Below are 111,607 nucleotides of genomic sequence, written 5' to 3'. Positions count from 1 at the left end.
CACGCCAGCGACCGTCGAAGAAATCACTGTCATCGCCAATGACCGGGCCGGGCTGATCGAACGTCAGCCGACCAATACGGTTCTGGGGATCGACAAGCCTCTGATCGAGACCGCCCGCTCGGCGAGCTTCGCCAGCGACCTGACGCTGCAGCGCTACGGGATCGAGACGGTCGATGATCTGGTCGCCGTCTCTCCGGGCACATTCACCGCCAGCTTCTACAATGTTCCGGGGTCCGTGGCGGTGCGCGGCACCCTGGCCGAGGTCTATTTCCGGGGGTTCAAGCGCATCGAGAACCGCGGCACCTATCCGACCCTGCTCAGCGCGGTCCAGCAGGTGGAGATCGTTCGCGGTCCCCCGACGGCCTTCAACGGCCCCGGCAAGGTCGGCGGCTTCCTGAACTTCGTCCCCAAGACGGCCCAGGTGGAGGGCGCCTATCTGACCGCGCCCACGGGGCAGGTCGAGGTGACGGTCGGCAGCTATGACAAGAAGAACCTCAGCGCCCAGGTCGGCCTGCCGGCCAGCTTCGGCGCGGTGGAGGGCGGGGTCTACCTCTATGGTGAGGTCGAGGACTCCGGCAGCTTCTATCGGGGGATCACCCCCAAGCACCAGCTGCTGCAGCTCTCCTCCGACTTCTCGACCCCTGAGGGCTATTTCGTGTCTTTCGGCGGCATGTACTACAATTCCGAGGGCTATGTTCAGACCCCGGGCTGGAACCGCCTGACCCAGGACCTGGTGGACAACCAGAACTATATCCGCGGTCGCGACACGACGATCGTCGACCTCGATGGCAATGGCCGCCTGACCCCCAATGAGATCGGCGCCTCCCTGACACGGGGCTATTTCGGCGGCGCAGCGCCTTCGATCGACCCCCGGTTCACCCTCGACACCGGCCTTGGCGTCTCCAAGATCACCGCCCGGGACGTCTTCATCTCCGACCGCGACTTCTCCGACACCGAGACCCAGACCTACTATCTGGATGTCGGACGTCGGTTTGGGCCCGACCATGTGGTCAAGGGCCAGCTGTTCTATGACCAGCTGAAGAACCAGCGCTTCGTGTCCTACGGTTTTCCCGCCGACTACGACACCTGGGTCGCCGAGGCGCGCCTGACCTACAATGGCGAGTTCGCGAGCGCCGATCGCAATCTGGTGCTGAACACGGTGTCGGGGCTGTCCTGGAGGACCTTCGAGGGGGAGCGCAAGGAGAGCACCGCCTTCATCGCCCTGGACCGTCGCGACATCCTCACGGGCGCAACGCCCAACGACATTTTCGATGACCCCTTCTCGCAGGAGCCGGGCGGCATTGGCCTGCCGTGGAACCTGCACAACAAGTCCAAATGGCACGACCGGGGCGCCTTCGCCGTCGCCGACCTCACCATCTATGACCGCCTGAACCTGGTCCTCAGCGGCCGACTGGACGACTACAGCGTCAAGTCCCAGGACGTCGGCTCCCAGGCCTCGGTCGCCAACCGCCTCGGCCAGAAGGACGCCAGTGGCAAGGGGACCTACAGCCTCAGCGCAAGCTACAAGGCGCCCTTCGGCCTGATGCCCTATGTGACCTACGCCGAAACCGCCGCGCTGGAAGTCAGCCAAGCGGGCGATATCAACCCTGGCCAGGTGCCGAACGGCTCGTGGATTTCGGACTCCGACCTGCGCGAGCTTGGTCTGAAGGGCCAATGGCTGGACGGCGCGCTGGTGGCTTCCCTGTCGGCCTACCGCCAGACCCGCACCCGACTGAACTCGGTGAACAATACGGTGGTCGGCCACAGGTCCAAGGGGCTGGAGCTGGAAGCCCGCTGGGTGGTCAACCGCAATCTCAGCCTGAGTGTCAACGGCAACAACCAGCAGACCATCGTCAAGGGTCCCAACACCGGCTTCTATTATATCCCGGCCTTCGCCGCGAGGACGCCGGGAGAGCTGGGCTTTGGCGGCGGCTACGCCGTCTTCTCCTATGCGACCTTCCCCTCCCGGGCCGTGGATTATGAAGAGACGACGGTCCCTGACACCGTGGCCAGCATCTACGCCACCTACACCTCTGACGAAATGAGCTGGGGGCAGGCGGGCCTGACCGGCGGTGTGAAATATGTGGGCGAGACCTCCGGCACGGTCCCTGGCGCGGTGGTCTATCCGGAGCACACGACCATGACGGCCTCGGCCTACTATGCCCGGGGTCCCTGGATGGCGCGTCTGAACATAGATAACCTGTTCGACAAGCTCTACTTTACGCCGGTGGCCGACGTTTACGCCAATGTCGCAGTGCTGCCGAGCGTGGGCCGGCAGTGGCGGCTGACGGTTCAGCGCAGCTTCTAAGGCCCAGGGACACGAAAACGGCCGGCCCTGTGGGGGCCGGCCGTCGACGTCTCAGAGGCTTGGCTCCGTCAGGCGTTGACGAGGTTCCGGTCCTCGGCGGCGGCCTGCATGGTCTTCTGCAGCTTTTCGAAGGCGCGAACCTCGATCTGGCGGACCCGCTCGCGGCTGACGCCATACTGGCCGGCCAGTTCCTCCAGGGTCGTCGGGTCGTCCTTCAGCCGGCGCTCAGTCAGGATGTGACGCTCGCGATCGGTCAGCTCGGCCATGGCCTCCTGCAGGAGGCCCATGCGCAGGCCGCGCTCCTCATTGTCGGCGACCACCGTCTCCTGGCTGGGGGCGGCGTCATCGGCCAGCCAGTCCTGCCATTCGCTCTCGGAATCCGAGCGCAGGGGCGCGTTCAGGGAGGCGTCCGGCCCCGACAGGCGCCGGTTCATGGAGATGACCTCCTCGTCCAGCACGCCCAGCTTGGTGGCGATCAGGCGGACCTGGTCGGGATGCATGTCGCCTTCCTCGAAGGCGCTGATCTGGCTCTTGGCCTTGCGCAGGTTGAAGAACAGCTTCTTCTGCGCCGCCGTGGTCCCCATCTTCACCAGCGACCAGGAGCGCAGGATGTATTCCTGGATCGAGGCGCGGATCCACCACATGGCGTAGGTGGCCAGACGGAAGCCCCGGTCAGGATCGAACTTCTTGACCGCCTGCATCAGGCCGACATTGCCCTCGGAGATCACCTCGCCGATGGGCAGGCCATAGCCGCGATAGCCCATGGCGATCTTGGCCACCAGGCGCAGGTGGCTGGTCACCAGACGATGGGCGGCCTCGGGGTCCTCGTGCTCCTGCCAGCGCTTGGCGAGCATGAACTCCTCGTCCTTGGCCAGCATCGGAAATTTGCGAATGTCGCTGAGATACCGGCTCAGGCCGCCTTCCGGCGACATGACGGCAAGCGTTTGCACGGCCATGACTATCCCCTCTGATTGTGTGGACTCGCCGGGCCGCCGCGCGGGTGCGCGCAGGTCCCTCCACCCCTCAAATCCTCAGATAGGTACTGGGCTCTCGGAGCGGAAGGCCGCCGGGGAGGGCGGTTGGAAAGTCCCACTTGTGAACTCAGGTATTAGTACGCGCCGATCTTGGCGTGAGCAAGGCGCCGACGCCTGCCGAAAAACTCAGAGGGCGCCCAGGAGAACTTGAAGCCTGGCCATGTCGGCGGGCAGGGGACTCTCAAAGCGCAGGGGCTCGCCGGTGATGGGGTGAACAAAACCAAGCACCGCTGCGTGCAGGGCCTGCCGGGTCAGACCGGCTTCGGCCATGGCGGCGCGCACCCCTGGGGCGGGGCTGCCGGAGCCATAGATCGCATCTCCCAGGCAGGGGGCGCCCTTGGACGCCATGTGGACGCGGATCTGATGGGTGCGGCCGGTCTCCAATCGGCACCGGACCCGGGCCGCGGTGGGGCGATCGCTGGGGCCGAACAGCTCGGTGGTCTCATAGTGGGTGATGGCCTCGCGGCCGCCGGTGCGCAGCACCGCCATCTTCTTGCGGTCATGGGCCGAGCGGCCCAGGCGCGACTGTACGACGCCCTTGCGCGGCTTGGGCGCCCCTCGGGTCAGGGCCACATAGGCCCGGTCGATGTCATGGCGAAAGAACAGGGCCGACAAGCCCTGGTGCGCGGCGTCGGTCTTGGCGCAGACCAGGACGCCGGAGGTGTCCTTGTCCAGCCGGTGGACGATGCCGGGCCGCGCCACCCCACCAATGCCCGACAGGCTTTCGCCGCAATGGTGCAACAGCGCGTTGACCACCGTCCCGTCCGGGGTTCCCGGCGCCGGGTGGACCGCCATGCCGGCCGCCTTGTCGATGACGATCAGGTGGCTGTCTTCGAACAGCACGGTGAGCCGCAGGTCCTGCGCCGCCGGCTCAGCGGAGATCACCGCCGGAACCAGGATTTCATAGGCGCCCGCCAGGGCTTTGGCCGACCCGTCGCGGACCGGCGACCCGTCGCGGGTGACCGCGCCGTCCGCCAGCAGCGACTGGATACGGGCCCGCGACAGCGCCGAAACCAGGGCCGCCAAGGTCTTGTCCAGCCGTCCGCCGGCCGCCTCGGGGGCGACTTGGACGATCAGCAGATCGCCATCCTCGTCCTCATCGACGGCGGCCTGGGCGGCGGCGGGGGGGTCAGAGACCATGCTTGCCGGCCGCGTCCTCTTCCTGACCCGTAATGGAACCCTCCTTGAACAGGTATTCCCGCAGCTGGCCGTCGAACTGCTCATCATTGCGGCGGATCCATTCCAGGACCATGGCCGCATGCTCCATTTCCTCCTTGGCGTTGTGCAGGAGGATGGCTTTCAGTTCGGGATCGTCGCAATCGTCGGCCCGCTGGCGGTACCAGTCCACCGCTTCGAGCTCTTCCATCAGCGAGGAGATCGCATAGTGGAGCTGGAGGGTCCTGGGGCTAAGCTTCTCCCGGGGGACGTGAAGGGTCTCGCTGGCCATGATCATCATGCTCCTGTCGCAGAAACGCCTTCTATTGCACGCGCACGATCACCGCGCGAGTTGGGGACAGTTGGAATGAACATCGATCGACGCCGGGCGCTGGCCCTTCTTGGCATCGGCGCCGCAGCGCCGCTTACCGCCCACGCCCAGAGCGCCTATTCGGGGGCGGTGGCCTTCGAGCACGGCGTAGCTTCTGGCGATCCCCTGGCCGACGCCGTCGTGTTGTGGACGCGGATCACGCCGAAAACCGACGGCGCAGGGCTGATCGCCTATGCCTGGCGCTTGAACCCGGTGGATCGCCGCGCCGGCGGCGCCAAGTCAGGCGCGGGCCTGACCGGCCCCGACCGGGACTTCACCGTCAAGGTGGATGTCACAGGACTGGACCCGGCCCGGGCCTACACCTTTGAATTCGAAGCCAATGGGGTCACCTCGCCCATGGGGCGCACCCGCACCCTGCCCACGGGGGAGGTCCGCGAACTGGTCTTCGCCGTGGCCTCGTGCTCACTCTACCCCTACGGCTATTTCAACGCCTATCAGGCGATCGCCGACCTGCCCAAGCTGGACGCCGTGGTCCACCTGGGCGACTACATCTATGAGTATGGCGGCCCCGGCTCCTATGGGATGAACTCTGCGGTGGCGGCCGAGCGGCCCCATATTCCCGACCGCGAGATCGTCAGTCTGGAGGACTACCGCCAGCGTCACGCCCAGTACAAGACCGATCCCCAGCTGCAGGCGGCCCATGCCCGCGCCCCCTGGATCGTCTCCTGGGACGACCACGAGACCGCCAACAACAGCTGGATGGGCGGCGCCCAGAACCATACGCCAGAGACCGAAGGCGACTGGAATGTGCGCAAGGCCAATGCGCTGAAGGCCTATTTCGAGTGGATGCCGATCCGCGACCCGGCGCCGGGCGGCAGCTTCGAAGCCATGAACCGCAGCTTCCAGTTTGGCGACCTGGCCAGCCTGATGATGCTGGAGACCCGGCTGACCGCCCGGGACGACCAGCTGGACTATGGCCGTGACCTGCCCGTGGTGGATGGCCAGCCCGACCTTGCCGCCTTCCGCCAGAAGCTGGCGGATCCCGCCCGCCGGATGATGAGCCCCGCTCAGGAAGACTGGCTGGCCAAGGAACTGGCCCAGTCGGTCCAGTCAGGCCGGACCTGGCAGATCCTGGGCAACCAGGTGGTCATGGCCCGGATGGATGTCCCCAGCCCGAGCAAGGTCCTCGGCGAAGAGGCCGTGGCCGCGGCCATCGCCGCCCAGCCCGAGGACATCGCCCGGCGCATCGAGCAGATGGAGCGTCTGGCCGCCATGGGTCTGCCCTATGGCATGGACATGTGGGACGGCTATCCCGCCGCCCGCGAGCGCCTCTATGACGCCGTCGAGGCCGCCGGGGCCCGGGCCATCGTCGTCTCCGGCGACAGTCACGCCTTCTGGGTCAATGAACTGCACGACGACGACGGCGTGCTGCGCGCCGTGGAGTTCGGCACCACCGGAATCACCAGCCCGGGGGCCGGCGACACGGTGAAGGATCTGCCGGTGGGCGAGCTTTACATCAAGGGCGCCAAGGAGGTGGTCCATAGCGACCACGACGCCAAGGGCTTTGTCCTGCTGACCCTGACGCCGGACATGGCCCGTGGGGATCTGATGACCGTCTCGTCCATCACCTCCCGGGACTATGAGACGCGCGTGCGCAAGGCCTATGCCGTCTCGCCCCTGGAGGGCGGCGTCTCGCCGCTCAAGCCGGTCGAAATCTGAGGATCAGGGTCGAGCGGCCTGGCTCAGTCGGGCCGCTCGACCAGCCTTCCATTCTCGACCACCCGATAGAAGCATGACCGGAAGCCCACATGGCAGGCGCCGCCGTCGCCCTGGGGCAGCACCTTGATCCAGACACAGTCCTGGTCGCAGTCGATCCGGGTCTCGACCACCTGCTGCACCTGGCCGCTGGTCTCGCCCTTGAGCCAGAGGGCCTTGCGCGATCGGCTGTAATAGTGGGCCTGTCCGGTGGAGAGCGTCAGGGCCAGGGCCTCGGCGTTCATCCAGGCGAACATCAGCACCTCGCCGGTCTCGGCATGGGTGGCGACCGCCGCAATCAGGCCGTTGGTGTCGAAGCGCGGGGCGATGACCTCGCCGCGCTCCAGGGCGTGGGTGTCGGAAGCGGTGGGAAATTGCACGGACATGGGCAAACTATAGCCCTCCTTCTCAGGCAGGGGGAGGCGCCGCAGCGCAGCTTGCGCCTTTCCAAGGGAGACGATTCGACATGAGCCTCAGCCGCCGCGCCCTCCTGTCCGCCGCTGTCCTGGCCGCGCCCGCGCCGGCCTTCGCCCAGTGGCCCTTCGGTCTTGGCCGGCGAGGGGGCCGGGCGCCACGGGCTGGCCGGGCCGACTATGCCGGTCCGCCCCTGCGCCAGCAGCTGGGCGACTGGCAGTTCGACCAGATCCGCACGGCGGTTTCTGCGCGCCTGCAGCCGGTGATCCGCGACGCCATCGAGGACCGGTTCATCCAGGGCGTGACCGCGACGCCCGGGGTCGAGGCGGCGACGGCGGCCCTGGCCGAGCCGGGCGGCGCCGTCTGGACTCAGAGCTGGACCCGCGACGGGACGGCGCCCGCGGCGCAGTTCGCCTGGGACGGGCTCGATCGCGCCTATGTCGCCACTGCGGCGGCGCAGATGGTGGAAGGCGGCGCCCTGACCCTGGACGCCGAGATCGCCCGATGGGCGCCGGACTTGCCCAACGCCGCCTGGATCACCCTGGAGGACCTGCTGGCCCATACCAGCGGCCTCCCCGACCTGACGGCGCCTGAGCCCCAGGCCGCCCTGTTCCAGCCCGGCGCGGCGATGCGCCTGTCGCCGGCCAATGACGCCCTGCTGGCCCAGGTCCTCACCGCCGCCGCCGACGCCCCCATGTCCGACCTGCTGGCCCAGAGGATCGCGACGCGGCGGGATCTGGGGGAGACAATTTTCACCGCCGGCGAGCCGGTCGCGGTGAACGCCTCGGCCCTGGACGTGGTGCGATTCTGGCGTGACCTGCTGGGGGACCGGCTGCACGGGGGCGAGATGACCCGGCGGCGGTTCTACCGGCTCCATCCCGTGGGCGAAGAGCTGGCCGACTATGTGGGTCTCGGGGTCCGGGTGCGCGATCTCGCCGCCGAGGCGGGCGCCCCAGCCGACACCTGGCTCTATGCTGGAGAGCCGAATGCAGCTTCGATCGTCGCCTATTCGATGACCACCCGCGCCACGGTCGCCGTCACCCTGAAGGGAAGCGGCGCGGCTGACGCCCTGGCCCGAAGCCTGCTCGACGTGGTGGTCGCCTAGCTCGCCGCCCGGTGAACCTGAAGGACCAGATCAAGGCCAGGGTCGAGGCCTTCGACGCCTGGGCCAGGCCCTGGACGCTTGGCGCGCCGTGGCGGGCCGGCGCCTATGAATTCCTGCTGTTTGGACTGAAGCAGGCCTGGGCCTGCCTGTTCGCCGGGACCATGCTGGCCCTGCTGGTGGCCACCAGTTTCTGGTGGCCGGACGGCGCGCCCCTGGCCCGCTACGACTTCCTGGTCATCGCAGCGGTGCTCCTGCAGGTCTTCCTGCTTGTCACAGGGCTGGAGCGGCCGAGGGAGGCCTTGGTCATCGCCATCTTCCACGGCGTCGGGACCGCGATGGAGCTTTTCAAGACCGCCCACGGCTCCTGGACCTATCCGGAGGAAAGCCTGCTGCGCATTGGCGAGGTGCCGCTGTTCTCAGGCTTCATGTACGCCTGCGTCGGCTCGTTCATGGCCCGGATCATCCGGCTGATGGATATCCGCTTCGCCAGCTATCCCCCGGTCTGGGCGCCCTGGATCCTGGCGGTGCTGGCCTATGCCAACTTCTTCAGCCACCACTATCTGCCCGACATCCGCTGGGGGCTGTTCGCCTTTTCCGTGGTGATCTTCGCCCGCACCTCGGTGGTCTACCGCCCAGACCTGAGGGACCGGCGCATGCCCCTGCTGGCCGCGGCGATCCTGACGGCCTTCTTCATCTGGATCGCCGAGAACCTGGGGACCTACGCCTCGGCCTGGGTCTATCCCGACCAGGCTGACGGCTGGACGCCGGTCAGCCTGGCCAAGATGGGGTCCTGGTACCTGCTGATGATGCTCAGCTTCGTCCTGGTGACCCTGGTCCATCCGCCGCGCCGGGCGGAGCGGGCCACCTAGCGCTTGTTGACGAAGTCCAGGAACCGCTGGCGCAGGCTGTTGTCGGTCTTGAATACGCCGGTGAACTGGGTGGTGATGGTGCTGACGTGGCGGTGGTGGACCCCGCGGGTGGTCATGCACTGGTGCTGGGCGTCGATCAGCACGGCCACGCCGGCCGGGCGCAGGCTGTCGGTGATGGCGTCGGCGATCTGCTGGGTCATGGTCTCCTGGGTCTGGAGACGCTTGGCGTAGATCTCCACAACCCGGGCCAGTTTGGAGATGCCGACGACGCGGTTGGTCGGCATGTAGGCCACATAGGCCTTGCCCAGGAAGGGCGCCATGTGGTGCTCGCAGTGGCTCTCCACCTCGATCTCGCGGAGCATGACGATGTCGTCATAGCCCTGCACATCCTCAAAGGTCCGCGACAGCTCCTTGGCCGGATCGGCGCCATAGCCCTCGAACCAGTCAGCATAGGCGTCCACCACCCGTTTGGGCGTGTCGATCACGCCCTCGCGGCGGGGATCGTCCCCGGCCCAGGCGATCAGGGTGCGAACAGCGGCCATGGCCTCTTCGCGGGTCGGGCGGGCGACGGGTTCCAGGTCGGCGCCGACGATGGTCCGTTCAGGGGTGATGGCGTCCATGGGATTGATTCGGGTCTTTCTGGTGCTGAGTTGCGCCGGAGCGAGGGCTCCGGAAATGACGCGTGCCGCCGAGGTACGGTCGGGAAGCTTGAGCAGATGCGCCCCCTGTCTTCCCGCCCGGCTGATCTGTATATGGTTCCCTAAACCGAGCGGGCAACCGTTCCGCAGCGTCAGTATGGTCGATGTCCCTGAATCTCTATGACACCATGGCCCGTGAAAAGCGGCCCTTCGTCCCCGTCGATCCCCAGCGGGTGACGATGTATGTCTGCGGACCGACGGTCTATAACTACGCCCATATCGGCAACGCCCGGCCGGTGGTGGTGTTCGACGTGCTGTTCCGTCTGCTGCGTCACATCTATGGCCGGGACGCCGTGCTTTATGCGGCCAACGTCACCGACGTGGACGACAAGATCAACGCCAAGGCCCAGGCCGAAGGCGTCGAGATCGACGTCATCACCCAGCGCTATCTCGACATCTATAATCGCGACATGGCGACGCTGGGGGCGCTTGCGCCCACCTTCCAGCCCCGCGCCACCCAGACCATGGACGCGATCATCGAGATGATCGGCCGTCTGGTGGACAAGGGGGCGGCCTATGCCGCCGAGGGCCATGTGCTGTTCAGCACGGAGGCCTATCCCGACTATGGCCAGCTCTCAGGCCGCGGCCTGGAGGATATGATCGCCGGCGCCCGGGTCGATGTGGCGCCCTATAAGCGCAACCCTGCTGACTTCGTCCTGTGGAAGCCGTCCAAACCGGGCGAGCCGGTGTGGGACAGCCCCTGGGGGCCTGGGCGTCCCGGCTGGCACATCGAGTGCTCGGCCATGATCGAGCAGACGCTCGGCCTGCCCATCGACATCCACGGGGGCGGCAACGACCTGATCTTCCCCCACCATGAGAACGAACTGGCCCAAGGAATCTGCGCCGCCCACGGCTGCGAGGCCGGGCACGGGGGCGACTATGCCCGCTACTGGATGCACAATGGCTTCCTGAACTTCGGTTCGGAAAAGATGTCCAAGAGCCTGGGCAATGTGGTCCTGGTCCATGACCTGGTGAAGGAGACGCCGGGCGAGGCGGTCCGCTGGGCCCTCTTGGTCGGCCACTATCGCGCGCCCCAGGAATGGTCAGGCGAACTGCTGGAACAGGCGCGCAAGTCCCTGGACCGGCTCTATGGCGCCCTGCGCCGCTCCGCCGACATCACCGCCAGCACCGACGCCCCAGCCCCACGCTTCCTGGCGGCCCTGGAGGACGACCTCAACACCGCCCAGGCCATGGCCGAGCTGTTCGCGCTGGCCTCGATCATCGAGACCGGCGACGAGGCGGCCCGCGCCCAGGCCAAGGGCGAACTGCTGGCCTCCGGCGCCCTGTTGGGCTTCCTGCAGGCCGATCCGGAATCCTGGTTTCAGGGCGGGGCTGACCCTGAACTGAAGGCCAGGGTCGAGGGGCTGATCGCTGATCGCATCGCCGCGCGCACCGCCAAGGATTGGCCACGGGCCGATGCTATCCGGGACGAATTGAACGCCCTCAATGTGGTGGTCATGGATTCCGCAGATGGCGCCACCTGGCGGCTGAAGGAGCCAACCTGATGCGCCGACCCCCCGTCTCTCTGGAGGACTGAGTCATGATGGGCATGAACCGCAACACCAACGCCCTGGCGACCAGCCAGCTATCGCCGTCCTTCATGCCGGGGTTCGGCTTTGGCAAGCGCAAGGGCGGCTCGGGACCAAGCGGGCTCAAACTCGAGCACCGCATCGGCGTCCAGGCTCCGCCCGAGACGCTTTGGGCGCTGATCACCGATCTCAACGCCTGGCCGGAGTGGAATCCCCTTTACCCCCGGGCCTCAGGGGTCCTGTCGATTGGCGCGCCCCTTGAGCTGACCCTGGCCCTGCCCGACCAGCCCCAGCGGCACATCGAGCCTGTGGTTCTGGACTGGGTGCCCAATGAACAGCTGCACTGGCGCACCAGCGTGGCCAGCGGGCTGGGCGTGGCCATCCGCTATATCGAGATCGATCAGGTGGCCGACCATGCCTGCATCGTCTCCAATGGCGAGCTGTATCAGGGCCTGTTGGGTCCGGCTGCGGCCAAGCGGGTTCAGCGGCCGTTGAAGAAGGGCTTCGCCGCCATGGGCGAGGCGCTGAAGGCGAAGGCGGAGGCCGCGTGGCGCAGGTCCCGCTGAATGCCTAGATCAGTCCCATGATCGACGATCTCTATTCGAGCAGGCTTCTGAAACTCGCGGCCAACATGCCCCGGGCCGGGCGTCTGGCGCAGCCGCACGGCACCTCGGAGAAGGTGGCCAAGCTGTGCGGCAGCCGGGTGGTGGTCGATGTGCGCCTCGAGCGCGACCAGGTGGTCGACTTCGCCCAGGACGTGAAGGCCTGTGCGCTGGGCCAGGCCGCCGCCGCCGTGCTGGGGACCCACGTGGTCGGCGCCAGTCTGGCGGAGATCGAGATGGCCCGGGACGCCTTCCGTGCTATGTTGAAGGATGGCGCAGACGCGCCGCTTGGACGTTTTTCGGATCTCGCCATGCTTGCGCCGGTGAAGGACTATCCCGCCCGCCACGCCTCCACGCTTCTGGCGTTCGAGGCGACGGTCGATGCTGTCCGTCAGGCCATGACGCGAACTAGCCCCGCCGGCGCGGCTTGATTTGACCGCCCCCGCAACGTAATCGCTGCGAGTATTCGCAAGCCTGCGGCCGGCATGACCCCCTATGAATCCTGCGTCAGAGGCGCTCATCGCGCCTACAAGCTGACGCTTTCCCCCTTGATCGGACGCCATTGCCGCTTTCTGCCGACCTGTTCGGACTATGCGGCTCAGGCGCTGATCGATCACGGCCCCTGGCGCGGCTCCTGGCTTGCGGCGCGGCGGCTGTGCCGATGCAACCCCTGGGGCGGTTCGGGCTATGATCCGCCGCCTCCGCCGCCGGGCCGCTCCGACGAGTCGCCGGCGCGCAAATGGACGTGTGACACATGATCGAGCTCGTTTTTCCCGACGGTTCAAAACGGCCCTTTGAGGTCGGCGTGACCGGCCGCCAGATCGCCGCGGGCATCTCCAAGTCCCTGGAGAAGAAGGCCGTGCTGGTGAAGCTGGACGGCCAGCTGCTGGACCTGGAACGGCCCCTGAACCATGGCGGCGCCTTCCAGATCCTGACGCGGGAGGACCCCGAGGTCCTGGAGACCATCCGCCATGACGCCGCCCACGTGCTGGCCGAGGCGGTTCAGGAGCTGTTCCCCGGCACCCAGGTGACCATCGGCCCGTCCATCGAGGACGGCTTCTATTACGACTTCGCCCGCGACGAGCCCTTCAGTCTCGATGACTTCGAAAAGATCGAGGCCAAGATGCGCGAGATCGTCGAGCGCGACGAGCCGATCCGCCGGGAGGTCTGGGACCGCAACCACGCGATCGAGCACTTCCGTGGGATAGGCGAGGCCTACAAGGCCGAGATCATCGAGGACCTGCCGGAATCCGAGGAGATCAGCGTCTATTGGCAGGGGGCCTGGAAGGACCTGTGTCTCGGCCCGCACCTGCCCTCGACCAAACATGTGGGGAAGGCCTTCAAGCTGACCAAGCTGGCCGGCGCCTACTGGCGGGGCGACCACCGCAACGCCCAGCTACAGCGGATCTACGGCACGGCCTGGGCCACCGAGGCCGATCTGGAAGCCTATATCCAACGGGTGGAAGAGGCCGAACGCCGCGACCACCGCAGGATCGGCAAGGCCATGGACCTCTTCCACATCCAGGAAGAGGGCAAGGGGATGGTCTTCTGGCACGCCAAGGGCTGGACCCTCTACCGCGCCGTCGAGGAGTACATACGCCGACGCCTGACCAAGGACGGCTATGAGGAGGTCAAGACGCCTCAGATCCTGGACCGCACCCTGTGGGAGGCCTCGGGTCACTGGGAGAAGTTCGGCGCCAACATGTTCGTCTGCGAGACCGCCGAAGGCGAGAGCCTGGCCGTCAAGCCGATGAACTGCCCCGGCCACGTGCAGATCTTCAATGTCGGCCAGAAGTCCTATCGCGACCTGCCCCTGCGTATGGCCGAGTTCGGCGCCTGCCATCGCTATGAGCCCTCCGGCGCCCTGCACGGCATCATGCGGGTGCGCGGCTTCACCCAGGACGACGCCCACATCTTCTGCCGTGAGGATCAGGTGGAGGAGGAGACCAAGCGGTTCGTCCGCCTGCTCAACTCCGCCTATGCCGACTTTGGCCTCGAACTGCACTCGGTGAAGCTCGCCCTGCGGCCCGACCTCAGGGCCGGCACCGACGAAATCTGGGACATCGCCGAGGCCAAGCTTGAGCGCGCCGCCCGGCAGGCGGTGAACATGGGGGTCGAGCACCTGCCCGGGGAAGGCGCCTTCTATGGCCCGAAGCTCGAATTCCACCTGCGCGACGCCATCGGCCGGACGTGGCAATGCGGCACCCTGCAACTGGACTTCGTCCTGCCTGAGCGCCTGGACGCCGAATATGTGGCCGAGGATGGCTCAAAGCAGCGCCCGGTGATGCTGCACCGGGCGATCGCCGGCTCGATGGAACGTTTCATCGGCATGCTGATTGAGAACTATGCCGGCGCCTTCCCCCTGTGGCTCGCGCCTGTGCAGGTGGTGGTGGCGACGATCACCTCGGACGCCGACGACTTCGCCCGGGCCGCCGCGGCGAGGCTGAAGGCGGCGGGCCTGCGGGTGGAGACCGACCTGAGGAATGAGAAGATCAACTACAAGATCCGCGAGCACAGCCTGACCAAGACCCCCGTCATCGCCGTCGTCGGTCGCCGCGAGGCCGAGGAGGGCAAGGTGGCTCTGCGACGCCTCGGATCTCAGGGACAGGAGATCCTGACCCTGGAGGAAGCCGTCTCAGCGCTTGCCTCCGAGGCGCTTCCGCCCGATGTTGAGCGCGAGGCTCGGGGCGAGGTGGATTCCGGGGGGTCCGCCGAGGCCATGGAGGCTGGATGAACGATATCGGCGCATCGTTTGTGGCGGTCGAGACCGCCCCGACGCCGCATGGAATCGCCGAGGATGCTCGCATCTCGGTGATCATGGTCGTGTACATGACAGGCGAGGCTCTGGACCAGAGCCTCGCCTGTGTGCTCGACGATCCGCAGGTGGACGAATTCATCGTCGTCGACAACGGCTCTGATCCCAGCGAGTCGGCCGTTCTGGACGCCTTCGCTGAGCGCCACGCACAGATGCGGCTGGTGCGCGGGCAGGGCAATGTGGGCTTCGCCCGCGGGGCCAATCTGGGCGCCAGGGCCGCCACCGGCGAGGTGCTCATCTTCCTCAATCCCGACGCCTTCCTGCAGCCCGGCGGCGCCCATGGCCTGGCCAGGGCGGTGATGGGCGCCGAGACCATGCGTCTGGTGGGGGGCCGCGTGCTGAACGCCGATGGCAGCGAGCAGCGCGGCGCCCGGCGCGGCGAGATCACCCCGGTGGCCGCCCTTCTGTCCCTCAGCGGCCTGACCCGGCGGGCGCCCGCCCTGCGACGTTTCGAGGTGCATTGGGAGAATGAGACGGCGCCGGCCGCTCTGTGCCCGGTTCCGACCATTTCCGGCGCCTTCTTCGCCATGCGCAGGACCGACTACGCCCGTCTTGGCGGGTTCGACGAAGGCTACTTCCTGCATGTGGAGGACATCGATCTCTGCTGGCGAGTGCGCGAGGCCGGCGGCGAGGTGATGTTCCATCCCAAGGCCGAGGTGATCCATCTGGGCCACACCAGCCGCGCCAGTCCCCTGCAGGTGGAGCTCTATAAGGGCCTGGGTCTCGCCCGCTATTTTCGCAAACGCGCCCGCGGGGCTGGGGAGGCGGCTGCGGCCTGGCTCCTTTGGCCCCTGGTGGTCGGCGCGGCGGTCATCCGCCCCCTGCTCTGGCGGCTCACCGGCCGGGCCGTCTAGGCTCTGGAGTCAGATCTTTGGAAATCCGCCGGCCCGGCTGACCGAGGCCGCCGGCGGCTTGCCCAGCAGGCCCGACACCCAGCGGGCGGTCTCGATCAGGGCGTCGAGATCATAGCCCGTCTCGAACCCGGCCCGCTCCAGCATGTAGACCAGATCCTCGGTGCCGATATTGCCCGTGGCCTCCGGGGCGAAGGGACAGCCGCCCAGGCCGCCGCAACTGGCGTCCAGCACATCGACCCCGGCCTCCACGGCGGCGAAGGCGTTGGCCAGGCCTGTGTTGCGCGTATCGTGGAAGTGAACCCGCAAGGCGGCGTCAGGCGCGGCGGCGCGCACGGCGGTGATCCGCTCACGCACGGTCCAGGGATCGGCGACGCCGATGGTGTCGGCCAGGGCGATCTCTGGAACCCCCAGGCTCGCGGCGGCTGCGGCCAGGGCCACCACCTGGTCGGTGCTGACCTCCCCGTCGAAGGGGCAGCCGAAGGCCACCGACAGGGTCACCGACAGAACCGGCCCGCCTTCGATCTGGCGGCGCTCAACAATGGCGGCCAAGGTGTCCATCTGCTCTGCGGTGGTGGCGCCCTGGTTGCGGATTCCGAAGCCGTCGGTGGCGCAGACCACCACATTGGCCTCGGCGCAGCCCGCCGCCACCGCCCGCTCCCAGCCGCGGGCGTTCAGCACAAGGCCGATGGGCGAGAACCCGGCCTCGGCGGGCAGGGCGGCCATGATCTCCTCGGCGCCCGCCATCTGCGGCACGCGCTTGGGATTGACGAAGGAGACGGTCTCGATCCGCCGGGCGCCGGCGGCCCGCAGGCGGGTGATGAAGTCGAGCTTCTGGTCGATCTCCAGCAGGACCTTCTCATTCTGCAGGCCATCCCGGGGCCCGACCTCGACGATCTGGATGGTGCGGCTCATGGCGGGGCCTCCGGGGCGGCGGGGGCTTGGGGCCGGGGCGCGTCATTGACATAGATCCGCAGCACGACCGGCCGCCCGTTGGAATAGTTCAAGCCGGTCACCTGACGCACCATGCGCACCCGCAGGCCGCGGTCGTCGAGGGCCTGGCGGAAGTCGGCCTCACTGGCGGCCTCCACGACGGCGGGGCGGAAGGTGGCGATGGCCTGGGCCGCGTCGGCCGGCGCGCCAAGCTTGGTCGGCGTGCCCAGGGCGAAGACCAGGCTCGGCTCAGCATATCCGGCGACGGCGACCGGGGAGGGCGCCATGCCCTGCCGCGGCAACAGCCGCTCGGACTCCAGGATCCGCGCCACCCTGGCTGAGGACCAGAGAGGCGCCAGACCCGGGGCGAGCCCCGCCGACAGGGCCCCGTGCCCCAGCACGGTCAGGGCCATGGCGGTGACGATGGCCCCCCGAGGGGCGCGGTTGACGAGCATGAAGGCGCCCAGCAGGCCCGCCGCCGCCAGCAGGCCTCCGGCGGCGGCCGCAGCGGTGACATCGGCGGCGGCGCCGAAATTGGACAACAGGGCGAAGCACAGCCCGGCCAGGATCAGGCCCGCCAAGGCGCCCAGGCCCGCCCCCGTCCAGCGGGCGATGCGCCCCAGGGGCGCCTGCAGGGCGGCTGCGGCCAGCCAGGCCAGGGCGCCATAGACTGGCAGGGTGTAGTGGACCAGCTTGGTCGGGGCGAGTTCGAACACGATCCAGGTGGGGATCAGCCAGCAGAGGGCGAACCGCACCCCCGGTTCGTGGCGCCGGGTCCAGGCCGCGATCAGGCCGGCGGGGATCAGCAGGGTCATCGGAAAGGCCAGCAGGCTCAGGCCCAGCAGGTGGTAGCCCGGGGGCGCCCCATGGGTCTCATGACCGCCGGCCAGCTTCGGGGCGAGATCGCTCATCAGGGCGGTGCTCCAGAACGCCCCGTCGGTGGCCACGGTCACCGCCCAGGCCCAGGGCCCCACCAGTCCGACCAGCAGAATCGGCCCCCATGTGAGGCCCAATCCCCCCAGCCAGTCGGCCCTTCGCTCCCAGACCACAAGGGCGATGATGGTGAGCAGCGCCACCATCAGGCCGACCGGTCCCTTGACCAGCAGGGCCAGGGACAGCCCGAGCCAGAACAGCAGGCGAGTCCGCCATCCCGCGGGCGGCCCGCCCCGGGCCGCGCCATAGATCCGCCCCAGGGCGGCCAGGGCCAGAACCACCGATCCGCAGAGCACCGCGTCGGTCTTGGCGATGAAGGCCTCGGTGGAGAGCAGCAGGCTCGAGCCCAGGAGCGCCCCGGCGATCAGCCCGCCGGGCGCGCCGAAGAAGGCCGCGGCGCCCCAGGCGCAGGCCGCTGCGGCCAGCATGGCGCCCAGCAGGGACGGCAGGCGATAGGCCCAGATCTCCCGGTCCTCCACCGCCGAGACCGCCGAGACGCTGGCGGCCTGCAGCCAGTGGATGCCCACCGGCTTCTTGAACCGCGGCTCGTCCTGATAGCGGATGACCACGAAGTCGCCGGTCTCCAGCATCTGGGCGGTGGCCTGGGCGAATCGCGATTCGTCGCGATCCAGCGGCGGCATGGCGAACACGCCGGGCAGGCCGGCGACCATGGCCAGCAGGGCGGCGAACAGCGGGCCGCGCCAGCCCTGGCTCGCCCATTGAAGACTGGACTGAAACGTCATGATTGCGGTGATAGCACGATCTGGCTCCGGCCAAGTTTTCCGCTATTGAGGGGAATGCACCCGAGTCCTGACATTTCCGTGGTCGTTCCCGTCTTCGACGAAGAAGGCGCCGCGCCCGCCCTGGCCCGGGAGATCGCCACGGCGTTCTCCGACCGAAATATTGAAATCATCTTCGTGGATGACGCCAGCCGTGACGCCACGGTCGCCGTCCTCTCCGACCTGAAGCGAGAGCTGCCGCAGCTGCGTCTGTTGCGGCACCAGCGCAATTCCGGCCAGAGCCGGGCCATCCGCACCGGCGTCATGGCCGCCCGCGCGCCGATCATCGTCACCCTGGACGGCGACGGTCAGAACGACCCTGCCGATGGCCCGGCCCTGGTGGACGCCCTGGCCGCGGCCGGGCCGCAGGTGGCCCTGGTGGGGGGGGAGCGGGTCAAACGGCAGGACAGCCGCGCCAAGAAGATCGCCTCGCGGCTGGGCAATGGCGTCCGCAAGCGCCTGCTGGGCGACACCGCCAACGACACCGGCTGCGGCCTGAAGGCCTTCCGGCGCCAGGCCTTCCTGGAGCTTCCCTATTTTGATCACATCCATCGCTACCTGCCGGCCCTGATGCTGCGGGAAGGCTATCAGGTGGCCTTCCTGCCGGTGGGGCACCGTCATCGCCAGACCGGCGCCTCGAAGTACACCAACCTTGGGCGGCTCTGGGCCTCGGCCTCGGACCTCCTGGGGGTCATGTGGCTGCAGAGCCGGTCGCGGCGGCCGCAAGGGGTGGACGAGATCTGAGAGCAGAGGCGGCGGGGCGCCCGCAGGGCGTGCAGGCGCTTTCCGCAGCTCGGCCTTGGGGGTTAAGATCGGTCCGGGCCGCCCGGCCCCCTGGGGGAAGAACCGTTGCGCAACTTCGCCGCATTTCCACTGCTGGCCCTGCCGGTGCTGGTCTACAACCTCGTCGCCCTGACCCTGGTGGGCGGGTTCTCGGCGGTGGACGCCGACGCCCGGATGACCGAGGCGCTGTTCACCATCCGCATGGCCTCCAATGTGGACTGGCCGGTGGCCCTGGGGGACCTGTTCCTGGCCGCGGCCCTGGTGGTGCTGTTCATCGAGCTGCTGAAATCCACCACCAGTCGTGGGGTGGCCATCGTCAATCACGCCCTGTCGATGATCCTGTTCATCGTCTGCCTGATCCAGTTTCTGCTGGCGCCGGCCTTCGCCACCTCGACCTTTTTCCTGATCACCCTGATGGTGCTGTTGGACGTCCTGGCGGGCTTCATCGTCACCATTGTCGCGGCCCGTCGCGACATCGACTTCACCGGCGGCGCCTGAAACCGGGTCGGCCTCAGGTCAGGGCGGTGAAGATCAGGGCGACCAGGGTGATGTCGAAAACGCGGGTGGCCAGGGCCATCATGAGACGCAACCTTGGAAAACGCACAAAGGGTTATCCCCGGTTAAGCAAGACCGGCGCCAAGTTCGGAGGGTCTGGGACCTGTGGCTCTGTTTTTTGATGCGGCATGGTTCGACGCCCAGTTGGCGCAGCGGGGCCTGACCCGCCGGGTCCTGGCCGCCGCCGCCGGCATGAGCGAGGCCGACCTGGCGCTGGCCTACAAGGACCAGCGGGAGCTGTCGGCGGACGAGGTGGGGGTTTTCGCCGAGCTGCTCGGGGTCAGCCCGGCCGAAATCGCCCGGCAGGCCGGCATTTCAACGCCCATTCCCGGCGCGGGGCCAGAGGCCCGGATCGCAGCCCTGGAGCGTCGGGTGGCGGCCCTGGAGGCCGAGCTGGCGCGGTTGAAAAGCTAGAGCGCGCAGTCCGACAGGCCGCTCATCGGATCAGCCGCGGGAGACCTAGATATCGGTGCGGGTCAGGCCGCCCTTGCGCGCCCGGCGGTCGGCCCGGCCGGAATATTCGGTCTGGGTATAGGCGCTGCGGGCGGCGTTCAGGGTCGGCGGACCACCGCGCAGGCCCCGCTTCTGCCCGCCCTCGCCGATGACATGGGCGGTGAAGACCGCTGGGCCGCCGGCGGTGATGGTCGGCGCGGGCTGGTCGGGCAGGGTCTGGGACACCGGAACCGGCAGGTTCGGATGCTCGTCGTGCCCGCTGGCCTGGGCCTGATCGGTCCGACGACGCAGGCGGCTCAGGCGAGCGACCCGACGGATGGGATCGACAGACGAGGTCAAGGGCGCGCTCCTTCTGGGACCAGGGCGGACCACCCTGGCGCCGCCATCCTTAAGGAACGCCCAAGGGGACTGAACTTTCCGAACCGCGGCGTCCGGTCTTGGTCGATCGGGCCTCCCAGCCTACTCCTTCGAGGCCAGCTTGTTGATCTGGGCCTGCATGGCGGCCAGCTGGTCCTGCAGGGCCTTCAGCGTATCGTCGGGCGCGGCGGACGGTTCGGCGGCGCCTTCGGGGCGCGGGATGTCGGCTTCGCCCTTGCCGGGCGGATAGGCGAAGGGGGTGAACATCTTCATCGCCCGGTCGAACATGGCCAGGTTCTGGCGGATCTGGTCGTCATAGGCGCCCAGCGGCGTGGCCTGGCCGATCTGGGTGAACTGGGTGCGCATCCGCTCGTGCTGCTGGGCGAAGGTGGCCAGCGACAGCTCCAGATAGCTCGGCAGGAAGGCCTCCATGGAGTTGCCATAGAAGCCGATCAGCTGGCGCAGGAACTGGATGGGCAAAAGGCTCTGCCCCTGGCTCTCTTCCTCGAAGATGATCTGGGTCAGGACCGTGCGGGTGATGTCGTCATTGGTCTTGGCGTCATAGACCACGAAATCGACGCCCTGCTTCACCATGTCGGCCAGGTGCTCGAGGGTGACGTAGGAGCTTGAGGCCGTGTTGTAGAGCCTGCGGTTCGCATATTTCTTGATGACGACGCGCTCGCCGCTCGACTTCTTGGCGCTGTCCTGGGTGTCGGCCATGGCGATCCTCAAACCTTTTTTGCGCCTCAGGCGGTCCCGAAGGCGGCATTTGCAGCGCAGTATCGCGGATGCGAGGGAAATCGCAAATCCAGCCCGCCTGCGCGGCCGGCCTTGCCCAAGCCCCTATTCATCCTGATAGATAGCCGGGTAACGCCAGGGAGAAGCGTCATATGACCGAAGTGGTGATCGTCGCGGCCGCACGTACGCCGGTGGGTTCGTTCAATGGAGCCCTCGCCAGTCTCCCGGCCCATGAGCTGGGCCGCGTGGCCATCTCGGCGGCGATCGCCCAGGCGGGACTGAAGCCCTCCGATATTGATGAGGTGATCCTCGGCCAGGTGCTGCAGGCCGGCGCCGGCCAGGGCCCGGCCCGACAGGCCTCGATGGCGGCGGGCATTCCGGCTGAGGCCCCGGCCTGGAGCCTCAACCAGCTGTGCGGCTCGGGCCTGCGCGCCGTGGCGCTGGCGGCCCAGCAGGTGGCCGAGGGCGCTTCAAAGATCGTCATCGCCGGCGGCCAGGAGAGCATGAGCCAGGCGCCGCACGCCGCCCATCTGCGCTCGGGCCAGAAGATGGGCGACCTGGCCTTTGTCGACACCATGATCAAGGATGGTCTGTGGGACGCCTTCCACGGCTATCACATGGGCCAGACCGCCGAGAACATCGCCGCCCGCTGGCAGATCACCCGGGCCGATCAGGACAATTTCGCCGTCGCCTCTCAGAACCGCGCCGAGGCCGCCCAGAAGGCCGGCAGGTTCACAGGCGAGATCGCGCCCGTGACCATCAAGGGCCGCAAGGGCGACACCATCGTCGACCAGGACGAATACATCCGCCACGGGGCCACGCTGGAAAGCGTCTCGGGCCTGCGCCCGGCCTTCAACAAGGAGGGCTCGGTCACCGCCGCCAACGCCTCGGGCCTCAATGACGGCGCCGCGGCCCTGGTGGTGATGAGCGCCGCCGAGGCCAAGGCCCGCGGCCTGAAGCCGCTGGCCCGCATCGCCTCCTGGGCCCATGCCGGCGTCGAGCCCGAGATCATGGGGACCGGACCGATCCCCGCCAGCCGCAAGGCCCTGGAAAAGGCCGGCTGGAGCGTCGCCGACCTCGACCTGGTGGAGTCCAACGAAGCCTTCGCCGCCCAGTCCATCTGTGTGGTGCGCGAACTGGGCCTCGACCCGGACAAGGTCAATGTGAATGGCGGCGCCATCGCCATCGGTCACCCGATCGGGGCGTCAGGCGCGCGCATCCTCACGACCCTGCTGCACGAAATGCAGCGCTCGGGCGCCGCCAAGGGTCTGGCGACCCTGTGTGTCGGCGGCGGCATGGGCGTGGCCATGTGTGTCGAAAAAGTCTGAGCCAGAAGGCGTTCAAGCTTTCGGCGACTATCCAAACAGGGAAGGAATCCTATGGCCAGAGTGGCGTTCGTCACCGGGGGCACGCGCGGAATCGGCCGGGCCATCTGTGAAAGACTGAAGAGCGACGGATTCCATGTGGCCGCCGGCTATTCCGGCAATGAGGCCGCGGCCGAGGCCTGCGCCCGGGAGCTGGGCATCATGGTGGTCAAGGGCAATGTGGGCGTGTTCGCCGACTGTCAGGCCGCCGTGGCCAAGGTGACAGCCGAGCTCGGTCCCGTGGATGTGCTGGTCAACAACGCCGGCATCACCCGCGACGGCTTCTTCCACAAGATGGACTCCGAGCAGTGGTCCGACGTGATCCGGGTGAATATGGACTCCCTGTTCAACATGACCCGGCAGGTGATCGAGGGCATGCGCGAGCGCGGGTGGGGCCGGATCATCAACATCTCGTCGATCAACGGCCAGAAGGGCCAGGTGGGTCAGACCAACTATTCCGCCGCCAAGGCCGGCATGATCGGCTTCTCCAAGGCCCTGGCCCTGGAGAACGCCCGCAAGGGGGTGACGGTGAACTGTATCGCGCCGGGCTATATCGACACCGAAATGGTCACCGCTGTGCCCGAAGAGGTGCTGAAGGGCATCATCAGCCAGATTCCCGTCGGTCGCCTTGGCCGGGGTGAGGAGATCGCCGACATGGTGGCCTTCCTCGCCGGAGAGCACGCCGGCTATGTGACGGGGTCGACCCTGTCGCTGAACGGCGGCCAGTACATGGCCGGCTGAACGCCGGTCTCGTCTCAAAAGCGCCCCAGTCGAACGGCATGTGTGATCGCCCATGATGAGCGCTCGACCCATGCTGCCCTTGAGACTCCTGGTCGCGGCGACTCTCGCCGTGGCCGGGATCGCCTCGGGCGCGCCCGCCGCCGCGGCGCCGGGCTCCCTGCGCGAGGGTCTCTTCGGCGAGGGCCGCTATGACAGCCGCCGATTTGCGGCTCCGCCGGTGGCCAAATATGCGGTGGAGGACGGCGGCGGCTTCATCCTGGACCGGTCCACCCCGCGGCCGATGATGAAGTTTGAGGACAGCGCCGAGGTCTGGGTGCTGCAACCCCATCCCGCCCCCCGGGGCGACATCATCTACAAGAACGATCTGGGCCAGCCGGTGCTGCGCGCCACCCGGCTGGGCGGCCTGACAGTGTTCACGCCCGCCCGCCCCTCCGGAGCCGCTGCGGCCCTGGTCGGGGGGAGCAACCCCCTTCGGCTGCCGACGCTGGGTCCAGAAGCCCTGCTGCAACGCCTGGCCCAGGCCAGCGCCCGGGCCAGCCGGGCGGCCCGCCGACTGATTCCCTTCGAGGCCGACGCCTCACCGGAGACCGCGCCCCTGGTGGCCGACGCGGCCATGGTGGCGGCCGAGGCGGTGGTGCGACTGTCAGCCGATTCCAGCGGCCGCAACGTGCTGAACGGCATCGAGAAGGTGACCCTGGTCGAAGGCCGCCGCCCGGGCGCCAGCCTGCGCGCCGGCGTCATCCTGATCACCATTACGCCGGAGGATGGCCTGGCCGGCCGCCCGTCCTCCGAGCGCATTCTCGCCGCGACGGGCGCGCGCTGAGGTTCAGCGCCCTGTCAGTCCTCGAACTGATCAGCCCTTGAAACTGTCCTTGGCGGCCCGCACCGCGGCGAAGGCCTCGTGGTCGGCGCCGAGGCGGGTCCCCATCTTCGGCGCCAGCAGCGGCGCCCGCAGGAACGGATTGGTTCGCCGCTCCAGGCCGATGGTGGTCGGGACGGTGGGCCGTCCCTCGGCGCGCAGGGCGAAAATCTCCTGGGCGCGGGCCGCGACGGCGGGATCGTCATCCACCGACAGGGCGAAGCGGGCGTTGGCGGCGGTATATTCGTGGGCGCAATAGACGGTGGTCGCCTCCGGCAGGGACGCCAGTCGCTGCAGGCTCGCCCACATCTGATCCGGCTGCCCCTCGAACATCCGCCCGCAGCCCAGGGCGAACAGGGTGTCGCCGACAAAGGCGATGGAGTCTTCGGCGTCATAGAAGGCGATATGGCCCAGGGTGTGGCCGCCCACCTCCAGCACGGAAAACCGGGTCTCCCCCAGCTCGACCACATCCCCCTCGAAGACCGCCTGGTCCAAGGGGGCGATTTTGCGCACCTCGGCCGGACCGATGATCCTGGCCCCGGTGGCGGCCTGGATCTCCGCATTGCCGCCGGCGTGGTCGGGATGCCAGTGGGTGTTGAGGATCAGGGATAGCGTCCAGCCGGTCTTGTCCAGCTCGGCCAGGATGGCGCCGGCGTCCGGGGTGTCGATGGTGGCGGCCTGGCCGGTGGCCTCATCCTGGATCAGGAAGCCATAATTGTCGGACAGGCAGGGAAACTGGTGGACCCTCAGGGCCATGCTTGCGCCTCGTCATGTTCGGGCGGGGGGACAAGTCGCCAGCCGCCGATCCAGAGCGCGTTCCGATAGGTGGGAACCGGTTGTCGGGACGAAACGCGCTCAAGACTTGGAGTTTAGAGCCTGATTCAACGATCAGACGATGCCGTTTGATCGCATCAGGCTCTAGGATAGGTTTTCGCGTCTCATCCTAACGCCGAAGGCCCATGCGTCGAGACATCCTTGATCTGCGCGCCTTCTACGCCTCCGAGCTGGGGCGCATGGCCCGCGCCATGGTCGGCCGCAAACTCACCGAAACCTGGGGGGACGCCGCCGGGCTGGACGTCCTGGGCCTCGGCTACCCCACCCCCTATCTGGGCGCCTTCCGTCCCCGGGCGCGGCGGGTGGTGGCGGCCATGCCCGCTCAGCAGGGGGTGGAGATCTGGCCCGGAGTCGGCGGCGGACTGACCACCCTGGCGCATGAAGACGCCCTGCCGTTCCAGAATGCGCTGTTCGACCGAATCCTGGTGATCCACGCCCTGGAGGAAAGCCCTGATCCCACGGCCCTGCTGCGGGAGGTCTGGCGGGTGATGGCGCCGTCGGGGCGGGTGATCGTGGCGGTCGCCGCCCGGGACGGCCTGTGGGCCAACGCCGAGAGCACCCCCTTTGGCCATGGGCGTCCCTATAGCCGCCGCCAGCTGGCGCAACTGATCCGGGAGGCGGAGTTCGAACCCCTCGGCTACACCCGCGCCCTGTATGCGCCTCCGGTGTCCTGGCTGTCGGGTCAGGCCGAGACCTTCGAGCAGGCCGGATCGCGTCTGTGGCCGCGCTTTTCCGGTGTGGTGCTCATCGAAGCGATCAAGCAGACCTACGCCATCAAGGCCCGTCCGCAGCGGGTGAAATCCAGGGGCGCGCGGCCTGTCATGGCGCCGATCCCGGCGACCCGCGATCCGGCGCGGCGCAACCCCAGCCCCTGACGATCGGTTCCAAAGGCGCCTAAGGCGCAGGCGCCCGTCATCCATCCCCCTCCGCACCCTTGGAGGCGGGCGCGGAACGTCCTAGCTTCTCTAGACCTGTTCGGCATTCCGCCGACCCTCAGCGGAGACCCGTCGCCATGAAGATGATCGTCGCGGTCATCAAGCCCAGCCGCCTAGACGCGGTGCTCGAAGCTGTCACCGAGGCCGGCGCCTCGGGCTTAACTGTCACCGAGGTTCGCGGCTATGGCCGGCAGCGGGGCAAGACCGAGGTCTATCGCGGGGCCGAGTATGAGGTGAAGCTCCTGCCCAAGGTGAAGCTGGAAATCGCCGTGCCCTCCGATATCGCCGATGCGGTGATCGAGGCGGTGGCCCGCACCGCCAACACCGGCAAGATCGGCGACGGCAAGGTCTTCGTCCTCGACCTGGAGCAGGCCCTGCGAATTCGCACGGGCGACCGGGACGCCGCCGCCATTGCCGGATAGGCCCGACGCGGGTGTGGTGAAGCTAACAGCCTGAGATAGTAGGAATCTTTCGACTCGCCTCGGAAGAACGGCGATTTTCCGCGCCTTATCTCCGCCCCTATTGGCCCCGGCATGGCCTCATTGGCTCCCGACTTCCTCCGCATTTGGGGGCCATTTCCGCTCCAAAGTCGCCATTTCGGCCACATTGGAGGGGTATTATGGACAGGCGTTGGCTCAGTGCGGCGGCGATTGGCCCTCTCATTCTGGCCGCGGGCGTCGCCCGGGCGGAGACCGTCATCGGCGAGGCGCGCACCACGCCGGTCACCACCGCCACGGCGGCGTCCGGCGCCCCCGACAATCTGCGAATCTCCAGCGCCGGATCGGTGAAGCCGGCGGGGGGCGCAGCGGTGACCCTCAACAGTGACAACAGCGTCGCCATCGAGGGCGAGGTGGTCATCACCGACGCCAATGACGCCACAGCCCTGCTGGTGGAGGGCGGTCGCCGCGGAGAGGTCGTCCTGTCCGGCGTCCTGCGGGTCGACGAAACCTATGAGCCGACGGACTCCGATTCCGATGGCGACCTGGATGGCCCCTTCGCCACAGGCGTCCGTCGTTTCGGGGTGCGGGTCACAGGCAGCGAGGCCTTTCATGGCTCCATCGTGCAGACCGGCGGCTCCATCACGGTCGAGGGCAATGATTCGGCGGGCATCCTGGCGGAAAGCGCCGTCGATGGTCCGATCCGCGCCGCGGGGTCCATCTCGGTGCTGGGGGATCGTAGCTATGGAATTCGGGCGGCCAGCACGGTGGGGGGCGATGTGGTCACCACCGGCGGGGTGGTGGTCCAGGGCGCAGAGTCCGTCGGGGTGGCCGTCGACGGGCATGTGGGCGGGACCCTGATCCTCGGCGGGGCTGTGACCGCCACGGGCTATCGCTATACGACCAGGCCCGCCGATGTCAGCAAGCTGGACGCTGACGATCTCTTGCAGGGCGGGCCGGCGGTGCGGGTCCGCGGCAGCGTGCAGGGGGGCGTCCTGGTGGACGCGCCGCCGGCGGACAATGACCCCGATAATGATGATGAGGACGGCGACGGCGTGCCCGACGCCAGCGAGTCCACCGGGGTGATCACCAGCTATGGCGCCGCGGCGGGCCTGCAGATCGGCGGCGCCGAAGACCTCTTCCTGGGGACGGTGGGCGGAGGCGGATTTGGCCTGGTGGTGAATGGCACGGTCCAGGGGGTGGGCCTCTATGACGGCGTCCGCGGCCTTGGGATCGAGATCGGCGGACAGGGCGGGGCTGCGAACATCACCGGGGGAATCCAGGTGGGCGGCCTGGTGTCCGGCGACGCGGTCCAGGCTGGCGCCGTCGGCCTGCATCTGAAGTCCGGAGCGACCGCTCCGGTCATCGCCAATAGCGGGACCATCCGGGGCCGGGCGGTGTCGGACTCCGCCGTGGATGTCCGCGCCATCCAGATCGACGTCGGCGCCGCCGCTGACCGTCTCACCAATCACGGCACGATCTTCTCTGCGATCACCGGGGCCAAGGGGTCGGCCACCGCCGTGCTGGACGCCGCCGGAACCCTGAGCCTGGTGGAGAACACCGGCCTGATCAGCGCCGCCTTCGCCCCGGCCGCCGGCGAGGCGGTCGAGGGGCGGGCCGTCGCCCTGGACCTGCGCGCCAACACCACGGGCGTTACGGTTCGCCAGAGCGCCAACGCCAGCGAGACCGTGGTCCCGACCATCACCGGAGACGTCCTGTTCGGCTCTGGCCCGGCCCGGATGGAGCTGCTGGCCGGCCAGATGACCGGCGCCCTGGCCTTCGGCGGCGGCGCCGATAACCTGACCCTCAATGGCGGCGCGACCTATTGGGGCGCCCTGAGCGATGCGGGCGGGGGACTGGCGATCACGGTGGGCAATGGTCGCCTGACCACCACCAACACCGGCGCGCTCAGCCTGGACAGCCTGAGCCTCGGTTCGGACGCCAAGCTGGTGCTCACCGCCGACCCCGTCGCCGGCACAGCCAGCCGCTTCGACGTCGCGGGCCAGGCGGTGGTCGCCGAGGGGGCGCAGATCGGCCTGCGCTTCACCTCCAAGCTGACTGGGCCCGCCAGCTTCACCCTGATTCAGGCCAGCGATCTGCAGGTCAGCGGCGCCCTCAATGAAGGGCTCCTGGCGGAGGGGCCGTGGCTGTATCGCACCAGCCTGCGGGTGGACGAGGGTCAGGACAGGATCATCGCCGACGTCCGTCGCCGCTCCGCCGAGGAGGCGGGCCTGGGCGCGGCCCATGCGGGCGCCTATGAAGCGGTCTTCGAGGCCTTCGACCGGGACGCCGCCGTCCGCGACGCCCTGTTGTCCAAGACCGACGCGGCGGGCTTCAACAGGCTCTATAACCAGTTCCTGCCGGACTATTCGGGCGCCCTGTTCCGGGTGATCGCTGTGGCCCAGGAGGCGACGGCCCGGGGCATCGACGAGACCGAGGGCCTGCTGCCCCGGGGCCGCCGACGCGGCTGGGCGCAGGAGATTGGCGTCATCCACCGTCAGGACCTGGATGGGGCCGCCGGATTTGAGGCTGACGGGTTCGGCTTCGCCGCCGGGGTCGAGGGGGGTGAAACCGCCCTTGGGACCTTCGGGATCCAGACCAGCTTCCTCAATGTGAATGTGGAGGAGAACGGCGCCGCCGCCGCCGAAACCCTCAGCGGCTCAACCCTTTCGGCGGGCGTCTACTGGCGGGCCTCGGCGGGGGGATTGCAGGCCTCGGCGGGCGCCACCGGCGGCTATGCCTGGTTCAAGGGCGAACGGGTGGTGGCCGACCTTGACGCTGGCCTGTCGCGGACCGCGACCTCCGACTGGAACGCAGCCCTGGGGACGGCGCATCTGGCCCTGTCATGGACGGCTGGAGCCGGTCGCTACTACGTCCGGCCGATGCTGCGGGCCGACTATGTCTATCTGGGGGAGGATGGCCGCACCGAGAGCGGCGGCGGAGAGGCGGTCGACCTCGCGATCGAGGATCGCACGGGTCAACAGTTGGCGGCCTTCGCCGGCCTGGCGCTCGGCGCCACCTTCGGAGATCCCGAGCGGATGCTGTGGCGGCCCGAGGTGACCGCGGGCTACCGAGCCCTGACTGGCGATGGGGCAGGCGCGACCACCGCCCGCTTCGTCAGCGGCGGACCGGCCTTCACCCTGACCGCGCCGGAACTGGATGACGGCGCCATGGTGGTTCGCCTGGGCGTCCGGGGTCTGAGCCGCCACTTCGACCTGGCCCTCGAGGGCGGCGGCGAATTGCGGGGGGACTACCAGGCCTATGACGCCCGGGTCACCGCGCGCCTGGCGTTCTAGCTCTAGTCGAACAGGTCGCCCGTGACCGCCGGCTTCGGGGCTGGTGGTCGCGGGCGTTCGCGGGTCAGCAGGAACAGCGCGGTCTCGGCCCGCCAGTTCTCGATGGCGCGGGAGGGATCGATGCTGCGGGCCGGCTGGCCGCGGCTGACGGCGGCGCAGGCCTCGATCCGAAAGCCCAGCTCATCACAGAGCGTCGTCAGGTCGCGGAGGGTGCAGAGGTGGATGTTCGGCGTCGACCACCAGGGTTCGGGCAGGGCCTTGGTCTCGGGCATGCGGCCCTGGGTCAGCAGCGCCCAACGGACCCGCCAGTGGCCGAAGTTCGGCACTGAGACGATGGCCCGGTCAGCGATCCGCAGCAGCTCCGAGAGGACGTGCCGGGGTTCGCGCATCTGCTGCAGGGTCTTGGACAGGATGGCGTAGTCGAAGGCCTGGGTCGGGAAGTGGTCCAGGTCGCGGTCGCCGTCCCCCTGGACCGCGGCGATGCCCTTGGCCAGGCAGGCGGCCACGCCGCTGGGACTGATTTCCAGCCCCTGACCATCGACGGCCTTTTCCTGGGTCAGCAGTTCGAGCAGCTCGCCCTCGCCGCAGCCCACGTCCAGCACCCGGGCGTTGGGACGCACCAGGCGCAGTATCTCCTTGAAGTCTTCCCGCAGCGCGCTCACGGCAGCCCCCGACGGGAAGCCTGGGATTCAAAGAAGCCGCGGAGGGCGGAATCCAGCACCGGCTCGTCCAGGAAGATGGCGTCGTGGCCCTTGTCGGTCTCGATCTCCACAAAGCTCGCCCGGCAGCCGGCGGCGTTCAGGGCGCGGACGATGTCGCGGCTTTCACCGGTGGAATAGAGCCAGTCCGACGAGAAGGAGAGCACGCAGAACCGCACGTCCCGGGCCTTGCGAAAGGCGTTGGCCAGCACGCCGCCATGGCTGGCGGCCAGGTCGAAATAGTCCAGGGCGCGGGTGATGTAGAGATAGGAGTTGGCGTCAAACCGGTCGACGAAGGAGGCGCCCTGATAGCGGAGATAGCTCTCCACCTGGAAGTCCGGCGCATCGAAGCCCCAGGACAGGCCGTCCCTTTGCAGTTCGCGGCCGAACTTCCGCTGCAGGGCGGCCTCGGACAGATAGGTGATGTGGGCGGCCATGCGGGCCACGGCCAGGCCCTTTTCGGGGCGGACCCCATGGGCGTCATAGGCGCCGCCACGCCAGTCCGGATCAGCCATGATCGCCTGACGACCGACCTCGTGGAAGGCGATGTTCTGGGCCGAGTGCCGGGCGGCCGCGGCGATACAGATGGCTGAGTGCAGCCGGTGCGGATAGTCAGCCGCCCACTGCAGGACCTGCATGCCGCCCATGGACCCGCCGACCACGGCGAACAGGGTTTCGATCTCCAGGGCGTCCAGCAGCATGGCCTGGGCGCGGACCATGTCGGCGATGGTGATCACCGGGAAGGTCAGGCCGTAGGGCTTGCCCGTGGCCGGATCGATCGAGGAGGGTCCGGTGGACCCCATGCAGCCGCCGATCACATTGGTGCAGATGATGAAATAGCGGTCGGGATCCAGCGGCAGGCCAGGGCCGATCACCCGGCTCCACCAGCCGGGCTTGCCGGTGATGGGATGGGTCGAGGCCGCATGCTGGTCGCCGGTCAGGGCGTGACAGACGAGCACGGCGTTGGATCGCGTCGCGTTCAGTCGCCCATAGGTCTTGTAGGCGACCTCAAGAGGCGCCAGCGTGGCCCCGGAGTCGAGGCGTAGGGGGGCGTCGGCGGGCAGGCGCAGGGTTCCGCCGTTGGTTTCAATGGCCGGGATCGGAACCGCCGTGTCGCTCATGCCGCCTTGGACCGCCAAGCTCCGCGACTGTCAACCGCTTCGCGTCCGGTCAGGGTCGCGCTATGGGTGCGGCCTTGGGCTATGGAGTGGGAATGCAGCGGCTGATCCTCTTGCGTCATGGCAAGGCTGAGCGGGACTCCCCGAGCGGCGACGACTTCGCGCGGCGTCTCACCCCCCGCGGGGCGAAGGACGCCCGGCAAGCCGGCGAACGTCTGGCGGAAATGGGATTTCGGCCGGACCTCGCCCTGGTGTCCACCGCCGCCCGCACCCGTGAGACCTGGGAGGCCCTGAAGGGCGTATGCCCCGCGTGCGAGGTGCGTTTTCACGACGACCTCTATCATGCCGAGGCTGAGACCGTGCTGGCGAGGGTGCGCGAGGCGGCGGGCTCGAGTGACGCCCTGATGGTCATCGGCCACAATCCCGGCCTGCACGAGCTGGTCCTGCGCCTGCTGGTGGAGGGCGGAGCCTCGCCGGACCTGTTGCAGTCGGCCAGGGCGCGATTCCCCACCTCGGCGGCGGCGGTTTTCCTCTTCGATGGACAGGGCCGTCCGGTCTATGACGGCCTGATGACGCCCCCCCGGGGAGGTTACGATTGACCCGCATCTATAAGATTCTGCGCCGGAGCGAATGGTCGGCGGCGCGGATGGCCGGACAGTTCCTCGGCTCAGCCGTCGATCTTGAGGATGGTTACATCCACCTCTCCACGGCGGCCCAGGCGCAGGAGACGGCGCGGCGTCACTTTGCCGGCCAGGCCGATCTTGTGGTCCTTGAGCTGGAGGTCAGCGATCTCGGCGAGGCCGTGGTCTGGGAGGTGTCCCGGGGCGGGGAGCTGTTCCCCCACCTCTATGGCCCCCTGGAGGCGGCCAAGGTCCGTGCGATCCATGAGGCGCCCCTGGGTCCCGACGGGGTTCCAAACCTGACAGGACTGGCATGAGCATCGTTCATGATCTCGCCGCTGTTGCCCTGCGTCAGCTGGATCCGGAACAGGCCCATGACCTGACGATTCGCGCCCTGCAGGCTGGCCTGGGACCGAGAACCCCAGGACCTGGGGATCCCATCCTGGCCATCACATTCGCGGGCCTGTCGCTGCCCAATTGCGTGGGTCTGGCCGCTGGCTTTGACAAGAACGCTCAGGTTTACCGGCCGATGCTGGCGGCGGGGTTCGGCTTTGTGGAGTGCGGCACGGTCACCCCCCTGCCCCAGGCGGGCAATCCCCGCCCGCGCCTCTTCCGCCTGTCCGAAGACCGGGCGGTGATCAATCGCATGGGTTTCAATAATGAAGGCCTGGAGCCCTTCGCCGGCCGATTGGCGCGACGTCGTGGGGGCGTGGTGGGGGCCAATATCGGCGCCAACAAGGAGTCCGAGGACCGGGTCGGGGACTATGTGACGGGCTTGCGCCGCCTGTGGGGGCTGGCCTCCTACTTCACCATCAACATCTCCTCGCCCAATACGCCGGGCCTTCGCGCCCTGCAGACCCGCGGCGCCCTGGAGGAGTTGTTGGGCCGGCTGGTCGAGGCCCGGGACGCCCTGCCGGCCGAGGGCAAGGTTCCCATGTTCCTCAAGGTGGCGCCGGACCTGGACGAGGCGGAGATCGAGGCGATCTGCGATGTGGTGGCGGCCGCGGGGCTCGATGCGGTGATTGTCTCCAACACCACCGTCTCGCGACCGCCCCTCAGATCGGCGCAGGCGGGCGAGACGGGCGGCTTGTCCGGCGCGCCGCTGATGGCCCTCTCAACCCAGACCCTGCGCCTGTTTCACGAGGCCGCCGACGGACGTTTCCCCCTGGCCGGAGCCGGTGGGGTGAGCTCCGGGGCCGAGGCCTACGCCAAGATCCGCGCCGGCGCCTGCGTGGTGCAGCTCTATTCAGCCCTGGTGTTCTCTGGCCCTGGCCTCGTGGGGCGGATCAAGGCTGACCTCGCCGCGCGGCTTCGGGCGGACGGGTTTTCGTCCACCGCCGAGGCGGTGGCCACCGCCTGAGCCCCAGGGAACGAGGCCACGGGATTGATCGGCCACATTGCCCAATCACGCGGGGTGCATTAACGGACAGGCATGGTGGAGCCTTCCTCGCCACCGCAGTCCTCGGGACCCCCCAGACGCGGCTTCTTCTGGCCGGGCGGCCTTTCTGCTCGCCTGCTGATCCTGACCAGCCTCTTCGTGCTGTTTGGCGGCGCCTTGATCGTGCCTCCGACCCTGGCGGCCTTTGAGGAGCAATGGCTGCTGGACCGAGTGCGGGCCGCCGAGCTGGCCTCCCTGGCCACCGAAGTCGCCCCCGACAGGGTGGTCAGCGAACAACTCTCCTCAGATCTGCTGGAAGTGGCCGGGGTGGAGTGGGTGGCCATCCAGAGCGATGGGGTCCGCCGTCTGGTCCTGCGCGGGTCGAACATGAGCCGCACCCCCTATCTGGTGGACCTGCGCGATCAGGCTGTGGCCTCCTGGCTGGCGGCGCCTTTCCAGACCCTGTTCGGCGGCGAGGGCCGGATGGTGCGGGTGGTGGCCGAGCCGCGGTTCCGGGACGCTGACTTCATCGAGATCGTCGCCCCAGATGATGAGCTCCGTCAGGACCTGATCGCCTATCTCTGGCGGCTGATCGCCGTCACCGCCTTTGTCTCGGCCATGGCCGGGGGTCTGGTCTATCTCTCCCTCAACCTGTTCCTGGTGCGCCCCATGCAGCGGATCACCCGGGGCATGGAGTTGTTCCGGGCTGACCCGGACGATCCCCGTGCGAGCGTCAAGCTGTCTGGGCGCCGTGACGAGATCGGTCGCGCCGAGGTGGAGCTGGCCCTGATGCAGGGGGACCTTCGCGCGGCGCTGAACGCCCGGGCCCGGCTGGCGGCCCTGGGGGAGGCGGTGGCCAAGATCAATCACGACCTGCGCAACATGCTGACCAGCGCTCAGATCGCCTCCGAACGGCTGGCGGCCTCGGCCGACCCTGATGTCAGCCGCGCCCTGCCCAGGCTGGAGCGGGCCCTGGACCGGGCGGTGAAGCTCGCCTCGCACGTCCTCACCTATGGCAAGACCCAGGAGCCGCCGCCGGAGGTCCGCCCCACCCCCGTGGCCGAGGCGGTGGCCATGGCCGCCGAGGAGGCTCGCCTGACACCCGATAGCGTGCGCCTGGAGTCTCGCCTCGGGGACACCGATCAGATCATCGCCGATCCCGACCAGCTGCACCGGATTCTGGTCAACCTGATGCGCAACGCCCGGGAGGCCATCGAGCAGCAGCCGGACCGCGACGGACGCGGAGTCATCCTGGTGACCCTGGATCAGGCCGAGGGCGAGAGCCGCCTGCGCCTGGCCGATGATGGCCCGGGGGTGCCCGAGCGGGTGCGCGAGCGTCTCTTCCTGCCCTTCGCCGGCTCCGGGCGACCTGACGGGGCGGGATTGGGCCTGGCCATCGCCCGGGAGCTCGCCCAGGGCCATGGGGGCGACCTGACCCTGGCGTCGACCGGCCCTGAGGGCTCGGTCTTCGAGCTGAGACTGCCCGGAGCGCCAGCGGCCGTCGCCCCTGCGCCCGCCCCCCGTCGCGTGCGCAAGACCCCCAGGATCGCCCGCAGAGGCGCCTGAGTTCGGGCAGGCTAGAAGCCGCGCGCCACGCCTTCCCGGCGGGGATCGGCGGCGCCGTCCAGGCCGTTGGGGGTCACCATCACCGCATGAAGGCCCGAGCCCTCGCCCCCCACGGTGGTGAAGACGACGCCCCGCTCGGCCAGGCCCTCAACCACCTCGGGCGCGAACTTGTCGCCCTCGGCGGCGTAGGATGTTCCCCGGGCGATCAGATTGGGCAGGGCCAGGGCCTCGGCGACCGGCAGCTTCCAGTCCAGCATCCCCACCAGGGCCTTCAGATTATAGGCCAGGATCGAGGTGCCGCCGGGGGACCCCACCGCCGCCAGCATCCGGCCCTCGCCGTCCAGGACGATGGCCGGCGCCATGGATGACCTCGGCCGCTTGCCGCCGGCGATGGCGTTGGCCGCTGGCGTCCCGTCGGTATTTGCCGGGGCGAAGGCGAAGTCGGTGAGCTGGTTGTTGAGGAAAAAGCCCCCGACCATCCGGCCTGATCCAAAGATGCTCTCCACCGTGGTGGTCATGGAGACCGCATCCCCCTGGGCGTCGACGATGACGAAGTGCGATGTGCCAGAGACCTCGCGGGTGGTGTCGGGCGCGCGAATCCCAGCGCCCTTGGGCGTCCCGGGCGCCGGCGGCGGACCCGCCCGGGGCCCGATCAGCGCGGCGCGGGCGGCCAGATAGCTGCGATCCAGCAGGCCCTCGGTGGGCACATCCACATGGTCGGGATCGCCCATATAGCGGTCGCGGTCGGCGTACATCAGCCGGCTGGCCTGGGTGAACAGGTACCAGCCCTGGGCGGTGTTGGGATGGTCGGCGATGGCGGTGTGTTCCAGGAGGCCAAGACCTTCCAGCACCGCCGGGCCGCCGGACGGCGCGGGCGGGGTGCAGACCACATAGATGCGGTAGGGCCGGCACAGCGCCTCGGTCTTCTGGGGACGGTAGCTCGCCAGGTCAGCCAGGGTGAGGGCGCCAGGCAGGTCGCCCTCGCCGACCCGCGCCACGATGGCCTGGGCGATCTCGCCCTGCATCAGGGCGGCTGGCCCCTCGGCGGCGATCCTGCGCACCGTGGCGGCGTAGGCCGGGTTCTTCAGCCGGTCGCCGGCCTGGTGGGGCGTTCCATCCGGCTTGGAGAAATAGGCGACCGCGTCCGGCGCCTTGGCCTGGGGGGCCCGGCTGACGATCATCTCGGCCAGGCGGGGGCTGACGATGAAGCCGTCCTCGGCCAGCCGCTCGGCGGCGCCAAAGAGCTGGCTCCATTCCAGCCGACCATGCTCGGCCTGGGCCATGTGCAGCATGGCGACGGCGCCAGGCGCGCCGGTGGACCGGCCGCTGAGCAGCACCTGGACGAAGGGCAGGGGCTTGCCCTCGGCGTTCAGGAACATGTCCGGGGTGGCCGCGGCCGGCGCGGTTTCCCGGCCATTATAGGCGCTGACGGCGCCGGTTTCGGCGTCGTAGTGGACCAGGAAGGCGCCGCCGCCCAGGCCCGAGCTCTGCGGCTCCACCAAGCCTAGCACCGCTTGAACCGCCACGGCGGCGTCCACCGCGGACCCGCCCGCCCGCAGGATCTCCAGCCCGGCCTCCACCGCCAGCGGATTGGCGGCGGCCACCATGACCTGACCCGAACCCGCCTCGACCGCCGCAGGCGCCGCGGCGCTTGGCGCATCCTTCGGGAGCGGCGCGCAGGCGGCCAGGATGAAGAGCGCGCCCGGAACCAGCAGGCGGGTGAGGCGGGACAGAGAACTCAAACGAGGGGACACGGCGCTCCGGGGGCTGGCGGTGGTCGGTGGCGCACCTTAAACCCCCAGCAGTGGACAACAACCGCCAAGCCGCAGGGATCTCGCGGCCCAGGGAGGCCCGCCCCATGCGCTCCGCCATCGCCCGACCCGGCGCCCGCAACCTGATCACCGACGTCCCTGGGCTGAGGGTGGGCCAGGCCCATGACCCCGTCGTGCGCAGCGGCGTCACCGTCATCCTGCCGGACGCGCGCGCCGTGGCGGCCTGCGACGTCCGGGGCGGCGGACCGGGCACCCGCGAGACCGACGCCCTGGATCCGCACAACCTGGTCGAGGCCATCGACGCCATCGTCCTGTCCGGGGGCTCGGTCTATGGCCTGGCCGCTCCGGACGGGGTGACCGCCTGGCTGGGCGCCCAGGGTCGCGGCTATGGGCTTGTGGCTGACCCCAAGGTTCCCCCATCACCAGTGATCCCCTCGGCCATTCTTTTTGACCTGGCCAATGGGGGCGACAAGGCCTGGGGGGAGGAGCCTCCCTACCGCGCCCTGGGTCGCCAGGCGGCGCTGTCGTCCGGGATCGACTTCGATCTGGGCACGGCCGGAGCCGGCTATGGCGCCATGGCCGGTCAGCTCAAGGGCGGGGTCGGCTCGGCCTCGGCGATCACAGCCGACGGCTTTACCGTGGGCGCGGTGGTGGCGGTCAACAGCTTCGGCTCGGTGGTGGCGCCCGGCGGCCGCACCTTCTGGGCGGCGCCCTTTGAGATGGACGGAGAGTTCGGAGGCCTGGGCTCAGTCGGCCTGGCCGCGGCTGGCGATGACTGGGGCCTGGCCAAGGCCGATCCCCTGGCGCGGACCAACACCACCATCGCCTGCGTGGCCACCGACCTCGCCCTGACGCCGGCCCAGGCGCGCCGGGTGGCGGTGATGGCCCAGGACGGCCTGGCCCGGGCCATCCGCCCGATCCACGCCCCCTTCGACGGGGATGTGGTCTTCGCCCTGTCCACGGCGAGGCGGCCCCTGGGCGAGCGCCCGGACTTCCAGATCGCCCGCCTGGGCGCCCTGGCCGCCGACGTCCTGGCCCGCGCCGTGGCCCGCGGCGTCTATGCCGCTGCGCCCTGGCCGGACGCCCCGGTGCGCTGCTGGCGAGACCTGGCCTAGGGGGCGCCAAACGCGCCCCTCCGCCAAATCGCCTTTTCCCCAAATCGCCGGCTTGAACTTTCCCAAAAGGCCGACTAGGTTCCGCGCCCTTGCCGTAAGGCATTGCGCGCCCGTAGCTCAGCTGGATAGAGCATCAGACTACGAATCTGAGGGTCGGACGTTCGAATCGTTCCGGGCGCGCCATTTTCTCCTGAAAAGCAAAGCTTTTGGCTCTCCCTGCGGGCTAAGTGCGATTCCGCGCCCTCTTTTGTGCCCCGCCCGAGCCCCCGCCCAGGGTCGGGAGCGTTGCGGCGAGCTCGCCCTCGTCACCGGCCAGGATGGCCTGGGCCTCTTTACCCAAGGCGTCCAGGTCGAGACTTTGCGCCTCTCATCAGGCGCAGGGGCGTAGACTCTAGCCTTGCCGCGTCCGCGGGAGGTGCGGACCCGGAGGTAGCCCGCCTTGACCAGGTGGACTGATTCTTACCGAACAGGTGGGTGTGGTGGCAGGCCAGCAGCCTGGCGAGCTGGCCGAGGTCTGAATCTATTATGACGCGCGCAAGCACCCCCCCGACGGGCAAGGTGGGGAGGCTTCTTCGAAGCGCATACGGGCGGCCAACAGGGCCCCGGGCGCGAGCCTCATGGGCCGAATCCGCCTCCGTAATCCAATGGCCACATCACCCTGGACCGCCTCTTGAGCACGACTGTTGACAACCTTTCATATGTAAGTAAATTCTTACACATGAAAGGCGGTGGCGGAATGACGGCCGGTGACAAGTTGCTTGCGGTTCTCTCCGCCCTCGACAATCCCCATCGCTTGCGGATCATCGCGGCCCTGGAGGCCGGCGGTCGGAACTATGTGAGCCGGCTGGCGCGGGAACTCGGCATTAGCCGTCCGCTGCTCCACCTTCACCTGAATAAATTAGAGGAGGCCGGGCTGGTTAAAAGTCAGCTCGAAATTTCTAAAGACGGTAAGGCGCTAAACTACTTTCAGATAAGCGACTTTAGAATAAATCTCACGCCTTCCTACATAGCAGACGTCGCGACGTCTCTTACTCGCATGCCATAAAACAGGAGAAGAAATTGTCCGATCATATGTACCTTTTGACTATTGGCCTGCCGCTTGGGACGATCATTGCAGTTTTTGCATTGAGATATTTGGCCGCAACCCGCCAGGCGGCGGCGCAGATGATTCATGACCAGGCCTACACAGATCTGGCGGAAAAGACGCATGCGGAACTCGCCAGCATTCGGGGCCGCCTCGACGGCATCGAGAGAGTCCTAAAGGATGTCGGATAGTGGCGGCCGACGCGCTCCCCCTCGGCCAACGGGGTCACAGGCCCCGTACGGGCGAATTCCTGCCCGTCTGGCGTCTGCACGGATTGCGCGCAGGTTATCTCTTGCTGGTCGTCGGCTTGGGCGTGCAGGTGTGGCCCGATATTGTCCTGAGCCATGGCGACTGGGCGCTGATGGAGGGGGTCGTCCAGTGCATGTTGGGCGCTGTGGGCTTGTTGGCGCTGCTTGGACTACGCCACCCACTCAGCATGTTGCCCCTGCTGCTTTTCGAGGTCGCGTGGAAGGGGCTCTGGCTGGGGTTTGTCGCGGCGCCACGGCTGATCAACAACCAGATGGACCCCGGCGTCTGGTCAAACCTGTGGGCCTGCCTTCTGGTGGTGATCTTCCTTGCCGTCATTCCCTGGCGGTATGTCGTATCGACCTTCATCACGGCCCGCAGCGAGCGTTGGCGTTGAATCCGATAACGCTTGATCCCCCGGCGCGTGATCCGATCGCCCGACCCTGACATGGGCGGCCTCCTGCAGCCCCTGGTCACGCCGCCAGTTCTTCTCCGCTCAAGACCCGGGACAGGGCGGCGATGAAGTCGGCGGGCTTGAAGGGCTTGGAGACGAAGTCATCCATGCCGGCGGCGATGCACTGCTCACGGTCACTGGCCATGGCGTTGGCGGTCATGGCGATGATGGGGACCCGGCCGGCCTCGCCGGGAAGCTGACGAATTCGCCGCGTGGCCTCCAGCCCGTCCATTTCGGGCATATGAACGTCCATCAGGATCAGATCGAATCGCCTTTCGGAGGCCGCTTCCAGGGCCGCCTTGCCGTTCTTGACGCATTCCACCTGCAGGCCGACCAGCTTGAGAATCTCGGTGGCCAGCAGGGTGTTCACCTCATTGTCCTCCGCCAGCAGAACTACGGCCTGAACCACACCGCCGAGCTCAAGGGGCGTGTCAGGCGCCACGATGGGCGCAGCCTTGCCGCCCAGCACGGCGCCGAGGCTGGACAACAGGGTGGCCCGGCGCACGGGCTTGGCCAGGAACAGCTCATAGGCCCGGTCGCCCGCGGGGGGCTCGCCCATGCTGGAGGCCATGATGATCTTGGGCTGGGTCAGGTCCGTTCGGGCGCGGATCTGAGCGATCGCCGCCTCCCCGGACACGCCGGGCATCTGATGATCCATGAGCAGGAGGTCGAAGGGGGTCCCGGCCGCCTCGGCGCTCAGCATGGCGGCCAGGCAGGTCTGGGCGCTGTCGGCTTCTACGACGGCGGCGCCGGCCTGCTCCAGTTGATCGCGGAAGATGGCGCGGTTGATCGCCAGGTCGTCGACGACCAGGACCCGAACGCCCCCCAATCCGCGCGGACTGGCGCTGGAGAGTTCGGGCTCCCCGCCGAGGGGGAGTTCGACCTCGATCCAGAAGATGCTGCCGCCGCCTGGCCGGTCGATGACTCCGATCGCGCCGCCCATCAGCTCCATCAGCTGACGGGAGATCGAGAGGCCAAGACCGGTGCCGCCGTATTTCCGGGTGGTGGAGCCGTCCGCCTGCTGAAAATTCTGGAAGAGCTTGGCCTTCTGTTCCGCATTCAAGCCGATGCCGGTGTCCTGCACCTCCACGCGCAGGCGCCGACGGCCATGGTCGAGCTCAGTGGCGCGCACCTCCACGGCCACATGCCCGGTCTCGGTGAACTTGATGGCGTTGGAGGTCAGGTTCAACAGCACCTGGCGCAGGCGCATCGGATCACCCAGCAGGGGCGCCTGGGCGCTGGCGTCCACATAGCAGGCGATCTCGATATTCTTCTCGACGGCTTTGGGGGCGAGAAGCTCGACCACGTCTTCGGCCAGCATGGGCGGGGAAAAGTCGATGGCCTCCAGTTCGACCTTGCCAGCCTCCAATTTCGACAGGTCGAGGATGTCATTGATCAGGTCCAGCAGGGCGTCGGCCGAGAGCCTGACCGCCTCTGCGAACCTGCGCTGGTCCGGGGTCAGCCGGGTGCGGAGCAGGAGGTCGTTCATGCCGATGACGCCATTCATCGGCGTACGGATTTCATGACTCATATTGGCCAGAAACTGGCTTTTGGTGCGGTTGGCCGCCTCAGCCTGCTCCTTGGCCTCCACCAGCTGCTGCTCGGCCTGTTTGCGCGCCGTGATGTTCTGCATCGCGCCGATCAACCGCAGGGGGCGACCGTTCCCGTCGCTGATGAGTTTGAGGTTGATCGCGGCCCAGACTTCCCGCCCATCGTGACGGACGATCCGATATTCCGGATTGAAGGGCGCGCCGGTCTCGACATGCGCCGCCCAGTCGGACTTCACCCTGTCGAGGTCCCGGGGATCGACCAGAGCGTAGATGTCCCGCGACAGGTCTGCGTAGGTCAAAGGGGTGGTGAAGAAGGTGTCCTCCGCCCCGCTCTTGACCAGTTCCTTACGCACATAATCCAGCTCAAAGACATGCATCTGGGCCATCCGCATGGCCATCTGCAGCCGCTCTTCTGACCGTGCCGCATGGTCGCGGGCCTCGGCCGCGGCCTGTTCAGCGGCTTCCGACTTGGCGAGCGCCGACTGGAGATCCTCCAGCATTGCGGCTGTCCTGGCGGTGGCGTCCACCGCCGCCGAGATCAGCCGGCGGGTGGCCAGGGCGATCAGGATGGCCGTGATGCTGAAGAGCGTCAGGCTGATCACCAGGCCGAACGCCTCGCGAACGCCCAGGTGTGGGGCGGCGACCGCCGCGGCGCCCAGCACGGCGGGCGCCGCGCTGGCGATCCAGACCCCCCTTGAAGCCCAACCGGCCGAGGCCGCCGTCGCCGCCAGCGACCCCACGGTGATGGCGAGGAAGGCGTAGGCCGCCGGAGACGGATGGATCATGGCCGTGGCCATCGGGGCGGCGATCCAGCCGCTCGTCCGAATGGCGCAGGTGAAGGTCAGACGACGCAGTCCCACGGCGTTGTCGGTGCGATCCACACTGCGCAGCCACCGGCCGTGAAGGGTCAGGATGCCGACGTCCAGGGCCAGGGATGCTGCGATCCAGGCCAGGGCGATCCAGGGCCCGCCGATCAGGGCGACTGCGGCGGCGGTCAGTCCATTGAAGACGAAAGAAACCTGCCACGGCACAGACAGGCCCCGGAGCGTCAGTTCATAAGCCCGGCTCTCGGCATCCGCGAATGTCACGATGTCACTCGCATTCGTAGTGGAATTCATGGCGCGCACCCTTCCCAACTGCCTGATTATGTGGCGCATTGGTTTAATGTTCCCCAATGCGCTGAAGCCGGCGTAACGGCGTTCTGTTGCGGTGCCGACGCCGGGTCAGCAACATCCACGGGGGCGTGGTTGGGCCTGTGCCGGGCTCTTCTTGCTGGCGGCTCGTCACGGCTTCTGATCCTCTCGTGCCGACGAGGCGTTGGTGTTGAGGAGGCCATGGGGATGCGTCATCTGATCGCCCGGCTGGCGGCCATTCTCGCCGCCCTGTCGGTCGCCTCTCCAGGGGCGGCGCAAGAACCGATGAAGGCCCCCACCGCGCCTGACCTCGTCCTCAGCGGGGACCTGACCCGGGCTGACCATGAGGCTTACCGCGAAGTCCCGTTCGATCTGCCGGGCGGCGTCACCCGGCTCTCGGTGGTGTTCACCTATTCCGGAAAGACCGAACGCTCGGTGATCGACCTGGGCCTGTTCGATCCGCAGCGGTTCCGGGGATGGAGCGGGGGGGCGCGGGATCGCTTCACCCTCTCGGCGGAGGAGGCGACCCCGGGCTACCTGCCTGGCCCGCTCCCGGCCGGTTCCTGGCGGCTGATCCTGGGGGCGCCGAACATTCGACCAGGCGTCGTGGCCCGCTACGAGGCGCTGCTGTTTTTCGAGCGGGACGGTGTTTCTGCCGAGGTCTCAGGATCCTCTCCCCTGACCGGCGCCCTGAATCCCAAGGCCGGCTGGTACCGCGGCGACCTGCACACCCATAGCGGCGCCAGCGATGGGACCTGCCGCAGTCAATCGGGGGGCCGGGCCCCGTGCCCGGTCTATCGGACGGTGGAGGCCGCCGCGGAGCGGGGTCTCGACTTCATCGCGGTGACCGACCACAACACCACTTCGCATTTCGCCGCCCTGCGGGAGCTGCAACCCGCCTTTGACCAGCTCTTGCTGGTTCCCGGGCGCGAGATCACCACCTTCTTCGGCCACGCCAATGTGTTTGGTCCAACGGGTTTCCTCGACTTCCGCATGGCCGAGGCCGGGGCGCAGGCCTCCCGCAGCTGGCTCGCCGCAGCGCGCGCCAGCGGGGGGCTCGTCTCGGTCAATCACCCAGGCCTGCCATCCGGTGAATTCTGCATGGGCTGCGGCTGGCGCATCGAGGCCGATGAGGAGGCCTTCCAAATGGTCGAGGTGGTCAACGGCGCCACCCTGGCCCAGACGCGGTCGGCCGAGGGTCCATTGCAGGGCTTCACCCTCTGGCGCGAGCGGCTGAATGCCGGCGCCCGGGTGATCGGCATTGGCGGCAGCGACAACCACGACCCCCTGCGCCCCCTGGACCAGCCCGGAGCCATCGGCAGCCCGACCACCGTCGTCCACATGCCTGAGCTTTCGATCGCAGGCTTGCTGGCGGGCCTGAGGGCGGGCCGGGTCTTCATCGACATGGATGGACGACCCGACCGGTTATTGGATCTGCGCGCCCAGACCGGCGCAAGGCAGGCGGTGATGGGGCAGACCCTGGCGGTCTCGGCGGACGAGGCGGTCCAGATCACCGTGAGCCTTCAGGGGCTCGACGGCGCCCGAATGGAGCCGGTCATTGATGGCGCGTCCGACCCGGGCCTGTCACAGATCATCTCAGGCGATCGGGCTGAGCTGGGCTTTGAGTGGGCGGCTGGGGCGGTTCCCCGGCGGTGGTTGAGGGTGGACGTGCGCGACCCTTCAGGCCGCCTGATTCTCGTGGGGAATCCGATCTTTCTCACCCCTCGCGCGCCCTGACCGGCGGGGGCGACGGACGAGAATCGTAACGGCCAGCAGGCCCGACACGGAACTCATGGCCAGGCCCCGGCTTTCCACTGAAGCTAACAGAGGGAGCTGAACATGAAGCGATATCTCATTGCATCGGTCTGCGCGACCGCCCTGGTGGGCCTCGCCGCGTGCGGAGATCAGACCAACAATCCTGGCCAGAGCGATGCGGTCAACGCCGCGCAGGACGCCACCTCCGCCGTGGTCGGCCAGACCTCGGCCGCGACGATTGGGGCCAACACCCTGAGCGGCTATGTGAACGGCGCGGCCATCGGCGACATGTATGAAATCGAGGCGGGCCGGATAGCCCAGGAGCGCGGCGTCAGCGCCGGGGTCCGGTCGCTGGGGGAAATGCTGGTGAGCGACCATACGGCCAGCTCCGAGCGCCTGGCGGGGCTTGCGAGAGCCGCGGGCGAGACCGTGCCTGCCGAGATGGACGAGCGCCGCAAGGGTCTGCTCGACAATCTGCGGGCCGCACAAGGCGCAGAGTTCGACCGTGTGTTCGCCGAGCAGCAGGTGGCCGCCCATCAGGAGGCCCTCACCCTGCACGAGGGCTATGCCGACAGCGGCGACAACGCCCAACTCGTCGCCTTCGCCCGGGAGTCGGCGCCCAAGCTGCGCGCGCACCTGGAGCGGGCTCAGGCCCTGGAGACCGCCACAGCCCAATAGGGCGGGACTTTCGGCAGTCCATGATGAGCGTCCGCCGCGGACTTTCGCGGCGGGCGCTTTTTTTACTCCCCAGGCACGTTGGCCGGTTCGCCGAGGGTGTTGCGGATGTAGAGGATCTTGACCATCACGAAGAGCACGACCAGCAGGGGCGCGGCCAGCACGACCCCCAGGGGCCCAAACAGCACCCCGAAGCCCAGGACGGCGAACAGGGTCAGGGCCGGCGGCAGATCCACCGCCTTACGCTGGATCAGCGGATAGGTGAGGTTGCTCTCCACCTGCTGGACGATGATGTAGACCAGGATGGTCCAGACCACCATCATCGGACCCTCCTGCAGGGCCAGCATCACCGCTGGGATCACCGAAACGATCGCCCCGACAATGGGGACGAAGGCGACGATGGCGGCGAACAGCCCAAGGGCCACCGGCGACGGCAGGCCGATCATCCACACGCCGATCCCGGTCAGGACGCCGACCGTGGCCATGGAGGCGAATTGCCCCAATAGCCAGCGTTGCAGGACGGCGCCGCTGACATTCATCGCATGGCGCAACGGCTCCCGGGGGCCGGCGGGAACCAGGCTCAGCAGGCCATCGCGGGACTTCAGCGGGCTGATCGCCAGATAGATGCCGGCGAAGATCACCACCAGCAGATTGGTCACCGCCACGGTGGCGGTCACAGCGAAGCCGCCCACCTGGCCAAGAATGCTCTGGATCGGCCCGGCGGCGCTGCGCGCGGACTCCATGTCAAAGGTCTGCAGTTGGGTCGCGATCTGATCAGCGAGGGGGATCTGCGCCAGCCGCGCCTGCAACTCCTCCGACGACTGCGGGAGTTCCTCGATGAGTTCCTGGACCTGTTCGGTGATCGTGGCCCCAAACAGCCAGCCGGCGCCGCTCAGCAGGGCGATGATGATCAGGCCCGCCGCCAGCAGGGCGAGGCCCTCCGGGAGGGGAGTCAGGCGGTGGATGGGATTGGCGAGACTGCGCAGCAGCACCGCCACCAGAATGGCTCCGAACACCAGGAGCAGGACGTCGATCAGGCTCCAGGCGGCCAGAAGGACGACACCCACCCCCACCAGGAACAAGACGCGGCGGACGAATGCGGGCGACAGGGCCCAGCCTAGGGAAGCCTTTTCCTGAGGCGCGGGTTCGGAGCGGTTTTCGGACTCAGCCACGGTCAGCGCCTGCTTCTTGAGGAGTCAGTATCCGCCGATGACGGGCAGGATCTCACCGGTGATGTAGCTCGACATCTGCGGCGACGCCAGAAAGACGAAGGCTGGCGCAATCTCTTCGGGCTGGGCGGGCCGGCCCATGGGAACGCCCGCGCCGAATTCGGTGACATCGGGGCGATCAGCGGGGTTAAGAGGCGTCCAGACAGGGCCCGGCGCCACGACATTCACACGGATCCCCTTGCTGATGAGCTGGGACGACAGGGACCTGGCGAAGGCGTGAAGCCCCCCCTTGGTCATGCCATAGTCCAGGAGACCGCCTGAGCCCTGCAGGCCCACCACCGAACCCGTCATCAGGATCGAGGCGCCCGGCTTCATGTGCGGGACCGCCGCCCGGGCGAGATAGAAGCCCCCATAGAGGTTGGTCTTCAGGGTCAGGTCGAAATGGCTGTCGGTGATCTGGGTGAGATCGTCGCTGTGCTCCTGGAAGGCGGCGTTGTGGACCAGAACATCGAGCCGGCCAAAGGCCTCGAGGGTCTTGGACACCGCATGGGTGGCGAAGGCCGGATCGGCCACGTCCCCGGGCAGCAGAATGGCCCTGCGGCCCTCGCGTTCAACGGCGGCCTTGGTCGCTTCGGCGTCCTGGTCCTCGTTCAGATAGGCGATGGCGATATCGCAGCCTTCCCGGGCGAACAGCACCGCCACCGCGCGACCGATGCCGGAATCGCCGCCGGTGATCAGGGCGGCGAAGCCTTCAAGCTTGCCCGAGCCCCTATAGAAGGGCGCATCGAACATGGGCTCGAGCTCCAGATCGGCTTCGCGCCCAGGTTTCCTCAGGTGTTGCTGCGGCAGGGGCGGGACCGGGTAGGGCCGGGCGCCAGCCTGCATGGCTTTGGGCCCCTCCTCTTCGCCGCCGTCGTTCTCGATGGCGTCGATCTGGTCCTGGACCTCACGGCCGGTGCTGGCGGCGTCCGCCGCCCCTTTGCGGAATGGGTCAAGATGGGGGTCCGTCATGGCGCGCTCCTCTGGTGACCGAGGAGCAATTCTTCGAGGCTCCAGCCGGTTCCGCGCTGGCCGCGCCGTCCCCGCAGCCTAACGATCAAACTTGGTGGACAGCACGATCGAGGAATTGGTCCGCTCCACCCCGGTCAGGGCGCCGATCTCGTCAATCAAGGCGTCCATGGAGGCCACATCCGAGGCCGAAACCATGGCGATCAGGTCGAAGGCGCCGCTCACCGACTGCAGGCGGCGCACCCCAGGCATCCGGCGCATGGCGGTGACCACCAGGGCGGTCGACTTGGGCTGTACGGTGAGCATGACGAAGGCGTGGATCTGTCCCTGCTCATGGGCGTCGGATGTGCGCACCGCATAGCCGGCGATGATCCCCCGCTCTTCCAGCCGGGCGATGCGGCTTTGCACCGTCGTGCGCGAGAGGCCGAGGCCGCGGGCCAGCTCAGCTACCGAGGCCCGGGCGTTCTCCCGCAGCCGTGCAAGCAGATGCTGGTCCAGGTCATCCATGCGATTTGCCGAAAACATATGACATAATGCCGAAATCATGGGTCATTTACGACGAAAGTGCAATTGAGATCGACGGCGCAGGGGTGGACCCTGGGTTTTCACACAGGGGGTGAAGACCATGCGCAAGATTGCGGTCATTGGGGCCGGCAAGATCGGCTCGGCGATCGTCGACATGCTGCTCGCCTCAGGCGCCTACCAGGTGGCCGTGGTCGATCGAGACCAGGGCCGGCTGGAGGCTCTGCGCCTGGGCGCGGGGGTCGACCGGATCTGCGTCGATGTGAGCGATCCAAAGGCTCTGGCGGAGTCGCTCAGGGGCGTGTTCGCCGTGATCAGCGCGGCGCCCTATCAGTTGACCGTCCCCATCGCCCAGGCGGTGAAGGCGGCGGGCGCCCACTATCTCGACCTGACCGAGGATGTCGCCTCGACCCGGGAGGTGCGTGCCCTGGCCCAGGACGCCGCCGGCGCCTTCATCCCGCAATGCGGCCTGGCGCCGGGCTTTATCAGCATCGTCGCCAGCGACCTGGCCCGTGGGTTTGACGAGCTGCACGAGGTGCGGCTGAGGGTAGGCGCCCTGCCGCGCTATCCCACCAACGGGCTGAACTACAACCTCACCTGGAGCACCGAGGGGGTGATCAACGAATATTGCGAGCCCTGCGAGGCCATCGTCCAGGGACGGCGGCAGGAGGTCGCCGCCCTGGAGGGCCTGGAGGAGTTCGCCCTCGATGGGGTGACCTATGAGGCCTTCAACACCTCCGGCGGCCTGGGCAGCCTGTGCGAGACCCTGGCCGGCAAGGTGCGCAATCTCAACTACCGCACCATCCGCTATCCGGGCCATGCGGCGATCATGCGGACCCTGCTGGACGATCTGGGCCTCCGCCGCCGCCGGGATCTGCTGAAGGACATTCTGGAGCATGCGGTGCCGACCACGATGCAGGATGTCGTCATCGTCTTCGTGACGGTCAGTGGGATGAAGTCCGGCGCCCTGATGCAGGACACCTATCTGAACCGGATCTACGCCCAGCCCGTGGCCGGAACCCTGAAGAGCGCGATCCAGATCACCACGGCGGCGTCGGTCTGCGCGGTCGCCGATATGCTGGCGCAGGGCGATCTGCCGCAACAGGGGTTCCTGCGGCAGGAGGACATCCCCCTTGACCGCTTCCTCGCCAACCCTTTCGGCCGCTGGTACGCCGGCTCCGATCAAGCCCTGCGCACGGCCTGAAGGAGCGCCCATGACCTTGACCTTGAAACCCGCCCCGGCCCAGGACGCCGCCGCTGACGTCGCCGCCACCCTCGAGCGCCTTGGCGTCGACCGCGCGCTATGGACCGCGGGCGATCGGATGGTGGCCTCCCCCATCACCGGGGAGACGGTCGCACAGGTGCGGGACGTCTCGCTCGCCGAGGTTCACGACGCTGTCGGCCGCGCCCAGGAGGCCTTTCTCGCCTGGCGTCAGGTTCCCGCCCCCCGGCGGGGGGAGCTGGTGCGCCTGCTGGGTGAGGAGTTGCGGGTCGCCAAGGCCGACCTTGGCCGACTGGTCACCCTTGAGGCCGGCAAGGTCGTCTCGGAGGGCCTGGGCGAGGTTCAGGAGATGATCGACATCTGCGACTACGCCGTCGGCCTGTCCCGGCAGCTCTTTGGACTGACCATCGCCACCGAACGGCCCGATCATCGGATGATGGAGACCTGGCATCCCCTGGGCGTGGTGGGGGTGATCACCGCTTTCAACTTCCCCGTGGCGGTCTGGTCCTGGAACGCCGCGCTGGCCCTGGTCTGCGGCGACCCTGTGGTGTGGAAGCCGTCGGAGAAGACCCCGCTCACGGCGCTCGCGGTCCAGGCGGCCTTCGCCCGGGCCGCCGCACGCTTCGGGGACGCCCCGCCGGCCCTGTCTCAGGTCCTGATCGGCGGTCGGGCGGTCGGCGAAGCTCTGGCCGACGATCCCAGACTTCCGTTGGTGTCGGCCACCGGCTCCACAGCCATGGGCCGCGCCGTCGCGCCGCGTCTGGCCAAGCGGTTCGCCCGGGCCCTGCTGGAGCTTGGGGGCAATAACGCCGCGATCGTCACGCCCACGGCCGACCCCGACCTGACCCTGCGGGGTGTGGCTTTTGCGGCCATGGGCACGGCGGGCCAGAGATGCACCACCCTTCGCCGCCTGTTCGTTCATGAGAGCCTGTACGAGACCTTTGTCCCGAGGCTGAAGACGGCCTACGACTCCGTCACGGTCGGCGATCCCCGCGCGGAGGGCGTGCTGATCGGGCCGCTCATCGACGCCGCCGCCGGCGAGGCCATGGCGCGCGCCCTGGAGGAGGCCAGCCTTCAGGGCGGCCGCACGCACGGGGGCCAGCGCCTCGAAGGGCCTGGAGTCTATGTCCGGCCGGCCCTGGTGGAGATGCCAGAGCAAGGCGCGATCATGCTCCGCGAGACCTTCGCCCCAATTCTCTATGTCACCCGCTACCGCGACCTGGCCGAGGCCATCGCCGCTCAGAACGCCGCCCCCCAGGGCCTGTCATCCTCAATCTTCACCAACGATCTCCGCGAGGCGGAGTGGTTCATCTCCCCTGCGGGGTCCGACTGCGGCATCGCCAATGTGAATATCGGCCCCTCGGGCGCCGAGATCGGCGGCGCCTTTGGCGGTGAAAAGGAGACCGGCGGCGGGCGCGAGGCAGGATCGGATTCCTGGAAGACCTATATGCGCCGCACGACCAATACGGTGAACTACGGGGCGACCCTGCCCCTGGCGCAGGGGGTTCGGTTCGATCTCTGAGCCGGGATCAGCGCCCCTGGGCGGCCCGCATCGCGGCGGCCTTCACCGCGTCGGGCAGGGTGGTGAACCAGGCCTGGGGCGACAGGCGCTCAGCCACCCGCCGTCGACCGGCCGCGGCCAGGACCGCGCGCCGTTGCGGATCAGAGCGCAGGGCGACAAGTCCCGCCGCGGCCTGGTCGAGGTCCGGCTCGGCCCAGGTCTGGCCGGCATAGATGCCTTGGGGGTCCTCGACCGGGGCGCGTCCGGCCGGGATCATCACGGCCACCTCGCTGTCCAGAAAGTCCTTCACCCCTGACCAGTCGGTGGCCAGGACCGGCGTGCCCAGGGCCAGGGCCTCGGCAGGGGTCAGGCCAAAGCCCTCGGCCCGGTGCAGCGAGATCAGCACGTCGGAGCCCGCAATCAGCGCCTTGACCTGCTCATAGGGCCACACCCCGTCGATAATCTCGACATTGGCGGGCGCGCCGGTCCGCAGGGCGTTCAGCGCTGCGGGAAACCGGCCGCCATTCTGGGTCTTGAGCACCAGCTTCGCAGACCCGTCGTCTCCAAAAGCCCTGGCGAAGGCGGTGATGGCGCCGGCCGGGTTCTTGCGGGCCGCCGACGAGTTGAAATCGAACAGGCTCACGGCCTGGAAGTCAGCCCCCCGGGGGGCTGGGGGCACCGAGTCGTAGTCCTCCAGGAAGAGGGGGTGTGGGACCACCCGGACCGGCGCCCGCGCACCCGCCAGGGCCTGACCGACATAGCGGCTCGGCGCCCAGATTTCGTCGACCAGGGCGCCGTCCTTCAGCCAGGCCGCCGGCGCCCTGGGAAGCTCCCAGGCCCAGTAGCCGTAGCGTGGTCCCACCAGACGGGCAGGACCCATCTGGCCCAGGGCGGCCAGCAGTTCGGGCGGATTGAGGTGGAAGATCCAGGCGCTGGCCGGTGTCGGGGGCGGTCCCGACGGCGACCAGGTCAGGGCCGCGCCGGCCACATCGACCTGCTCTACAGGGACACCCAGCGCGGCGAAGGCCCGCGCCGCCAACTGCGCCGAGGCGGCGATGCCATGGGAGCCGGAAAAATAACCCACGATCCGCAAAGGGCCGCCAGCGGCCCCGTCCGCCCCATGGGGCCGGCGGGCCTGGCGACGGACATGGGCCTCAAGAAAGGGCGCGAGCAGGGGTTGGGCGCGCCGTCGCAGGTCTTCCGGCGCCAGGTCCCGCCAGACCTCCCGCAGGCGCCCCACCAGCGTCACGGCGTCATCAACCCGGCCAGCTGCGTCAGCAGGGGCATGTGCGACGACAGGATTTCCACCGGCCGGGGCCGGGGTCGAGAGGCGGCCTGGTCGCTCCACACCTCGTCGACAAATCCCCAGGCCGGATGATCGTCGTCCAGACCGGTCAGGGTCTCGGCGCTCCAGACCCCAGCGGCCCGACTCCAGCTGACGTCCTGGGCGATGAGGGCCTGGGCGTCGGCGGCGACGAAACCGGGACCCGTGGCGAAGATCACCATATCCACCTCGGTCTGCCCCACGGGCGCGCCATCAGGGCGGCGCAGACGGCCGGAACTCGCCTCGCAGATCAGGACGCCCCGGGGCCAGTCGGCCATGGCCGTCGTCAGGGCGTGAACCACAACCACCGCCGCCGCGCGGCTCAGACTGGTTCCCCGACCAGGGGCGTGCGCGCCCCGGACGCTTAGTCGGGCGAGGCGGAACACCAGGCTGCGGGTCAGGGTCTGGGGCAGACCCTCGGGCTCGATGTCATACTCTCTGAAGCCTCCGCCGATCAGCCAGCGCAGATAGGCCAGCCGTCCCAGGGGGGTGTGCAGGCCAAACAGCCGCTGGAGGTCAGGCCGGCTGTCCCAGATGCGCAGCAGAACCCGGGGGAAGGGATAGGGACCCGTCAGGCTTCCCACCAGCCGGTCGCCTTCCCCCCTCACGGCCTGACGGAGCGCCTCGGGCCACCGGGCGCGAACCGCCACCCCGTAACCAGCTGAAATCTGTAGCCGCAGAGCCGAGAGTTCGCCCCGGTGGGCCTGCGCAAAGCGCGCGGCGCCCAGAAGGGGGGCGATGTCCTGGCTCAGGTCCAGCTGCGTCGCACGGTCCAACAGATTGGAATCGAAACGGCCGGCCTCGGCTTCGGGGCCCAGCAACCAGGCGAGCAGGTCCTCACGCGGACCCTGGCCAAACCGATCGCGCAGGTCTGCGCGGGCCGCCAGCATCCCCGCCACCGTTCGCGGCCATGGCAGTTCCGTGGCCGCCGACAGCCATCCGTTCACCGCCGAGGCGGCGCCGGTCCAGGGCGGGTCGGCCTGTGGCCAGGGGGCGGGGCGCCGCGCGCCCGCCCGCCACCCCTCAAGCAGGCCCTGGGCCGCGGCCCGTGACTGGGGATGGGCCAGACTTTCGGGACCGGCGAACCAGGCATGAAAGGCGAGCCGGCCCTCAAGCCCGTCGCGGGCGAACCGGGCGGCCGCCGCGGGGTGTTCGCGCCAGACCTGGTCCATTTCCCGCGTGACGTCGGGCAGCCCATCCAGCGCCGCCAAGGGCTCTGCCTGGTCCATCCAGGCCTCGGTCGCCGGGCTCAGCCCCTCGTCAAAGCGCCGACCCGCCCGCGCCGCACGCAGGGCGCAGCGGCGCATGGGACCACTGACCGGCCGGCCGGAGGGAAAGGCGCCATAGGCGTAGGGGATCCGGCTGGCCTGATCGTGCCCATTGTCGAGGAGCGCCTTGGCGTAGTCGGACAGGAGGCGGGCGAGGGGAGATTCCGGCGCGACGACGATCCGGTCCTGATGCTTGCTGAGGACCTCCGGTCGCCGGGGGTCAAAGCCGGAGAAATGGAAGAAGCCCAGGGGCCGTCCATTGACCTGCCAACCCTGCGGTCCGTGGGCGAGGGTGCGCCCCTCCAGGTTCCAATAGGCGATGTCCAGACCCGGATCGCGCAGGATGGCCACGTCGCTGACCAGGCCCGGCGCCAGGTCCATCCACTTCTGGTCGGTGAACAGGCCATTGGCGAAGTCCACCCGGCAGTCGAAGCGGCACTTTTCCGCCCACCAGTCCATCAGGGTGAAGATCTCGCCGGTCCGCCGAGCCGACAGGAATCCGAGATTATAGGCGCCCGACGTCAGGATGGTGTGGTCGTTTGGGTTGGCCTCCCCCGCCAGGGGGCGCGTCAGATGTGGGATGACGACCAGGGGCGCCTTGTTCAGGGCCTCGCGGACCAGGTCCAGGGGGCCATAGACGTAGATGTCGGGGTCGAGATAGGTGACCGACGATACGCCAGGATCGGCCAGCAGCCGGCGGAACGCATGGGGCTTGATGGCCGTGTTCAGCTCCAGGGCGTCATAATAGACGCTCATGGCGCCCACCGGGGCGCCGGTGTCGACGGCCTCGATCACCCGGGCATAGGCGTCCAGTTCTGGGATCGGGCCATCGGCGGCGATCACCACCCGGGTGGCGTCCGGCTCGGCCCTGGCCAGGCTGCGCATCAGCACCGCAGCCTGAGCGGCGTAGTTGCGCGAGACGATGGTGAAGACGACGTCCAAAGGCCCGCTCCCGTCGGCTGCGCCTGTCTAACAGGGGGCTGGCTGGCCCGACAATCTCAGGCCGCGGCGAGGAGCTCGTCGAGGCGGCGGATATCCTTCACCTCGGAGGCGACGCCGCCATCCAGGCGCATGACCTTGTTACAATAGAGGCGCAGCAGTCCAGCATCGTGGGATGAAAGGACCAGGATGCCGGCGCGCTCCACCAGGTTGAGCAGGCGCCGGTGGGCCAGCTTCTGGAAGTCGGCGTCGCCCACCGAAATCCACTCATCCATGAGCAACACGTCGGCCTCCACCGCGGTGGCCACGGCGAAGGCGAGCCTGGCCTGCATGCCGGCGGAATAGGTCTTCATGGGCATGGCGAGGAAGGGCCCCAGACCGCTGAACTCAGCGATCTCGTCCATCTTCTCCTCGATCTCCCGGGAGGACATGCCCGCGATGCGGCCCCGCAGGCGGATATTGTCCACCCCCGTAGCGGAGGGATCGAGTCCCAGGGAAAGGTCGAGCAGGGCTGCGATGCGGCCGCGGACCTCAATCTGGCCTTCGTCCGGCTCATAGGCGCCCGACAGGGTCCGGAGCAGGGTGGTCTTGCCAGATCCGTTGTGTCCGATCAGTCCCAGGCGGTCGCCGGCCCGCAGATTGAGATTCAGATGCGAGAGGGCTGTGACTTCGGTGGCGCCGGTCTGTGAAGCGCCCAGGCGCCCGCCCACCGTCACTCGAGCCAGATTCTTCTTCAACGACTTGGCGTCGACCCCATAGACGGGGAAGCGCAGGGTCAGGTCCGTCACCTGGATGGAGACATCGGTCATAGGAAGTGGACGATCCGGCGGCGGGTGATGGCGAAGACCGAGAAGGTGAGGGCCCAGCCCAGCACGGCCATGATGGCCAGGATAACATAGGACAGACCGTCCGCCTCCTGCCCCAGCAGCGGCGCGCGGATGGTGGTCAGCATATGGTAAAATGGGTTCAGGGTCAGAAATGCATGACGGTCGGGAAAGGCGTCGGCGATCCAGAACACCGGCGTCATGAAGATGGCGAACTGCATCACCGACATGACGAACTGCGGGATGTCGCGGAACCTGGCCGAGGCGATGGCCACCAGCATGCTGATCCAGGCCAGGTTGACCACCGTCAGCAACAGGCCGCCGATCGCTGGAAGCAGGCTCATCTCACGCCACAGACCAAATACGACGATCACGCCGACAATGATCACCGCGTGATGAGCCAGATTGATCAGGTTTCTCAGGACTGTGCGCCAGACGAAGGTGAACATCGGCAGGGCGGTCTGGCTGAGCATGCTGGCCGCATGGACAAAGGTCTCGCAACCCTCGTTGATCGTCCCGGACATGAGGCCAAAGAAGACGATGCCCATGGCCACATGGGGCATGAATTCAGCGACCGATATGCCGAACAGCTTGCCGTAGAGCAGCCCGATGCCCAGCACCATCAGGCCCATGGAGATGGTGATCCAGAAGGGGCCGAGGATGGAGCCGCGATAGCGCGACACCACGTCATGCCAGGCCAGCGACCAGGCCAGTCCCCTGCGGTGGAACGAGGCGGCAAGGTCGTTGAGCGCCATGCGAAACTCAAACGACGTGCCGCGCCGTCCGGTCCTCAGCATGTGTTGGCCGGATTCCATAGGGTCTCCCAAAGCGAGCGCCGCTGGTATCAGGTGCAATTTTGCGGCGCAAGCATGGCGCCGACCCAGCGATTTATCGCCGTTCCTTATTGGGTCCTTGGCGGATTGTATCGGCCCATGGCCGCGCCAAGGGTTTGCGACAGGAGGGCGAGCTTGCCCGACAGGCCGCCAATCTTGGTCGGCGTCGCCTCGCCCACCGGATAGGAGCGGCGGACGGGCAGCTCGCAGACGCGATAGCCGAGCCGGTGCGCGCGAACCGTCAGATAGAAGAGAAGCTCATAGTTCGAGAAGACATCCCGGAACGCCGCGAGGCGCGGATCGGCCAGATAGTCCCTGGAATAGCCGCGGAACCCATTGGTCGTGTCGGTGAACCAGCGTCCCGCCGCCAGGCTGAGGATCGGGGCGTGAACGCATCGGTTGCCCAAGGTTCGGTCCAGGGGGGTGTTCTCCGCCACGCCGCCGGGCTGGTAGCGGGAGCCCTGGACATAGCCGTAGCCCGCCTCCAGTCGCGCGACGAACTGGCTGACGGCCTCGACATTGTCCTTGCCGTTGCCGTCCATGGTGACGACGCCCAGATAGCCCTCATCCAAGCACCAGGCATAGGCCATCCGCAGTTGCGCGCTGAGGCGGCCAGGTCCGGTCTTCGTGAGCCGGCATCGCACCCCGACCTCAGCCAGGAATTCCGGGTCCACAGAGCCGTCGGTGGAGCCGCCGTCGGCGATGACGACGTCCACCGGCAGATTTGCGGCCATGATCTCCTTCAGCTGGCGCTGAATCCGCCCCCCTTCATTGATCACGGGAATGACCAGGGCATGGGCGTAGCGGCGTGGGCCAAGACACAGGACCTCATGCTCGGGGAGGCGCCAGGTCGCGCGGTACGGATCAGAGCTTGTCATGGGAAGGCTCAACTCGGGACGCCCTTTCACGGATTGAAGACGAACCGCCTGCTCAGGAAGAAATTGACGAAGAAGGAGACCCCGGTCGCCGCCAGCAGGACGAAGAGCGGCCCGACCAGACCCTCCCCCGCCATGGGCTCCAGCGCCTTGACCACCAGCAGTCGGGTCAGAAGCGTGGCGCCCAGGGTGAGGGCGTAGGCGGCGATCCGCCGCGGCGCGCCTGCCGCCCCCTGAACCCTGAAGGTCCATCTGAGGTTGAGGACGTAGTTCAGAGCCGCTCCGGCGGCGAAGCCACAGGCCGCGGCGAGCGTCAACGGCCAGCCGGCGCCGGTGGAAAGGGCCATGGCGACGGCGAGATCGACGACAAGTCCAGCGACGGCCACGGCGCCAAACCGAAGCAATTGGGAGGTCAATCGCGCCAAGACTGACCCGTCGGAGCGGCTGAAGTTTTAGGAAAAGAGGTGACGGTCATCGGCCAGGGACCATTCGGGATGGGTCGTGCGAATGAGTTCGAACAAGTCATATATGTTGTCGATCTTGCCGCCCATGATCGAGATCACCCGCGAGTCCCGAGGCTGCCGCTGATAGAGGATGGGCCGTCCGTCGTCAGCTTCGTTCTTCAGAAGCACGGTCTTCACGTCATAGATGGACCTGACCCAGGCCGCGTCGGCCAGGCATGGCACATAGCGCTGAGAATCCAGGATCATGTGGCGGTGGCGGGTCTCAGGGGCGGCGCTCGCCAGGACCTCATAGGGGGAGCGCGATGTGCTGGCGTCCGTCCAACTCATCTGCGGCGTATAGCGGACATGGGTGAGCGAATAGAGGGCCTCGGCCGGATAGGGCATGGTCGACATGAACGGGCCGTCCATGATCGTCACGGCGTACCCCTCGAGCTGGGCCGGCGGCTCGATCAGCGCGATCTCCACCAGTTCGTGTTTCAATAGGGCTTCAGGCAGCTTCCCGGCCCGCAGCACGTGATTGATCTGCGAATAGGTCACGTTGAAGACATGGCCCGCCTCGATCTCCTCACCACTGGCCAGCCTGACGACGACCGCATCGGCCAGGTCCTCCAGTTCTGTCACCTCTGTGTTGAGGCGCACCTCAAGGCCGATGGCGTCCAGGCGATCTGCGAGCAGGCGGTGAAGAATGCGGTAATCAAAGGCGTATTCCGTGCAGTTGAAGACGGCCTCGATCATCGCATCGTCGAACAGAGCCGATTGCGAGGTGTTGGCCACCTCGATCGGGGAGCCCATGCTCTTGAATGTGCGGAAGAAACGGTTCGCGTTCACCCTCGATCGGCGCCGGGCGATCCCGTAGAGCATCTGAAAATTGCTGACCACCGCCTCGGGATAGTCGGCGGCGAACTTTTCGTGCAGCACCATCGACTTCACCGCCGTGACGGCGCTGCGGGGATAGTGGAACCCCGTGTGGATACGGGCCTGGTTCACCCGGGACGCCCGGGTCATCAAGTCTTCGCCCGCTTCAATGAGCAGTATGTTTGACGATATCGACCTCAGAAACAGGGCGAGATTGCAGCCGTAGAAGCCGCCGCCAATGATGACGAAGTCGTACTTTTTCACCTAAGTCGTTCTCTTGACCTACCGCTTCGCCCGAGGCGCGGGGGAATGCGACAGGCCGGCGCCGATCTCGACATTCAGCTCCTCGATGACGCGGCCGAACAGATCGACGGCGCTGCGTTCTTCCAGAACCACATCGTTCGTCGTGTTGGACAGCATCTCAATGACGTTCTGGAGGCCGATGGAAAGGCCGAAGATCGCGGTTCCGAGGAAGGCGGTGGTCAATCCCAGCACCACTGAGGTGGTCAGCCAGCCCGATTGCACATCATCGAAGGCCAGCCAGACGAGAATGGCGTAGGCGATGTAGGCGAGGGCGAAAACCACCACCAGCATGGAGCCGAGGCCAAGCAGGGCCAGCACGCGCGGCGATGAGCTGATTAGAAGCCGGTGCAGCAGAGTGAATCGCCGCCGCGTCTCGCGCAGGGACCTGGTCTTGCCCACGGCGGTGGGGCAGGTCTGCCAGATCACCGGGGTGAGCCCGTCGGCCGGTGGGAAGCGGACGGCCAGTTCCCGATCGGTTCGTGCGAGAAGCCGGTTGAGCTGGGTGCGGGGAAAGACCGAACTCAGCATGTCCAGCGCATTGACCTCGAAGCCTGCGGTCCGGCCGAGGACCCGCAGGGGCGGGTTCAGGGCGCTCCAGCCGGGCTTGCGCGCCACGACGATGGCGTCTTCCTGCTCGGCGGCGGTCAGCATGGCGATGACGTCGATCTGCCCGACTTCTTCGGCCGCCGTCAGCAGGACCAGGTCGCCAATGGCCTCAGAGGCGACCGTCACCCGGCGGCGATAGAAGGCCAGGCCGGCGCTGGTGCGCAGGAGGCGCAGATTCTCCACCGAGCGCAGGAGATGCTCTTCCATGTGCCGTTGCGCCCCGTCGTCGAGGATCAGTATCTCCCAATAGCGGAACCGCTCGGCCAACCTTTCGGCCATGCGCGTCAGGGCCCCATAGCCCGCCTCGTCGAACTCGGCGTCGGCAAAACACACCGAGACCAGGACGTCCTCACGACAGTTGGGGATCATGACGCCTCCACGTCCTGACGCGCCGCAAGGGTGACCGCAGCCCCCAGGCGGGTGAGGGCCTGGTCGAGATCCGCCAGCCCTCCTGGCGGCGCGCGCATTTCGATTGAGAACCATCCCCCGTAGCCGGCTCCGCGCATTGACCGGAGAATTTTGGCCGCCGTCAGCGGGTCGGCGGGGGCCGGCGCCAGTTGCGGCTCGCTGATATGAACATGGCTGATGCGCCGAACCCGGTCGGCCGTCAGACGGTCCAACGCGTCCAGCTCGTCGTTCATGATCAAGGCGCCGGCGTCGAGAATCAGCCGGATCGCCGGGTGGTCCAGCCGACGCACAAAGTCCTCGGTCTCATCAAACCGGTTCAGGAAATTGGTCCCATAGGCTGCGGGATTGGGTTCCAGCGCCAGGATCGTCTGGGCCGCCGCGGCCGCGTCGCCCAGCTGGCGAAAGACGTCCATGGCGATGCGATCGGCGGCTGCAGTCGTCAGGCCCTCGGGGATGTTCCGCTGAGCGGGCGATCCGAAGACAAGGTTGGGAATGCCAAACCTGCCGGCCAGGCCGATGACGCGGACCATCGCCCCCACGAGCCGCTCACGCCCGCCCTCATCCTGGAACAGGGCCGCCCCTTCGGCGCCAAACAGGAGGGACTGCATCGACACCAGCTCCAGCCCCGCCGCCCGCATGGCGTCCAGGGCGCGGTCGGCCTCGTCGCGGCTTGGCGCGAAGGCGTCCTGGGCGTCGGCGAACAGCAGCTTCGGCGCGATCTCAAGACCCCTGACGCCGTGGGCGGCGAGCAGACCATAGGCCTCGTCCCGCAGGGGGGGAGGCCATGCGATGTTGGAGACGGCGAGCTTCACTCCCGGCCCCCAGCGGCGTGGAACCGCTTCACCGCAGACAATACGTCATCGGCGTCGCTCATATAGGGGCCGGGCATGCCCCACAGATCAGGATGGCTTGTCCACATGTCCTCGTGGTGGATGGGGGCGCCATTGTCCGGCATCGTCTGCTGGGTCAGGGCGGCGAAGATCGCCCCGGCTTCCAGCGGCGGCGGCGCGAGGTGGAGGACATCCAGGGATCGCGCCAGCCCCAGCCCTATGTCCCGCCAGAGGTTGGCGACGCCGTAGTACTGGAAGGTGGACCGAGGGTGGGTGAACTGCACCGCCGACAATCCGGACTCGATGATGGCGGCGTCATAGATGGGCCGCTCCCCCGAGGCCTCAAGGCCCGCCCGGTCGAGCACAAACAGGCCCAGGGACTCATCCCAGGCGTAGAGCCGGTCCAGGCCCGCCCGGAGTGAGGCAGGCAGCGCCGCCCGCAGGTCCTGCAACCTCGCCTCGTTCAGCATCGACGGCGCCGGGTTGAGGATGTCGAACAGGAAGTTCTTGCGCAGTCCGGTCCCGAACAACGCAGGGGCCCGGATGATGAGACACCGCTCGAAGCGCTCAGCGCAGAAGGCCTCCAGTTCCCGGCGGTGTCGGCCATAGGCCTTCCCGGTCTCGAACGCGGTGGCGCTTTCGTCGGCCTGCAGGCCGCCACCCCCCAGGACCGCGATCGTGGAAATGAGAACAAAGGTCTCCGCCTCGAGGGTCAGGAGGTGATCCATCAGATTCTGGAGTCTTTCCCGATCCCGCTCGGGAAAACGGTTGGCCTCAAACATGGACCCGGGCGCAGCGGCGCAGACGACGGTGTCGAATCGCCGCCCCCGCGCCTCGGTGATCGTCTGGCTGTTGAACGCCGCCCCGAAGCCGTGACGCCGAGATAGCGCCCCCCCGACGAAACCGGTGGAGCCGATCAAAGCGTCCATCCAAATCGCTCCCGATTTTCGTGAAAAGTCTCGCTCGACCCCGCCCCGCGGCGCGATGCGGGAAGACTCATAGCCTCTCCTGACGCCCGCTTCCAGCTTGCCCGGGCCAGCTTCCGACGGCTCCACCGGGGCGTCGCGGATGCGCAAATGCCCCTTTCCGTCGGCGAGCGCCAGTCGTAGGAGAGGCGCCAGGGGGACCGGCCATGAAGATAGATCTTAGGCTCGGATTCAGCGCCAGCAAGGCGCTTGGGATCGTTCTGCTCACCGGCTACGTCATCATGCTGGCGGCCAATGCGCCGGGTCACCTGTCTTACGATTCGCTGATTCAGCTGCATGAGGGTCGAAATCAGGTCCGGGAGTCGATCGGCCCGGCGCTTTACGCCTGGGTTCTCGGCGCCTTTGATCGGGTGATCCCGGGAACCGGACTCTATCTCGCATTCAGTGGTTTCCTGGTGACGGGCAGCCTCTTGTCGCTTCGCTCCCTGCGACGGCGGGTCTCCTGGGTGTCCGTCATCTTGGCGGCGATGATGGTGCTGACGCCGACCCTGCTCATCTATCAGGGGGTGGTCTGGAAGGACGTGTTCTTCGCCAACCTGGCCCTGGCGGGGTTTGCCTGCCTGGCCCAGGCGGTGAGCGCCTGGGATGGCCCCCGGCGCCCCTGGTGGGCGCTGGCTGGGGCGCTGCTGGCCTTCGCCGCGGCCGCCCAGGTGCGCCAGAACGGACTGATTGCCCCCGTATTCGGCGCCCTGGCCCTCGCCTGGGTGGCGTATGGGCGCGGCGGGTGGAGGTCGAGCCTCGGCTGGGGCGCGGGTGGATTGATGGCGACCCTCGTCCTGTCGGCGCTCATGGGGGTGCTGGCCCAGCCCCCGCAGGCCGGTCCGGAGATGGCGGGGGTTCGCGGCCTGCGCATTCTCGCCCACTACGACATTGTCGGGGCCAATGCGATCAAGCCCACCTTGCCCCTGGACGTCATCCGGGAGCACGACCCTGTCGCCGAACAGCTAGTCCGCCACCGGGGCTCGGCGCTCTATACGCCGGTGCGGATGGACTATCTCGGCCAGGATGATGAGGTTGGCCTGGCGCTGTGGGGGTTGCCCAACGAGGTGGTGTTCGCCCAGTGGCGGACCATCCTGATCCAGCATCCCGACGCCTATCTGCAGCACCGCTGGGACGTCTTCCGATGGGTCTTCACGACGCCCAAGATCGACTCCTGTCTGCCGGTCTATGTGGGGGTCAGCGGGCCTGAGGTCCTGACCACCGCCCTGGGGGTGGCGCCACTGATGGAGCCTTCGGACCAGTCCCTTTTCAACTACAGCACCTGGTATCTGGATACCCCGCTGTTCTCCCACGTCTTCTTCGCGCTGGTGGCCCTGGCCAGCGCCGGCGTGCTCCTGTGGCGGCGCGAGGCGGCCGATATGGTCATCGCCGCCATGCTGCTCTCGGCCCTGGCCTTTGCGGCCAGTTTTGCGGTGATCTCCATCGCGTGCGACTATCGCTACCTCTACTATCTTGACCTGGCGGCCATGGCGGGCCTGCTTTATCTGGCTCTCGACCCGCCCTATGGCCGCCTGCGCAGGCGGCTGCGATCGCCGCCGGGAGATCGCCCATGAGACGCGCCGCTCTGGCGATCCTGGCGCTTTGCGCCGCCCTGGTGTCAGCTTGCGACAATCCCCGTCCGCGGGAGCCACAGCTCGAACCGTCCCCCCAGCCGCCCAATGCGCAGACCTTGCCGCCCGCCTCGCGTTCGGCCGATGGGGCGATGGAGCGTCCCGGCTCCTATGCCTGGGACGCTGACGCCGGCGCCTTCACCTCCAATGGCCAGCCGCTTCGGGCCGGTCGGCTCTGGACCTTCGAGGGATCGACGGACGGGTTTGTCATGGTCGGGGGCGAGGTTCTTCCAGCCGAGACTCGCGGCCTGCGCCTGGCGGCCCGGGCCTATGATCCGATCCTGCGCAGCCCAAGCGGCCTGGCCTTGAGCGGGGCGCGCTTCAATCATGTTCTGGTGCGTGTCACCCGCCTGGCTCCGTCGACCGATTGGGACGGCGCCTTGCACTATGTGACCGCCGACCACTCCGAGAGCGCCGACTTCATGGCTCAGCCCTTCCAGGGCGCGGCGCCCGAGGTCAATGAGACGGTGATCCTGGCCTATGACATGCGCAACCTGAAGGCGGGCGGCGATGACTGGGCCTCGTCGGTGATCGAGAGCATCCGGCTCGATTTCGACAATGGCGCCGGAGGGGAGTTCCTGGTCCATCAGGTGGCGATCATCGAGCCCCCCGCGACCGAAAGCCCGCCTGCCTTGCGCCCCAAGAGCTAAGGCGGCTCAGCCGGGTTGGGAGGATGCCTCAGGCGACAGGATGGCCCGCGAAGCTCAGCGCTCTCTGAGAAGGTCGTCCAGGAGACGATCCAGGCTTTGCTCGAGCCTGTCTCGATCCTCAGCCTGGGCCGCAAGGGCGGCCAGCTGCGCCTCAAGGGATCTGGCCTTGTTCTGCTCAAAGGCGGCGATCTGACGGGCCTCGAGCAGGTCGCTTCGCGCCGCGGCCAGATCAGAGGTGACCGGTGAGACAAAGATCCCCAGGGTTTTGCGCATCTTCTCCAGCGTCGCCGTGGCGGCGGCCAGCGCGTCAGGAGGGCGGATCTCGTCCCGGGCGGCGGCCTGGAACCAGTCATAGACCTCAGCCGTCAGGGCGCCGACCCGCGGGACCCTGGCCAGGGCGCCCGTCGCCGAATTGTGGCGCAGCTCCTGGGTGAGGAAGCCGTCTATGGCCTTGGCCGAGGCCGCCGTCAGGCTTGGCAGGGGCGCCCCGTGGGCGGCTTCGATGCGGGCCACCTGCCCCCGCCAGTCGCTGAGAAGACCATCATAGGGCACGAAGGCCCGGGGTATGTCGCGGCTGCTGAGCTCGGCGGCGAGCATATGGGCCACCCACAACAACAGGGACTTCTCCACCGGAAAGCCGTTGCGCTTGGCCAGGGAGCCAGCCACCTCCAGGGGATGGCGCACGGGGATCACTGCCCGGGCGGCCAGGCCAAGGTCGTCCAGCACGGTGCGCCAGAGCGGCCCCAGAACGCTGACCCGCGGGTCCTTCATCAAGGGATAGCGCGCCCCGGCGAATTCCTCGTCGAACAGGTCCGTGGCCCGGGTGGTCCAGCGCTTCTCTTCCCGGGGCTCCAGGGCGCGATAGGGGAAGATGAATGGGTCGTCCCAGGCGCCGCCGGCCGCGCGCAATCTCTGGTCGTTAAAGATCGCGATCCGCCAGGGCTCAAAGTAGCCCTTGGCGTTATGTTCGTCCCCCGGCATCACGTTCTTTGGCAGGGCGGCGCCGGCCAGGGCGAGCACCTGGGTGATCGCCGAGGTGCCCGAACGGTGCATGCCAAGCACGAGATAGACCGCCCGACCCGACGACGGGTTGGAGGTGCGGCTGCCGACAGGTTGGCTATTGGCGTAGGTCACACAAGGTGCTGTATGGCCGCACGGCCCCCGCTGCAAGATGGGAACGCCGCGGTTGATCGTCTCGACCTTCTGTTGCACACAACGCTCCGGCCTCGACAGGGAGCCACCCATGGCCGCCGAGGCCTCCCAAGACTCCACCTTCGCACTGGTCAGCACAGCCTTCGATCCGGACTTCTACCGGAGCGTCTATCCCGACGTGGTTGCGGCGGGCGCCGACCCCTATGGGCACTACACCATCAGCGGCTGGCGGGAAGGTCGCGATCCGGCCGCATGGTTTTCATCGTCCGCCTATCTGGCCGAGAATCCGGATGTGGAGGCGGGCGGACGCGATCCCTTCGCACATTTTCTCGAAGTCGGCGCCGCTGAGGGCCGCGAGATCCGTCCCTCGGAACTCGCCGGCGCCTATCAGGCGCCCCGCAGCCTCGCCGGCGGTCGCAGACCCTGGACCTATGTCCCCGATCCGCCCCGCGCGATCCCCCAAAAAGCCTCGGCCCTCGGCGGCGAGGCGTTCGGAGCCGCCATTCCCGCGGCCCCGGCTTGGGACTCGGCGGCCTATGAGTTGGTTTCGGGGTCGTTTGATCATCGGTTTTATCTTGCTGAGAATCCTGACGTGGCGGCGAGCGGGATGGATCCGGTTGCGCATTTTCTGGATCAGGGGTGGCGGGAGGGCCGCGACCCGGCGCCCTGGTTCTCGGTGTCGGACTATCTTGAGTTCAATCCCGATGTCGCGGCGGCCGCGATCCATCCCTTTGTCCACTATCTGCAGGCGGGCCGGCAGGAGGGTCGCCTTGCGCGCCTGGAGCTGGGGTTCCGCCATCGGGTCATCGCCACCCTGCAGCCCATTGAGGCGCGGCTTGCGGCCGCCGAGGCCCATGACGACTTCGCCGAGCCTGGGGGGGCCAAGGCCCTGGCCGACCTGCTGGCGGTCACGCGCTCAGGTCTGGCCGATCTCCACCTGACCTTCAGCCATGACGACTACTCGACCAATCTCGGGGGCGTTCAGCTCTGTCTTCAGAGAGAGGCCGCCGCGGCGGAGGCCACGGGCCGCGACCACCTGCATCTCTATCCGCTGAACAGCCGGCCGCTGCTGCGCTCGCCGGGCCATGCCGAGCCCCTGGGGGTGGTGTGGAACGGGGTTCCCGTCGGGGTCTTCAGCCTGGCGACCCTGGTCGACGGCCTGGAGGCGGGCCTGGCCAAGGTCGCCCCTGGGCGGCGGAGCCTGGCCATTCACAGTCTGCTGGGCCACTCGGTCAGCGACGTCCTGGCGATCGCCCGGGCGGTCGGGCTCGATCATGGCTGGTTCTGGGTCCATGACTTCGCCAGCGTCTGCGCCAGCTATCATCTTCTGCGCAACGACGTGGCCGACTGCGGCGCCCCGCCGGTGGGCAGCGCCGCCTGCGGGGTCTGCGTCTATGGCGATCACCGCCAGTTCCATCTGGACGAGCATGAGCGGCTGTTCCGCGCCCTGGAGATTTCGGTCGCCGCCCCCAGCCAGGCGGCCCTGGACACCTGGCGACGCGGGGCGGGCCTGCCGGCGGTGAAGACCCTGGTGGCGCCCCTGGCCAGGCTCTCGCCGAGGCGGGCTGAGGCCATCGAGCCCCCAGCCGCGGCGCCTGCCGAGCGCCCCTTCCGTTTCGCCTTTCCGGGCCTGCCGAGCGGGCTCAAGGGCTGGTCCGTCTTCCGCGACCTGGTCCTGCGGTTCGCCGAGGACCCCCGCTATGAATTCCTGCACCTGGCCCGTGACCCGGCCTCGGGTCTGCCGCTGAGCTTCCATCCGGTGACGGTGAGCCAGGCCAACCCCCGGGCGATGCAGGCGATGCTGGAAACCCTGGACGTGGACGCCGTGATGATCTGGTCCCTGTGCCGGGAGACCTTCTCCTTCACCACCCACGAGGCCGCCGCCGCCGGCGCCGCCATCCTGACGGGTCCCGACAGCGGCAATGTCGCAGCCTTCGTGCAGGCCACCGGGCTGGGGGAGGTGATCGCCGACGAAACCGCCCTGTTTGAGCTGTTTGAAAGTGGCGAGGTCCTGCGGTTTTCCCGCCGCCAGCGGGCTCCGGCCCCGGCCGACCTCACCTTTAGCCGCCTGACCATCGATCTGCTGGACGGGGAGGCGGCCTGATGAAGGTGCTCTGCTATTCCAGCTTCACCTTCTCCTATCTGAACCGGGCGCGGGTGCTCTACGCCACCCTGCGGCGCTTCCATCCGGACTGGGAGCTGGTGGCCCTGATCACCGATGAGCCGCCGGAGGGCTTTGTCTTCGATCCCGACAGCGAGCCCTTCGACCGGGTGGTCTGGGCCCAGGATCTGGGGATCGAGAACTTCCGCAACTGGCTGTTCCGCCACGATGTGGTCGAGGTCTGCACGGCGGTGAAGGGCCCCTTCATCCACCAGGCCTGCGCCCAGGCCGACATCGCCATCTATCTGGATCCCGATACGGCGCTTCTGGCGCCCCTGGACCCGCTGATCGAGATGCTGGGGGAGCACCAGATCCTGCTCACCCCGCACCTGATCGATCCCAACACCGAGCGGACGGCCATCCTCGACAACGACCTGTCAGCCTCGCGCACCGGCATCTTCAACCTGGGCTTCGTAGCCATCCGCACCACGGGCGAGGGCGCCCGCTTCGCCAGGTGGTGGAACGACCGGCTGCTGGAATACTGCTATGACGACATGCCCAAGGGCCTGTTTGTCGACCAGCGATGGTGCGACCACGTCCCGGCCCTGTTCGACGGGGTCAAGGTGGTGCGCGATCCCGGCTACAATGTCGCCAGCTGGAACCTCTCCCAGCGCAGGGTGGCGATCGGCAAGGACGGGGCGATCACCGTCAATGGCCAGCCTCTGCGCTTCTGGCACTTCACCAAGCTGGGCCCCACCGGCGACCTGATGACCAAGAAGTACGCCGGCGACAACTTCGAGGTCTATGAGATCTGGAACTGGTACAAGCGCCAGGTCGCCCAGGCGACAGACCCCGCCATCCCCGAGCGATACTGGGCCTATGGCGCCTATGACGACGGCACCCCCATCGACAAGGCCCACAGGGTCCAGTGGCGCGAAAGCCCAGACCTCCAGGCCCACTTCGACGACCCCTTCAAGGCCGGACCAGGATCCTACCTCGAATGGCTCCACGCTCAGGGCGGGACAAAGATCCAGGAGGCCGTGGCCCGATGACTCACTCCTCATCTCCTGAGGCGCCCAAGCCGGCGCCCAAGCCCCTGGCTTCAGCGGAACTGACCCACCCCCTGCTGGCCAAGGCGCAGCGTCTGGCTCAACGATTCCAGCAGCTCGACAGGGCGCGGCTCGAGGCCGAAGCCGAGACGGGCCTCACCCGGGCGCGTCTGACCCTGGCCCTGCACCACGCCCTGGCAGCCCGGGCCCGGGCCGAGGCGAGGCTCAGACAGCAGTTGATCGCCCTTCACCGCCGCGCCGCCCGCCGCGTCCCACGGCGATATAACCGCATCGCCAAGGCCGTAGACCGCCTTCTGTTCCGGCTTGGCGCCCTTGCGCAGACCGCCGTGATCGTCCGTTCCGGCCTTTGGGCGAGCGCGCCGGGCGCACCGGCCTCGCGGTCCGTGCGCGGCGTCCTGGCCTACCTCGCCGGCGGGGCGACCCCTGGAGTTCAGCCGCCCGCCCTGGTGGATCAGGACTTTTATCTGGCCACGCAGCCGGACGTGGCCGCCAGCCGCTGCCCCCCGCTGCTGCATTACATTGTCAGTGGCGGACGTGAGGGCCGCGCGCCCCATCCCCTGTTCGATCCGGCCTACTACGCCAGGCGCTATGGCTCGGCCCTGGCGCCCACCGGCCTCACGCCGCTGGAGCATTTCGTCCGGGTCGGGGCGGCCGAGGGCCTGAACCCTCATCCGCTCTTCGACAGCGACTGGTATGTGTCCCAGAGCCCTGAACTGGCGGAGAGCGGCGGCAATCCCCTGGTCCACTATCTCGATGAGGGATGGCGCGCGGGTCTGAGCCCGCATCCGGTGTTTGCGCCGGACTTCTACCTCGCCCAGGTTCACTGGGCCGAGCCCGAGGGTCCGCCCCTGGTCCACTATGTCGTCCGAGGGTGGAGGGCCGGCCTCAAGCCCCATCCCCTGTTCGATCCGGCCTGGTATCTGGGGCAACATCCGAGCCTCGCCGCCCTGCAGACCGAGCCCCTGGCGCACTTTCTCAATGAGGGCGCGGCCCGCGGCCTGGAGCCCAGCGGCTGGTTCTCCTGCGCGGCGCATCTGGAGGCCCGGGGCGGCGATATGCCGGCCGGCGTCAATCCCTTGGTGGACTATCTCACCGGGGGCGCCTGGGTCGCTGAACTGTCCCGCCCAGGCTTTTCCCCCGCAGCCTATCTGGCGGCCCATTCCGACCTCGTGCAGAGCGGACTGACGCCGCTGGAGCACTGGGCGCGCCGGAGTCAAAGCCACTAGGCCGCAATCTTGGCCCCCTGTTTGTCCAGGGCGGCGAGGATGTCGTCATAATAGCCCGGCACATAGTGGAAGGGGCTCAGTCCCCATCGGTGCGCCGGATCGGCGAGCTGGTGCTCTGGCTGGGCGGCGATCACCTGCGCCTGGGGAATCGTCTGCAGGAAGTGGCTCTCATAGCGGGCCAGCATCTGGTTGTGTTTGGCGAGATCGGCCGGACGTCCGTCCCAGATGTGCGGATCTCCCTGCAGGGGCAGGGTCGTGCCCCCGGGCGCGATCTGGCGTTTCGCCCACCGGGCTGAGTGCAGGATGATCGTGGCGTTTCGCAGCACCGTACAGCTCAAAAGTCCGGCCAGCTGGACCACCGACTCCCGCCACAGGCGCTCGCAGGCCCCCGAGAGCCGGGGGATCGCCGTGGCGCCGGCCAGGGCGGGATCGTCCAGATACCCGCCGCTCTCCAGTTCCCAGCTGTGGGTGATCAGGGCGCCCGTCGGCAGGCGCAGAAGGTCGAATCGCTCATCGATAAAGTCGAAGATCAGGTGCGTCGGCCGGTGCGCCAGAAGCTGGGTCAGGCCGGTCTTCAGCAGATCGGCCTGGGTCGCCATGTGCTGGTAGCGGGTCAGGTCCGCCGGCGGTCCCGACTGGGGGGCGTAGCCGTCGACCGGTTGCGACAGCAGGCTCGCCAGGCTTGTGCGTGACACATAGAGCAACCCGGGCGGCGCCGCCTCGCGCAGGGGCCAGAGGTCGCGGGTGATGCAGCTTCCGACGATGGCGATCTTCGCCATGAATCCTTCCCCCGGTCGGTTTCAACCCTGGCCTTAGCATGTTCGCCACATAAGGGCGGCGCCATTGACTTGACCGGCGTCGGTCGTCATGTGTCGCGGCCTCAACCGCCCCAGGTCCACGGGGCGTTCAGGCTCCGACGGACGCCCGCACGCATGAAGCTCCTCAATCCGTTCGCGTCGCTGCCCGACAATCTGCTGACTCGCGCCCTGAAAGACGGAACCACGCCCCTGGCCTTCGCCGGTGGGTTCAGCCTGATCAGCAACCTGCTCTATCTGGCCCTGCCGCTCTACACCTTCCAGATCTATGGGCGGGTGCTGGCCAGCTACAGCATTCCGACGCTTGTGGTGCTGACGGTCGGCGCCGTCCTGGTCTTTTTGATCTCCGGCGTCATCGACGAACTGCGCACCCGGGTGCTGATCAACTATGGAATCACCCTGGACCAGAAGGTCTCCAGCCACGTCTTCGCCGCCCTGTTCGAAGCTGAGACCCGGGGCCAGGGTCAGGGGCGTTCCCAGGCCCTGCGGGACCTCGACAGCTTCCGGCAGCTGCTGACCGGCACGGTGTTCTCCGCCATTTTCGATCTGCCCTGGATGCCGATCTTCATCGGCATTCTGTTCGTGATCGATCCTCTGGTGGGCTTCATCACCCTGTTTGGCGCCATCGCCCTGCTGGGTCTGGCCTTCCTTCAGGACCGCCTGTCGCGACCGCCCCTGCAGGAGGCCAACGAGGCCGCCATCAAGGGCTACGCCTTCACCGAGGCCACCTTGCGCAACAGCGAGGTGGTTCGGGCCATGGGCATGTTGCAGGCCATTGGCGCCCGCTGGTCGATCTATCGGGTCCGCGCCATCGAGCGCGGCGCCTGGGCCTCGCAGCGGGCCAGCGTGATGGGCAACGCCACCAAATTCACCCGCATGTTCATCCAGATCCTGGTGATCGGGGTCGGCGCCTATCTGGTGGTGGTGGGCAAGATCGGCCCGGCCATGCTGTTCGCCAACATGATCCTGGCAAGCCGCGCCCTGCAGCCCATCGAGAAGGTGGTCGGCGCCTGGGACGGCATCGTCAATGGCGGTCGAGCCTATGACCGGTTGAACCTGCTGCTGAACAACTACCGGCCCGCTGCGCCGTCGACCACCCTGCCGCGCCCCCTCGGCCAGCTGAGCATCGAGGGCGTCAACTTCGCCCCGCCCGGGGCCGATCGTTATGTCCTCCAGGGGCTGAACTTCAAGATCGAGCCCGGCGAGGTGCTTGGGGTCATCGGTCCGTCCGGCGCTGGCAAGTCGACCCTGGCCCGACTAATGGTCGGCGTGTGGCGGCCCACCAATGGCAATGTGCGCCTCGACGGCGCCGACGTCTTCTCCTGGAACCGGGCGGAGTTCGGCCGTCATGTGGGCTATCTGCCCCAGGACACCGAGCTGTTCGCCGGCACCCTGCGTGACAACATCGCCCGCTTCCTCCCGGACGTCACCGACGAGGCGGTCGTCGCCGCCGCCACCCTGGCCGATGTCCACGCCCTGATCCTGCGACTGCCCAAGGGCTATGAGACCGAGCTGACCGACGGCGGCTACATGCTGTCGGCGGGCCAGCGTCAGCGGGTGGGCCTGGCCCGCGCCCTGCTGGGCAATCCCCGGTTGCTGGTGCTCGATGAACCGAACGCCAGCCTGGACGCCGAGGGCGAGGACGCCCTGATGCGGGTCATTGATCTGCTGAAGGCCCAGGGCACGACCATCGTGGTGGTGTCCCACAAGCCCGCCATACTGCGGGCCGCCGACAAGATGCTGGTCATGCGTGATGGCCGCATGGAGCTGTTTGGTCCCAAGGACGCCGTGATGGCGCGGTTCGCCCAGTCCACGCCCGTGCGACCTGTTGAGGCTGGCCAATGAAGTTCGACCTGGAGCCCATCAAGCGCATCATGGGGCCGATCCGGCCTCTGGACGCCCGTTTCGACGTCGCCGAGCCGGGCCCGGACGAGGCCCTCGACAAGCGCATGTGGCGGCCGATCCTGATCGGCTGCGTCGTGGTCGGCGTCTTCGTGTTCGGCATGTTGATCTGGGCTGCCTTCGCCCAGATCACCTCGGCCGCCTCGGCTCCGGCGGAGATTCGGGTCGAGGCCAGCCGCAAGACCCTGCGCCACCGGGAGGGCGGCGTGGTGTCGGAGATTCTGGTCCGTGAAGGTCAGCGGGTGGCGGCGGGCCAGTCCCTGCTGCGCTTTGACGCCGTCCAGGCCGACGCCGCCGTCGACGTTCTGCAGAATCAATATGACGCCGTCCTGGCCCAGAGCGCCCGGTTCACCGCCGAATCGGTCGGCGCCCGCACCCTGGTTCTGCCCCCGGAGCTGACCGAGCGGATGTCCGATCCCCGGGTGGCCGGCCTGCTTCGCGATCAGCAGCTGCTGTTCAATTCCCGCCTGCAGTTTTTCCTGAGCCAGGAGTCCGTGCTGGGCCAACGGGTCGATCAGCTGGCCACCCAGATGGTCGGCGTCCAGGCCCAGCTCGATTCGGTCGACGAGCAGATCGGCTTCGTCCGCGAGGAATTGGCCGGCTACCAGACCCTCTATGAAAAGGGCTATGCGCCCAAGACTCTGATCCTGCGCTACGAACGCAGCCTGGCCGAGCTGGGCGGACGCCGCGGCGCCCTGACCTCCGAGCTCAATCGCCTGCGCCAGGCCCAGGGCGAGGCCCGGATGCAGCTGACCACCCTGCGCAACCAGCGAATCAGCGAGGCCGCCGAGGGCCTGCGCCAGATGCAGACCCAGCTCTCCGATGTCGGGCCGCGCCTGACCGCCGCGCGGCAGGTGCTGGATCGGACCAATGTCACATCGCCGGTGGACGGCTATGTGCTTAACCTTACCCAGTTCACCGTCGGCGGCGTCGTCACCCCTGGCGAACTGCTGATGGATGTGGTGCCGGCCGATGCGCCGCTGATCGTCCACGCCCGCGTGGCGCCCAAGGATATCGACAGCGTCACGGTGGGCCAGGCCGCCCGGGTGGAGATCACCGCCTTCGCCCGCCGCGCCTCGCCCCTTGAGGCCACGGTCACCAGCGTCTCGGCCGACCGGCTGGTGGACGAGGCTGGCGTGGCGTACTTCCTGGCGGAACTGAGGATTGACCCCGCTGATCTGGCCAAGCTGCCGGAGGGGGCGGCCCTTTCGCCGGGCATGCCCGCCAGGGCCATGATCGTCACCGGTCGACGCTCTGTCCTCGACTACATGATCAGCCCGCTGACCGACACTTTTGGCGGCGCCCTGAGGGAAGAATAGCCCAGGCGGGCCAGGGCCGGGGGGCGGGGCTTTTTCGTATTGCGTATCGACCTCGCATCCGATACCTCTTCCTCGGGCTCGTTTAACCTTCGACACGTCATGTGTAATGGCGCGGAGAGGGACCGCTAGGACCGCTCCATCCGAGGATGGTGGCCAGGCGTTCTGGGGTCCACGTGACACTGACTGGAGAGAAGCATGGCTGACTATCAATTCGACACGATCACGGAAGCGCAGGCCCTGGCCTACGTCGCCGCAAACGACACTCTGGCTTTCGCGCCCGGCACGAACGCCAGCTCGATCACGGTCCTCTTCATTCCGGCCGCGGGCGCTGCCCGGCTCGGGTGAGCATCACCGTTGGCGGCGTGACCAAGATCTTTGGCGCTGGCATCTACGGCGAAGTCGCGACCACCACCACCGGTTCGCAGCTCTACATCGGCAACGCCGGTGATGACGGCCCGATCGCCGGCACCACCGCCGCGGACGGCATGTACGGTAACGCTGGCAACGACACCCTGACCGCTGGCGAAGGCGCGAACTTCGTCCAGGGCAACGCCGGTAACGACTCGATCACCGCCGGTTCCTCGGCCGACAATCTGTACGGCGGCCAAGGCGACGACACCATCTCGGCTGGCGCTGGCAACAACTTCGTCCATGGCAACATGGGCAATGACTCCATCCTCGGCGGCTCTGCCTCCAACCAGGCTGAAACCCTGCTGGGCGGTCAAGGCAACGACACCGTCACCGGTGGCGCTGGCGCGGACTACCTCAATGGCAACCTTGGCGATGACGTCCTCACGGGCGGCGCCGGCAACGACACCATCCTGGGTGAAGGCGGTAACGACGTCGCCAATGGCGGCACCGGCAACGACTCCATCGACGGCGGCGAAGGCAACGACACCCTGAACGGTGACGATGGCAACGACACCATCTTCGGCGGCGTTGGCACCGACAGCATCACCGGCGGCGACGGCAACGACTTCCTGCAGGGCAACACCGGCGCCGACACCATCGTCGGTGGCGCTGGCAATGACTCCATGTACGGCGGTCAGGACAACGACCAGATCAGCGCCGCCAGCGGCAACAACTGGGCGAACGGTAACCTCGGCGACGACACCATGGCCGGTGGTACGGGCAATGACACCCTCCTGGGCGGTCAGGGCAACGACACCATCCAAGGCACCGCGGGCACCAACTTCCTGAACGGCAACCTGGGCAACGACTCCATCCTGGGCGGCACCGGCAACGACTCCATCTACGGTGAAGGCGGCAACGACGTCCTCGATGGCGGCGCTGGCAACGACTACGTCGATGGCGGCGAAGGCAACGACGTCCTGCGCGGCGACGCTGGCAACGACACCCTGATCGGTGGCGATGGCAACGACAACCTGGACGGCGGCGGTGACAACGACAGCCTTTCGGGCGGCGCTGGCACCGACACCATCGTCAGTGGCGCTGGCAACGACACCATCTCCGGTGGCGACGGCAACGACACCATCGATGCGACCGGCGGCGGCAACAACAGCATCCTCGGCGATGCTGGTAACGACACCATCACCGCTGGCGCCGGCAACGACACCATCAACGGTGGCGATGGCGATGACCGCATCACCCTGGGCGACGGCTCCAATGTCGGCCTCGGCGGCGCGGGCAACGACTCGATCCTCGGCGGCGCTGGTAACGACACCATCACCGGCGGTGCGGGCGTTGACACCATGACCGGCGGCGCGGGCGATGACCGCTTCGTCTTCGCGGTGGGCGACACCTCGACGACTGCGGGCTCGATCGACCGCATCACCGACTTCACCACCGGTGGCGGCACCGACACGATCAGCTTTGGCATCACCGCCACGGCGACCAACTATGTCGAACTCAACGTCGGCACCTACGCCCAGGCTCTGATCGACGCTTCGGCGCTGATCAACTCCGGCTCGCGTGACATCGTTGCGGTTCAGGTCGGCGCCGACGTGTTCGTGTTCGCGGACATCGCTGGCAACAACCAGGTGACCGGTACCGTCCAACTGATGGGTATCGACAACACCGCGATCTCGACGGCCAACTTCGTCGCCTAAGACGAGTTTCTATCGAGACAGAACTGTGGGGGCCGTCCTTCGGGGCGGCCCCCTTTTCTATGGGCCAACCACCGGGCTGGCGGCCAAGGTGAAGCCTGGTCTTGCGCCCCACGCTCAAGGGATTAATCCCATCGTCCATGAGCAACGCGGCCATCTATCTTCATCCTGACGGCTACCAGACCCATCGCCCCCAGCTGATGGGCCGCCATTCGGCGGGCGAGAGTTTCCTTCGCGGTTTCCTGCGCCATGCCGCGGTCGACCGATTTCACTTCTGGAAGGGCGGGCTTTTCCCTCACGAGGCCTATGAGGCCCTGATCTCGGGGGAGGGCCGTCTGCGCCGGGACGGCCGCTGGATCGCGCCGCGTAACCGGCAGGGCCTCTCCGACCCCGGCTGCGTCTTCATTCCCAGCCCGACCATCGGCCAGGAGTCCTGGTGGCGCCGCCGCTATGGCCCGGCCCATTACAGCCTGTGCGGTCTGACCCACACCACCGCCACCCACCGGGCTATCGCCGCCCTGGAGGAGCTGCTGACCTGCCCCACGGAGAGCTGGGACGGCCTGATCTGCACCTCGGCCGCTGTGCGGACCAGCGTGGAAACCCAGCTGGCCCTGATCGCCGACGATCTCCGCGGCCGGCTCGGCGCCACGCGCCTGCCTACGCCACAGCTGGCCACCATTCCCTTAGGCGTCAACGGCGACGACTTCGCCTTCGACCCTGTCGCGCGCAAGGCCTGGCGTGAGCGCCTCGACATTCCCGAAGGCGCCACGGTGGCCCTCTATGTCGGCCGCCTCAACGCCCAGACCAAGATGAACCCGGCCCTGATGGCCATGGCCCTGGAACAGGCCGCTCAAGCGACGGGCAAGCCGGTCTATTGGATCGTGTCCGGCTGGTCGGCCAACCCCGAGGCCTGGGAGAACTTCCACGCCGCCACCCGCGCCTTCTGTCCCAGCATCGGCTACCGCCCGGTGGACGGGCGTGAGGCCGGAACCCGGTTCTCCATCTGGTCGGCCGCGGATCTCTTCATCTCCTTCTCTGACAACATCCAGGAGACCTTCGGCCTGACCCCGGCCGAGGCCATGGCCGCAGGCCTGCCCTGCGTGGTCACCGACTGGGATGGCTATCGCGACACCGTGCGCCATGGGATCGACGGCTTTCGGATCGCCACCTATGCCCCCCGGCCAGGCCTGGGGGAGGACCTGGCCTTCAACCACGACAATGGCTGGGTCGGTTACGATCACTATGTCGGCGCGGCCGCCCAGATGACGGCGATGGATATGACCGCGGCGACGGCGGCGCTGGTCGCCCTGATCGACAGTCCCGATCTCCGCCGCCAGATGGGCGCGGCCGGACGCCAGCGGATCGTTCAGGACCTCGACTGGTCGCAGGTCATTCCCCGCTACCAGGCCTTCTGGGGCGATCTCGCCGAGCGTCGCGCAGCCGCCCAGCCTGAGGCGCCGGACCTGGCGCGCCGCCGCGTCAATCCCCGGCGAAGCGACCCCTTCACCCTGTTCGCCGCCTATCCTACCCGTCCCCTCGCAGCGGATGACCGCCTGGGCCCCGGGGCGGCTCCGGACTGGGCCGCAGCGACTGAGGTCCTGTCACGCAACCTCGCCCAGGCCGGGCGCTGGGCCCTGGCGGGCCTGGAGGAGTGCGAAGCCGCCTTCAATCTCGCCTGCGCCCCCGGAGGCGCCACCGTGGCCGAAATCCTCGCCGCGGCGCCGGCCCCCCGTCGCCCCTATGTGGAGCGCTCCCTGCTCTGGCTGATGAAGTTCGATCTGCTGCGCCTCGGCGAGCCGGCCGTGGTCGCGCACGACGTCGCCGGCGATCCAGACAGCCAGCCGCCCATTCCCTGACGGGCGGACAGGCTCAGAAATGACGGGAAGGGGCCGCACCAGGCGGCGGCCAAAGGCCGGGCCATAGCTGGCATGGATACTATGGCCCGGCCGAAGCGACACAGCCCTGGAGAGTTCGGCTGACACTAAACTGTAGCTTAGTCCGCCCGGCCTTGAAAGAGGCTGAAACCCGTCCCAGCCGGATCACGCGAATTTGTCCCAGGGACACCGCGCGCCACAAAGCCGAACCCGACCTCGGGTCGGGGCCAGCCTTCCCGGCGCCGGCGCGCCCTCGTCAGAAGCTGATCTGGAAGACCTGTTCCAGGGCGCGGCGGCCGCCGCGCTCCACCCAGTATTCGGCGCGGTAGACGCCCCGGGTCCAGCCCTGGGCCGGGGTGCGCCGCCCGGCATAGAGCAGGTATTGCGCCTTGGGCGCGTCCAGAGGATCGATCCGGGTCTCGGCGACCACGGCGCCGTCCGGCCCGGTCACCTTCAGGAACTGCACGTCGCCGGCCTCCAGGCCGATGGCGCGGACATAGGCCACCAGGGCCGCGGCGCTGGCTGACGGCGCCGGGATCGCGGCCTCTTCCACCGCCTCCATGGAGACGGCGCCGGAGGAAAAGCCGGTGTTGAGCACTGCGCCACGGCGATAGACCATCTTGTCGGCTGCGGCCTGCGACCATAGGGCCCCGCGGGCTTCGCACACCCGGGCGTCGGCATGGGGGGCGAAGGGATCGACGACCGTCCCGTCCTTGCGGACGGTGAAGTGGAGGTGGGGATATTCCGTCTGTCCCGACAGGCCGATGCGCCCCAGAACCTGACCGAGCTCCACGGTGTCGCCCTCGGTCACCTGCAGGCTGCCCTGGGCCAGGTGGCAGTACTGGGTCTCCCAGCCTTCCCCATGGTCGACCACCACGCCGTTGCCGCACTCGACCCCGTCAACCGCAGCGATCCCCGTAGTCCGCACCGAAACATCGGCCACCCCGTCCCGCAGGCGGCTGACCCGGCCCGGCGCGGCCGCCAGGACGCTCACCCCGGCCCGCTGGGCGGCCATGTCCGGGATGCGGATGTCGGTGCCGTTGTGGTCATGATAGCTGCGGCTGGCGCAGAAATAGTCCTGCGCCCCGGGGCCTGGATCGCGGTCCACATAGTTCTGGATCTCGCAGGTCTGACCCATGATGCAGTCGACGGGGAAGGCCAGCTCAGGACCCAGGCGCTCGGCCTCGCCCAGACTGGCGGCCTCCCGCGGCGAACAGGCGCTGATCGCCACGACGGCGAGGCTGATCAGATAGACGCGCCGGAACGTCCCGGGTCGATTGAGTGGAGGCATGGGCCATCCATCCCCCAATCCCCTGACAGAAATGTGGCGAGGCCCCAGCCGCCCCATGCGCTCAGGGATAGGAAATCCCCGTCAAGCTCTGCAGCTGGCTCATGTCTTCCGCATAGACCCGCCGAAGGACCTCCCGGTCGGCCTGGGTGAGGACGGAGGGATAGGCGATGTCCTGGGCCACATGCACCCGCCGGGGCCGTGGCGGGGGCGGCGGGTCGACGCCGAGAAACGGGCTGATCTGGCCGAGCACGGCGGCAGGATCGGCTTCGAGGTCTTCGGCCCGCAGACAACACACCTGCTCGGCGGGGAAAAGGCTCAGCAGATGGCTGATCTGCGCCCCGTAGAAGCCCCGCTCCACATAGCTGAATTCCCGATGATAGCCCCAGGGCTGCGCCTCAAAGAGCCGGGCCCGTCCCCGGCGGACGCACCAGTCAAAGGGGGCGGTCTCCACCCCCCGGGCATATTCCATCTTCCAGTGGGAAAAGGCCCGCTCCACCGGATCGCGGAGCATGACGATCAACCGGACCTGCGGATTATAGGCCCGGATGCGCTCCAGACTGTTCTTCCAATAGAGATAGATGGGCGTGGCCTCGCCCCACACCCGGCTGCGGTCGGCCAGGTCGAAATGGGCGTGATAATCGTCATAGTCCGGGTTGGACCAGTCCCTGGTCTCATCGTCGAAGAAGTGGACCTCCTTGACGTCCGACAGGCCAAGCCGCGGATGCTCGCCCAGATAGTCAAAAAGCGCCGTAGTGCCGGCCTTCTGCGCGCCGACGATGATGAAGTCGATTTTCGGCTGCAAGCCTGTCCCCTGTTCCGTCCGCGCGGCGCCCTCTCTGCGGGATACGGCTTCATCGCCGCGCCGACACGCGATAAGAGAGAGCGACAAAGCGGGCTCGCCTTCACCATCGGCCCGTCAGAAACGGCATACAAGGTCGGGGTCTTGATCACCATTATCGACGAAGAGCGCGGCGAAGTCGTCGTCCGCGAGGGCGACACTGAAACGCGCCACAGCCTCTCCACCGCCGAAGGCTTCGCCGCGGCGTCTAAGGCCTGGGTCCGGGCGACGTGGGATTCCAAATACGTCTATTCCTTCGCCTGGATGGGCCGGCCGATCATTCAGCTGCCGGAGGACATGGTCCGCCTGCAGGAAGTGATCTGGGACTTAAAGCCCGACGTGCTGGTGGAGACCGGCGTGGCCCATGGCGGGTCGCTGGTCTTCTACGCCTCCCTGTTCGAAGCCATGAACAAGGGCCGGGTGATCGGCATCGATATCGAGATCCGGCCGCACAATCGCACCGCCATCGAAGCCCATCCGATGAAGAAGCGGATCGAGCTGATCGAAGGCTCGTCCACCGCCCCTGAGGTGGTCGAACAGGTCAAGGCGCAGATCAAGCCGGGCGAGACCGTGCTGGTGGTCCTCGACTCCAACCACACCAAGGGCCACGTGCTCGACGAGCTGCGCGCCTATGCCGACATGGTGCCCGTGGGCTCCTATATCGTCGCCACCGACGGGATCATGGAGCAGGTGGTCGGCGGCCCCCGCACGGCCGAGGACTGGACCTGGAACAATCCCCGCCGGGCGGTGCATGAGTTCGTGGCGGAGGATAAGCGCTTCATCATCGAAGAACCGACCTTCCCCTTCAATGAAGGGGTGGTGAAGGACCGGGTCACCTACTGGCCCGACGCCTTCGTCAAGCGGATCGCCTGAGCGTCAGCCAGGGGGGAGGTACTGCGATGAAAGTCGTCATCCTGGCCGGCGGCCTGGGCACCCGGATTTCCGAGGAAAGCCACCTGCGGCCCAAGCCGATGATCGAGGTCGGCGGCCGGCCGATCCTCTGGCACATCATGAAGATGTTCTCCCACCACGGGTTCAACGAGTTCGTCGTGTGCCTGGGCTACAAGGGCTATGTGGTGAAGGAGTATTTCGCCAACTACGTCCTGCACAACGCCGACTTCACCGTCGACCTGGCCAATCGCGCCATCGACTACCACGCCACCAAGCACGAGCCTTGGAAGGTCACCCTGGTGGACACCGGGGCCGACACCATGACCGGCGGCCGGCTGAAGCGGGTGCGGGAATTCCTGACGCCTGGCGAGCCCTTCTTCTTCACCTATGGCGACGGGGTGGCCGATGTGGACCTCACGGCCCTGGCGAAATTCCATGCCGACCACGGCAAGCGCGCGACCGTCACCGCTGTGGCGCCCCCTGGCCGCTATGGCGCCCTTGAAATGACCGGCGACCGGGTGGACCGGTTTGTGGAAAAGCCCCCCGGCGACAATGGCCTGATCAATGGCGGCTTCTTCGTCCTTGATCCCTCGGTGATCGACCGGGTCGAGAATGACGCCACCGTCTGGGAGCTTGGCCCCCTGGAGGGCCTGGCCGCCGACGGCGAGCTGATCGCCTATCGCCATGACGGCTTCTGGGCCGCCATGGACACCCTGCGCGACAAGAACCAGCTAGAGAGCCTGTGGGCGTCCGGCCAGGCGCCTTGGCGCCAATGGGCATGAGCCGGCCCGAGCCGGGCTTCTGGGCCGACAAGCGCGTCCTTCTGACCGGTCACACCGGCTTCAAGGGCGCCTGGACGGGCCAATGGCTCGCCCGCATGGGCGCCCATGTGACGGGTCTGGCGCTGGCGCCAGACCAGACCCCGGCGCTCGCCGACCTGGCCGGCTATGACCATCTGGCCGCCTCGCACATCGTCGATCTGCGTGACCGCCGCGCCGTCATGGATGTGGTCGCAGGCCAGCCCTTCGACCTCGTGCTGCACATGGCCGCCCAGCCCATCGTGCGCGCAGCCATCGAAGATCCCGTCGGCGCGTTTTCCACCAACATCATGGGCACAGCCCACCTGCTGGAGGCCTTAAGGGACGAGGACGCCCTGCGGGCTGTCCTGGTGATCACCTCGGACAAGGTCTACGCCAATAATGACGGCGGCCGGGCCTTCCAGGAGGGCGACGCGCTCGGCGGCAAGGATCCCTATTCGGCGTCGAAGGCCTGCGCCGAGATTGTGACGTCCAGCTTCGCCCGCTCCTATTTCGACAAGGCCGGCGTGCCGGTGGCCACCGCCCGGGGCGGCAATGTGATCGGCGGCGGCGACTTCTCCCGCGACCGCCTGGTGGCCGATATCGTCCGCGCCGCCCGGGCCGGGGAGACCACCGTCCTGCGTCACCCGGAGGCCACGCGCCCCTGGCAGCATGTGCTCGACTGCGTGGCCGGCTACCTCGTCTTCGCCCAGGCCCTGGCCCAGAACCCCGACACCCCGCGCGCCCTGAACTTCGGCCCCCGGCCCGGCGCCGCCGAGATCACGGTCGGCGACCTCGCCACCCAGGCCATCGCCGCCCTGGACGCCGCCCCCTGGCGCCATGAAGTGGACCCGGCCTCCATCGAGGCGAAAAGCCTCGCGGTGGACGCGAGCCTCGCCCGCCGAAGCCTCGACTTCGAGAGCCTGCTCGATGGCCCGACCGCGGTCGCCTGGACCATGGACTGGTACCGCCGTCAGGGGCAGGGCGAGGCCGCCCGGGACCTCTGCCTGGCGCAGATCGAGACCTACGAAAGCCTGTGATGACGACCCCTGTCTGCCGTTTCTGCCGCACGCCGCTCACCCACACCCTGGTGGACCTGGGCCGTCAGCCCTTGGCCAACAGCAACCTGACCGCCGAGCAGTTGGCCGCCGGGACTGAGAAGACCTATCCCCTGCATGCCCGGGTCTGCGCCGAGTGCTTCCTGGTGCAGGTGGACGATCCCGTCGCCGCAGATGAGATCTTCGATTCCGGCTACGCCTACTTCTCGTCCTACTCGGCCAGCTGGGTGGAGCACGCCCGCCGCTACGCCGAGGCGATGATCGCCCGCTTCGGCCTGGGGCCTGACTCCCTGGTGGTCGAGATCGCCTCCAACGACGGCTATCTGCTGCAGCATTTCAAGACAGCCGGCGTGCCCGTGCTGGGGATCGAGCCCACCGCCAACACCGCCCAGGCGGCTGTCGAGAAGGGCGTGCCCACCGAGGTGATGTTCTTCCATGGCGAGACCGGCAAGGCCCTGGCCGCGCGGGGGATCAAGGCCGACCTGATGGCGGCCAATAATGTGCTGGCCCATGTCCCCGACATCGGCGGCTTCGTGGCCGGCTTCCGGGAGGTGCTGAAGCCCGAAGGCGTGCTGACCTTCGAGTTCCCGCACTTCCTGAACATGCTGGAGATGGTGCAGTTCGACACCATCTATCACGAGCACTTCTCCTACCTGTCCCTGCTGGCGGTGGCCCAGGTGCTGCGGGCCAACGGCCTGCGCGCCTTTGACGTGGAGCTTTTGCCCACCCACGGGGGGTCGCTGCGCCTGTTCTGCGCCCATGAGGCGTCGAGCCACCAGGAGACTGAAGCGCTCAAGACTCTGCGAGCCCGCGAGGCCGCGGCCGGTCTGCACAAACTCGAGACCTATGAAGGCTATGCCGCCCGGGTCGATGAGGTGCGCGACAGCTTCCTGGCCTTCCTTCGTCAGGCCAAGGCCGAGGGCAAGACGGTGGCCGCCTATGGCGCGGCGGCCAAGGGCAACACCTTCCTCAACTATGCCGGTGTGGGGCCCGACGACATCGTCTGCGCCTTCGACGCCAATCCGCACAAGCAGGGCCGCTTCCTGCCCGGCAGCCATGCGCCGATCTATGGCCCCGACAGGGTGGCCGAGGTGAAGCCCGACTATGTGCTGATCCTGCCCTGGAACCTGAAGGACGAGATCATGGGCCAGCTGGCCTATATCCGCGACTGGGGCGGCCGGTTCGTCATCGCCTCGCCGGCCACCCAGGTCCTCGACTGATGCGCTTTTCGCCCACGGAGATCGCGGGCGTCGTCGTGGTCGACACCGACCCTGTCCTGGACGACCGCGGCGCCTTCGCCCGGTTGCATTGCCCGGTGGAGTTCGCCGACGCCGGCATCGACTTCGTCCCGGCCCAGACCAGCCTGTCGCGCAACACCGCCGCCTTCACCCTGCGCGGCATGCACTATCAGACCGTCCCGCACGGAGAGACCAAGCTGGTGCGGGTTGTCCGGGGACGGATTTTCGATGTCGCGCTCGACCTGCGTCCCGGCAGCGCCACCCTTGGCCGCTGGACTGGGGTTGAGCTGGACGCACAGGACGGCCGGGCCCTGTTCATCCCCGAAGGCGTCGCTCACGGGTTCCTGACCCTGGAGCCCGACACCGACGTGCTCTACCAGATCGCGCCCCTGTTCGAGCCGGGCCACGGGGTCGGCGTGCGCTGGAACGATCCGGCCTTCGCCATCACCTGGCCCGCCCGGCCGCAGGTGATCTCCGAGCGGGACGCCAGCTATCCGGATTTCGTCCCCGAGGCCGGGCCAGGAGGCCGCTGATGCTGAAGATCGATCCCACCGCCACCATCTCGCCCCTGGCGGACATTGAGCGCTCCGTGCGCGGCACGCTGATCGAGATCGGACCCCGCGTGCTCATCGACTCCTTCGTCAAGATCAAGGCCGTCGGCGGCGACGGCGAGGTGGTCATCGGCGCGGACTCGGCGGTCAATTCCGGCACCGTGATCTACACCGGCAATGGGGTGCGGATCGGCGAGGGCGTGCTGATCGCCGCCAACTGCACGCTTGCCCCCACCAACCACCAGATCGCCGACCGCAACGCCCGCATCCGCGACCAGGGCTTCATGGACAGCCGGGGCGGCATCGTCATCGAGGATGATGTCTGGCTGGGCGCCGGCGTCGTGGTCCTCGACGGCGCGGTGATCGGCAAGGGCTGTGTCGTGGCCGCCGGCTCTGTGGTCCGCGGCGCCCTTGAGCCCTACGGGATCTATGCCGGCGTCCCGGTCCGACGCATCAGCGAGCGCGGCAAGAGGTGAGCGGCTGGACCATCATTGGGGCCGGGGGCTTCATTGGCGGGCGCCTGGCCCAGGCCCTGCGTGATCGGGGCGAGGCGGTCTATGCGCCAGCCCGGGGCGATCCAGCCCTGTTCGAACGCGATCTCGGCCGGGTCTTTTACTGCGCCGGCCTGACCGGCGACTTCGCCGTCCGGCCCTTCGACACGGTCGAGGCCCATGTCACCTTGCTGGCCCAGGTGCTCTCACAGGCCCGGTTTGATCGGCTGATCTACCTGTCGTCCACAAGGCTCTATGACAGCCTTGGCGCGGCCGGCGGGCGGGAAGACGACATCCTGGCCTTTGATCCCGCCGCCCCGCGCAACGTCTATGATCTCTCCAAGGCCCTGGGCGAGAACCTGACCCTGGCCAGGTCCGGAGGCCGCGGCGCCGTCGCCCGCCTGTCCAATGTTTTCGACCTTGCCCCTGGCGCCAGCGGCTTCCTGCCCGAACTCCTGCAGAAGGCGCGGCGGTCTCGGGAGATCACCCTGGACTCTGTCCCGGGCGCCGTCCGCGACTATGTCCACGCTGATGACGTGATCGCCGCCCTGTTGGCCATGGGCGAAAGCCAAACCCCGGGCGTCGTGAATGTGGCCAGCGGCCAGAACGTCTCCAACGCCGACCTGGCCCAGGTCTTTGGGGCGGCCGGCTGGACCCTGAACCTGACGCCGGACCGCCCCATGCCCGCGGCTCCTCACTGCGCCATCGACAGGCTCCAGGCGCTGGGGATCGCGCCCCAGGACCCCCGCCAGCTGATCGCCGAGGCGCTTGCCGCGCCGGGCTTCTTCCTAGGCTAGGGCCTTCGCGGCCGGCGTTTCATTGGCGGCCTTGTGTGCCGTCACCGCCGCCTCCAGCATCTTGTAGAAGTCGGCGGCGAAGGTCTTGGTCTGTCCCAGACGGCTGGCCTTGAGGGTCGGCCGCAGCTCCCGCCGCAGCTTGCGCAGGCGCTCCACGTCGCCCGCCAGCTTCACCGCGGCGTCGCGGTAGCCGTCCATGTCGCCGGCGCAGAGGTCATGCAGGCCGGCATTGCCGAGGATGGAGCAGCTCAACCGCTCAAACAGACCCGCCCCCACCAGGGTGACCACCGGCACGCCCATCCACAACGACTCGCACGTGGTGGTGCCGCCGGTCTGGGGGAAGGTGTCCAGGGAGATGTCCATCTCATTGTAGAAGGGCATGTGGGCGCCCCGCACCGCCTCGAAGCGCAGGCGATCTCGGCTGACCCCCTCGGCCTCGAAGATGGCCGTGATGTTGTCCCGGAAGGCCGCCGTGCCCCCTTCGGGTCGCACGAACATGAAACGGGAACCTGGGACCGCGGCGGTCACCTTGGCCCATTCGGCGACCATGGCCCGGCTGTACTTGTAGGGGTTGTTGGCTGTGCCGAAGGTCACATAGCCATTGGCGACCACCGGAGGCTCGGCCGCCATGGGCCGTTCGGGAAAGGCCAGTTCGCCCATGGCGATCCAGCTGGACGGCATCAGCAGGGGCTTTTCGATCAGCAATTCCCGCCGGCTGGGAACCAGGTAGGGGTCGATGATCAGGTAGTCGATGGTGTCCAGGCCCGAGGAGTGCGGATAGCCCAGCCAGCTGGCCTGCAGGGGCGCAGGCTTCCAGGCCATCACATTGAGCTTGTTCATATGGGTCGAGCCGCCCAGCTCGATCAGCATGTCCAGCTGGTCGTCACAGATCATCTGGGCGGCGTCGAAGTCGCTGATCTCCTGCTCCCAGCGGAAGACGTCCACCAGATCGGCGATGCGCTTCTGCAGGCTGTCTTCCTGCCCCTGATAGTAGGAGTAGCAATAGATCTCGAAGCGATCGCGGGGGATGTTCTCGAACAGGGGCAGGGAGAAGTAGGCCACCGGATGCATCCGCAGGTCCGAGGACATGATCCCGATCCGGATCTTGCCATTCTCGGGCCGTGGCGCTTTCGGACGTCGCAGGGGATAGCGCTTCACCCGCCCCTGGACGAGCTCACCCCAGGTCCGGTGCTGGAAGATCAGCTCGTCGCGGTCCTCCGGGGCCTTCACCCGGGAGAGCTGGCTCAGCAAGGCCGTGTGGCGCCCCTCTTCGGCCCACATGCGCCCGGTGGCCTTGAAGTCGCACACCGCATCCAAGCCCTCGAAATCCGCCACCCGGGACAACACCTCCGAGGCGACCTTCAACTGGGCCGGGCCGCTCAGGGGACCCAGGGCGCTGGCGGCCTTCAGCTCGGTATAGGCGTCGTCCAGATGGGCGGCCTCATTCCCGTGGCGTGAGCGCACCAGGCTTTCCACCAGGGCCATCCTGTAGTCCCGGTCGTCGGGCTTCAGCTCCACGGCCCGACGCAGGTGCGTATTGGCCCGGGGACGGTCGATGTCGGAGATCACGGCGCCCAGCTGGTAGTGCGCCCAGGGCTCATCGGGACGGGTCTTGAGGACCTCAAGAATATAGGCCTCCGACAGGCGGAGCTTCTGGCCCCGGCGAAGGGCGACGGCCTTGGCCTCCATCAACCGGGGCGAGTCCTGGGACTTGAGCGCCTCTTCCAAGACCGCCACGGCGGCGTCGGAGCTCTTGGTTTCGGCCAGCAGGGCCGAGAGATCGAGCCAGGCGTCGATGAGATCGGGTTTCAGTCTAGCCGCCAGGCGGAAGCGCATTTCCGCCTTGTCGAACTCCTCCGACCGCCACAGCCCCCGGCCCAGGGCCCGCTGCATTTCCGCATTGGTCGGAGCGTTGCGGACCAGTCGGCTGAAGATGGCCACCGCGCCGGGGCCATCCTTCAAATCATTGAGAACATTGCCCTTGTTCTGTTGCAGGCCCTCGTTCTTCGGCTGGACCTTGAGGCCGGCGTTGAGGGCCTTCAGCGCCTCCTCAGGACGCCCCAGGCGGCGCAGACAGACCCCGAGAATGTTCCAGAGGTCGGCGTCCCGGGGATAGACCTCAAGGCCGGCGCGGGACCAGTCCGCGCCCTTCTCGTACAGACCCTTGCGATACAGGAGGCTGGTGAAATTCTGATAGAGCCGCTGGGGTGAGCGCGGCTCCTCCGTCAGCAGGGATTCGATCAGGGCGATCCCCTCGTCGAGACGTCCAGCCTGCAGGGCGGCCTCGGCTTCGGCGATCCGATGGGGCATGATCTGGTCCTGGGATGGCTACGGGCGCCCACGCTCCGGGGGCGCGGGAGTCGGCGCAATCCTAGTGACCTGCTGGCCCGGCGCCAACCGTATCGCCCTGCGCTTCGCGCCGGGCCACGTGGTCGGGGCGGGAGAACCGCCACTTCATGGCCAGGATCAGGGCTGAGAGGGTCAGGCAGACCGAATTGGTCAGCATCACCGGCAGGCTGCCGATCATCACCCCATAGGTCACCCAAAGGGAGAAGCCGGACACCGTGACCACATACATGCGCAGGGAGATGGAGCGGGCGTCGCGCTCGCGCCATGTCTTGACGATCTGAGGTGTGAAGCTCGCCATGGAGCAGAGGCCAGCCAGGAAGCCGATCAATTCGGGCAGGAGGGCGCTATCCATGGGTCAGCCTGCCCGGGCCAGTTGGTCGACCCCCCAGCGGGCCGCAAAGGTCTCCGAGAGGTTCAGGCCTGGCGGCGGAGGCCCCGACGCCGTTCCAGCCTGCAGGCAATGGGCCAGGAAGGTCAGGGCCTGGCGGATCGACCCGTCGGAATAGGGCTTGCCGATCACCCCGCAGGCGCCGGCCAGGTCCTCCGGAAGGCGTTTCACATTGGCCGTCATGAACAGCGCCACGGCCTTCCGGTCCTCGAGGATCTTCCGGACCGCGTCGACCCCGGTCGGGCCGTCGGACAGATGCACATCGACCAGGACGATGTCCGGCTGAAGCCGATCGGCAAGCTGGACCGCCGCCTTGGAGTCCAGGGCGTGGCCCACGTCCAGGCAACCGGCCTCGCGGACCAGAAAGCCGAGTTCAACGGCGAGCAGCACCTCGTCCTCGACGATCAACACCGTGAGGGGGCGGGGGTTGGGTGTCGCCAGGGGCCTATCCATGAACTGGAATCTTCATTGTGACCCTCAGGCCGGGCGCCCCCGACTCGAAGGTCAGGGTGGCGCGGAGTTGCTGGGCGAGGAGATGTGTGATGGTGAGGCCAAAGCCTGGCTCGAACGCGCCGCTTGCGGGCAGACCCGGGCCGTCGTCGCAGACCTCGATCACATAGTCCCCGTTCAGACGGCGCACCCGAATGCGCAGGTGTCCGGGCTGGCCGGCGGGCAGGCCATGCTTGAGCGCATTGTCCACCAGTTCATTGACCACCAGGGCGAGCGGGGCGGCCTGGGCGGCGTTGATGTCGATGCGCTCGAGGTCCAGGCGGATGGCGACCTCATCCCGTTCCGGGGAGACATCGCCTATCAGGTCCCGGACAAAGGTCGCCACGTCGAAACGCTCCAGATCGTGGCTCTGGAACAGCCGGCGGTGGACCGTGGCGATGGCGCTCACCCGCGAAAGCATGCGCTCCAGGGCGCCGCGGGTGGTGTCATCCAGGGTCCGCCGGGTCTGCAGCACCAGCAGGGAGGTGATGAGCTGGAGGTTGTTTTTGACCCTATGGTCGACCTCATGCAGCAGGGCGGTGCGGTCAGCCAGGGCCTGTTGGGCGGTCTTGGCCTGTTCCTCCGCAGCGGCCTCGAGGGCCGTCTCAGCGGCCTTGCGGGCGGTGACATCCACCTGTGAGCCGATGAAGTAGATGATCTGGCCCGTGGCGTTTCGGACCGGGCTGATCTGCAGCGCGTTCCAGAAGGGCGTCCCGTCCTTGCGGTAATTCAGGAGGTCGACGCTGACGGCCTCTCCCGCGCTCACCCCCCGGGCCAGGGTCGCACTGGCCTTGGCGTCGGTGTCTGGTCCCTGCAGGAATCGACAATTGCGTCCCAGGACCTCGCTGCGCACATATCCCGTCATCTTCAGGAAGGCGTCATTGACGAAGACCAGGGGCATGTCGGGCGCCTGGGCGTCGACGATGGTCATCGGCATTCGAGTGGCGTGAACGGCCGCGGCGAACGGATCATCGATCCCCGCACGAGGAGCCAGAAGGCTATCGGCCAAAAAACTGTTTCCTTTTCCCGACATGATCGACGTCGCGTTCCCCGGATTTTGCAAACGCCGGCCCCCAGGCCGGGTTCCCCCGTGGGAACGCCGTCCCAGCCTGGTCTGGCCGATCAGCGTTTGGTGTGTCACGCCAATGACACAGGCGTCCGGCTTGGTGGATGATCCGGCGAACGGAGATTCGATTGTGCCGCAGCCGACCCCATCCCTGCCGCCCCACCTGCCGCTGAGGCCCCGTCGGGGCTTTGTCGCCGGACCGGTGGTCATTACCGGCCTGGCGGGCGGACTGGCCCTGGCCGTCCTCACCCTGGTTGGCGAGGCCCATCAGGCCTGGGCCTTGATCCTGGCCGCCGCGGTCTTGGCGGTGACGCTTGTCCAGGCCCGGCGCGCCCGGCAGGAAGCCGCCCGGCTTCAGGCCGAGATGGCGCAGACCCATGTCGAGGTCGCGCCCGGCGCCCTTTCACTGCCCTACACCTCGGTGCTCAACGCCCTGCCTGATCCGGTCATGGTGATCTCGGCCCACGAGCCCGACGACCTGACGGGCCGCCGGTTCGTGATGGTCAACCGGGCGGGCCGGCGGGTGCTGAAGATCCAGCGGGAGGCGGGCCTTCTGGTCACGGCCATTCGAGACCCCGACGTGCTTGAGGTCGTGGATGAAGCCCTGTTCGGCGGCCTCGAGGGGGAGGCGGTCTATGAACCCGGCGGGACCCAGGAACGCATCTTCCGGGTCTATGCCCGACCGCTGGGCGTCGCCAGCGACGGCGCGCAGCTCGCCCTGCTGGTGCTGCACGACGAGACCGACATCCGCCGGGTCGAGCGCATGCGGGCCGACTTCCTGGCCAACGCCAGCCACGAGTTGCGCACCCCTCTGGCCTCCCTCTCGGGTTTCATTGAGACCCTGAGGGGGCACGCCCGCGGCGATGAGGGCGCGCGGGACCGCTTCCTGGGCATCATGCATGTGCAGGCCGAACGGATGTCCCGTCTCATCGATGACCTGATGTCCCTGAGCCGTATCGAGCTCAACGAGCATGTGCGGCCGCTGGAGGAAGTGGATCTGGCCGCCGCCGTGCTCGACGTGATCGACGCCCTGGCCCCCCTGGCCCGCGACAAGGGGGTGGTCCTCGAGGCAGAGACCCCGCCCCGGGGAACGGTCTCGACCATTGGAGACCGGGACCAGGTCATTCAGGTGACCCAGAACCTGGTGGACAATGCGCTGAAATACTCCGTCTCAGGGGGCACGATCCGGATTCTGCTCCAGGCGGACCTGAGCGCCGAGGCCTGTGTCGCCCCGCGGATGGCTGAGGCGGCGCGCCTGTCCCTGCTGACCCCCGATCATGGACCAGAGCGATTCGCCGCCCTGTCGGTGATCGACACTGGCCCCGGCATGGAGCGCGAGCATCTGCCCCGGCTGACCGAACGCTTCTACCGGGTGGAAGGACAAAAGAGCGGCGAAAAGCTCGGAACAGGCCTTGGCCTGGCGATCGTCAAGCACATCGTGAACCGCCATCGCGGGGGCCTGGCGGTCGAAAGCGCCCCAGGGCGGGGCGCTGTCTTCACCGCCTACTTCCCGCTGGCGGAGGGCCCGGCCGCCGACACACCCGACAATTCCCACGATGTCGCAAAAGTGTCATGAAAGTGTCGCGTTTGATCTGCAAACCGCAGGCAGGTTCCGGCCGCGCCAAGCGGGGCGGCGATCGGCCGTCCGGCGCTGTGATGCGCGCCTAGAGCTGCAAGACGAAGGCCTGAATGCTCATCTGGATCGCCCTGTTGGGGCTCATCCTGTTCTCCGCTGCGTCCTACGCGGCCGGTCGCCGCAAGGTGCTCAGCGCCGCGGGGCATCGCCCGAGTCTGCTCCACTCGCTTCCGGGCTACTACGGCGCCTATCTCGCCCTGTGGGCGGCGGCGCCGGCGGCTCTGGTGCTGCTGCTGGTCAGCCTGATGGGCGCCCAGGTCGAAGAACTCATTCTGCGCGGCGATCCGCCGGCGGCCGTGTCGTCGCTTCCGGCCAGCACCCAGGACGTTTTCTACAACGACGTCGTGGCCACCGTGAACGACGGGCAGGTCAGCCAGACCGTCTATGACGGCGCCTTGGGCGACGCCTTCAACGCCAAGCTGGTCCAGGCGAAGGACATCCATCGCAACCTGACCGCCGCCGCCCTGAGCTTGGCCTTCGTCCTCGCCCTGGCCGGTGCGGCCGCGGCCTGGCCGCGGTTGAGCGCCGACTTTGCGGCCCGGCCGCGGGTCGAACGATGGGTCGCGGCCCTGTTCCTGGCCTGCGCGGTGGTCGCCGTCCTGACCACCGTCGGCATTGTCGCCTCCCTGGTCTGGGAAAGCTGGCGCTTCTTCCAGGTGGTGCCGCTCTTCGAATTCCTGTTCGGCATGACCTGGGACCCGCAGATCGCCATTCGCGCCGACCAGGTGGCGTCATCGGGCGCGTTCGGCGCCGTGCCCCTGTTCATGGGCACCTTCCTGATCATGATGATCGCCATGACCGTCGCGGCTCCCGTGGGACTGTTCGCGGCCATCTATCTGTCGGAATATGCGGGCGCCACCACCCGGGCGGTGGTCAAGCCGCTGCTGGAGATCCTCGCGGGCATCCCCACGGTGGTCTATGGCTTCTTCGCCGCCCTGACCGTCGGACCTCTGTTCCGCGGGTTCTTCAACAGCCTTGGCGCGCCCCTTCTGGGCGGGCCGTTCGACGCCCTGGGCCTCTATCTGATGCAGGTTCAGAACCAGATGGCGCTGGTGGCCGGCGCGGTCATGGGGATCATGCTGATCCCCTTTGTCTCGTCCCTGTCGGACGACATCATCAATGCGGTGCCTCAGTCCCTGCGCGACGGCTCGCTGGCCATGGGCGCCACCCGTTCAGAGACCATCACCCGCGTGATCATGCCCGCCGCCCTGCCGGGCGTCATGGGCGCGCTTCTGCTGGCGGTCTCCCGCGCCATTGGTGAGACGATGATCGTCACCATGGCTGCGGGTCTTCAGGCCCGCGCCACCATCAATCCCCTGGACACGGTCACCACCGTGACGGTGCAGATCGTCACCCTGCTCACCGGCGACCAGGAGTTCGACAGCCCAAAGACCCTGTCGGCCTTCGGCCTGGGCCTGACCCTCTTCCTGATCACCCTGATGCTCAACATCGTCGCGTTGCGGATCGTGCAGCGGTACCGGGAACAATATGACTGACGCGGCGCTCACCCCGGCCCAGGCCGCCAAGGCCCGCGCCCGCACCGAGGCCGAAGCCCGGCTGAAGCGGCGCTACCGGGCCGAAGCCCGGTTCCGGCTCTATGGCCGGGCGGCGATCATCCTGGCCCTCACCTTCCTGGTGGTCCTGCTGGGCCGCATTGGTCTGCAGGGCTATTCCACCTTTGTGGACTACAGGGTCAGCCTGCCGGTCCAGGTGGACGCCAATCGGGTGAACCTGGCCGACCTGGGCGGCTCCAACTTCAATCTGATGGTGGCTGAATCGGCCCTGGCGATGCTCGGGGAAGAGGACGATCCCTATGGTCAGGCGTCCTCGCAGATGATGTCCATCCTCTCCGGCGACCTGGGCTTCCAGGTCCTCGACCGCCTGCGGGCCGATCCCTCCCTGGTGGGGCAGACCATCACGGTTCAAGGCCCGATGAAGGCCAATGCCAGCCTCTATTACAAAGGCCAGATCAGCCGCGACACCGAGGTCGGCGGCCGGCTGCTCAGCGACCGGCAACTGGACTGGCTGGATGAGTTGCGCGACCAGGGCCGGGTGACCGGCGGCTTCAACTGGACCTTCCTCTCACGGTCGGACTCGACGGAGCCGGAGCAGGCCGGCGTCCTGGGCGCCGTGATCGGCTCGGCCATGATGCTGTTCGTCACCGCCCTGCTGGCCGCGCCCATCGGGGTCCTGGCGGCCACCTATCTCGAGGAGTTCGCGCCCAAGAACCGTTGGACCGACGTGATCGAGGTCAACATCAACAACCTCGCCGCGGTGCCCTCGATCATCTACGGCCTCCTGGGTCTGGCGGTGTTCATCAATTGGCTGGCCATTCCGCGATCGTCCCCCCTGCTGGGGGGGTTGGTCCTCGCCCTGATGTCCCTGCCGACCATCATCATCGCCACGCGCTCGGCCCTGCGGGCGGTTCCGCCCTCGATCCGTGAGGCGGCCCTGGCGGTCGGGGCCTCACGCACCCAGACGGTGTTCCACCACGTCCTGCCGCTCGCCATGCCGGGCATGATGACCGGCGTCATCCTCTCCCTGGCCCATGCCCTGGGCGAGACCGCGCCTTTGCTGATGATCGGCATGGTCTCCTTTGTCCCGGGCGTGCCGGAAACCCTGACCAGCGCGGCCACGGTCCTGCCCGTGCAGATCTTCATCTGGGAGAACGCCTCGGAGCGGGCCTTCCATGAACGCACAGCCGCGGCCATCATCGTGCTGCTGGTCTTCATGGTGTTGATGAATCTCGTGGCGGTGATCTTGCGTCGACGCTTTGAGCGCCGGTGGTGATCCCCATGCCCTTCCACTCCACCTCAGGTTCGAGTCCGCAGATGACCGCCCAACGCGACGACACCCTGGCCGCGGGGGCCGTGACGGCGCCCCGCTCATCGGCCACGGGCAAGGTTTCCGCCAGCGATGTCAGCGTCTTCTACGGGGAGAAACAGGCCCTGTTCGACGTCAGCCTGGACATGCCCGACCGCATGGTCACCGCCCTGATCGGCCCCTCTGGCTGCGGGAAGTCCACCTTCCTGCGCTGCATCAACCGGATGAATGACACCATCCCCGGCGCCCGGGTGAATGGGCGGATCATCATTGATGGCGAAGACGTCAACGACCGCCAGGTCGACCCCGTCCTGCTGCGGGCCCGGGTGGGGATGGTGTTCCAGAAGCCGAACCCCTTTCCCAAGAGCATCTTCGAGAACGTGGCCTATGGCCCCCGCATCCACGGCTTCGCCACCAGCAAGAGCGAACTCGCCGATATCGTCGAGTCCTCCCTGAAGCGGGCCGGTCTCTGGAAGGAAGTCTCCGACCGCCTGCTGGCGCCAGGCACCAGCCTCTCGGGCGGACAGCAGCAGCGCCTGGTCATCGCCCGGGCCATCGCCGTCAGCCCTGAAGTGATCCTGATGGACGAGCCCTGCTCGGCGCTGGACCCCATCGCCACGGCCAAGATCGAAGAGCTGATCGACGACCTGCGCAGCCAGTACTGCATCGTCATCGTCACCCACTCCATGGCCCAGGCCGCCCGGGTCTCCCAGCGCACGGCCTTCTTCCACATGGGCGCGGTGGTCGAGGCCGGCGCCACCGACGAGATTTTCACCAACCCGCGTGACACCCGCACGCAGGACTACATCACCGGCCGCTTCGGCTGACCGGAAGGACGCCGCCATGAACGAACACATCGTCAAGGCCTACGAAGACGAGCTCAACATGCTCACCGCCGAGTGCGCGCGGATGGGCGGATTGACCGAGGCGGCCGTGGCCGACGCGCTGGAGGCCGTGGTCCGCCGGGACCAGCAGACCGCCGACCTGGTGGTCAGCCGCGACGAACGCCTGGACGTGCTTCAGGCCGATATCGAGCGCAAGGCGATCCGCATGATCGCCCTGCGTCAGCCGCTGGCCAACGATCTGCGCCGCACCGTCGCGGCCATGAAGATCGCCAACAATCTCGAGCGCGTCGGCGACCTGGCCAAGAACATCGCCAAGCGCACCATCGTCATCATCGACTCCGACCCCATGGTGCCCCTGACCCGCTCCATCGAGCGCATGGGCCGGCTGGTGGTCACCCGTCTGAAGGAAGTCCTCGACGCCTATACCGCCTCGGACCTGGAGCGGGCCATGTCGGTCTGGTCGCGGGATGACGAGGTCGATGAGCACTACAACAGCCTGTTCCGGGAGCTGCTGACCTACATGATGGCCGATCCGCGGACCATCACGGCCTGCGCCCACCTGCTGTTCGTGGCCAAGAACCTGGAGCGGATCGGCGATCACGCCACCAACATCGCCGAGATCATCCACTACGAAATCACTGGGGACGAGGCGATAGCGGCCGCCCGGCCCAAGACCGATCCCCTGCAGCGTCCGTAACGGAAGTTCGGCCCATGACCCCCAATATTCTGGTCGCCGAGGATGAAGACTCTCTGGCCACCCTGCTGAACTACAATCTTGAAAAAGAGGGCTACACCGTCGCCGTCGCCGCCGATGGCGAGGAAGCCCTGATGATGGTCGATGAGAAGCTTCCCGACCTGATCCTGCTGGACTGGATGCTGCCGAAGGTCTCCGGGATCGAGGTCTGCCGCCGTCTGCGGGCGCGCTCGGAAACCCGCAACATTCCGATCATCATGCTCACGGCAAGGGGCGAGGAGACCGACCGCATCCGCGGCCTGGACACCGGCGCCGACGACTACATCGTCAAGCCCTTCTCCATGTCCGAGCTGTCGGCTCGCATCCGCGCGGTCCTGCGGCGCCTGCGGCCGGGCCTGGCGGAGGATCGGGTTCGCATCGGCGACCTGGTCATCGACCGGGTCGCCCACCGGGTGAAGCGGGGCGGCCAGGAGATCCATCTGGGTCCCACCGAGTTCCGCCTGCTGGACTATCTGATGCAGCACCCTGGCCGGGTGTTCTCGCGCGAACAGCTCCTCGACGCGGTCTGGGGCTCGGATGTCTATGTGGAGGCCCGCACCGTCGACGTGCATGTGGGCCGCCTGCGCAAGGCCTTGAACCGCGAGGCCGAGATCGATCCCATCCGCACCGTGCGCTCGGCCGGCTATTCCCTCGACGTCGAGGCCTGAGCCCCTCGCTTGACGCCTGAGGTCGGGCGCGGCAAAGCCCGCCCATGAACATCCTCCTCGTCGGTTCCGGCGGGCGCGAGCATGCGCTGGCCTGGAAGATCGCCCAATCGCCCCTGCTCACCCGCCTGGTCATGGCGCCGGGCAACCCTGGCATGGAGGGTCTGGGCGATCTGCGTCCAGTCAAGGCCACCGATGTCCCGGGCCTGGTGGCCCTGGCCCAGGAGATGACTGCGGACCTGGTGGTGATCGGTCCGGAATCGGCGGTGGAGGCGGGTCTCGCCGACGCCCTGGCGGCCGCGGGCATTCCCTGCTTCGGACCGAGCCGCACGGCGGGCCAGCTGGAATCCTCCAAGGCCTTCACCAAGGCCTTCTGCGAGCGCCATGGTCTGCCCACCGGCGCCTATGTGGTCTGCGATGAGGCCGGCGCGGCCAAGGCGGCCCTGGATCGCTTTTCGCCTCCCTATGTGATCAAGGCCGATGGCCTGGCGGCCGGCAAGGGGGTGGTCATCGCGGCCAGCCGGGCCGAGGCCGAGGCCGCCATCGACGACACCCTGGGGGGCCGTTTCGGCGCCGCCGGCGCGCGGGTGGTGATCGAGGAATTCCTCGAAGGCGAGATCGGCTCCCTGTTCGCCCTGTGCGACGGGACCCATTCCCTGGTCTTTGGCCACGCCCAGGACCACAAGCGGGCCTATGACGGCGAACAGGGTCCCAACACCGGGGGCATGGGGACCTATGCGCCGGCCCCCCTGTTCACCGACGACCTGATCGATCGCGTGCGCCGGGAATTGGCCGAACCGACCTTCGCCGCCATCGCCGCCGAGGGCGCGCCCTATCGCGGCGTCCTGTTCGTCGAGTTCATGGCCACCCGCGACGGCCCCCGCCTGGTGGAGTTCAATGTCCGCTTCGGCGACCCGGAGTGCCAGGTGCTGATGCTGCGCCTGGAGAGCGACCTGGTTCCCTATCTGGCCGCCTGCGCCAAGGGCCAGCTCGACAGGCTTCCGGCCCCGGCCTGGCGCGATGAAGCCGCCGTCTGCGTGGTGATGGCCGCGCAAGGCTATCCCGACGCCCCCGTGGCGGGCGCGCCCGTCACCGGCGCCGATCAGGCGTTCGGCGACGGCGTCGTGGTCTTTCATGCCGGTACGGCGAGGGACGCCGACGGAACCCTGCGGGCCGCCGGCGGCCGGGTTCTGAACGTCTGCGCCCTTGGCGCAGACTTCCCCGCCGCCCGTCAGGCGGCCTATGCGGCGGTGGACCAGATTGATATGCCCGGCGGCTTCTATCGCTCCGACATCGGATGGCGCGCGCTGAACCGCTGAACGGAGCCCCCTAGGTTCTAGGGGTCGGTACGCTGGGGCGTCGAACGCCTTGCGGCGCCATGCCGCGCCTCGGTAAGGTGGGTTCAAACAAGCGTAAGACACACGCGCACCCAGACGTGAGTAAAGGGAAACCGCCCATGGCCGCCGACGCCGCAGAACAACAGCGCGAACAGCTGAACACCGGCACCAAGGAGGTCGCTGAATCCCACCGCTTCGACGAGGCCCGCCTTGAGGCCTGGATGCAGGCCAATGTCGAAGGCTTCCAGGGGCCGCTGGAGGTGCGCCAGTTCAAGGGCGGCCAGTCCAACCCGACCTACCAGCTGGTGACGCCCACCAAGAAGTACGTCATGCGCCGCAAGCCGCCGGGCAAGCTGCTGCCCTCGGCGCACGCGGTGGACCGCGAGTACAAGGTCATCAGCGCCCTCTATCCCACCGGCTTCCCGGTGGCGCGGAGCTATGGCCTGTGTACGGACGACGAGGTGATCGGCACCATGTTCTATGTGATGGACATGGTGGAGGGGCGCATCCTCTGGGACCAGCAACTGCCCCAGTACACGCCGGAAGAGCGCCGCCCGATCTATATGGCCAAGCTCAAGACCCTGGCTGACCTTCACAACACCGATCATGAAGCCATCGGCCTGGGCGACTATGGCAAGCCCGGCAACTATATGGGCCGGCAGGTCGACCGCTGGACCAAGCAGTATCGGGCCTCAGAGACGGTCAAGCTCGAAGAGATGGAGCGGCTGATCGAATGGCTGCCCCGCACCGTGCCGCCCCAGGAGCGCACCTCGGTGGTCCACGGGGACTACCGCCTGGACAATATGGTGCTGCATCCCACCGAGCCCCGCGTCATCGCCGTGCTGGACTGGGAGCTGTCGACTCTCGGCGAGCCGCTCGCCGATTTCACCTATCTGTTGATGAACTGGGTCAATGGGGCGATCGCCCAGATCCCCGATCTTGAGGCCCATGGGGTTCCCTCCATCGACGAGTATGTGGCCGAGTATTGCCGCCTGACCGGCCGCGACAGCCTGCCGGACCTCAACTGGTACTTCGCCTACAACATCTTCCGCCTGGCCGGCATCATTCAGGGGATCGTCGGCCGCGTGCGCGACGGCACGGCCAACAGCCCCCAGGCCGCGGCCATGGCGGAGCGGGTTCCGCAGCTGGCCAAGGCTGGCTGGAGCTTCGCCCAGAAGGCCGGCGCCACCGCCTAAGGGGCAGGATTAAAGAGGCTGACCGATCGCCCTGGACAGCAAGGCGTCCAGGGCGGCCTCGTCCTCGAACTGCGCCTGCACTGGCCAGGCGACCACCCGGGTGCGCCATTCGGGCGGCAGACGCGCCCAGTCCTTTTCCGTCGTCACCAGCCCGGCCCCGAAGTCCTCGGCCCGGGCGGCCAGGCGGGCCAGCGTTGCGGCGTCATAGGCGAAGTGGTCCGGCAGCGCGACGAAGTCGGCCAGCTCGCAGCCGGCCGCCTTCAAGGCGCGCTCCACCTTCCAGGGCTTGCCCACGCCGGCGAAGGCCACCTGCGGCCCCGTCGGCGGCGGCGATGAGGCGCTGAGCCGGGCGATCAGCACGGGCGTCTGGTCAAACAGCGCCAGAAGCTCGCGGTCTGGCGCAGCCAGGTCAGCGGGCAGCATCATGACCACCGCATCGGCCCGGGCGAGTCCAGCAGCCAGGGGCTCGCGCATGGGACCGGCGGGAAAGACCGCGCCGTCGCCAAAGGGCCATTCCCCTTCGCGGGTCTCTCCATCCACCACGATCAGCGACAGCCGCTTGGTCAGGCTCGGGTTCTGGTGGCCGTCGTCCATGACAATGGCCCCGGCGCCGGCCAGGGCGGCGGCGCGGGCGCCGGCTGCGCGGTCCCGGGCGATCCAGATGGGCGCCGACTTGGCCATCATCAGCGGCTCGTCGCCCACATCGGCGGCGGTGTGCAGGGCGGGGTCAGCCTGGACGGGGCCCGCCAAACGCCCGCCATAGCCCCGGGACAGGCCGTGCGCCTCGATCCCCCGCGCTCTCAGCCGGGCGAGGATTTCCTGGACCACCGGCGTCTTGCCGGTCCCGCCCATGGTGATGTTGCCCACACAGATCACGGGCGCCCCTGGATCATGGGGAACCGCCCTGGCGATCTTGCCGGCGGTCACCGCCGCCCAGATCCAGGACGCCGGTTTCAGCAGGGCCCGGGTCATGGGCATGGCGGCGCGATCGCGTTCGCGGACGTACCACCAGCGGGGAGTGGAGAGCTTCATGGCGCCGCCTGAGCGGGCAGCAGCGGGGCGAGGCGGGCCATGGCCGTCTCCAGGGCCGCGCCATAGCGCTCGGCATGGGCCTGGGCCGCGGCGCCCATCCGGCGGGCGATGGCGGGATTGTCCAGCAGTCCGGCGATATGACGGGTCAGGGCCTCGCCGTCGGGGGCGCAGAGGGCGGCCACCTCGTCAAACATCGCCTCATAGGTCGATCCGGCGTTGAAGACCGACGGGCCGGTGAGGATGGCCGCCCCCAACCGGGCCGGCTCCAGGGGGTTATGGCCGCCGACGCCAGGGGCGTAGCCGCCGCCCATCACCACGATATCGGCCAGGCGGAAGAACAGGCCAAGCTCGCCCAGGGTGTCGGCCACATAGGCGCTGACCAGCGGCCCAGGCGCCTCGCCGGCGCTGCGCCGGGCGGTGTTGAAGCCTGCGGTCCGCAGGATCTCGGCCACGGCCTCACCGCGCTCCGGGTGCCGGGGCGCAATGATCAGCAGGACGCCGGCTTGGGCGTCGCGCAGGCGGTGGACGGCCTCGGCCACCAGGGCTTCCTCCCCCGGATGGGTGCTGGCGGCCAGCACCACCGGTCGCCCAGCGGTCAGCTGACGCAGGCGCTCCAGTTCGGCCGCATCGCAGGGCAGGGGCGCGCCCACCTGCTTGAGATTCAACTGCGGGCCGGTGGTGGCCCCAAGGCCCTGCAGCCGGGTCTCGGTCTCGGCGTCCTGGGGCAGGATCAGGTCGAAGCTCTGCAAGATGGCCCGGGCCGCGCCGGCCGCCCGCGCCCAGCCATCGGCGCTTTTCTGGGTCATGCGGGCCGACACCAGGGCCAGCCGCACCCCGCGACGGGCGGCGCCGAGGATCAGATTGGGCCACAGCTCGCTCTCCACCAGGATCGCCGTGGTGGGGCGCCAGTGGTCCAGAAAGCCGGCCACCGCCCGGGGGCCGTCCACTGGGGCGTACTGGTGGATGACGCCCGCCGGCAGGCGCCGGGCCAGGAGTTCGGCCGCGGTGCGCGTCCCGGAGGTGACCAGCAGGTTCAGGTCGGGCCGCTGAGCCCGCAGGGCTTCCACCAGGGGGATCAGCGAGACGCTTTCGCCGACGCTCACCCCGTGCAGCCAGACCACCTCGCCCGCCGGGCGGGCGGCCCTTGGCCGGCCCAGGCGCTCGTCCAGCCGTTCGGCGTCCTCCTTGCCCCGTCGGGCGCGGGCGCGCAGCAGGAGAGGCGCCAGGGGCTCGAGAGCCGCCAGCGCCAGGCCATAGACCACAAGGCCCGGGGAACGGGGGACGGGCTTCATACCACCTCGGCGGGAAAGAGGCGGCAAACCGAGGCCTCGCCGGTCTCCACCTGCAAGGTGGCGTGGCCGATGCCGAACCGAGCCTGGAGACCCTCGCAGGCGGCGTGCAGAAAGGCGTCGGACTCGGTGTTGTCGGGCCGGGTGATGTGCGCCGTCAGGGCCGTCTCCGTGGTGCTCAACGCCCAGATATGCAGGTCATGGACGCCCGCGACCCCGGGCTGATCCCCCAGCCAGGTCCGCACCGCCTCCACATCGATCCCCCGGGGCGCGGCGTCGAGGGCGAGGTCGACGGAGTCCCGCAGCAGGCCCCAGGTCCCCACGAGGATGACGGCGACGATGAGCAGGCTGAGCGCGGGATCAAGCCAGTAGAGGCTGGTGAGCGCAATGAGGCCGGCCCCGACCACCACCGCCAGGGAGACCGCCGCATCGGCCGCCATGTGCAGGAAGGCGCCGCGGATGTTCAGGTCGCCCTTGGCGCCGCCGATGAACATCAGGGCTGTGACGGTGTTGATGACCACACCGATGGCCGCCACGATCATCACCGGGGCGGCGGCCACCTCCGACGGTTCGGCGATCCGCCGCAGGGCTTCGGAGACGATGGCCCCCACGGCGACCAGCAGCAGGATGGCGTTGACGAGCGAGGCCAGGATGGTCGCCTTGCGCAGGCCATAGGTGCGTCGGCCGGCCGGCTTGCGCTTGGCCAGCCCCACCGCCCCCCAGGCCAGCAGCAGACTCATCACATCGGACAGATTGTGGCCGGCGTCGGCCAGCAGGGCCAGGGAGCCGAACCAGAGGCCCGCGGCTACCTCGGCGATGACAAAGCCGGTGTTGAGGACGGCGCCAATGGCGAAGGCCCGGCCGAAATCCTTGGGGGCGTGATGGTGGTGGCCCCCCAGGCCGTGGCTGTGGTCGTGGCTGTGACCCTGAGCATGGCCGTGACCGTCGGGATGATCTGGATGATCGTGCGCCATGGGCCTAGGTCCCCGCCGCCCCAACCCGAGGCCCCGCCGGGACCGACCCGACCAGGGCTTCGGCCTGGCGGGTCGCAGCTGACAGGGCCGCCGACCATTGCGCCCCCAGGGCCGCCATCTGAGTCTCATCGGCCTGTTCCGGCGCGAGCAACGGCCCCACCCAGACCACGGCGCCGCGACCAAAGGGCCTGGCCACCATCACCCTGTCCCAGGTGTTCAGGCTCAGGGCCGGCGCCGCGGCGATCCCGGCCAGATAGACCGGAGCCTGGGCTCGCCGGGCGATCTGCAGGGCGCCTGGGGCGATCACCTCATTGGGACCTCGCGGCCCGTCTGGGGTGATGACCAGCACGCCGCCGTCACCGACCAACTTCAGGGACTCCCGAAACCCCGCCACGGCCGCGCGGGCCTTGGCCGCATCCCCCTTTTTGGCCGAAGACATGCGGATGGCGGGAAAGCCGCACCGGGCCAGGGCTTGGGCCAGGAACTCGCCGTCTGACGAAGGCGAGATCAGGACCCGACGCTCGGGCCTGCGCCGCAGGTGTGGGGCGAGCGAAAGGCTGACCGGGATCCGGCCGTGCCACAACAGAACCAGGGCTCCTCCCTCGCCGGCCAGCATGGGCTCGACCGACTGAAGGTTCACATGACGCCAACGGACCGTTCGCAGGATCAGCCGCAGATAGCCCGCCACCATCCATCCCAGGACCGCCTGCACGCGGGGCCGCCGCAGCAGACCCTTCACGCCGCGCTCTCCGTCTCCAGGTCCTGGCTCTTGGCCAGGCGGGCATAGAGACCCTGGGCCTTGACCAGGCTGGCATGGTCGCCGGTCTCCACCACCTGGCCCTTGTCGATCACATAGATGCGGTCGGCGCCGCGGACCGTCGACAGGCGATGGGCGATCAGCATGGTGGTCCGCCCGGCCATCAGCCGGGTCAGGGCCGCCTGAACCTGGGCCTCGCTCTCGGTGTCCAGCGCGCTGGTGGCTTCGTCCAGCAGCAGGATGGGGGCGTCCTTCAGAAAGGCCCGGGCGATGGCGATCCGCTGGCGCTGGCCGCCGGACAGCCGCGCGCCGGCTTCCCCCACCAGGGTGGCGTAGCCGTCCGGCAGGGCGGAGATGAAGTCGTGGGCCGCGGCCGCCTGGGCGGCGGCCTCAATCTCGGCCTGGCTGGCCTCCGGCCTCGCATAGGCGATGTTGGCGCGAATGGTGTCGTCGAACAGGAAGGGCTCCTGAGTCACCAGGGCGATCTGGTCGCGCAGGGAGGCCAGACCCAGGTCCCGCACGTCGGCGCCGTCGATGGTCACCTGGCCCGCGGTCACGTCGTAAAAACGGGGGATCAGGTTCAGTATGGTGCTCTTGCCGCCGCCCGATGGGCCGACCAGCGCGATGGTCTCTCCGCGATGGGCGCTTAAGGTCACCCCAGTCAGGGCCGGCGCGCCCTCGCCATAGGCGAAGCTGACGTTCTCGAACGCGATGGCGCCGTCGCTGCGGGGCAAGCTCCTGGCCTCGGCCGGCTCGCGAATCAGCGGCTCCACATCAAGGGCTTCGAACAGCCGCCGGGCGCCGGCCAGACCCTCGGCGAACACGGTCTGCAGATTGGCCAGTTGCCGCAGGGACTGGGACGCCATGCCGAGCGCGCCGATGAAGGCCACGAAGGCCCCGACATTCATCGCCCCGGCCGCCGCCCGCCAGCCGGCATAGGCCATGACGCCGGCCACGATCAGGGTCATCAGGGTCTCGGTGGCTGGCGCGGCGGCGGCCCGGGCGTTGGCGCCCTTGACCAGATGGGCCTGGCGCCGGGCCACCACCTCGGCGACCCGGGCCTCCTCGAAGGCCTCGCGGTTCTCAATCTTCACCACCCGAACCCCGTCCAGGCTCTCCATGATGGCGGTCGACAGCGCCGAGGTCTCGGCCATGGCGCCCTTGGCGGCCTTGGTGGTCTTCTTGGAGAACCGCCGCATGATCCCCGTCGCCAGGGGCGCGGCCAGCAGGATGGCGAGCGTCAGGATCGGATCGTTGGACAGCATGACCAGCACCGCGCCGATCACGGTCAGGAAGTGCTGGGTGTAGTTGACGAGGCCCGACGTCGCCGCCTCGCGGATCAGGCCGGCGTCATAGAGCACCGAGGAGACATAGGCGCCCGAATGCTGGCCCCGCAGGCGGGCGAGGTCGGCCCGCACCAGCTTGCCGAACAGCTGCACCTGCACATCGCCCACCACCCCATTGCCGATCCGGTTGACCAGGGAGGCCTGGGTCACCTGGGCGACGCCCCGCAGGATGGCGTAGCCGGCGATGGCCAGCGGAATGGCCCAGATGGCGCCGGGCTTCTGCACCACCAGCAGGTCGTTGATCGCAGGCTCCAGGATCTGCACCAGCTTGGCGCTGGAGAAGGCGACGATCACCGCGGCCACCAGCGCCAGGGCGAAGCCCTTCCAGCGCGGCTTCAGATAGACCTGCGCGATGCGGCCGATCAGGACGCGGGCGGGCGTCTGGACAGGCGTCTTGGGCGCCTCCGGTGTGGCCGTGGAACTCATGGCCCTGGCGTCGTCCGTCACGGCGCGCAAGTCAAGTAAGGGGCTCGGGCTCGAGGCTTCCGTTCGCCGCCCCGAACGCCTAGTTATGCAGCAAATCTGGGAGCGCCCCTTGGCCCAATTCGATCTCACGACGCCGGAAGGCCGCAAGCGCGCCCTGCGGGACTATATGTGGAACGACCACGCCTTCCTGCGCCTGCGCTTCCAGAACGCCCACTGGATCAGCGACGAACTGGTGCGCACCAACCAGCCCTCGCCCGAGCAGCTGGCCGGGTGGAAGGCCCGGGGGATCAAGACCATCATCAACCTGCGCGGCGGTTTCGACGGCAGCTTCTATGTGCTGGAGAAGGAGGCCTGCGCGCAGCTGGGCCTGACCCTGGTGGACTTCACCATCACCTCGCGCGAGGTGCCGAGCCGCGCCCGCGTCCTGGGCGCCCGGGACCTGTTCCAGTCGATCGAATATCCCGCCCTGATGCATTGCAAGTCCGGCGCGGACCGGGCCGGCATCATGAGCGTCTTCTACATGCACTTCCGCAAGGGCAAGCCGATCGCCGAGGCCCTCGACCAGCTGCACCTGCGCTACCTGCACATGAAGGCCGGCAAGACCGGCGTGCTGGACTATGTGTTCGAGCGCTACCTGGCCGAGGGCGAGCCCGCCGGCCTGTCCTTCGTCGAATGGGTCGAAAGCCCCGCCTACCAGCCCGACGCTATGAAGGCCGACTTCCGCGCCAAGTGGTGGGGGACGCTGTTCACCGAGCGCCTGCTGAAGCGGGAGTAGGGGCGGGGCGGCCCTCTACCGCACCGTTTCCTTCTCCTTCGGCGCCGACACCTTCTGGGGCCTGGCCTGGGCCTTGGGTTTGGGGAGCAGGCGGAAGCGGGACTGGCACCAGGCGAAGTCGATGCCGACATCGATCAGCGCGTCGGAACGGCCGCAGGGGCAGACGAAGTCCATCACCGCCCAGACGCGATAGGTCTCGCCGGCCTGCAGGGGCACGGGGCGTCCCGTGGCGTGATTGGGCGCCGCATTGACGCACAGAACCAGATCGCCAGGGCCGACCGCGTCGCTCATCGCATCCATCCAATTCGTCGGCGACAGTCTAAACCCTCCGCCGTCTGGAGACAAAGACCGTCTCCGGCCCACATTGACAAAGTTTGCCAATTTACCGAGGCTCCCGCCTGGAGGTGCGCCATGGCGACGATGAACGTCTCGCTGCCCGATGCGATGAAGGACTGGGTCGAGGGGCGGGCTGCGACCGGCCGCTACAGCAACGCCAGCGACTATGTCCGCGACCTGATCCGCCGCGACCAGGAGCGGGCCGACAAACGGGCTGCGCTCCAGCAACTGATCCAGGAAGGGGAAGAGAGCGGCGCCAGCGACCTGTCCGCCGCCGATATCCTCGACAGGGCGCGGGGGCGCCTGGGCGGGCGTGGCCTATAGGTTCAGCCGCAAGTCGGCTGAGGACCTCGAAAACCTCTATCTCCACGGGGCTGCGGCCTTTGGCGTCGCCCAGGCGGAGCTCTATGTCGCCGGCCTGGTCGAGGCGCTGGAGTTTCTCTCGCACTTCCCGATGGCGGCGTGCGCCCGTCCAGAACTTGGCCCGGCCACCCGCGGGCATCCCTATAGGTCGCACATCATCTTCTACCGCCCCGACGGCGCAAACATCTTCATCCAGCGCATCCGACACGGCGGCGAGGACTGGCAAACGATTGACGCCTGAGGCCGCCCGAACCTAGCCCTGCCGCGCCGCCGCCGAGATCGGGTCGGGCAGGCCGAGGATGCGTTTGGCGATGATGTTGTACTGCACCTCCTGGGAGCCCCCGGCGATGGTTCCGGCCTTGGAGCTGCCAAGCGTGCGGGTCGCCGCCAGTTCGTCGTCGGAAAAGGGGTCGCCGCTCCAGCCCAGGCCCTGCCAGCCCATGATCTCGACGGTCAGCTCAGCCCCGTCCCGGCGCAGGAAGGAGCCGGCGTTCTTCATGATCGAGGTGGCCGCGCTCGGCCCGCGATTGGACCGGGCCTCCAGGGCCGCACGCTCGGCGGTCTGCTGGAAGGCCTTCAGGTCCATCTCATAGTTGATGATCCGCTGGCGCAGGTCGAGGTCGGCGATGCGGCCGGCCTCGTCGGCGCCCAGATAGGCCTTGGCCAACTGGGGCAGGGGGACCTTGACCTGGGCGCGCTGGGCGCCAGCGGCGCCAGCCAGACCGCTGCGCTCATGCTGCAGCAGGCGCTTGGCGATGGTCCAGCCCCCGTTCAGCGGGCCGACCAGGTTCTCTTTGGGGACCTTCACATCGGTGAAGAAGGTCTCGCAGAAGGGGGAATTGCCGGCGATCAGCAGGATGGGGCGGGCCTCGACGCCGGGGCTCTTCATGTCGATCAGCAGGAAGGAGATGCCCTCGTGCTTCTTGCTCGTATCGGTGCGGACCAGACAGAAGCACCAGTCGGCCAGGTGGGCGCCGGAGGTCCAGATCTTCTGGCCGTTGACCAGCCAGTGGTCGCCCCTGTCCTGCGCCCTTGTCGACAGCGAGGCGAGGTCGGAGCCTGCGCCCGGCTCTGAGAACCCCTGGCACCAGCGCAGTTCGCCCCGGGCGATGGGCGGCAGGTGGCGGGCCTTCTGGTCCTCGTTTCCGTATTCCAGCAGGGTGGGGCCAAACATCATCACCCCCATGCCGCCGATGGGGTTCTGGGCGCCGATGGCCGTCATCTCCTCGGCCAGCACCCGGGCCTGCGCCGGAGAAAGCTCGCCGCCCCCATAGCGGGCCGGCCAGGTGGGCACGCCCCATCCCTTTTCGCCCATCCGGGTCTTCCACAGGCGGGCGTCGTCGGTCTCCGCCCCCTCCTCGACGCCGGGGCCAGGGGCCGGGCGGTGGGCGAGGGCGGCGGGGAAGTTCTCGACCAGCCAGGACCTGGCGGTCTGGCGAAAGCCGTCGAGGTCGGCGGACCGTTCGGTCATGGGGTCGGTCATGGGTCGCTCCCGGCCGCCTTGGGCGGCTCTGTTCTGATTGGGCGGCAGGGACGGCCGCCGGGCTCTGGCGGCCGCGAAGTCCTCCGTGTCTGATCGGCGACAATTGGCGCCGTGACCCTCTGGCGGGGCCGTGTCAGGATAACCGTGTCATGCCGCCGCCACCAGTCCGTGGGGGCGCGCGGCGGAAGACAAAAATGAGCTCGGCGCCAATGACCGGGTCAGGGAAGGAAACGAAGATGCGCGTCGCACAACAGGCGGCAGGCGACGGCACGACTCTGGTCGGGCCGCTCCGCACGCCGCGCAATACGGCCAGCGAGATCAAGGGCTCCATCCACGAAGACGCCACCGCCAGCAAGCTGGGCTTTCGCGGCGGCACGGTGGCCGGCTCCATCCACATGGACCAGTTCGTGCCCCTGCTGGTCGACCTCTATGGGCAGGCCTGGTTCGAAGGCGGCAATCTCTCCCTGTTGTTCAAACAGCCCACCGTGGACGGCGAGGCGGTGAGCGCCCAGGCCACCCCGGGCGCCGAGCGGGCCCGCCTGCAGATGTATGACCAGGCCATGGCCCTGATCTGCCAGGGCAGCGCCGCCGATCACGCCGATGCGGGTTCGGAGCTGTCGCGCCATCTTCTGACCCAGGAGACCGCACCGCGCAGCGCCATCCGCATCCTGGCCGACGTGCATGTGGGCGACGAGGCCCATGGCCTTGCGCTGCGCATCTCGCCTGAGGCCCTGACGCAGCGGCTGGAGACCATCACCGAGCCCCTTGAATGCTATCAGGACGGTGTCCTGCCGCCCTCGATGGTGGTGCATCTGGCCCATGGCGCCCGATCGGCCGTCGTCGGCTCCGCGGGCGCGGCCGTCGGCCTGTTCGGGGCGCTGGAAATTCAGTTTCTGGAAGGTCCCCTGCGGGCCGGCGTCGACTATGTGGGCCGCACCCGGGTCCACGCCCTGACCGAAAGTCCGCGAACGGAGAATGTCTGGTACGACGTGCTGATCGCCGATCCCAGGACCGGCAGGGATCAGGCCCGGGTGACCTTCTGCCTGCGTTTCATGAAGGACTCCTCGCCCCTCTGGGCTAGAGCCTGATGCGATCAGACGGAATCGTCTGATCGTTGAATCAGGCTCTAAACTCTAAGTCTGGAGCGCGTTTCGTTCCGACAACCGGTTCCCACTTATCGGAACGCGCTCTAAGGGCGCCTGACCCCTCAGCGCCGCCGGATCGAGGCGAAATATTCCCGGTCGAACAGCCGGTAATAGAGCCAGGCCGGGAGGCGATCATAATAGGGCTGCACGTCGGCGATGATCCTGGCCTGGGAGGCGTGGACGTCCAGCAGGGCGCGCTTGGTCTGCGCCTCATGCGCAATGTTCACCGCCAGGTCCGGCGGCGGCAGGCCCTTGTCCGGGTCGGCGGGATAGTGGGTGCGGAAGGCCTCCACCAGCCGGCGGGCCAGCCGCACCAGGGCGCCGGGCAGGGTCACCTGATAGAGCAGGCGCGGCCAGGGGCTGTCCTTGGGCGCGGCCTCGAACAGCTCGCGCACCCAGACCCCGGTGCGGATGTGGTCGGGATGGCCATAGAAGCCGACCTTCTCGTCAAAGCTGATCAGGACCTGGGGGCGATAGCGGCCGATGGCGGCGGCGATGGCGGCCTTGGGTCCCGCGGGGTCGAGTCCGCTGAGCCCCCCGTCGGGGAAGTCCAGCACCTCCACGGCTTCGGCGCCCAGCAGGCGCCCGGCGGCCTTGGCCTCGGCCAGCCGCACCTTGGCCAGTTCCTCGAGGTCATAGCCCGTGCCTTGGGCGGCTTCCCCGTGGGTGAGATAGAGCAGGATGATCCGCGCCCCGGCCTTGGCCATGCGGGCCAGGGTCCCGGCGCAGGTGATCTCGTCGTCCGGATGGGCCCAGATGGCCAGGACCGTCACCTCGGCGCCGACCCCGGGCAGGATCTGCGCCCGGGGCACAGACTCATCGTTCAGCTGACCTCGGGCGAGCAGAAAGCCCCCGAGCAGGGCGGTGGGCAGACCGACGGCGGCGACAGCCCCCCAGGGGATTTGCCGTCTATCCGCCATAGCGCGCCTCCGCAGGTTTGCCGCCGTCGCCCCGGGCCGCGGCGCTCGCCCATTCCAGATCCGCCAGATAGGTATCGGCGACGGACTTGTGAACCGGCGACAGCATCAGATGCAGGCCCGCCGGCTCGGTCACGGCGCTGGTCACCCAGCCGCGCCCATAGAGATGCTTGAGCACCGCGAACGGATTCACATCCTCCCGGGTGAAGGCGACAATGCCCAGCATCGGGTCCCCCAGCAGGCGCCAGCCCTGGGCCTGCGCCCCCTCGCCGATGGCCTGACGGGCCTCGGTGACCTCGCGGTGCTTGGCCTTGTAGCCCTCGACGCCCAGCACATTCATCACCGCCCAGGCCGCGGCGATGGCGCCGCCGGGCCTTGTGCCGGCCAGGGTGGGGGTGACCATCTTGCCCGCCGGCCAGTCGCCGACCTCGAAGATCATGTGGGCCCGCAGCTCCTCGCTGCGGAAGAAGACGGTGGACGCCCCCTTGGCGCAATAGCCGTACTTGTGCAGGTCGGCCGAGATGGACGACACGCCCGGCACCTCGAAGTCGAAGGGCGGAATGGCCGCCCCGTTCATCCGCACGAAGGGGGCGATATAGCCGCCGACACAGGCGTCCACATGCAGCCAGACACCGCGCCGCTCGGCCAGCGCCCCAAGCGCCTCGATGGGATCGATCAGGCCATAGGGGAAACAGGGCGCCGAGCCGACGATCATGATCGTCTGGCCATCGATCGCCGCCTCCATGGCCACAGGATCGGCCAGCAGGTCCTTCAGCGGCGTGCGCCGCACCTCGATCTCCATCACCGCGCAGGCCTTGTCGAAGGCCGGGTGGGCCGAGCGGGGCAGGACGAGGTTCAGCTGGCCGGTCAGGCCGCGCACCTTGCGGGCATGGTCCCGGGCGGCCTTCACCGCCATCAGGATGGAGTCGGTGCCGCCGCTGGTCATGTTGCCGACGCATCCCCCATCGCCGTGCAGAAGGGCGAGGCCAAAGCCCACCACCTCGGCCTCCATCTGTTTCAGGCTCGGAAAGGCGGCCGGTCCCAGCCCGTTCTCCGACGCGAACTTTGCGTAAGCCTCTTTCTGCACCTGTTCGATCTCAGGGCCGGCGTTGAACACATAGACGGCCGCCTTGCCCTCCCGCCACTTCACATCGCCCTGGCCCATCTGGTCCATGCGTGCGGAAACCTCGGCCCAGGGCGCGCCCTTGGTCGGCAGCGCCGTCGTCGGCAGATTCGTCATCGGGTTCGCCCTCCCCGGGGCAGGTCGGCCGCTTTGCGGCTCTGATCCTTGTGGCTGCTCAAGGTGGCACAACCGAGGGGGTTCGCAAGAGCCTCGAGGCTTGACCTTCATCGCGGCGGAGGCCAAGCCCTCAGCCTCGACGGGAGGGGGAAACCATGTCGCAAGGGATCGGGGCGCTGAGCGCGCCCTCCAACCGCCGCGTGCTGGGCGCAAGCCTGGTGGGCACGGCGGTGGAGTTCTACGACTTCTACATCTACGCCACGGCCGCGGCCCTGGTGTTCGGGCCGCTGTTCTTCCCGGCGGCCTCCCCCTCGGCCCAGCTGCTCTCCGCCTACGCCACCTTCGCCATCGCCTTCTTCGCCCGGCCCGTGGGCGCGGCGCTGTTTGGCCACTATGGCGACCGGATCGGCCGCAAATCGACCCTGGTCGCCTCCCTGATGCTGATGGGCGTCTCGACCTTCGCCATCGCCTTCCTGCCGACCTACGCCATGGCGGGCTGGATCGCGCCCGCCCTGCTGTGCCTGCTGCGTTTTGGCCAGGGCCTGGGCCTGGGCGGCGAGTGGGGCGGCGCCGCCCTGCTGGCGGTGGAAAACGCGCCGCCCGGCTGGAAGGCGCGCTTTGGCATGTTCCCGCAGCTCGGCGCGCCGGTGGGCTTCATCGCCGCCAACGGCCTGTTCCTCATTCTGGGCCTGCTGCTGACGCCGGAGCAGTTCATCGCCTGGGGCTGGCGGATCCCCTTCCTGCTCAGCGCGGTGCTGGTCGGCGTCGGCCTCTGGGTCCGCCTGAAGCTCACCGAGACCCCGGCCTTCTCCAAGGCCCTGGAGGAAGCCCCGCCCCCCAAGACCCCCCTGTTCGAGCTCCTGGCCCGCCACCCCCTGGAGACGCTCGGCGGCACCTTCGCCGTGGTGGCCTGCTTCGCCACCTACTACCTCTCCACCTCGTTCGCCCTGGGCTACGGCGTCACCACGCTCGGCTATTCGCGGGAAGCCTTCCTGGCCATCCAGCTGGGCGCCATCCTGTTCATGGCCGTGGGCATCGTCATCGCCGGCTACTGGTCGGACGCCACCACGCCGCGGGGCGTGCTCATGTGGGGCTGCGGCATGGTGATCGTCGCGGGCCTCCTGCTGGCGCCGATGCTGGGCTCGGGCTCGCTGCTGCTGGTGTTCGGCTTCCTGTCGCTCAGCCTGTTCTGCATGGGCTTCGTCTATGGGCCGCTCGGCGCCTTCCTGCCGGGCCTGTTCCCGGCCCGGGTCCGCTACACCGGCGCCTCGGTGGCCTTCAATGTCGGCGGCATCCTGGGCGGCGGCCTCGCCCCCCTGGTCGCCCAGCTCCTGGCCGACTGGGGCGGCCTGGTCCCGGTCGGCTTCTATCTCGGCGCCGCAGCCCTGGTCAGCCTCGTGGCGCTCGCGCCCCTGCGGCGGACGGTGGAGGATTAGGCTGACGGTCTAAAGGGATTAATTCGCGCTTTGAGGGGACCCACAGGGGAAAGATGGTCGCGTAGGACTTAGTCTCGCCTTTTCTGGCGCGACATCGCCTTAGCCTCAGCAGCAATCTTGCGAAGCTCATCTTCGCCGCTGTCCTCTGCCTCCAGACGCTTTCGCGCCTTAAACTTTCGGAGTTCCTGCGACGCCCATGCGTCCGCCTGCTCACGAGTGACCTTACTGGCTGCCCCGAAGGGCTTCACGGGCCTTCCGTC

Annotated in this window: 106 protein-coding genes and 1 tRNA gene (1 of these 107 cut by a window edge); 62 read left to right on the top strand and 45 right to left on the bottom strand. The window is 68.1% G+C overall.

Annotated features, from left to right (window positions below):
- A protein-coding gene (locus Q7V15_RS05020; RefSeq protein ID WP_304754291.1) for a TonB-dependent siderophore receptor crosses the window boundary here: on the top strand, positions 1–2,308 show its 3' portion. 77 nt of this gene lie to the left of the window's left edge; 2,308 of the gene's 2,385 nt are visible here — the last part of the coding sequence; its start codon lies off the left edge, out of view; its stop codon occupies positions 2,306–2,308.
- A 68-nt stretch (positions 2,309–2,376) separates the two neighbouring features.
- Here Q7V15_RS05020 and rpoH read toward each other — a convergent pair whose 3' ends face one another.
- The 3 genes from rpoH to Q7V15_RS05005 all read right to left on the bottom strand — a co-directional run bounded on the left by rpoH (position 2,377) and on the right by Q7V15_RS05005 (position 4,789).
- The gene (rpoH, locus tag Q7V15_RS05015) at positions 2,377–3,264 is read right to left on the bottom strand and encodes an RNA polymerase sigma factor RpoH (RefSeq protein WP_304754290.1); all 888 of its coding nucleotides are present in this window, start codon (positions 3,262–3,264) and stop codon (positions 2,377–2,379) included.
- A gap of 204 nt (positions 3,265–3,468) precedes the next feature.
- Positions 3,469–4,482, bottom strand: a complete 1,014-nt coding sequence (locus tag Q7V15_RS05010; RefSeq protein ID WP_304754288.1) for an RluA family pseudouridine synthase — start codon at positions 4,480–4,482, stop codon at positions 3,469–3,471.
- Positions 4,472–4,789 (bottom strand): ferritin, encoded by a 318-nt coding sequence (locus tag Q7V15_RS05005; protein WP_304754286.1) that lies wholly within the window; start codon positions 4,787–4,789, stop codon positions 4,472–4,474. The genes Q7V15_RS05010 and Q7V15_RS05005 overlap by 11 nt, the downstream gene beginning before the upstream one ends.
- A gap of 75 nt (positions 4,790–4,864) precedes the next feature.
- Here Q7V15_RS05005 and Q7V15_RS05000 point away from each other — a divergent pair, with 75 nt between their 5' ends.
- Positions 4,865–6,547: an alkaline phosphatase gene (locus Q7V15_RS05000; RefSeq protein ID WP_304754284.1), complete on the top strand. Its 1,683-nt coding sequence runs from the start codon at positions 4,865–4,867 to the stop codon at positions 6,545–6,547.
- Positions 6,548–6,570: 23 nt separating this feature from the next.
- Here Q7V15_RS05000 and hisI read toward each other — a convergent pair whose 3' ends face one another.
- Positions 6,571–6,969: a phosphoribosyl-AMP cyclohydrolase gene (gene hisI, locus Q7V15_RS04995; RefSeq protein ID WP_304754282.1), complete on the bottom strand. Its 399-nt coding sequence runs from the start codon at positions 6,967–6,969 to the stop codon at positions 6,571–6,573.
- Positions 6,970–7,049: 80 nt separating this feature from the next.
- On the opposite strand from hisI, the gene Q7V15_RS04990 reads away from it, so the two are divergent.
- Together Q7V15_RS04990 and Q7V15_RS04985 are read left to right on the top strand one after the other, a co-directional pair.
- On the top strand, positions 7,050–8,102 hold the full coding sequence (locus tag Q7V15_RS04990) for a serine hydrolase domain-containing protein (RefSeq protein WP_304754280.1): 1,053 nt from the start codon (positions 7,050–7,052) through the stop codon (positions 8,100–8,102).
- Between the two features lie 11 nt (positions 8,103–8,113).
- Positions 8,114–8,971 (top strand): DUF817 domain-containing protein, encoded by an 858-nt coding sequence (locus Q7V15_RS04985; RefSeq protein ID WP_304754279.1) that lies wholly within the window; start codon positions 8,114–8,116, stop codon positions 8,969–8,971.
- Here Q7V15_RS04985 and folE read toward each other — a convergent pair.
- Entirely contained in the window at positions 8,968–9,591 is a 624-nt protein-coding gene (folE, locus tag Q7V15_RS04980; RefSeq protein ID WP_304754277.1) for a GTP cyclohydrolase I FolE, read from the bottom strand. The genes Q7V15_RS04985 and folE overlap by 4 nt on opposite strands.
- 182 nt (positions 9,592–9,773) lie before the next feature.
- On the opposite strand from folE, the gene cysS reads away from it, so the two are divergent.
- From cysS to Q7V15_RS04950, 6 genes are read left to right on the top strand one after another with little or no spacing between them, the layout of a single operon-like run.
- Entirely contained in the window at positions 9,774–11,174 is a 1,401-nt protein-coding gene (gene cysS, locus Q7V15_RS04975) for a cysteine--tRNA ligase (protein ID WP_304754275.1), read from the top strand.
- A 35-nt stretch (positions 11,175–11,209) separates the two neighbouring features.
- Entirely contained in the window at positions 11,210–11,764 is a 555-nt protein-coding gene (locus tag Q7V15_RS04970) for an SRPBCC domain-containing protein (RefSeq protein ID WP_304754273.1), read from the top strand.
- A 17-nt stretch (positions 11,765–11,781) separates the two neighbouring features.
- Positions 11,782–12,231: an iron-sulfur cluster assembly scaffold protein gene (locus Q7V15_RS04965; RefSeq protein ID WP_304754271.1), complete on the top strand. Its 450-nt coding sequence runs from the start codon at positions 11,782–11,784 to the stop codon at positions 12,229–12,231.
- A gap of 54 nt (positions 12,232–12,285) precedes the next feature.
- A complete protein-coding gene (yidD, locus tag Q7V15_RS04960; protein WP_304754269.1) occupies positions 12,286–12,558 on the top strand; it encodes a membrane protein insertion efficiency factor YidD in 273 nt (90 codons plus the stop codon).
- On the top strand, positions 12,555–14,534 hold the full coding sequence (thrS, locus tag Q7V15_RS04955; RefSeq protein WP_304754267.1) for a threonine--tRNA ligase: 1,980 nt from the start codon (positions 12,555–12,557) through the stop codon (positions 14,532–14,534). The genes yidD and thrS overlap by 4 nt, the downstream gene beginning before the upstream one ends.
- Complete coding sequence (locus Q7V15_RS04950) at positions 14,531–15,469, top strand: glycosyltransferase family 2 protein (protein WP_304754265.1); 939 nt, start codon at positions 14,531–14,533, stop codon at positions 15,467–15,469. The genes thrS and Q7V15_RS04950 overlap by 4 nt, the downstream gene beginning before the upstream one ends.
- Before the next feature lie 9 nt (positions 15,470–15,478).
- Here Q7V15_RS04950 and Q7V15_RS04945 read toward each other — a convergent pair whose 3' ends face one another.
- Both Q7V15_RS04945 and Q7V15_RS04940 read right to left on the bottom strand, forming a co-directional pair.
- A complete protein-coding gene (locus tag Q7V15_RS04945; RefSeq protein ID WP_304754264.1) occupies positions 15,479–16,381 on the bottom strand; it encodes a hydroxymethylglutaryl-CoA lyase in 903 nt (300 codons plus the stop codon).
- A complete protein-coding gene (locus Q7V15_RS04940; protein WP_304754262.1) occupies positions 16,378–18,075 on the bottom strand; it encodes a glycosyltransferase family 39 protein in 1,698 nt (565 codons plus the stop codon). Before Q7V15_RS04940 ends, Q7V15_RS04945 begins: the two co-directional genes overlap by 4 nt.
- Before the next feature lie 54 nt (positions 18,076–18,129).
- Between Q7V15_RS04940 and Q7V15_RS04935 the strand changes: the two genes are divergently transcribed.
- From Q7V15_RS04935 to Q7V15_RS04925, 3 genes are all read left to right on the top strand, one after another.
- Positions 18,130–18,855, top strand: a complete 726-nt coding sequence (locus Q7V15_RS04935) for a glycosyltransferase family 2 protein (RefSeq protein ID WP_304754261.1) — start codon at positions 18,130–18,132, stop codon at positions 18,853–18,855.
- Positions 18,856–18,960: 105 nt separating this feature from the next.
- Positions 18,961–19,392 carry a hypothetical protein gene (locus Q7V15_RS04930; protein ID WP_304754259.1) on the top strand — a complete coding sequence of 144 codons (432 nt, stop codon included), beginning with the start codon at positions 18,961–18,963 and terminating at the stop codon, positions 19,390–19,392.
- A gap of 162 nt (positions 19,393–19,554) precedes the next feature.
- Positions 19,555–19,863: a helix-turn-helix domain-containing protein gene (locus Q7V15_RS04925; RefSeq protein WP_304754258.1), complete on the top strand. Its 309-nt coding sequence runs from the start codon at positions 19,555–19,557 to the stop codon at positions 19,861–19,863.
- 45 nt (positions 19,864–19,908) lie between these two features.
- Here the strand turns inward: Q7V15_RS04925 and Q7V15_RS04920 are convergent, their stop codons facing one another.
- Together Q7V15_RS04920 and phaR are read right to left on the bottom strand one after the other, a co-directional pair.
- Positions 19,909–20,241: a hypothetical protein gene (locus Q7V15_RS04920; RefSeq protein ID WP_304754257.1), complete on the bottom strand. Its 333-nt coding sequence runs from the start codon at positions 20,239–20,241 to the stop codon at positions 19,909–19,911.
- Between the two features lie 120 nt (positions 20,242–20,361).
- Positions 20,362–20,979, bottom strand: coding sequence for a polyhydroxyalkanoate synthesis repressor PhaR (phaR, locus tag Q7V15_RS04915; RefSeq protein WP_304754255.1), 618 nt, complete (start codon positions 20,977–20,979; stop codon positions 20,362–20,364).
- Positions 20,980–21,149: 170 nt separating this feature from the next.
- Between phaR and Q7V15_RS04910 the strand changes: the two genes are divergently transcribed.
- The 3 genes from Q7V15_RS04910 to Q7V15_RS04900 are packed head-to-tail and all read left to right on the top strand — an operon-like array spanning position 21,150 to position 23,925.
- Positions 21,150–22,325: an acetyl-CoA C-acetyltransferase gene (locus tag Q7V15_RS04910; protein WP_304754253.1), complete on the top strand. Its 1,176-nt coding sequence runs from the start codon at positions 21,150–21,152 to the stop codon at positions 22,323–22,325.
- 51 nt (positions 22,326–22,376) lie between these two features.
- Complete coding sequence (locus Q7V15_RS04905; protein ID WP_304754251.1) at positions 22,377–23,102, top strand: beta-ketoacyl-ACP reductase; 726 nt, start codon at positions 22,377–22,379, stop codon at positions 23,100–23,102.
- A 52-nt stretch (positions 23,103–23,154) separates the two neighbouring features.
- Positions 23,155–23,925, top strand: coding sequence for a DUF4908 domain-containing protein (locus Q7V15_RS04900; protein WP_304754249.1), 771 nt, complete (start codon positions 23,155–23,157; stop codon positions 23,923–23,925).
- Positions 23,926–23,955: 30 nt separating this feature from the next.
- Here the strand turns inward: Q7V15_RS04900 and gloB are convergent, their stop codons facing one another.
- Positions 23,956–24,717: a hydroxyacylglutathione hydrolase gene (gene gloB / locus Q7V15_RS04895; protein ID WP_304754247.1), complete on the bottom strand. Its 762-nt coding sequence runs from the start codon at positions 24,715–24,717 to the stop codon at positions 23,956–23,958.
- Positions 24,718–24,920: 203 nt separating this feature from the next.
- On the opposite strand from gloB, the gene Q7V15_RS04890 reads away from it, so the two are divergent.
- The 3 genes from Q7V15_RS04890 to Q7V15_RS04880 all read left to right on the top strand — a co-directional run bounded on the left by Q7V15_RS04890 (position 24,921) and on the right by Q7V15_RS04880 (position 29,463).
- The gene (locus Q7V15_RS04890; RefSeq protein ID WP_304754245.1) at positions 24,921–25,670 is read left to right on the top strand and encodes a class I SAM-dependent methyltransferase; all 750 of its coding nucleotides are present in this window, start codon (positions 24,921–24,923) and stop codon (positions 25,668–25,670) included.
- Positions 25,671–25,807: 137 nt separating this feature from the next.
- Positions 25,808–26,152, top strand: a complete 345-nt coding sequence (locus tag Q7V15_RS04885) for a P-II family nitrogen regulator (protein ID WP_300577982.1) — start codon at positions 25,808–25,810, stop codon at positions 26,150–26,152.
- Positions 26,153–26,349: 197 nt separating this feature from the next.
- Positions 26,350–29,463, top strand: coding sequence for an autotransporter outer membrane beta-barrel domain-containing protein (locus Q7V15_RS04880; RefSeq protein WP_304754243.1), 3,114 nt, complete (start codon positions 26,350–26,352; stop codon positions 29,461–29,463).
- A gap of 2 nt (positions 29,464–29,465) precedes the next feature.
- On the opposite strand, the gene metW is transcribed toward Q7V15_RS04880, so the two are convergent.
- Positions 29,466–30,125 (bottom strand): methionine biosynthesis protein MetW, encoded by a 660-nt coding sequence (gene metW / locus Q7V15_RS04875; protein WP_304754241.1) that lies wholly within the window; start codon positions 30,123–30,125, stop codon positions 29,466–29,468.
- Entirely contained in the window at positions 30,122–31,282 is a 1,161-nt protein-coding gene (locus tag Q7V15_RS04870; RefSeq protein WP_304754240.1) for a homoserine O-acetyltransferase, read from the bottom strand. The genes metW and Q7V15_RS04870 overlap by 4 nt, the downstream gene beginning before the upstream one ends.
- Before the next feature lie 92 nt (positions 31,283–31,374).
- Between Q7V15_RS04870 and Q7V15_RS04865 the strand changes: the two genes are divergently transcribed.
- From Q7V15_RS04865 to Q7V15_RS04850, 4 genes are all read left to right on the top strand, one after another.
- Complete coding sequence (locus tag Q7V15_RS04865) at positions 31,375–31,878, top strand: histidine phosphatase family protein (RefSeq protein WP_304754238.1); 504 nt, start codon at positions 31,375–31,377, stop codon at positions 31,876–31,878.
- On the top strand, positions 31,875–32,216 hold the full coding sequence (locus Q7V15_RS04860) for a DUF952 domain-containing protein (protein WP_304754236.1): 342 nt from the start codon (positions 31,875–31,877) through the stop codon (positions 32,214–32,216). The genes Q7V15_RS04865 and Q7V15_RS04860 overlap by 4 nt, the downstream gene beginning before the upstream one ends.
- The gene (locus Q7V15_RS04855) at positions 32,213–33,259 is read left to right on the top strand and encodes a quinone-dependent dihydroorotate dehydrogenase (RefSeq protein WP_304754234.1); all 1,047 of its coding nucleotides are present in this window, start codon (positions 32,213–32,215) and stop codon (positions 33,257–33,259) included. Before Q7V15_RS04860 ends, Q7V15_RS04855 begins: the two co-directional genes overlap by 4 nt.
- Before the next feature lie 72 nt (positions 33,260–33,331).
- The gene (locus tag Q7V15_RS04850) at positions 33,332–34,843 is read left to right on the top strand and encodes a HAMP domain-containing sensor histidine kinase (protein WP_304754232.1); all 1,512 of its coding nucleotides are present in this window, start codon (positions 33,332–33,334) and stop codon (positions 34,841–34,843) included.
- Positions 34,844–34,854: 11 nt separating this feature from the next.
- On the opposite strand, the gene Q7V15_RS04845 is transcribed toward Q7V15_RS04850, so the two are convergent.
- A complete protein-coding gene (locus Q7V15_RS04845; protein WP_304754231.1) occupies positions 34,855–36,597 on the bottom strand; it encodes a gamma-glutamyltransferase family protein in 1,743 nt (580 codons plus the stop codon).
- A 104-nt stretch (positions 36,598–36,701) separates the two neighbouring features.
- Between Q7V15_RS04845 and Q7V15_RS04840 the strand changes: the two genes are divergently transcribed.
- The 5 genes from Q7V15_RS04840 to Q7V15_RS04820 all read left to right on the top strand — a co-directional run bounded on the left by Q7V15_RS04840 (position 36,702) and on the right by Q7V15_RS04820 (position 39,457).
- The gene (locus Q7V15_RS04840) at positions 36,702–37,730 is read left to right on the top strand and encodes a P1 family peptidase (RefSeq protein ID WP_304754229.1); all 1,029 of its coding nucleotides are present in this window, start codon (positions 36,702–36,704) and stop codon (positions 37,728–37,730) included.
- Positions 37,731–37,836: 106 nt separating this feature from the next.
- Positions 37,837–37,913, top strand: a tRNA-Arg gene (locus tag Q7V15_RS04835).
- A 487-nt stretch (positions 37,914–38,400) separates the two neighbouring features.
- Positions 38,401–38,775: a winged helix-turn-helix domain-containing protein gene (locus tag Q7V15_RS04830; RefSeq protein WP_304754227.1), complete on the top strand. Its 375-nt coding sequence runs from the start codon at positions 38,401–38,403 to the stop codon at positions 38,773–38,775.
- A gap of 14 nt (positions 38,776–38,789) precedes the next feature.
- Positions 38,790–39,005 (top strand): hypothetical protein, encoded by a 216-nt coding sequence (locus tag Q7V15_RS04825; protein WP_304754225.1) that lies wholly within the window; start codon positions 38,790–38,792, stop codon positions 39,003–39,005.
- Complete coding sequence (locus Q7V15_RS04820) at positions 39,005–39,457, top strand: hypothetical protein (RefSeq protein WP_304754224.1); 453 nt, start codon at positions 39,005–39,007, stop codon at positions 39,455–39,457. Before Q7V15_RS04825 ends, Q7V15_RS04820 begins: the two co-directional genes overlap by 1 nt.
- Before the next feature lie 76 nt (positions 39,458–39,533).
- Here the strand turns inward: Q7V15_RS04820 and Q7V15_RS04815 are convergent, their stop codons facing one another.
- A complete protein-coding gene (locus Q7V15_RS04815; RefSeq protein ID WP_304754222.1) occupies positions 39,534–42,152 on the bottom strand; it encodes a PAS domain-containing hybrid sensor histidine kinase/response regulator in 2,619 nt (872 codons plus the stop codon).
- A 252-nt stretch (positions 42,153–42,404) separates the two neighbouring features.
- Between Q7V15_RS04815 and Q7V15_RS04810 the strand changes: the two genes are divergently transcribed.
- Positions 42,405–43,934 carry a CehA/McbA family metallohydrolase gene (locus tag Q7V15_RS04810; RefSeq protein WP_304754220.1) on the top strand — a complete coding sequence of 510 codons (1,530 nt, stop codon included), beginning with the start codon at positions 42,405–42,407 and terminating at the stop codon, positions 43,932–43,934.
- Between the two features lie 102 nt (positions 43,935–44,036).
- On the top strand, positions 44,037–44,630 hold the full coding sequence (locus Q7V15_RS04805) for a DUF4142 domain-containing protein (protein ID WP_304754219.1): 594 nt from the start codon (positions 44,037–44,039) through the stop codon (positions 44,628–44,630).
- 62 nt (positions 44,631–44,692) lie between these two features.
- Here Q7V15_RS04805 and Q7V15_RS04800 read toward each other — a convergent pair whose 3' ends face one another.
- The 3 genes from Q7V15_RS04800 to Q7V15_RS04790 all read right to left on the bottom strand — a co-directional run bounded on the left by Q7V15_RS04800 (position 44,693) and on the right by Q7V15_RS04790 (position 47,311).
- Positions 44,693–45,799, bottom strand: coding sequence for an AI-2E family transporter (locus Q7V15_RS04800; protein WP_304754217.1), 1,107 nt, complete (start codon positions 45,797–45,799; stop codon positions 44,693–44,695).
- 24 nt (positions 45,800–45,823) lie between these two features.
- Positions 45,824–46,807: an SDR family oxidoreductase gene (locus Q7V15_RS04795; RefSeq protein ID WP_304754215.1), complete on the bottom strand. Its 984-nt coding sequence runs from the start codon at positions 46,805–46,807 to the stop codon at positions 45,824–45,826.
- 78 nt (positions 46,808–46,885) lie between these two features.
- Positions 46,886–47,311 (bottom strand): Lrp/AsnC family transcriptional regulator, encoded by a 426-nt coding sequence (locus Q7V15_RS04790; RefSeq protein ID WP_304754213.1) that lies wholly within the window; start codon positions 47,309–47,311, stop codon positions 46,886–46,888.
- A 118-nt stretch (positions 47,312–47,429) separates the two neighbouring features.
- Here Q7V15_RS04790 and Q7V15_RS04785 point away from each other — a divergent pair, with 118 nt between their 5' ends.
- Entirely contained in the window at positions 47,430–48,530 is a 1,101-nt protein-coding gene (locus Q7V15_RS04785; RefSeq protein WP_304754212.1) for a saccharopine dehydrogenase family protein, read from the top strand.
- A gap of 10 nt (positions 48,531–48,540) precedes the next feature.
- On the top strand, positions 48,541–50,070 hold the full coding sequence (locus tag Q7V15_RS04780; protein WP_304754211.1) for an aldehyde dehydrogenase family protein: 1,530 nt from the start codon (positions 48,541–48,543) through the stop codon (positions 50,068–50,070).
- Positions 50,071–50,077: 7 nt separating this feature from the next.
- On the opposite strand, the gene Q7V15_RS04775 is transcribed toward Q7V15_RS04780, so the two are convergent.
- The 10 genes from Q7V15_RS04775 to Q7V15_RS04730 all read right to left on the bottom strand — a co-directional run bounded on the left by Q7V15_RS04775 (position 50,078) and on the right by Q7V15_RS04730 (position 60,507).
- Positions 50,078–51,298, bottom strand: coding sequence for a glycosyltransferase family 4 protein (locus Q7V15_RS04775; RefSeq protein ID WP_304754209.1), 1,221 nt, complete (start codon positions 51,296–51,298; stop codon positions 50,078–50,080).
- Positions 51,295–53,583, bottom strand: a complete 2,289-nt coding sequence (locus Q7V15_RS04770; RefSeq protein WP_304754207.1) for a hypothetical protein — start codon at positions 53,581–53,583, stop codon at positions 51,295–51,297. The genes Q7V15_RS04775 and Q7V15_RS04770 overlap by 4 nt, the downstream gene beginning before the upstream one ends.
- A gap of 56 nt (positions 53,584–53,639) precedes the next feature.
- Complete coding sequence (locus tag Q7V15_RS04765; protein WP_304754205.1) at positions 53,640–54,389, bottom strand: ABC transporter ATP-binding protein; 750 nt, start codon at positions 54,387–54,389, stop codon at positions 53,640–53,642.
- Positions 54,386–55,159 (bottom strand): ABC transporter permease, encoded by a 774-nt coding sequence (locus Q7V15_RS04760; RefSeq protein ID WP_304754203.1) that lies wholly within the window; start codon positions 55,157–55,159, stop codon positions 54,386–54,388. The genes Q7V15_RS04765 and Q7V15_RS04760 overlap by 4 nt, the downstream gene beginning before the upstream one ends.
- A gap of 146 nt (positions 55,160–55,305) precedes the next feature.
- Positions 55,306–56,115, bottom strand: a complete 810-nt coding sequence (locus tag Q7V15_RS04755) for a glycosyltransferase family 2 protein (RefSeq protein ID WP_304754201.1) — start codon at positions 56,113–56,115, stop codon at positions 55,306–55,308.
- Between the two features lie 26 nt (positions 56,116–56,141).
- A complete protein-coding gene (locus tag Q7V15_RS04750) occupies positions 56,142–56,528 on the bottom strand; it encodes a GtrA family protein (RefSeq protein WP_304754199.1) in 387 nt (128 codons plus the stop codon).
- Between the two features lie 36 nt (positions 56,529–56,564).
- Complete coding sequence (locus Q7V15_RS04745; RefSeq protein WP_304754198.1) at positions 56,565–57,695, bottom strand: FAD-dependent oxidoreductase; 1,131 nt, start codon at positions 57,693–57,695, stop codon at positions 56,565–56,567.
- Between the two features lie 18 nt (positions 57,696–57,713).
- Entirely contained in the window at positions 57,714–58,709 is a 996-nt protein-coding gene (locus Q7V15_RS04740) for a hypothetical protein (protein WP_304754196.1), read from the bottom strand.
- Complete coding sequence (locus tag Q7V15_RS04735; protein WP_304754194.1) at positions 58,706–59,560, bottom strand: sugar phosphate isomerase/epimerase; 855 nt, start codon at positions 59,558–59,560, stop codon at positions 58,706–58,708. The genes Q7V15_RS04740 and Q7V15_RS04735 overlap by 4 nt, the downstream gene beginning before the upstream one ends.
- Positions 59,557–60,507: a hypothetical protein gene (locus tag Q7V15_RS04730; RefSeq protein ID WP_304754192.1), complete on the bottom strand. Its 951-nt coding sequence runs from the start codon at positions 60,505–60,507 to the stop codon at positions 59,557–59,559. The genes Q7V15_RS04735 and Q7V15_RS04730 overlap by 4 nt, the downstream gene beginning before the upstream one ends.
- A gap of 203 nt (positions 60,508–60,710) precedes the next feature.
- Between Q7V15_RS04730 and Q7V15_RS04725 the strand changes: the two genes are divergently transcribed.
- The gene (locus Q7V15_RS04725; protein WP_304754191.1) at positions 60,711–62,117 is read left to right on the top strand and encodes a hypothetical protein; all 1,407 of its coding nucleotides are present in this window, start codon (positions 60,711–60,713) and stop codon (positions 62,115–62,117) included.
- A complete protein-coding gene (locus Q7V15_RS04720; RefSeq protein WP_304754189.1) occupies positions 62,114–62,824 on the top strand; it encodes a hypothetical protein in 711 nt (236 codons plus the stop codon). Before Q7V15_RS04725 ends, Q7V15_RS04720 begins: the two co-directional genes overlap by 4 nt.
- A gap of 54 nt (positions 62,825–62,878) precedes the next feature.
- On the opposite strand, the gene Q7V15_RS04715 is transcribed toward Q7V15_RS04720, so the two are convergent.
- Positions 62,879–63,958, bottom strand: coding sequence for a sulfotransferase family protein (locus Q7V15_RS04715; protein ID WP_304754187.1), 1,080 nt, complete (start codon positions 63,956–63,958; stop codon positions 62,879–62,881).
- A 109-nt stretch (positions 63,959–64,067) separates the two neighbouring features.
- On the opposite strand from Q7V15_RS04715, the gene Q7V15_RS04710 reads away from it, so the two are divergent.
- Genes Q7V15_RS04710 through Q7V15_RS04700 form a run of 3 tightly spaced genes read left to right on the top strand, consistent with a single transcriptional unit; the run spans position 64,068 to position 68,373 of the window.
- Complete coding sequence (locus Q7V15_RS04710; RefSeq protein WP_304754185.1) at positions 64,068–66,080, top strand: hypothetical protein; 2,013 nt, start codon at positions 64,068–64,070, stop codon at positions 66,078–66,080.
- Complete coding sequence (locus Q7V15_RS04705) at positions 66,080–67,129, top strand: hypothetical protein (RefSeq protein ID WP_304754183.1); 1,050 nt, start codon at positions 66,080–66,082, stop codon at positions 67,127–67,129. Before Q7V15_RS04710 ends, Q7V15_RS04705 begins: the two co-directional genes overlap by 1 nt.
- Entirely contained in the window at positions 67,126–68,373 is a 1,248-nt protein-coding gene (locus Q7V15_RS04700) for a hypothetical protein (RefSeq protein ID WP_304754181.1), read from the top strand. Before Q7V15_RS04705 ends, Q7V15_RS04700 begins: the two co-directional genes overlap by 4 nt.
- Here the strand turns inward: Q7V15_RS04700 and Q7V15_RS04695 are convergent.
- Positions 68,370–69,152: a DUF6270 domain-containing protein gene (locus Q7V15_RS04695; RefSeq protein ID WP_304754179.1), complete on the bottom strand. Its 783-nt coding sequence runs from the start codon at positions 69,150–69,152 to the stop codon at positions 68,370–68,372. The two genes, Q7V15_RS04700 and Q7V15_RS04695, sit on opposite strands and share 4 nt — an antisense overlap.
- A gap of 153 nt (positions 69,153–69,305) precedes the next feature.
- Between Q7V15_RS04695 and Q7V15_RS04690 the strand changes: the two genes are divergently transcribed.
- The 5 genes from Q7V15_RS04690 to Q7V15_RS04670 all read left to right on the top strand — a co-directional run bounded on the left by Q7V15_RS04690 (position 69,306) and on the right by Q7V15_RS04670 (position 76,331).
- A complete protein-coding gene (locus tag Q7V15_RS04690; RefSeq protein ID WP_304754178.1) occupies positions 69,306–71,033 on the top strand; it encodes a type I secretion system permease/ATPase in 1,728 nt (575 codons plus the stop codon).
- Positions 71,030–72,409: an HlyD family type I secretion periplasmic adaptor subunit gene (locus tag Q7V15_RS04685; RefSeq protein WP_304754176.1), complete on the top strand. Its 1,380-nt coding sequence runs from the start codon at positions 71,030–71,032 to the stop codon at positions 72,407–72,409. The genes Q7V15_RS04690 and Q7V15_RS04685 overlap by 4 nt, the downstream gene beginning before the upstream one ends.
- Positions 72,410–72,604: 195 nt before the next feature.
- The gene (locus Q7V15_RS04680; protein WP_304754175.1) at positions 72,605–72,754 is read left to right on the top strand and encodes a hypothetical protein; all 150 of its coding nucleotides are present in this window, start codon (positions 72,605–72,607) and stop codon (positions 72,752–72,754) included.
- Complete coding sequence (locus Q7V15_RS04675) at positions 72,751–74,478, top strand: calcium-binding protein (RefSeq protein WP_304754173.1); 1,728 nt, start codon at positions 72,751–72,753, stop codon at positions 74,476–74,478. Before Q7V15_RS04680 ends, Q7V15_RS04675 begins: the two co-directional genes overlap by 4 nt.
- 137 nt (positions 74,479–74,615) lie before the next feature.
- Positions 74,616–76,331 (top strand): glycosyltransferase family 4 protein, encoded by a 1,716-nt coding sequence (locus Q7V15_RS04670; RefSeq protein ID WP_304754171.1) that lies wholly within the window; start codon positions 74,616–74,618, stop codon positions 76,329–76,331.
- A 274-nt stretch (positions 76,332–76,605) separates the two neighbouring features.
- Here Q7V15_RS04670 and Q7V15_RS04665 read toward each other — a convergent pair whose 3' ends face one another.
- Together Q7V15_RS04665 and Q7V15_RS04660 are read right to left on the bottom strand one after the other, a co-directional pair.
- Entirely contained in the window at positions 76,606–77,640 is a 1,035-nt protein-coding gene (locus tag Q7V15_RS04665) for a M23 family metallopeptidase (RefSeq protein WP_304754170.1), read from the bottom strand.
- A gap of 61 nt (positions 77,641–77,701) precedes the next feature.
- Entirely contained in the window at positions 77,702–78,442 is a 741-nt protein-coding gene (locus tag Q7V15_RS04660; protein ID WP_304754168.1) for a sulfotransferase, read from the bottom strand.
- 141 nt (positions 78,443–78,583) lie between these two features.
- On the opposite strand from Q7V15_RS04660, the gene Q7V15_RS04655 reads away from it, so the two are divergent.
- Genes Q7V15_RS04655 through Q7V15_RS04625 form a run of 7 tightly spaced genes read left to right on the top strand, consistent with a single transcriptional unit; the run spans position 78,584 to position 84,301 of the window.
- Entirely contained in the window at positions 78,584–79,351 is a 768-nt protein-coding gene (locus tag Q7V15_RS04655; RefSeq protein WP_304754166.1) for a cephalosporin hydroxylase family protein, read from the top strand.
- A gap of 26 nt (positions 79,352–79,377) precedes the next feature.
- Positions 79,378–80,151 carry a glucose-1-phosphate cytidylyltransferase gene (rfbF, locus tag Q7V15_RS04650; RefSeq protein WP_304754164.1) on the top strand — a complete coding sequence of 258 codons (774 nt, stop codon included), beginning with the start codon at positions 79,378–79,380 and terminating at the stop codon, positions 80,149–80,151.
- On the top strand, positions 80,148–81,206 hold the full coding sequence (gene rfbG, locus Q7V15_RS04645; protein WP_304754163.1) for a CDP-glucose 4,6-dehydratase: 1,059 nt from the start codon (positions 80,148–80,150) through the stop codon (positions 81,204–81,206). Before rfbF ends, rfbG begins: the two co-directional genes overlap by 4 nt.
- Entirely contained in the window at positions 81,206–82,444 is a 1,239-nt protein-coding gene (locus Q7V15_RS04640) for a class I SAM-dependent methyltransferase (protein ID WP_304754161.1), read from the top strand. Before rfbG ends, Q7V15_RS04640 begins: the two co-directional genes overlap by 1 nt.
- Positions 82,444–82,995 (top strand): dTDP-4-dehydrorhamnose 3,5-epimerase family protein, encoded by a 552-nt coding sequence (locus tag Q7V15_RS04635; RefSeq protein WP_304754159.1) that lies wholly within the window; start codon positions 82,444–82,446, stop codon positions 82,993–82,995. Before Q7V15_RS04640 ends, Q7V15_RS04635 begins: the two co-directional genes overlap by 1 nt.
- The gene (locus Q7V15_RS04630) at positions 82,995–83,489 is read left to right on the top strand and encodes a DapH/DapD/GlmU-related protein (protein WP_304754158.1); all 495 of its coding nucleotides are present in this window, start codon (positions 82,995–82,997) and stop codon (positions 83,487–83,489) included. The genes Q7V15_RS04635 and Q7V15_RS04630 overlap by 1 nt, the downstream gene beginning before the upstream one ends.
- Positions 83,486–84,301 carry an NAD(P)-dependent oxidoreductase gene (locus Q7V15_RS04625; RefSeq protein WP_304754155.1) on the top strand — a complete coding sequence of 272 codons (816 nt, stop codon included), beginning with the start codon at positions 83,486–83,488 and terminating at the stop codon, positions 84,299–84,301. The genes Q7V15_RS04630 and Q7V15_RS04625 overlap by 4 nt, the downstream gene beginning before the upstream one ends.
- On the opposite strand, the gene Q7V15_RS04620 is transcribed toward Q7V15_RS04625, so the two are convergent.
- The 4 genes from Q7V15_RS04620 to Q7V15_RS04605 form a co-directional block, all read right to left on the bottom strand.
- Entirely contained in the window at positions 84,293–86,611 is a 2,319-nt protein-coding gene (locus Q7V15_RS04620; protein ID WP_304754153.1) for a glycosyltransferase family 41 protein, read from the bottom strand. The two genes, Q7V15_RS04625 and Q7V15_RS04620, sit on opposite strands and share 9 nt — an antisense overlap.
- A gap of 61 nt (positions 86,612–86,672) precedes the next feature.
- Positions 86,673–87,002, bottom strand: coding sequence for a SemiSWEET family sugar transporter (locus Q7V15_RS04615; RefSeq protein ID WP_304754151.1), 330 nt, complete (start codon positions 87,000–87,002; stop codon positions 86,673–86,675).
- Positions 87,003–87,005: 3 nt separating this feature from the next.
- A complete protein-coding gene (locus Q7V15_RS04610) occupies positions 87,006–87,491 on the bottom strand; it encodes a response regulator (RefSeq protein WP_304754150.1) in 486 nt (161 codons plus the stop codon).
- Positions 87,484–88,536 carry a PAS domain-containing protein gene (locus Q7V15_RS04605; RefSeq protein ID WP_304754148.1) on the bottom strand — a complete coding sequence of 351 codons (1,053 nt, stop codon included), beginning with the start codon at positions 88,534–88,536 and terminating at the stop codon, positions 87,484–87,486. Before Q7V15_RS04605 ends, Q7V15_RS04610 begins: the two co-directional genes overlap by 8 nt.
- A 187-nt stretch (positions 88,537–88,723) precedes the next feature.
- On the opposite strand from Q7V15_RS04605, the gene Q7V15_RS04600 reads away from it, so the two are divergent.
- The 8 genes from Q7V15_RS04600 (at position 88,724) to Q7V15_RS04565 (ending at position 97,828) form a co-directional block, all read left to right on the top strand.
- Positions 88,724–90,169, top strand: a complete 1,446-nt coding sequence (locus Q7V15_RS04600; protein ID WP_304754146.1) for an ATP-binding protein — start codon at positions 88,724–88,726, stop codon at positions 90,167–90,169.
- A gap of 113 nt (positions 90,170–90,282) precedes the next feature.
- Positions 90,283–91,725, top strand: a complete 1,443-nt coding sequence (gene pstC / locus Q7V15_RS04595; RefSeq protein ID WP_304754145.1) for a phosphate ABC transporter permease subunit PstC — start codon at positions 90,283–90,285, stop codon at positions 91,723–91,725.
- A complete protein-coding gene (gene pstA / locus Q7V15_RS04590; RefSeq protein ID WP_304754143.1) occupies positions 91,718–93,019 on the top strand; it encodes a phosphate ABC transporter permease PstA in 1,302 nt (433 codons plus the stop codon). The genes pstC and pstA overlap by 8 nt, the downstream gene beginning before the upstream one ends.
- A 41-nt stretch (positions 93,020–93,060) precedes the next feature.
- Positions 93,061–93,879, top strand: coding sequence for a phosphate ABC transporter ATP-binding protein PstB (gene pstB / locus Q7V15_RS04585; RefSeq protein WP_304754142.1), 819 nt, complete (start codon positions 93,061–93,063; stop codon positions 93,877–93,879).
- Between the two features lie 16 nt (positions 93,880–93,895).
- Complete coding sequence (gene phoU / locus Q7V15_RS04580; RefSeq protein ID WP_304754140.1) at positions 93,896–94,594, top strand: phosphate signaling complex protein PhoU; 699 nt, start codon at positions 93,896–93,898, stop codon at positions 94,592–94,594.
- Between the two features lie 14 nt (positions 94,595–94,608).
- Positions 94,609–95,298: a phosphate regulon transcriptional regulator PhoB gene (phoB, locus tag Q7V15_RS04575; RefSeq protein ID WP_304754138.1), complete on the top strand. Its 690-nt coding sequence runs from the start codon at positions 94,609–94,611 to the stop codon at positions 95,296–95,298.
- Positions 95,299–95,342: 44 nt separating this feature from the next.
- On the top strand, positions 95,343–96,614 hold the full coding sequence (gene purD / locus Q7V15_RS04570; RefSeq protein WP_304754136.1) for a phosphoribosylamine--glycine ligase: 1,272 nt from the start codon (positions 95,343–95,345) through the stop codon (positions 96,612–96,614).
- A 137-nt stretch (positions 96,615–96,751) separates the two neighbouring features.
- Entirely contained in the window at positions 96,752–97,828 is a 1,077-nt protein-coding gene (locus Q7V15_RS04565; RefSeq protein WP_304754134.1) for a phosphotransferase, read from the top strand.
- 9 nt (positions 97,829–97,837) lie between these two features.
- Here the strand turns inward: Q7V15_RS04565 and lpxK are convergent, their stop codons facing one another.
- The 5 genes from lpxK to Q7V15_RS04540 are packed head-to-tail and all read right to left on the bottom strand — an operon-like array spanning position 97,838 to position 103,652.
- Positions 97,838–98,860, bottom strand: coding sequence for a tetraacyldisaccharide 4'-kinase (gene lpxK / locus Q7V15_RS04560; RefSeq protein ID WP_304754133.1), 1,023 nt, complete (start codon positions 98,858–98,860; stop codon positions 97,838–97,840).
- Positions 98,857–100,152 carry a 3-deoxy-D-manno-octulosonic acid transferase gene (locus tag Q7V15_RS04555; protein ID WP_304754131.1) on the bottom strand — a complete coding sequence of 432 codons (1,296 nt, stop codon included), beginning with the start codon at positions 100,150–100,152 and terminating at the stop codon, positions 98,857–98,859. The genes lpxK and Q7V15_RS04555 overlap by 4 nt, the downstream gene beginning before the upstream one ends.
- Positions 100,149–101,123 (bottom strand): cation diffusion facilitator family transporter, encoded by a 975-nt coding sequence (locus tag Q7V15_RS04550; protein WP_304754130.1) that lies wholly within the window; start codon positions 101,121–101,123, stop codon positions 100,149–100,151. The genes Q7V15_RS04555 and Q7V15_RS04550 overlap by 4 nt, the downstream gene beginning before the upstream one ends.
- 4 nt (positions 101,124–101,127) lie before the next feature.
- A complete protein-coding gene (locus Q7V15_RS04545; protein WP_304754129.1) occupies positions 101,128–101,862 on the bottom strand; it encodes a lysophospholipid acyltransferase family protein in 735 nt (244 codons plus the stop codon).
- Positions 101,859–103,652 (bottom strand): ABC transporter ATP-binding protein, encoded by a 1,794-nt coding sequence (locus Q7V15_RS04540; RefSeq protein WP_304754127.1) that lies wholly within the window; start codon positions 103,650–103,652, stop codon positions 101,859–101,861. Before Q7V15_RS04540 ends, Q7V15_RS04545 begins: the two co-directional genes overlap by 4 nt.
- A 109-nt stretch (positions 103,653–103,761) precedes the next feature.
- Between Q7V15_RS04540 and Q7V15_RS04535 the strand changes: the two genes are divergently transcribed.
- Positions 103,762–104,427 (top strand): protein tyrosine phosphatase, encoded by a 666-nt coding sequence (locus tag Q7V15_RS04535; protein ID WP_304754125.1) that lies wholly within the window; start codon positions 103,762–103,764, stop codon positions 104,425–104,427.
- A 15-nt stretch (positions 104,428–104,442) separates the two neighbouring features.
- Here Q7V15_RS04535 and Q7V15_RS04530 read toward each other — a convergent pair whose 3' ends face one another.
- On the bottom strand, positions 104,443–104,718 hold the full coding sequence (locus Q7V15_RS04530; protein ID WP_304754124.1) for a hypothetical protein: 276 nt from the start codon (positions 104,716–104,718) through the stop codon (positions 104,443–104,445).
- Positions 104,719–104,838: 120 nt separating this feature from the next.
- Between Q7V15_RS04530 and Q7V15_RS04525 the strand changes: the two genes are divergently transcribed.
- Together Q7V15_RS04525 and Q7V15_RS04520 are read left to right on the top strand one after the other, a co-directional pair.
- Entirely contained in the window at positions 104,839–105,087 is a 249-nt protein-coding gene (locus Q7V15_RS04525) for a type II toxin-antitoxin system ParD family antitoxin (protein WP_370689767.1), read from the top strand.
- The gene (locus Q7V15_RS04520) at positions 105,077–105,367 is read left to right on the top strand and encodes a type II toxin-antitoxin system RelE/ParE family toxin (protein ID WP_304754122.1); all 291 of its coding nucleotides are present in this window, start codon (positions 105,077–105,079) and stop codon (positions 105,365–105,367) included. Before Q7V15_RS04525 ends, Q7V15_RS04520 begins: the two co-directional genes overlap by 11 nt.
- 12 nt (positions 105,368–105,379) lie before the next feature.
- On the opposite strand, the gene Q7V15_RS04515 is transcribed toward Q7V15_RS04520, so the two are convergent.
- Positions 105,380–106,609 carry an acyl-CoA dehydrogenase family protein gene (locus Q7V15_RS04515; RefSeq protein WP_304754121.1) on the bottom strand — a complete coding sequence of 410 codons (1,230 nt, stop codon included), beginning with the start codon at positions 106,607–106,609 and terminating at the stop codon, positions 105,380–105,382.
- A 236-nt stretch (positions 106,610–106,845) separates the two neighbouring features.
- Here Q7V15_RS04515 and Q7V15_RS04510 point away from each other — a divergent pair, with 236 nt between their 5' ends.
- The gene (locus Q7V15_RS04510) at positions 106,846–107,697 is read left to right on the top strand and encodes a hypothetical protein (protein ID WP_304754119.1); all 852 of its coding nucleotides are present in this window, start codon (positions 106,846–106,848) and stop codon (positions 107,695–107,697) included.
- Positions 107,698–107,816: 119 nt separating this feature from the next.
- Here Q7V15_RS04510 and Q7V15_RS04505 read toward each other — a convergent pair whose 3' ends face one another.
- Together Q7V15_RS04505 and Q7V15_RS04500 are read right to left on the bottom strand one after the other, a co-directional pair.
- Positions 107,817–108,674: a PIG-L deacetylase family protein gene (locus Q7V15_RS04505; RefSeq protein WP_304754118.1), complete on the bottom strand. Its 858-nt coding sequence runs from the start codon at positions 108,672–108,674 to the stop codon at positions 107,817–107,819.
- Positions 108,664–109,911: an aspartate aminotransferase family protein gene (locus tag Q7V15_RS04500; RefSeq protein ID WP_304754116.1), complete on the bottom strand. Its 1,248-nt coding sequence runs from the start codon at positions 109,909–109,911 to the stop codon at positions 108,664–108,666. The genes Q7V15_RS04505 and Q7V15_RS04500 overlap by 11 nt, the downstream gene beginning before the upstream one ends.
- 155 nt (positions 109,912–110,066) lie before the next feature.
- Here Q7V15_RS04500 and Q7V15_RS04495 point away from each other — a divergent pair, with 155 nt between their 5' ends.
- A complete protein-coding gene (locus Q7V15_RS04495) occupies positions 110,067–111,347 on the top strand; it encodes an MFS transporter (protein WP_304754114.1) in 1,281 nt (426 codons plus the stop codon).
- A 68-nt stretch (positions 111,348–111,415) separates the two neighbouring features.
- Here the strand turns inward: Q7V15_RS04495 and Q7V15_RS04490 are convergent.
- The coding region (locus tag Q7V15_RS04490; RefSeq protein WP_304754112.1) for a hypothetical protein at positions 111,416–111,607 on the bottom strand (192 nt) is incomplete at its 5' end.

Source organism: Phenylobacterium sp. (assembly GCF_030651755.1).
Classification (GTDB): Bacteria; Pseudomonadota; Alphaproteobacteria; order Caulobacterales; family Caulobacteraceae; genus Phenylobacterium.
Note: the sequence above shows the minus strand (reverse complement) of the source record. Positions and strands in the feature narration are given on the sequence as shown.

What these genes read in the sequence shown, in the direction of transcription:
- rpoH (WP_304754290.1), bottom strand. Translation starts at nt 3,264, where the DNA reads ATGGCCGTGCAAACGCTTGCCGTCATGTCGCCGGAAGGCGGCCTGAGC.
- Q7V15_RS05010 (WP_304754288.1), bottom strand. Translation starts at nt 4,482, where the DNA reads ATGGTCTCTGACCCCCCCGCCGCCGCCCAGGCCGCCGTCGATGAGGAC.
- Q7V15_RS05005 (WP_304754286.1), bottom strand. Translation starts at nt 4,789, where the DNA reads ATGGCCAGCGAGACCCTTCACGTCCCCCGGGAGAAGCTTAGCCCCAGG.
- Q7V15_RS05000 (WP_304754284.1), top strand. Translation starts at nt 4,865, where the DNA reads ATGAACATCGATCGACGCCGGGCGCTGGCCCTTCTTGGCATCGGCGCC.
- hisI (WP_304754282.1), bottom strand. Translation starts at nt 6,969, where the DNA reads ATGTCCGTGCAATTTCCCACCGCTTCCGACACCCACGCCCTGGAGCGC.
- Q7V15_RS04990 (WP_304754280.1), top strand. Translation starts at nt 7,050, where the DNA reads ATGAGCCTCAGCCGCCGCGCCCTCCTGTCCGCCGCTGTCCTGGCCGCG.
- folE (WP_304754277.1), bottom strand. Translation starts at nt 9,591, where the DNA reads ATGGACGCCATCACCCCTGAACGGACCATCGTCGGCGCCGACCTGGAA.
- cysS (WP_304754275.1), top strand. Translation starts at nt 9,774, where the DNA reads ATGTCCCTGAATCTCTATGACACCATGGCCCGTGAAAAGCGGCCCTTC.
- Q7V15_RS04970 (WP_304754273.1), top strand. Translation starts at nt 11,210, where the DNA reads ATGATGGGCATGAACCGCAACACCAACGCCCTGGCGACCAGCCAGCTA.
- Q7V15_RS04965 (WP_304754271.1), top strand. Translation starts at nt 11,782, where the DNA reads ATGATCGACGATCTCTATTCGAGCAGGCTTCTGAAACTCGCGGCCAAC.
- yidD (WP_304754269.1), top strand. Translation starts at nt 12,286, where the DNA reads ATGACCCCCTATGAATCCTGCGTCAGAGGCGCTCATCGCGCCTACAAG.
- thrS (WP_304754267.1), top strand. Translation starts at nt 12,555, where the DNA reads ATGATCGAGCTCGTTTTTCCCGACGGTTCAAAACGGCCCTTTGAGGTC.
- Q7V15_RS04950 (WP_304754265.1), top strand. Translation starts at nt 14,531, where the DNA reads ATGAACGATATCGGCGCATCGTTTGTGGCGGTCGAGACCGCCCCGACG.
- Q7V15_RS04945 (WP_304754264.1), bottom strand. Translation starts at nt 16,381, where the DNA reads ATGAGCCGCACCATCCAGATCGTCGAGGTCGGGCCCCGGGATGGCCTG.
- Q7V15_RS04940 (WP_304754262.1), bottom strand. Translation starts at nt 18,075, where the DNA reads ATGACGTTTCAGTCCAGTCTTCAATGGGCGAGCCAGGGCTGGCGCGGC.
- Q7V15_RS04935 (WP_304754261.1), top strand. Translation starts at nt 18,130, where the DNA reads ATGCACCCGAGTCCTGACATTTCCGTGGTCGTTCCCGTCTTCGACGAA.
- phaR (WP_304754255.1), bottom strand. Translation starts at nt 20,979, where the DNA reads ATGGCCGACACCCAGGACAGCGCCAAGAAGTCGAGCGGCGAGCGCGTC.
- Q7V15_RS04910 (WP_304754253.1), top strand. Translation starts at nt 21,150, where the DNA reads ATGACCGAAGTGGTGATCGTCGCGGCCGCACGTACGCCGGTGGGTTCG.
- Q7V15_RS04905 (WP_304754251.1), top strand. Translation starts at nt 22,377, where the DNA reads ATGGCCAGAGTGGCGTTCGTCACCGGGGGCACGCGCGGAATCGGCCGG.
- Q7V15_RS04900 (WP_304754249.1), top strand. Translation starts at nt 23,155, where the DNA reads ATGATGAGCGCTCGACCCATGCTGCCCTTGAGACTCCTGGTCGCGGCG.
- gloB (WP_304754247.1), bottom strand. Translation starts at nt 24,717, where the DNA reads ATGGCCCTGAGGGTCCACCAGTTTCCCTGCCTGTCCGACAATTATGGC.
- Q7V15_RS04890 (WP_304754245.1), top strand. Translation starts at nt 24,921, where the DNA reads ATGCGTCGAGACATCCTTGATCTGCGCGCCTTCTACGCCTCCGAGCTG.
- Q7V15_RS04885 (WP_300577982.1), top strand. Translation starts at nt 25,808, where the DNA reads ATGAAGATGATCGTCGCGGTCATCAAGCCCAGCCGCCTAGACGCGGTG.
- Q7V15_RS04880 (WP_304754243.1), top strand. Translation starts at nt 26,350, where the DNA reads ATGGACAGGCGTTGGCTCAGTGCGGCGGCGATTGGCCCTCTCATTCTG.
- Q7V15_RS04870 (WP_304754240.1), bottom strand. Translation starts at nt 31,282, where the DNA reads ATGAGCGACACGGCGGTTCCGATCCCGGCCATTGAAACCAACGGCGGA.
- Q7V15_RS04865 (WP_304754238.1), top strand. Translation starts at nt 31,375, where the DNA reads ATGCAGCGGCTGATCCTCTTGCGTCATGGCAAGGCTGAGCGGGACTCC.
- Q7V15_RS04855 (WP_304754234.1), top strand. Translation starts at nt 32,213, where the DNA reads ATGAGCATCGTTCATGATCTCGCCGCTGTTGCCCTGCGTCAGCTGGAT.
- Q7V15_RS04850 (WP_304754232.1), top strand. Translation starts at nt 33,332, where the DNA reads ATGGTGGAGCCTTCCTCGCCACCGCAGTCCTCGGGACCCCCCAGACGC.
- Q7V15_RS04840 (WP_304754229.1), top strand. Translation starts at nt 36,702, where the DNA reads ATGCGCTCCGCCATCGCCCGACCCGGCGCCCGCAACCTGATCACCGAC.
- Q7V15_RS04810 (WP_304754220.1), top strand. Translation starts at nt 42,405, where the DNA reads ATGCGTCATCTGATCGCCCGGCTGGCGGCCATTCTCGCCGCCCTGTCG.
- Q7V15_RS04805 (WP_304754219.1), top strand. Translation starts at nt 44,037, where the DNA reads ATGAAGCGATATCTCATTGCATCGGTCTGCGCGACCGCCCTGGTGGGC.
- Q7V15_RS04795 (WP_304754215.1), bottom strand. Translation starts at nt 46,807, where the DNA reads ATGACGGACCCCCATCTTGACCCATTCCGCAAAGGGGCGGCGGACGCC.
- Q7V15_RS04790 (WP_304754213.1), bottom strand. Translation starts at nt 47,311, where the DNA reads ATGGATGACCTGGACCAGCATCTGCTTGCACGGCTGCGGGAGAACGCC.
- Q7V15_RS04785 (WP_304754212.1), top strand. Translation starts at nt 47,430, where the DNA reads ATGCGCAAGATTGCGGTCATTGGGGCCGGCAAGATCGGCTCGGCGATC.
- Q7V15_RS04780 (WP_304754211.1), top strand. Translation starts at nt 48,541, where the DNA reads ATGACCTTGACCTTGAAACCCGCCCCGGCCCAGGACGCCGCCGCTGAC.
- Q7V15_RS04765 (WP_304754205.1), bottom strand. Translation starts at nt 54,389, where the DNA reads ATGACCGATGTCTCCATCCAGGTGACGGACCTGACCCTGCGCTTCCCC.
- Q7V15_RS04760 (WP_304754203.1), bottom strand. Translation starts at nt 55,159, where the DNA reads ATGGCGCTCAACGACCTTGCCGCCTCGTTCCACCGCAGGGGACTGGCC.
- Q7V15_RS04755 (WP_304754201.1), bottom strand. Translation starts at nt 56,115, where the DNA reads ATGACAAGCTCTGATCCGTACCGCGCGACCTGGCGCCTCCCCGAGCAT.
- Q7V15_RS04740 (WP_304754196.1), bottom strand. Translation starts at nt 58,709, where the DNA reads ATGATCCCCAACTGTCGTGAGGACGTCCTGGTCTCGGTGTGTTTTGCC.
- Q7V15_RS04730 (WP_304754192.1), bottom strand. Translation starts at nt 60,507, where the DNA reads ATGGACGCTTTGATCGGCTCCACCGGTTTCGTCGGGGGGGCGCTATCT.
- Q7V15_RS04725 (WP_304754191.1), top strand. Translation starts at nt 60,711, where the DNA reads ATGAAGATAGATCTTAGGCTCGGATTCAGCGCCAGCAAGGCGCTTGGG.
- Q7V15_RS04720 (WP_304754189.1), top strand. Translation starts at nt 62,114, where the DNA reads ATGAGACGCGCCGCTCTGGCGATCCTGGCGCTTTGCGCCGCCCTGGTG.
- Q7V15_RS04710 (WP_304754185.1), top strand. Translation starts at nt 64,068, where the DNA reads ATGGCCGCCGAGGCCTCCCAAGACTCCACCTTCGCACTGGTCAGCACA.
- Q7V15_RS04705 (WP_304754183.1), top strand. Translation starts at nt 66,080, where the DNA reads ATGAAGGTGCTCTGCTATTCCAGCTTCACCTTCTCCTATCTGAACCGG.
- Q7V15_RS04700 (WP_304754181.1), top strand. Translation starts at nt 67,126, where the DNA reads ATGACTCACTCCTCATCTCCTGAGGCGCCCAAGCCGGCGCCCAAGCCC.
- Q7V15_RS04695 (WP_304754179.1), bottom strand. Translation starts at nt 69,152, where the DNA reads ATGGCGAAGATCGCCATCGTCGGAAGCTGCATCACCCGCGACCTCTGG.
- Q7V15_RS04690 (WP_304754178.1), top strand. Translation starts at nt 69,306, where the DNA reads ATGAAGCTCCTCAATCCGTTCGCGTCGCTGCCCGACAATCTGCTGACT.
- Q7V15_RS04685 (WP_304754176.1), top strand. Translation starts at nt 71,030, where the DNA reads ATGAAGTTCGACCTGGAGCCCATCAAGCGCATCATGGGGCCGATCCGG.
- Q7V15_RS04680 (WP_304754175.1), top strand. Translation starts at nt 72,605, where the DNA reads ATGGCTGACTATCAATTCGACACGATCACGGAAGCGCAGGCCCTGGCC.
- Q7V15_RS04670 (WP_304754171.1), top strand. Translation starts at nt 74,616, where the DNA reads ATGAGCAACGCGGCCATCTATCTTCATCCTGACGGCTACCAGACCCAT.
- Q7V15_RS04665 (WP_304754170.1), bottom strand. Translation starts at nt 77,640, where the DNA reads ATGCCTCCACTCAATCGACCCGGGACGTTCCGGCGCGTCTATCTGATC.
- rfbF (WP_304754164.1), top strand. Translation starts at nt 79,378, where the DNA reads ATGAAAGTCGTCATCCTGGCCGGCGGCCTGGGCACCCGGATTTCCGAG.
- rfbG (WP_304754163.1), top strand. Translation starts at nt 80,148, where the DNA reads ATGAGCCGGCCCGAGCCGGGCTTCTGGGCCGACAAGCGCGTCCTTCTG.
- Q7V15_RS04640 (WP_304754161.1), top strand. Translation starts at nt 81,206, where the DNA reads ATGACGACCCCTGTCTGCCGTTTCTGCCGCACGCCGCTCACCCACACC.
- Q7V15_RS04635 (WP_304754159.1), top strand. Translation starts at nt 82,444, where the DNA reads ATGCGCTTTTCGCCCACGGAGATCGCGGGCGTCGTCGTGGTCGACACC.
- Q7V15_RS04630 (WP_304754158.1), top strand. Translation starts at nt 82,995, where the DNA reads ATGCTGAAGATCGATCCCACCGCCACCATCTCGCCCCTGGCGGACATT.
- Q7V15_RS04620 (WP_304754153.1), bottom strand. Translation starts at nt 86,611, where the DNA reads ATGCCCCATCGGATCGCCGAAGCCGAGGCCGCCCTGCAGGCTGGACGT.
- Q7V15_RS04615 (WP_304754151.1), bottom strand. Translation starts at nt 87,002, where the DNA reads ATGGATAGCGCCCTCCTGCCCGAATTGATCGGCTTCCTGGCTGGCCTC.
- Q7V15_RS04610 (WP_304754150.1), bottom strand. Translation starts at nt 87,491, where the DNA reads ATGGATAGGCCCCTGGCGACACCCAACCCCCGCCCCCTCACGGTGTTG.
- pstC (WP_304754145.1), top strand. Translation starts at nt 90,283, where the DNA reads ATGCTCATCTGGATCGCCCTGTTGGGGCTCATCCTGTTCTCCGCTGCG.
- pstA (WP_304754143.1), top strand. Translation starts at nt 91,718, where the DNA reads ATGACTGACGCGGCGCTCACCCCGGCCCAGGCCGCCAAGGCCCGCGCC.
- pstB (WP_304754142.1), top strand. Translation starts at nt 93,061, where the DNA reads ATGACCGCCCAACGCGACGACACCCTGGCCGCGGGGGCCGTGACGGCG.
- phoU (WP_304754140.1), top strand. Translation starts at nt 93,896, where the DNA reads ATGAACGAACACATCGTCAAGGCCTACGAAGACGAGCTCAACATGCTC.
- phoB (WP_304754138.1), top strand. Translation starts at nt 94,609, where the DNA reads ATGACCCCCAATATTCTGGTCGCCGAGGATGAAGACTCTCTGGCCACC.
- purD (WP_304754136.1), top strand. Translation starts at nt 95,343, where the DNA reads ATGAACATCCTCCTCGTCGGTTCCGGCGGGCGCGAGCATGCGCTGGCC.
- Q7V15_RS04565 (WP_304754134.1), top strand. Translation starts at nt 96,752, where the DNA reads ATGGCCGCCGACGCCGCAGAACAACAGCGCGAACAGCTGAACACCGGC.
- lpxK (WP_304754133.1), bottom strand. Translation starts at nt 98,860, where the DNA reads ATGAAGCTCTCCACTCCCCGCTGGTGGTACGTCCGCGAACGCGATCGC.
- Q7V15_RS04555 (WP_304754131.1), bottom strand. Translation starts at nt 100,152, where the DNA reads ATGAAGCCCGTCCCCCGTTCCCCGGGCCTTGTGGTCTATGGCCTGGCG.
- Q7V15_RS04550 (WP_304754130.1), bottom strand. Translation starts at nt 101,123, where the DNA reads ATGGCGCACGATCATCCAGATCATCCCGACGGTCACGGCCATGCTCAG.
- Q7V15_RS04540 (WP_304754127.1), bottom strand. Translation starts at nt 103,652, where the DNA reads ATGAGTTCCACGGCCACACCGGAGGCGCCCAAGACGCCTGTCCAGACG.
- Q7V15_RS04530 (WP_304754124.1), bottom strand. Translation starts at nt 104,718, where the DNA reads ATGAGCGACGCGGTCGGCCCTGGCGATCTGGTTCTGTGCGTCAATGCG.
- Q7V15_RS04525 (WP_370689767.1), top strand. Translation starts at nt 104,839, where the DNA reads ATGGCGACGATGAACGTCTCGCTGCCCGATGCGATGAAGGACTGGGTC.
- Q7V15_RS04515 (WP_304754121.1), bottom strand. Translation starts at nt 106,609, where the DNA reads ATGACCGACCCCATGACCGAACGGTCCGCCGACCTCGACGGCTTTCGC.
- Q7V15_RS04510 (WP_304754119.1), top strand. Translation starts at nt 106,846, where the DNA reads ATGCGCGTCGCACAACAGGCGGCAGGCGACGGCACGACTCTGGTCGGG.
- Q7V15_RS04505 (WP_304754118.1), bottom strand. Translation starts at nt 108,674, where the DNA reads ATGGCGGATAGACGGCAAATCCCCTGGGGGGCTGTCGCCGCCGTCGGT.
- Q7V15_RS04500 (WP_304754116.1), bottom strand. Translation starts at nt 109,911, where the DNA reads ATGACGAATCTGCCGACGACGGCGCTGCCGACCAAGGGCGCGCCCTGG.
- Q7V15_RS04495 (WP_304754114.1), top strand. Translation starts at nt 110,067, where the DNA reads ATGTCGCAAGGGATCGGGGCGCTGAGCGCGCCCTCCAACCGCCGCGTG.